The 89,054-nt window shown below is 45.6% G+C and carries 87 protein-coding genes and 2 riboswitches; of the genes, 21 read left to right on the forward strand and 66 right to left on the reverse strand.

Annotated features, from left to right (window positions below; translation table 11 throughout):
* Window positions 1-505 precede the first annotated feature (505 nt).
* Entirely contained in the window at window positions 506-1,372 is an 867-nt protein-coding gene (locus IRE19_RS17155) for a nucleotidyltransferase-like protein (protein WP_191716758.1), read from the reverse strand.
* A gap of 264 nt (window positions 1,373-1,636) precedes the next feature.
* On the opposite strand from IRE19_RS17155, the gene IRE19_RS17160 reads away from it, so the two are divergent.
* Window positions 1,637-1,990: a YgzB family protein gene (locus tag IRE19_RS17160; RefSeq protein WP_191716759.1), complete on the forward strand. Its 354-nt coding sequence runs from the start codon at window positions 1,637-1,639 to the stop codon at window positions 1,988-1,990.
* A gap of 54 nt (window positions 1,991-2,044) precedes the next feature.
* Here IRE19_RS17160 and perR read toward each other — a convergent pair whose 3' ends face one another.
* The 4 genes from perR to bcp all read right to left on the reverse strand — a co-directional run bounded on the left by perR (window position 2,045) and on the right by bcp (window position 4,596).
* The gene (perR, locus tag IRE19_RS17165; RefSeq protein ID WP_203341334.1) at window positions 2,045-2,488 is read right to left on the reverse strand and encodes a peroxide-responsive transcriptional repressor PerR; all 444 of its coding nucleotides are present in this window, start codon (window positions 2,486-2,488) and stop codon (window positions 2,045-2,047) included.
* Between the two features lie 118 nt (window positions 2,489-2,606).
* The gene (locus IRE19_RS17170) at window positions 2,607-3,161 is read right to left on the reverse strand and encodes a cob(I)yrinic acid a,c-diamide adenosyltransferase (RefSeq protein WP_203341335.1); all 555 of its coding nucleotides are present in this window, start codon (window positions 3,159-3,161) and stop codon (window positions 2,607-2,609) included.
* Window positions 3,162-3,163: 2 nt separating this feature from the next.
* Entirely contained in the window at window positions 3,164-4,105 is a 942-nt protein-coding gene (locus IRE19_RS17175) for a D-2-hydroxyacid dehydrogenase (RefSeq protein ID WP_203341336.1), read from the reverse strand.
* 14 nt (window positions 4,106-4,119) lie between these two features.
* Window positions 4,120-4,596, reverse strand: a complete 477-nt coding sequence (gene bcp / locus IRE19_RS17180; RefSeq protein ID WP_191716763.1) for a thioredoxin-dependent thiol peroxidase — start codon at window positions 4,594-4,596, stop codon at window positions 4,120-4,122.
* Window positions 4,597-4,719: 123 nt separating this feature from the next.
* Here bcp and IRE19_RS17185 point away from each other — a divergent pair, with 123 nt between their 5' ends.
* Both IRE19_RS17185 and IRE19_RS17190 read left to right on the forward strand, forming a co-directional pair.
* Window positions 4,720-6,006: a glutamate-1-semialdehyde 2,1-aminomutase gene (locus tag IRE19_RS17185; RefSeq protein ID WP_203341337.1), complete on the forward strand. Its 1,287-nt coding sequence runs from the start codon at window positions 4,720-4,722 to the stop codon at window positions 6,004-6,006.
* Window positions 6,007-6,046: 40 nt separating this feature from the next.
* Window positions 6,047-7,132: an FUSC family protein gene (locus tag IRE19_RS17190; RefSeq protein ID WP_203341338.1), complete on the forward strand. Its 1,086-nt coding sequence runs from the start codon at window positions 6,047-6,049 to the stop codon at window positions 7,130-7,132.
* 35 nt (window positions 7,133-7,167) lie between these two features.
* Here IRE19_RS17190 and IRE19_RS17195 read toward each other — a convergent pair whose 3' ends face one another.
* The 9 genes from IRE19_RS17195 to mutY all read right to left on the reverse strand — a co-directional run bounded on the left by IRE19_RS17195 (window position 7,168) and on the right by mutY (window position 17,198).
* Window positions 7,168-8,019, reverse strand: a complete 852-nt coding sequence (locus IRE19_RS17195; protein ID WP_203341388.1) for an ABC transporter permease — start codon at window positions 8,017-8,019, stop codon at window positions 7,168-7,170.
* 53 nt (window positions 8,020-8,072) lie between these two features.
* Window positions 8,073-9,077 (reverse strand): ABC transporter permease, encoded by a 1,005-nt coding sequence (locus tag IRE19_RS17200; protein ID WP_203341389.1) that lies wholly within the window; start codon window positions 9,075-9,077, stop codon window positions 8,073-8,075.
* Window positions 9,078-9,161: 84 nt separating this feature from the next.
* Window positions 9,162-10,784, reverse strand: a complete 1,623-nt coding sequence (locus IRE19_RS17205) for an ABC transporter substrate-binding protein (protein ID WP_191716766.1) — start codon at window positions 10,782-10,784, stop codon at window positions 9,162-9,164.
* Window positions 10,785-10,813: 29 nt separating this feature from the next.
* Window positions 10,814-11,797, reverse strand: coding sequence for an ABC transporter ATP-binding protein (locus IRE19_RS17210; RefSeq protein ID WP_191716767.1), 984 nt, complete (start codon window positions 11,795-11,797; stop codon window positions 10,814-10,816).
* Window positions 11,772-12,791 carry an ABC transporter ATP-binding protein gene (locus IRE19_RS17215; protein WP_203341339.1) on the reverse strand — a complete coding sequence of 340 codons (1,020 nt, stop codon included), beginning with the start codon at window positions 12,789-12,791 and terminating at the stop codon, window positions 11,772-11,774. Before IRE19_RS17215 ends, IRE19_RS17210 begins: the two co-directional genes overlap by 26 nt.
* Window positions 12,792-12,945: 154 nt before the next feature.
* Window positions 12,946-14,691, reverse strand: a complete 1,746-nt coding sequence (locus tag IRE19_RS17220) for an ABC transporter ATP-binding protein (RefSeq protein ID WP_284700320.1) — start codon at window positions 14,689-14,691, stop codon at window positions 12,946-12,948.
* A gap of 59 nt (window positions 14,692-14,750) precedes the next feature.
* Window positions 14,751-15,296 (reverse strand): nucleoside tri-diphosphate phosphatase, encoded by a 546-nt coding sequence (gene ntdP / locus IRE19_RS17225; protein ID WP_191716769.1) that lies wholly within the window; start codon window positions 15,294-15,296, stop codon window positions 14,751-14,753.
* Between the two features lie 103 nt (window positions 15,297-15,399).
* Window positions 15,400-16,146 carry an enoyl-[acyl-carrier-protein] reductase FabL gene (gene fabL, locus IRE19_RS17230; RefSeq protein ID WP_191716770.1) on the reverse strand — a complete coding sequence of 249 codons (747 nt, stop codon included), beginning with the start codon at window positions 16,144-16,146 and terminating at the stop codon, window positions 15,400-15,402.
* Window positions 16,147-16,148: 2 nt separating this feature from the next.
* Window positions 16,149-17,198, reverse strand: a complete 1,050-nt coding sequence (gene mutY, locus IRE19_RS17235; protein ID WP_203341340.1) for an A/G-specific adenine glycosylase — start codon at window positions 17,196-17,198, stop codon at window positions 16,149-16,151.
* 151 nt (window positions 17,199-17,349) lie between these two features.
* On the opposite strand from mutY, the gene IRE19_RS17240 reads away from it, so the two are divergent.
* Complete coding sequence (locus IRE19_RS17240) at window positions 17,350-18,330, forward strand: metal-dependent hydrolase (protein WP_203341341.1); 981 nt, start codon at window positions 17,350-17,352, stop codon at window positions 18,328-18,330.
* A 117-nt stretch (window positions 18,331-18,447) separates the two neighbouring features.
* Entirely contained in the window at window positions 18,448-18,657 is a 210-nt protein-coding gene (locus IRE19_RS17245) for a hypothetical protein (RefSeq protein ID WP_203341342.1), read from the forward strand.
* A 38-nt stretch (window positions 18,658-18,695) separates the two neighbouring features.
* On the opposite strand, the gene IRE19_RS17250 is transcribed toward IRE19_RS17245, so the two are convergent.
* Genes IRE19_RS17250 through recX form a run of 3 tightly spaced genes read right to left on the reverse strand, consistent with a single transcriptional unit; the run spans window position 18,696 to window position 20,086 of the window.
* Entirely contained in the window at window positions 18,696-18,950 is a 255-nt protein-coding gene (locus tag IRE19_RS17250; protein ID WP_203341343.1) for a YfhJ family protein, read from the reverse strand.
* Between the two features lie 4 nt (window positions 18,951-18,954).
* Entirely contained in the window at window positions 18,955-19,287 is a 333-nt protein-coding gene (locus IRE19_RS17255) for a YfhH family protein (RefSeq protein ID WP_191716775.1), read from the reverse strand.
* Entirely contained in the window at window positions 19,280-20,086 is an 807-nt protein-coding gene (gene recX / locus IRE19_RS17260) for a recombination regulator RecX (protein ID WP_203341344.1), read from the reverse strand. Before recX ends, IRE19_RS17255 begins: the two co-directional genes overlap by 8 nt.
* A gap of 103 nt (window positions 20,087-20,189) precedes the next feature.
* Here recX and IRE19_RS17265 point away from each other — a divergent pair, with 103 nt between their 5' ends.
* Window positions 20,190-21,089, forward strand: a complete 900-nt coding sequence (locus IRE19_RS17265; RefSeq protein ID WP_203341345.1) for a TIGR01777 family oxidoreductase — start codon at window positions 20,190-20,192, stop codon at window positions 21,087-21,089.
* Window positions 21,090-21,130: 41 nt separating this feature from the next.
* Window positions 21,131-22,495, forward strand: a complete 1,365-nt coding sequence (rlmD, locus tag IRE19_RS17270; protein ID WP_191716778.1) for a 23S rRNA (uracil(1939)-C(5))-methyltransferase RlmD — start codon at window positions 21,131-21,133, stop codon at window positions 22,493-22,495.
* A 344-nt stretch (window positions 22,496-22,839) separates the two neighbouring features.
* Here the strand turns inward: rlmD (IRE19_RS17270) and IRE19_RS17275 are convergent, their stop codons facing one another.
* A complete protein-coding gene (locus IRE19_RS17275; RefSeq protein WP_203341346.1) occupies window positions 22,840-24,018 on the reverse strand; it encodes an MFS transporter in 1,179 nt (392 codons plus the stop codon).
* Window positions 24,019-24,096: 78 nt separating this feature from the next.
* Here IRE19_RS17275 and IRE19_RS17280 point away from each other — a divergent pair, with 78 nt between their 5' ends.
* From IRE19_RS17280 to IRE19_RS17290, 3 genes are all read left to right on the forward strand, one after another.
* Entirely contained in the window at window positions 24,097-24,477 is a 381-nt protein-coding gene (locus IRE19_RS17280) for an OsmC family protein (protein WP_203341347.1), read from the forward strand.
* 502 nt (window positions 24,478-24,979) lie between these two features.
* Window positions 24,980-25,174: an SE1561 family protein gene (locus IRE19_RS17285; protein WP_191716781.1), complete on the forward strand. Its 195-nt coding sequence runs from the start codon at window positions 24,980-24,982 to the stop codon at window positions 25,172-25,174.
* Window positions 25,175-25,371: 197 nt separating this feature from the next.
* The gene (locus IRE19_RS17290) at window positions 25,372-27,240 is read left to right on the forward strand and encodes a heavy metal translocating P-type ATPase (protein WP_203341348.1); all 1,869 of its coding nucleotides are present in this window, start codon (window positions 25,372-25,374) and stop codon (window positions 27,238-27,240) included.
* A gap of 22 nt (window positions 27,241-27,262) precedes the next feature.
* Here the strand turns inward: IRE19_RS17290 and IRE19_RS17295 are convergent, their stop codons facing one another.
* Together IRE19_RS17295 and IRE19_RS17300 are read right to left on the reverse strand one after the other, a co-directional pair.
* Entirely contained in the window at window positions 27,263-28,069 is an 807-nt protein-coding gene (locus tag IRE19_RS17295) for a YihY/virulence factor BrkB family protein (RefSeq protein WP_238943294.1), read from the reverse strand.
* A gap of 106 nt (window positions 28,070-28,175) precedes the next feature.
* Complete coding sequence (locus IRE19_RS17300; protein ID WP_203341349.1) at window positions 28,176-28,679, reverse strand: YtxH domain-containing protein; 504 nt, start codon at window positions 28,677-28,679, stop codon at window positions 28,176-28,178.
* 188 nt (window positions 28,680-28,867) lie between these two features.
* Here IRE19_RS17300 and IRE19_RS17305 point away from each other — a divergent pair, with 188 nt between their 5' ends.
* Entirely contained in the window at window positions 28,868-30,229 is a 1,362-nt protein-coding gene (locus IRE19_RS17305) for an alanine/glycine:cation symporter family protein (protein WP_191716784.1), read from the forward strand.
* Between the two features lie 58 nt (window positions 30,230-30,287).
* Entirely contained in the window at window positions 30,288-30,509 is a 222-nt protein-coding gene (locus tag IRE19_RS17310; RefSeq protein WP_191716785.1) for a DUF1128 domain-containing protein, read from the forward strand.
* 575 nt (window positions 30,510-31,084) lie between these two features.
* Here IRE19_RS17310 and IRE19_RS17315 read toward each other — a convergent pair.
* From IRE19_RS17315 to IRE19_RS17330, 4 genes are all read right to left on the reverse strand, one after another.
* Window positions 31,085-32,071, reverse strand: coding sequence for a class I SAM-dependent methyltransferase (locus tag IRE19_RS17315; protein WP_203341350.1), 987 nt, complete (start codon window positions 32,069-32,071; stop codon window positions 31,085-31,087).
* On the reverse strand, window positions 32,068-33,375 hold the full coding sequence (locus tag IRE19_RS17320; RefSeq protein ID WP_203341391.1) for an FAD-dependent oxidoreductase: 1,308 nt from the start codon (window positions 33,373-33,375) through the stop codon (window positions 32,068-32,070). Before IRE19_RS17320 ends, IRE19_RS17315 begins: the two co-directional genes overlap by 4 nt.
* Before the next feature lie 111 nt (window positions 33,376-33,486).
* Window positions 33,487-34,398 carry a pseudouridine-5'-phosphate glycosidase gene (locus IRE19_RS17325; protein ID WP_191716788.1) on the reverse strand — a complete coding sequence of 304 codons (912 nt, stop codon included), beginning with the start codon at window positions 34,396-34,398 and terminating at the stop codon, window positions 33,487-33,489.
* Entirely contained in the window at window positions 34,395-35,489 is a 1,095-nt protein-coding gene (locus IRE19_RS17330; RefSeq protein ID WP_203341351.1) for a carbohydrate kinase, read from the reverse strand. The genes IRE19_RS17325 and IRE19_RS17330 overlap by 4 nt, the downstream gene beginning before the upstream one ends.
* A 147-nt stretch (window positions 35,490-35,636) precedes the next feature.
* Between IRE19_RS17330 and IRE19_RS17335 the strand changes: the two genes are divergently transcribed.
* The 4 genes from IRE19_RS17335 (at window position 35,637) to IRE19_RS17350 (ending at window position 39,510) form a co-directional block, all read left to right on the forward strand.
* Window positions 35,637-36,869 carry an aminopeptidase gene (locus tag IRE19_RS17335; RefSeq protein WP_203341352.1) on the forward strand — a complete coding sequence of 411 codons (1,233 nt, stop codon included), beginning with the start codon at window positions 35,637-35,639 and terminating at the stop codon, window positions 36,867-36,869.
* Window positions 36,870-36,954: 85 nt separating this feature from the next.
* Window positions 36,955-37,095, forward strand: a complete 141-nt coding sequence (locus IRE19_RS17340) for a hypothetical protein (RefSeq protein ID WP_191716791.1) — start codon at window positions 36,955-36,957, stop codon at window positions 37,093-37,095.
* Between the two features lie 183 nt (window positions 37,096-37,278).
* Window positions 37,279-38,286: a rod-share determining protein MreBH gene (gene mreBH, locus IRE19_RS17345; protein WP_191716792.1), complete on the forward strand. Its 1,008-nt coding sequence runs from the start codon at window positions 37,279-37,281 to the stop codon at window positions 38,284-38,286.
* 657 nt (window positions 38,287-38,943) lie between these two features.
* A complete protein-coding gene (locus tag IRE19_RS17350) occupies window positions 38,944-39,510 on the forward strand; it encodes a beta-class carbonic anhydrase (RefSeq protein ID WP_203341353.1) in 567 nt (188 codons plus the stop codon).
* A gap of 7 nt (window positions 39,511-39,517) precedes the next feature.
* On the opposite strand, the gene IRE19_RS17355 is transcribed toward IRE19_RS17350, so the two are convergent.
* The 3 genes from IRE19_RS17355 to IRE19_RS17365 all read right to left on the reverse strand — a co-directional run bounded on the left by IRE19_RS17355 (window position 39,518) and on the right by IRE19_RS17365 (window position 42,437).
* On the reverse strand, window positions 39,518-40,000 hold the full coding sequence (locus IRE19_RS17355; protein ID WP_203341354.1) for a DinB family protein: 483 nt from the start codon (window positions 39,998-40,000) through the stop codon (window positions 39,518-39,520).
* Window positions 40,001-40,087: 87 nt separating this feature from the next.
* The gene (locus IRE19_RS17360) at window positions 40,088-40,636 is read right to left on the reverse strand and encodes a GNAT family N-acetyltransferase (protein ID WP_203341355.1); all 549 of its coding nucleotides are present in this window, start codon (window positions 40,634-40,636) and stop codon (window positions 40,088-40,090) included.
* 1 nt (window position 40,637) lies between these two features.
* Window positions 40,638-42,437: a M3 family oligoendopeptidase gene (locus IRE19_RS17365; protein ID WP_203341356.1), complete on the reverse strand. Its 1,800-nt coding sequence runs from the start codon at window positions 42,435-42,437 to the stop codon at window positions 40,638-40,640.
* A gap of 194 nt (window positions 42,438-42,631) precedes the next feature.
* On the opposite strand from IRE19_RS17365, the gene IRE19_RS17370 reads away from it, so the two are divergent.
* A complete protein-coding gene (locus IRE19_RS17370; protein ID WP_203341357.1) occupies window positions 42,632-43,366 on the forward strand; it encodes a TspO-related membrane protein in 735 nt (244 codons plus the stop codon).
* 110 nt (window positions 43,367-43,476) lie between these two features.
* On the opposite strand, the gene map is transcribed toward IRE19_RS17370, so the two are convergent.
* Window positions 43,477-44,229, reverse strand: coding sequence for a type I methionyl aminopeptidase (gene map / locus IRE19_RS17375; protein WP_203341358.1), 753 nt, complete (start codon window positions 44,227-44,229; stop codon window positions 43,477-43,479).
* 156 nt (window positions 44,230-44,385) lie between these two features.
* Window positions 44,386-44,973, reverse strand: a complete 588-nt coding sequence (gene thiT, locus IRE19_RS17380; protein ID WP_191716799.1) for an energy-coupled thiamine transporter ThiT — start codon at window positions 44,971-44,973, stop codon at window positions 44,386-44,388.
* Between the two features lie 97 nt (window positions 44,974-45,070).
* Window positions 45,071-45,169, reverse strand: a riboswitch (TPP riboswitch).
* 146 nt (window positions 45,170-45,315) lie between these two features.
* On the opposite strand from thiT, the gene IRE19_RS17385 reads away from it, so the two are divergent.
* Window positions 45,316-46,389, forward strand: coding sequence for a M20 family metallopeptidase (locus IRE19_RS17385; protein ID WP_203341359.1), 1,074 nt, complete (start codon window positions 45,316-45,318; stop codon window positions 46,387-46,389).
* Between the two features lie 66 nt (window positions 46,390-46,455).
* On the forward strand, window positions 46,456-46,605 hold the full coding sequence (locus tag IRE19_RS17390) for a hypothetical protein (protein ID WP_203341360.1): 150 nt from the start codon (window positions 46,456-46,458) through the stop codon (window positions 46,603-46,605).
* 64 nt (window positions 46,606-46,669) lie between these two features.
* Here IRE19_RS17390 and IRE19_RS17395 read toward each other — a convergent pair whose 3' ends face one another.
* From IRE19_RS17395 to IRE19_RS17410, 4 genes are all read right to left on the reverse strand, one after another.
* Window positions 46,670-47,587 carry an SGNH/GDSL hydrolase family protein gene (locus tag IRE19_RS17395; RefSeq protein ID WP_203341361.1) on the reverse strand — a complete coding sequence of 306 codons (918 nt, stop codon included), beginning with the start codon at window positions 47,585-47,587 and terminating at the stop codon, window positions 46,670-46,672.
* 12 nt (window positions 47,588-47,599) lie between these two features.
* A complete protein-coding gene (locus IRE19_RS17400) occupies window positions 47,600-48,829 on the reverse strand; it encodes an aminopeptidase (protein ID WP_203341362.1) in 1,230 nt (409 codons plus the stop codon).
* A complete protein-coding gene (locus tag IRE19_RS17405; protein WP_203341363.1) occupies window positions 48,826-49,986 on the reverse strand; it encodes a DEAD/DEAH box helicase in 1,161 nt (386 codons plus the stop codon). The genes IRE19_RS17400 and IRE19_RS17405 overlap by 4 nt, the downstream gene beginning before the upstream one ends.
* A gap of 105 nt (window positions 49,987-50,091) precedes the next feature.
* Window positions 50,092-51,561, reverse strand: a complete 1,470-nt coding sequence (locus IRE19_RS17410; RefSeq protein ID WP_203341364.1) for an MDR family MFS transporter — start codon at window positions 51,559-51,561, stop codon at window positions 50,092-50,094.
* Between the two features lie 174 nt (window positions 51,562-51,735).
* Here IRE19_RS17410 and IRE19_RS17415 point away from each other — a divergent pair, with 174 nt between their 5' ends.
* On the forward strand, window positions 51,736-52,596 hold the full coding sequence (locus IRE19_RS17415) for a TetR/AcrR family transcriptional regulator (RefSeq protein ID WP_203341365.1): 861 nt from the start codon (window positions 51,736-51,738) through the stop codon (window positions 52,594-52,596).
* Window positions 52,597-52,629: 33 nt separating this feature from the next.
* Here the strand turns inward: IRE19_RS17415 and IRE19_RS17420 are convergent, their stop codons facing one another.
* From IRE19_RS17420 to IRE19_RS17440, 6 genes are all read right to left on the reverse strand, one after another.
* Window positions 52,630-54,078, reverse strand: coding sequence for an amidase family protein (locus IRE19_RS17420; protein ID WP_203341366.1), 1,449 nt, complete (start codon window positions 54,076-54,078; stop codon window positions 52,630-52,632).
* 44 nt (window positions 54,079-54,122) lie between these two features.
* On the reverse strand, window positions 54,123-54,287 hold the full coding sequence (locus IRE19_RS17425; RefSeq protein ID WP_191716808.1) for a Fur-regulated basic protein FbpA: 165 nt from the start codon (window positions 54,285-54,287) through the stop codon (window positions 54,123-54,125).
* 142 nt (window positions 54,288-54,429) lie between these two features.
* Entirely contained in the window at window positions 54,430-55,794 is a 1,365-nt protein-coding gene (gene rlmD, locus IRE19_RS17430) for a 23S rRNA (uracil(1939)-C(5))-methyltransferase RlmD (RefSeq protein WP_203341367.1), read from the reverse strand.
* A 225-nt stretch (window positions 55,795-56,019) separates the two neighbouring features.
* Window positions 56,020-56,130: a cytochrome bd oxidase small subunit CydS family protein gene (gene cydS, locus IRE19_RS18580; RefSeq protein ID WP_404825543.1), complete on the reverse strand. Its 111-nt coding sequence runs from the start codon at window positions 56,128-56,130 to the stop codon at window positions 56,020-56,022.
* 14 nt (window positions 56,131-56,144) lie between these two features.
* Window positions 56,145-57,173: a cytochrome d ubiquinol oxidase subunit II gene (locus IRE19_RS17435; RefSeq protein ID WP_203341368.1), complete on the reverse strand. Its 1,029-nt coding sequence runs from the start codon at window positions 57,171-57,173 to the stop codon at window positions 56,145-56,147.
* Complete coding sequence (locus tag IRE19_RS17440) at window positions 57,170-58,516, reverse strand: cytochrome ubiquinol oxidase subunit I (RefSeq protein ID WP_203341369.1); 1,347 nt, start codon at window positions 58,514-58,516, stop codon at window positions 57,170-57,172. Before IRE19_RS17440 ends, IRE19_RS17435 begins: the two co-directional genes overlap by 4 nt.
* A gap of 200 nt (window positions 58,517-58,716) precedes the next feature.
* Here IRE19_RS17440 and IRE19_RS17445 point away from each other — a divergent pair, with 200 nt between their 5' ends.
* The gene (locus IRE19_RS17445; protein ID WP_191716812.1) at window positions 58,717-59,145 is read left to right on the forward strand and encodes an NUDIX hydrolase; all 429 of its coding nucleotides are present in this window, start codon (window positions 58,717-58,719) and stop codon (window positions 59,143-59,145) included.
* A 69-nt stretch (window positions 59,146-59,214) separates the two neighbouring features.
* Here IRE19_RS17445 and IRE19_RS17450 read toward each other — a convergent pair whose 3' ends face one another.
* The 27 genes from IRE19_RS17450 to IRE19_RS17580 all read right to left on the reverse strand — a co-directional run bounded on the left by IRE19_RS17450 (window position 59,215) and on the right by IRE19_RS17580 (window position 88,380).
* On the reverse strand, window positions 59,215-60,129 hold the full coding sequence (locus tag IRE19_RS17450) for a diacylglycerol kinase (RefSeq protein ID WP_203341370.1): 915 nt from the start codon (window positions 60,127-60,129) through the stop codon (window positions 59,215-59,217).
* A 114-nt stretch (window positions 60,130-60,243) separates the two neighbouring features.
* Window positions 60,244-60,804 carry a thioredoxin family protein gene (locus IRE19_RS17455; RefSeq protein WP_203341371.1) on the reverse strand — a complete coding sequence of 187 codons (561 nt, stop codon included), beginning with the start codon at window positions 60,802-60,804 and terminating at the stop codon, window positions 60,244-60,246.
* A gap of 339 nt (window positions 60,805-61,143) precedes the next feature.
* Window positions 61,144-62,574, reverse strand: a complete 1,431-nt coding sequence (gene gatB / locus IRE19_RS17460) for an Asp-tRNA(Asn)/Glu-tRNA(Gln) amidotransferase subunit GatB (RefSeq protein WP_203341372.1) — start codon at window positions 62,572-62,574, stop codon at window positions 61,144-61,146.
* The gene (gene gatA, locus IRE19_RS17465; RefSeq protein ID WP_203341373.1) at window positions 62,571-64,040 is read right to left on the reverse strand and encodes an Asp-tRNA(Asn)/Glu-tRNA(Gln) amidotransferase subunit GatA; all 1,470 of its coding nucleotides are present in this window, start codon (window positions 64,038-64,040) and stop codon (window positions 62,571-62,573) included. Before gatA ends, gatB begins: the two co-directional genes overlap by 4 nt.
* Before the next feature lie 19 nt (window positions 64,041-64,059).
* Window positions 64,060-64,350: an Asp-tRNA(Asn)/Glu-tRNA(Gln) amidotransferase subunit GatC gene (gene gatC / locus IRE19_RS17470; RefSeq protein ID WP_146559265.1), complete on the reverse strand. Its 291-nt coding sequence runs from the start codon at window positions 64,348-64,350 to the stop codon at window positions 64,060-64,062.
* Between the two features lie 101 nt (window positions 64,351-64,451).
* A complete protein-coding gene (locus IRE19_RS17475; RefSeq protein ID WP_203341374.1) occupies window positions 64,452-65,582 on the reverse strand; it encodes a CamS family sex pheromone protein in 1,131 nt (376 codons plus the stop codon).
* 12 nt (window positions 65,583-65,594) lie between these two features.
* Window positions 65,595-67,601, reverse strand: a complete 2,007-nt coding sequence (gene ligA, locus IRE19_RS17480; protein ID WP_203341375.1) for an NAD-dependent DNA ligase LigA — start codon at window positions 67,599-67,601, stop codon at window positions 65,595-65,597.
* Window positions 67,602-67,616: 15 nt separating this feature from the next.
* Entirely contained in the window at window positions 67,617-69,830 is a 2,214-nt protein-coding gene (gene pcrA / locus IRE19_RS17485; protein WP_203341376.1) for a DNA helicase PcrA, read from the reverse strand.
* A 40-nt stretch (window positions 69,831-69,870) separates the two neighbouring features.
* Window positions 69,871-70,563 (reverse strand): heptaprenylglyceryl phosphate synthase, encoded by a 693-nt coding sequence (gene pcrB / locus IRE19_RS17490; protein ID WP_203341377.1) that lies wholly within the window; start codon window positions 70,561-70,563, stop codon window positions 69,871-69,873.
* A gap of 75 nt (window positions 70,564-70,638) precedes the next feature.
* On the reverse strand, window positions 70,639-70,959 hold the full coding sequence (locus IRE19_RS17495) for a YerC/YecD family TrpR-related protein (protein ID WP_191716821.1): 321 nt from the start codon (window positions 70,957-70,959) through the stop codon (window positions 70,639-70,641).
* Between the two features lie 32 nt (window positions 70,960-70,991).
* On the reverse strand, window positions 70,992-72,011 hold the full coding sequence (locus IRE19_RS17500) for a DUF3048 domain-containing protein (RefSeq protein ID WP_203341378.1): 1,020 nt from the start codon (window positions 72,009-72,011) through the stop codon (window positions 70,992-70,994).
* Between the two features lie 4 nt (window positions 72,012-72,015).
* On the reverse strand, window positions 72,016-73,746 hold the full coding sequence (locus IRE19_RS17505; protein WP_203341379.1) for an adenine deaminase C-terminal domain-containing protein: 1,731 nt from the start codon (window positions 73,744-73,746) through the stop codon (window positions 72,016-72,018).
* Window positions 73,747-73,895: 149 nt separating this feature from the next.
* On the reverse strand, window positions 73,896-74,486 hold the full coding sequence (locus IRE19_RS17510) for a GNAT family N-acetyltransferase (RefSeq protein ID WP_203341380.1): 591 nt from the start codon (window positions 74,484-74,486) through the stop codon (window positions 73,896-73,898).
* 204 nt (window positions 74,487-74,690) lie between these two features.
* Window positions 74,691-75,941 (reverse strand): phosphoribosylamine--glycine ligase, encoded by a 1,251-nt coding sequence (purD, locus tag IRE19_RS17515; RefSeq protein ID WP_203341381.1) that lies wholly within the window; start codon window positions 75,939-75,941, stop codon window positions 74,691-74,693.
* Between the two features lie 15 nt (window positions 75,942-75,956).
* Window positions 75,957-77,489, reverse strand: a complete 1,533-nt coding sequence (gene purH, locus IRE19_RS17520; protein ID WP_203341382.1) for a bifunctional phosphoribosylaminoimidazolecarboxamide formyltransferase/IMP cyclohydrolase — start codon at window positions 77,487-77,489, stop codon at window positions 75,957-75,959.
* A gap of 33 nt (window positions 77,490-77,522) precedes the next feature.
* Window positions 77,523-78,095 (reverse strand): phosphoribosylglycinamide formyltransferase, encoded by a 573-nt coding sequence (gene purN / locus IRE19_RS17525; protein WP_203341383.1) that lies wholly within the window; start codon window positions 78,093-78,095, stop codon window positions 77,523-77,525.
* Window positions 78,085-79,146 (reverse strand): phosphoribosylformylglycinamidine cyclo-ligase, encoded by a 1,062-nt coding sequence (gene purM, locus IRE19_RS17530; protein WP_203341384.1) that lies wholly within the window; start codon window positions 79,144-79,146, stop codon window positions 78,085-78,087. The genes purN and purM overlap by 11 nt, the downstream gene beginning before the upstream one ends.
* Window positions 79,147-79,158: 12 nt before the next feature.
* Window positions 79,159-80,580 (reverse strand): amidophosphoribosyltransferase, encoded by a 1,422-nt coding sequence (gene purF, locus IRE19_RS17535; RefSeq protein ID WP_191716829.1) that lies wholly within the window; start codon window positions 80,578-80,580, stop codon window positions 79,159-79,161.
* Window positions 80,556-82,781: a phosphoribosylformylglycinamidine synthase subunit PurL gene (gene purL, locus IRE19_RS17540; protein WP_203341385.1), complete on the reverse strand. Its 2,226-nt coding sequence runs from the start codon at window positions 82,779-82,781 to the stop codon at window positions 80,556-80,558. The genes purF and purL overlap by 25 nt, the downstream gene beginning before the upstream one ends.
* The gene (purQ, locus tag IRE19_RS17545; protein WP_191716831.1) at window positions 82,765-83,448 is read right to left on the reverse strand and encodes a phosphoribosylformylglycinamidine synthase subunit PurQ; all 684 of its coding nucleotides are present in this window, start codon (window positions 83,446-83,448) and stop codon (window positions 82,765-82,767) included. The genes purL and purQ overlap by 17 nt, the downstream gene beginning before the upstream one ends.
* Entirely contained in the window at window positions 83,445-83,699 is a 255-nt protein-coding gene (purS, locus tag IRE19_RS17550) for a phosphoribosylformylglycinamidine synthase subunit PurS (RefSeq protein ID WP_191716832.1), read from the reverse strand. Before purS ends, purQ begins: the two co-directional genes overlap by 4 nt.
* Window positions 83,696-84,412 (reverse strand): phosphoribosylaminoimidazolesuccinocarboxamide synthase, encoded by a 717-nt coding sequence (purC, locus tag IRE19_RS17555; RefSeq protein WP_203341386.1) that lies wholly within the window; start codon window positions 84,410-84,412, stop codon window positions 83,696-83,698. Before purC ends, purS begins: the two co-directional genes overlap by 4 nt.
* Before the next feature lie 16 nt (window positions 84,413-84,428).
* Window positions 84,429-85,724, reverse strand: a complete 1,296-nt coding sequence (purB, locus tag IRE19_RS17560) for an adenylosuccinate lyase (RefSeq protein ID WP_191716834.1) — start codon at window positions 85,722-85,724, stop codon at window positions 84,429-84,431.
* A gap of 16 nt (window positions 85,725-85,740) precedes the next feature.
* Window positions 85,741-86,865, reverse strand: a complete 1,125-nt coding sequence (gene purK / locus IRE19_RS17565) for a 5-(carboxyamino)imidazole ribonucleotide synthase (RefSeq protein ID WP_203341387.1) — start codon at window positions 86,863-86,865, stop codon at window positions 85,741-85,743.
* Entirely contained in the window at window positions 86,862-87,350 is a 489-nt protein-coding gene (gene purE, locus IRE19_RS17570) for a 5-(carboxyamino)imidazole ribonucleotide mutase (RefSeq protein ID WP_191716836.1), read from the reverse strand. The genes purK and purE overlap by 4 nt, the downstream gene beginning before the upstream one ends.
* 137 nt (window positions 87,351-87,487) lie before the next feature.
* Window positions 87,488-87,588: riboswitch (purine riboswitch) on the reverse strand.
* An 85-nt stretch (window positions 87,589-87,673) separates the two neighbouring features.
* The gene (locus IRE19_RS17575) at window positions 87,674-87,862 is read right to left on the reverse strand and encodes an NETI motif-containing protein (RefSeq protein WP_191716837.1); all 189 of its coding nucleotides are present in this window, start codon (window positions 87,860-87,862) and stop codon (window positions 87,674-87,676) included.
* On the reverse strand, window positions 87,859-88,380 hold the full coding sequence (locus tag IRE19_RS17580) for a DUF2179 domain-containing protein (protein WP_191716842.1): 522 nt from the start codon (window positions 88,378-88,380) through the stop codon (window positions 87,859-87,861). Before IRE19_RS17580 ends, IRE19_RS17575 begins: the two co-directional genes overlap by 4 nt.
* Window positions 88,381-89,054 lie beyond the last annotated feature (674 nt).

Raw genomic sequence — 89,054 nt, forward strand, 5'->3', positions numbered from 1 at the left:
GGCCGCGTTCAACGGCCGTTGCTGTATGTTGACGTTTTGCTGTTCAGTTTTCAAGGTTCAAGTTGTTCGTCCTGTAAAAGCAACTTCTATAATTTAACATCGTTCTTCGTAAGAGTCAAGCTTTTTTATTATTGTAAAAAACTTAATTTCCCTTAGCGACGTGTATTATCATAATACATTTCACTCGAAGATGTCAACGGTTAAAGCGAAAAAAGTTTAAAAAACTTAAATCTTCGTTTTGGCACTCCTTTAAATCATTATCCTTCCGCCATCCTCAATATGCAAACTCAATAAGAAAAGCTGCCTCCGAAAGACTAGACACCGCCTTTCAGCTGCAGCTCCTATTGGATTTTGCCTCTGCCCGCTCACCAGCCATAACAATGAACTGCACAACCGCTCTTCTTCCACTTACAACTTCATATAGAAAAACCCATTGGAAAAGCGCATTGACCTCCGCCGCTTCAGAAAGAAACTTTTTGGTTTTAAAAGCCACAACTACAATCGATTAGTTTTTAACGTAATAATATCTATGGAAGATCCCTTCACTCTTGGTCGTCACTCCATTAATAAAAATCAGTTCTTTGTCTACAAGATATTCGATGAATACCTCGAGATTGGATGAGTAGTTTTTCAATTCTTCCTGCTCATGCAATTCCTGGATTGTCCAGCTGCTTTGTTTTTCCATGACTTCTCTTATATGAAGGGCTCCGTCCTGTGTCCGCGAATGAATGTAAAATTCACTGGCCAGAAATAATAATTCAAGCCGCTTATCGATTGGCTCATCACTCGATATCAATTCTTCATATAGTTTATAGATGGCTGGCTCCATTTGTTTCACTTGCGACCAGACCGTCACTTCTGGAGGCAAACCGTTTTCCAAAACCGCCAAACGCGCCAAATGGTGAAGCGACTCTACCATGTGGTGGTAAGCATCCATGTAGTTTTTTTCTTCGAAGAACGTCTTTCCTTCCATATAACGGCGAATCAGTTTGGCAAATTCTATTCCCATTTTAATTTTGCGCCCGTAGAATGGATAATCCTTCAGTTCGGTTTTCAATTTCTCCATATACTCATTGCGGTCATATACTACACGGCCATAAAAAAGCCAGTCAACGATTTTCCTGTTTGTGCCAAGCAGCAGCCATTTATGTAATTGCTTCTCGGTAACAATGTGCATTGCAGCTTTCTTATCCAAATACGTGTAATGCTTTGTGAAGACAGGGGTATCATTTTCTTTGGTGATGATCAGCAAAATCGAATCAAATGTATCCGTAATCTGGCTGTCTTTTTCTCTTTTTTCGACTAAGATCACACCCAGCGTACTTTCCTGACTGGCGCGTTCCTGGTAAATAGGTCGTAGTATTTGTTCCATCAATTTTCACTCCTTGCTGTCTCTATCACATTCCGCCATCAAGTTGAACGGAGTGGCCCATAATGAACTGCAACTTGTTTCATTCCCTTAAATGTCTGCCGGGGTCTCCCCGCTCTCTTTATCTCAAACTTTGAAACCGGGTGCTCTGGTTTCTGTTATTCTCTATTTCGACATATTTATTGTCAATTCCTTCATTTCAAAATCGATATCACTTTTTAAGGGCAATTATGATATAGTATGATGGATGCAAGGAGGAAATAAACCATGAAACCTTATAAAAATAAAATCAACCGCATTCGGACGTTTGCGTTGGCTCTGATCTTTATCGGAATCGTTATTATGTACGTCGGTATTTATTTTAGAAATCACCCTGTTGTAATGGTGATCTTTATGCTGCTTGGTGTCATTGCGATCATCGGAAGTACAGGTGTCTATGCTTGGATCGGTTTGCTTTCCATGAAAACCATTCCTGTTGAATGCCCAAATTGCGGTAGACATACAAAAATGCTTGGCCGTGTAGATATCTGCATGCATTGCAACGAACCTTTGACAATGGATCGTTCACTTGAAGGCAAGGAGTTTGACCAGGATTATAACAAGAAAAGCTCACAACAATAAAAAAGAAGCATGCCGCGCAACAGCGGCATGCTTCTTTTTTTGCTATAAAATTCTTTATTGGGCTTTTGCTGTTTTGCCTAAACAGCCCTGACAAGTACCGTAGATTTCAAGACGGTGATAATCCACTTGGAATCCTGTAATGTGAGAAGCCAAATGCTCGACTTCATCCAGTCCCGGATAATGGAAATCAACGATTTTGCCACAGTCATTACAGATAATATGATAATGATCATGCGTTACAAAATCAAATCGGCTTGAAGAATCTCCGTAAGTCAACTCTTTTACCAATCCTGCTTTTCTGAACACACGTAAATTATTATAAACAGTTGCAACACTCATATTAGGAAACGTTTTTTCAAGAGCGCGATAAATGTCATCCGCTGTTGGGTGTGTTGTTGAGTGAATCATATACTCCAAAATCGCGTGGCGTTGGGGTGTGATTCTTACACCTGTAGACTTCAAAGCATCAAGCGCGTCTTTTAATTGTACTTCAGACATCGCCGTGCACCTCACTTCATAGATATTCTTACATTGTAATCGTTATAAACAGTGTACCTAATAGGAGTGGGGGATGTCAAGAAATCACTATACTGCCGCCGTTTGCCACGCGTTTTTTCTATTGTTTTTCGTGAAGGCCCTTCTCTTTTCTTCCGAGGCGCTGATTGACTAGACGCGCTGCGACGAATAAAAAGTCTGATAGGCGATTCAAATAAGCCAGGACATTCGGCGAAACATCTTCCCCGATTGACAACGTTGAGCGTTCGGCCCGTCTGACGACAGTGCGCGCCACGTGAAGGGCAGCTCCCGCTGGATGGCCACCCGGCAAAATGAAATTGCTGAGCGGTGGAACTTCAGCATCGTATAGATCGATCCACTGCTCGAGTTTAAAAACATCCTCTTCAGCCAATTTCCACTTTACTTCTTTGCCTTTCGGCGTCGCCAATTCCGCTCCCACGTGAAATAAAGTTGTTTGAATCTCATGAAAAACCTCTAAAAGCGCTTCTTTCTCGTCAAAGAATTCGGTATTCATGTGACCGACTGCCAAGCCGATCAATGAATTTGCTTCATCGCATGTTCCGTAGGCTTCTACTACCGCATCATTTTTGGCGACACGTGTTCCGTAAACCAAAGAAGTTGTGCCTTTATCACCGGTTTTCGTGTATATTTTCATGTTCAATACCCCTTTTCCATATTCACCAGATTTGCCGGGACGGTTTGGCCAGCCAACCACTCTTTGAGATTTGGAATAAAAACATCCAGGGCACGTTCCACATATTTACCTGAATGACTCGAGACATGAGGTGACACAATTACATTCTCCATTGACCAATAGGGATGGCCTTTTGGAAGAGGTTCCTGTTCAAAAACATCCAGCACTGCAAAAGCAACTTCTTCGTTTCGCAACGCATTCAGCAAAACTTCATCTGAAACCAAGTCGCCTCTTCCCAAATTCATGAACAAAGCCGTTTTTTTCATCGCTTGGAAATGCTCTTCCTTCAATAGATACTTGGTTTCTTGTGTACTGGGTAAAATTGAAATGATGTAATCCGCTTGCGGCAACTTTTCCAAGATGGCTTCAAAGGAAACCATTTCATCCATGTTGTCCGCTTGCGCTCCAGAGCGGTTACAGCCAATGGTGATGACGCCGAACGCCTGCAGCAGACGTCCGATTTCTGATCCGATCGCACCCGGTCCGAGAATCAGCGCCGTGGTACCATGCATTTCAGAAGAATGCGTTCTTCTGTTCCATTCCTTGTTACGCTGGTTATCATAAATCGTCGGCAAGGAACGCTTCAATGCCAATAGATGGGCCAACGCAGATTCGGCCATCGGTATTTTGTGGATCCCTTTGACATTGGACACCGTAATATCCCGCTCCGCAATGGCTTGATGCGGAAGCTTTTCAATTCCGGCACTGGCCACCATGATCCATTGCACCTTTTTGGCAGTTGCGATGTCTGCTGCCGTCAAATCTTCTCCGTACGTGACAATGATATCGGCGGAAGGCAAATGTTCTTTGTCTTTATAGAGGAAACGAAAATTAACTTGCGGAAATTCGCTTATCAGCCTTTGTTGTTGATCTTCTTTTGGAATGAACGTGAACAGGATTTCCATGAATATCTCCCTTCTTACTGCTTACTGATTTCTTTCAAGGTTTCCAGGACATCCTGGATGTGATTCGGCACTTTGACTTTGCGCCATTCTTTTACGATCATTCCTGTCGGATCGATCAAGTAAGTCGTACGTTCAATACCCATGAATTTCTTGCCGTACATATTCTTTTCGACCCAAACCCCGTAGTCTTCAGAAACCTTATGATCTTCATCGACCAACAGCGAGAAGGGCAGTCCGTGTTTTTCGATGAACTTATTGTGACGGTCTTCCGAATCTGCACTGACGCCAAGGATCACTGCATTGAGTGCAGAAAAATCAGCCTGGGCATCGCGGAAATCACAGGCTTGTGTCGTACAGCCGGGTGTCATGTCTTTCGGATAGAAATACAGCACGACGTATTTATTGCCGGCAAAATCCTGTAAAGAAACCATTTCCCCCGCTTCGTTCTTCAATGAAAAATCCGGTGCTTGTCTTCCTTCCAATACAGTCATTTTCAACACTCCTTTTCTTCTCTCTATCGTACCGAACCCCAGGTCCAGTTTCAATTTCTTTGGCGTTTAGGACTAAATTTGTCTACAATAAGGAATAGATTAATCATAGGAGGCAATTATTCAATGAATCATTCAGCATCAGAAAAGCTTCATGAAGAAGCATTAAAACACATTGTAGGTGGCGTCAACAGCCCATCCCGATCTTTTAAAGCCGTGGGCGGCGGTTCGCCAGTCGCTATGGAACGTGGAAAAGGCGCGTATTTTTGGGATGTCGATGGCAATAAATACATAGATTATTTAGCTGCTTACGGTCCAATCATCACCGGCCATGCACATCCGCATATCACGCAAGCCATCACACACGCTGCAGAAACCGGACTACTGTACGGCACGCCAACACGGCATGAAGTCACTTTCGCTGAAATGCTGAAAGAAGCTATGCCTAATATGGACAAAGTACGTTTCGTCAATAGCGGAACAGAAGCGGTCATGACGACGATCCGTGTATCCCGTGCTTACACTGGGCGGACAAAAATCATGAAATTCGCTGGCTGCTACCATGGCCACTCCGATTTGGTTCTTGTAGCTGCCGGATCTGGTCCTGCTACACTTGGAACTCCTGATTCAGCAGGTGTCCCAAAATCCATCGCTGAAGAAGTCATCACCATTCCATTCAATGATCCGCAAGCATTTGCAGAAGCCATGGAACGTTGGGGCGAAGAAATTGCCTGCATCCTGGTTGAACCGATTGTCGGCAACTTCGGAATCGTTGAGCCGAAAAAAGGCTATTTAGAAGAAGTGCACCGCATCGCCCACGAAAAAGGCGCGTTGATTGTTTATGACGAAGTCATTACGGCTTTCCGTTTCCATTACGGCGGTGCACAAGATATGCTTGGCTTAACACCAGATTTAACGGCTCTCGGAAAAATCATCGGCGGTGGATTGCCGATTGGCGCATACGGCGGTAAAAAAGAAATCATGGATACAGTCGCTCCTTTAGGGCCCGCTTATCAAGCCGGAACAATGGCTGGCAATCCCGCTTCAATTCAAGCCGGGATTGCCTGCTTGGAAGTGCTTCGCGAAGAAGGCGTGTACGATAAAATGGATAAACTCGGCGCACAACTCGAGAAGGGCATTTTGGCAGCAGCTGAAGAATTCGGTGTGACGATTACCCTTAATCGCCTAAAAGGCGCATTGACCATTTACTTTACGGATGTGAAGGTCGAAAACTACGAACAAGCAGAAGCTACTGATGGCGAAATTTTTGGCCGTTTCTTCAAATTGATGTTGCAGCAAGGCATCAACTTGGCTCCTTCAAAATACGAAGCCTGGTTCTTAACCACCGAGCATACCGAAGAGGATGTAGAAGTTTCCATTCAAGCGGTACGCGAGGCATTTAAACAGTTATAATTAGAATAAAACACATTGTGGGGAAGGAGTCCTTAAGTAAATGAAATTAGGTGCACGTATTTTAAAAACCGGCGTGGCCATTTCTATGGCCCTGTTCCTGGCCAGCTTACTGGAATTGCCCTCCCCTGTTTTCGCTGGAGTCGCAGCCATTTTCGCCATTCAGCCATCGATCTATCGGTCTTATCTGACTTTACTTGATCAGATTTACGGGAATTTGATCGGTGCCGCCATAGCCATTACTTTTGTGCTGACAATGGGCAGCAATTATCTAACCATCGGAGCAGCAGCCATTTTAGCCATCGTCCTGTTGCTGAAATTGAAACTGGAAAATACGGTATCTTTGACGTTGGTGACCATCATCATCATTATGGATTCCCACTCCGCCGACTTCATGACCTTCGCTTCATTGAGATTCGGTACTGTTCTGCTCGGGATTTTGTCAGCATTCTTCGTGAACCTTATTTTCTTGCCTCCTAAGTATGAAACACGGCTGTTTACATCCATCCATGAAGTGAGCGAAGAAGTGATTCGGTGGATTCGCGTTTCCATCCGCCATGCGTCCGATCATGTTTCAGTGAAAGAAGACATTGATAAATTGACGGAAAAGCTCGTAAAAGTGGATCAATGGTATTCGTTTTACAAAGAAGAACGCAGTTATACAAAAAAACAGCAATACGTAAAAGCACGCAAATTAGTGTTGTACCGCCAGATGATTTCCACATCCAAGAAAAGCCTAGAAGTATTAAAGCGATTAAATCGTTTTGAGAACGAAATGATGGAGCTTCCTGAGCATTTCCATATGATGGTACAAGAACGTTTAGAGAGCCTGGCCAGCTACCATGAGCAACTTTATATGAAATATGTAGGCAAAATGCGCCCCGAACACAGTGAGGGCTCAGGCGCAGATGCCATCATGAAACGCAATGAAGTGATGACGATTTTTGTAAAAGAAATAAACTTGGCACATGAAGAAAATGAAGATGAATTTTCGGTCTATCATTTAATGCATGTACTATCAGCCATATTGGATTATGAAGAACAATTAGAGCATTTGGATTTGCTGATTATCGCTTACTTGAATTACCATTCCGAAGAAGTGGACAGCGACCTTGAAAATGCCATTTAAAAAAACGTGCGGGGCAAATTGCCCTGCACGTTTTTTTAAGATTTCATTCGCGGATCCAATGCATCGCGCAAACCGTCACCCATCAAGTTAAAGCCTAAAACTGTCAACATGATTGCTACACCTGGAAAAATCATGGTCCATGGGGCATTCGTCAAATACGAACGTGAATCAGCAAGCATCTTGCCCCATTCCGGCGATGGAGCCTGCGCTCCCAAACCGAGGAATCCAAGAGCTGCTGCTTCGATGATAGCAGTCGCAATCGCGAGTGTACCTTGAACGATCACCGGTGCCATGGAATTCGGCAAAATATGTGACACAAGAATCCGATTATCTTTCATGCCGATCGCTTTCGCGGACATGATGTATTCATCTTCTTTGATGCTCAATACCTTCGAGCGGATCAAGCGGCCAAAGTTCGGCACATTGATGATGGCGATGGCAATGAGTGCATTGCGCAGTGATGGTCCTAAAACCGACACAACGGCAATCGCCAATAAAATACTTGGAAACGCCAGCATGATATCGAAGATGCGGGAAATGATGGTATCCACCCAACGGCCGTAATATCCCGCTAAAATCCCCAAAATACTGCCGACGACAACCGAGCCGATAACCGCTAAAAATCCGACCCATAAGGAAATGCGGGCCCCGTATACCACACGCGATAAGATGTCCCGGCCGAAATCGTCCGTCCCCATCCAATTTGAGGAAGAAGGAGGCATAAGCCGTTGAGACAGATTTTGTTCATTGATGCCTTGCGGTGTCAACAGTGGCCCGAAAATTGCCAACAGGATGAAGAAAATGACAATCCCCATTCCCACTACCGCTACTTTGCTTTTACGGAAACCACGCCAGGCCTCTTTCCAGGGGCCGGCGACTTTCTGCATTTCCGCTTGTTCTTGTTTGATTGCTGTTTCAGCCAATGTACGTCTCCTCCTTCCTAGTCATATTTGATGCGTGGATCGACCAAGCCATAAAGCAGATCGACAAAAAGATTGATCATGACAAAAATAAACGCGACAATCAGAATTCCAGACTGGATGACCGGATAATCACGGAATCCAATCGCTTCATAGATGTAACGCCCAATTCCAGGCCAACCGAAAATGGTTTCCGTCAAAATAGCACCGCCAAGCAGCAGCCCCATCTGGAGACCGATAATCGTTAATACCGGAATGATGGCATTTTTAAGCGCATGTTTGTAAACTACCCAAAACATCGACAATCCTTTCGAGCGCGCCGTCCGGACATAATCCGAGCGCATGACTTCAAGCATGCTCGAGCGCGTCATTCTGGCAATGATGGCCATCGGGATCGTCGCTAATGCCGTACCCGGCAAGACCAGATGCTTCAATACTGTAGATAATTGATTAAAATCACCCGAAATCAAAGTATCGATCACATAAAATCCGGTTATGACATCCACAGGATCTCGGACATTTTCACGGCCTGTGGTTGGGAGGATCCCCAATTCAATCGAGAAAATCCATTGGTTCATCAGCCCCAACCAGAAGATCGGCATTGATACCCCAATCAATGCGATAATCATAGCCAAGTAATCAAACCAAGAATTCTGGAACCATGCAGAAATGATGCCCGCATTGATTCCAATAATAACGGCAATAATGATGGCGAATAAAGAAAGTTCAATGGTTGCAGCCAAATACGGCCATACTTCATCCACTACTGGAGTTCTCGTACGAAGTGACTCTCCCAGATCGCCTGTGACCAGTCCTTTCAAATAATCAAAGTACTGGATATACCAAGGATTGTCCAACCCCAAATTTGTTCGTAATGCTTTTATCGCTTCTTCGGATGCTTGTTGACCCAGGATGACTTGTGCAGGATCACCAGGAATTGCGCGGATGATCATAAATACGATAAATGTCATGCCGAGTAAAACCGGGATTAACTGTAGAAGCCGCCTTCCGATATAGTGAAGCATCTTCTTCACCTCTCCATCTCTTGCAATATGTATAACAGGAAGAAAAAAAGGGAGGAAATCATCTGACTTCCTCCCTTGAATAACCTACTCTAAATCTACTGAAGCCAATTTATCAGAACCAGTTGGATGCGCTTTGAAATTGATGACGTTTTTCCCACCAGCTAATAGCGGTGTAGAGTGTGCAAGCGGTACCCAAGGTGCATCTTCATGGATGATTTCCTGGGCTTGCATGTACAAGTCGTTTCTTACGTCTTCATCAACTTCTGATTGCGCCTGGATCAGAACATCGTGCAATTCCTGGCTTTCGTAATACGTGTAGTTATTTGTCCCAACATTGTCTTGGTCAAGCAAGGCATATAGGAAGTTATCTGCATCGCCGTTATCGCCAGTCCATCCAAGAAGGAATGCATCAGCTTCTCCGTTTGCAGCTTTTTCAAGATAAGTAGCCCATTCAAATGACACGATTTCAGCTGTTACACCGACATCAGCCAAGTTCTTTTGAATCGCTTCTGCTACTTTTTGGCCATCCGGCATATATGGACGTGGAACCGGCATTGCATACAGTTCCATTTCAAAACCATCTGCCAATCCTGCTTCAGCCAATAATTCTTTTGCACGTTCAGGATTATAATCATATCCTTCAATACTGTCGTTATATCCGCTGATTACCGGCGGAATCGGGTTTTTCGCTACTTCTGCACGCCCTTCGAAAAACGCATCTACAATCGCTTGTTTGTCAATCGCGTGGTTGACTGCCTGGCGTACTTTTGGATCGTCAAATGGCTCACGTGTTACTGTCATTCCCAGGTAACCAACGTTCATGGATGGACGTTCAAACAATTGAAGATTTTCGTCTCCTTCGATTGTTGCGCCATCAGAAGGCGTGATGCCGTCTGCCAAGTCAATTTCACCTGACAATAAAGCATTTAAACGAGCAGAGTTATCTGGAATCGCGCGGAATACCACTTGATCCAATTTCGGCTCGCCATCTACCCAATAATCATCGAATTTCTCAATTGTGATGGTGTCATTGCGTTTCCATTCAACAAACTTGAATGGCCCTGTTCCGACTGGGTTATCCCCGAATGCATCTCCTGCTTCTTCAAACGCAGTTGGTGAGGCAATGCCGAACGGGCTCATCGCCAAGTTTTTAAGGAATGGTGCCTGCGGGCGTTTCAGTGTGAAGACCACTTCATAATCACCCGTTGCTTCAACAGATTCAATTACATTGCCTTCTTCATCACCGTATCCACCAAACATAGAACCATAGTAAGGGAATTTTTCTCCATCACCGGCTGCCCAGCGTTCGAAGTTCTTAACTACTGCTTCTGCGTTGAAATCAGTGCCATCGTGGAACTTAACCCCTTCTTCCAATGTGAAAGTATACGTTAATCCGTCTTCAGAAGGTGTCCATTCAGAAGCCAAAGCTGGTTCGATTTCTGTATCCTGTTCACCAAAATTCACTAATGTATCAAAAACGTTTTTTGTTACTTTAAAAGACTCACCGTCTGTAACAGTAATCGGATCAAGAGAAACCGAGTCGCCTCCGCGCCCAAAGATCAATGTTTTCTCTTCAGTGGATCCGCCTTCGCTTCCACCTTCGCCTTCGCCGCCTTCTGACCCGTTATCAGAACTACAGCCATAAAGAGCTGTGGATACTAATAAAAGAAGCAGAAATGCCCACGATAAGAACTTTTTCTTTCCCAAATTAACCCCTCCGTTTTTTCTATTTATTATCATTGCGGCCTGCATTCTTCGTAAAGATGACAGGCAACAGAATGACCTTTTTCAACCTCTGCAAATATTGGTACAGCCTGGGAGCAGATATCCATTTTAAAAGGACAGCGTGTATGGAACCTGCAGCCGCTCGGTGGATTTGCAGGGCTTGGCACATCTCCAGAAATGACAACTTCTTCACGGACAAACTCCGGATCAGGCACCGGCACCGCAGCCAATAAGGCTTGTGTATAAGGATGCAGCGGTTTTTCGTAAAGATCCTCTGTATCGGCGAGCTCCGCCATCTGCCCGAGATACATAACGCCCACGCGGTCACTTATATGGCGAACCACCCCTAGATCATGGGCAATGAATATATAAGTCAGTTTCAGCTCTTTCTGAAGATCCTGCATCAAGTTCAATACCTGTGCCTGAATCGATACATCAAGTGCTGATACGGGTTCATCTGCAATGATCAACTTCGGATTCGTCATCAACGCACGCGCAATTCCGATGCGCTGGCGTTGACCTCCGCTGAATTGGTGCGGATAACGTTTGGCATGGTAGCTGCTCAAACCGACAATCTCCAGAAATTCATGGACTTTCTTTTTGCGTTCTTTCGGATCGCCTATATTATGGACGTTAAGCGGTTCCATTAAAATCTTTTCGATGGTGTGGCGTGGATTCAATGATGCATAAGGGTCTTGGAAAACCATCTGGATATCACGGCGCGCTTTACGCATATCGTTGTTCGACAAACTGGTCAATTCCTGCCCGTCAAATGTCACGGTGCCTTCTGTCGGTTCCAAAAGGCGCATCAGCATCCGGCCAGTCGTCGATTTTCCACAGCCCGATTCACCCACAATCCCCAGCGTTTCACCTTCCTGGACAGTAAATGACACATCATCCACCGCTTTCACATGGTTGCTGACTCTGCCTAAAACCCCTGATTTAATGGGGAAATATTTTTTCAGCCCTTCAACTTTTAACAACGGTTCTGTCATGAGACTGTACCTCCTTCGGATCAAATAGGAAACAACGGGTTTGATGATTATCCGCTGTTTGGTACAGTTCCGGTGTTTCTCCGATGCAGCGGTCAAAAGCGAATTCGCAACGCGCTGCGAATTTGCATCCTGTTTTAATGGTTCCGGGCTTCGGTACGTTTCCGGGAATCGAATACAGACGCTCTTTTTTGAAGCGCATATCTGGAACCGATTCCAGCAATCCTCTTGTATAAGGATGCTGCGGATCATTGAAAATTGTGTGGACCGGCCCTTCTTCGACTACTTTCCCGGCATACATGACCACGACCCGTTCGCAGGTTTCAGCGACAACACCTAAATCGTGGGTGATCAGCAAGACAGCTGTATTCAACCGCTCATTTAGGTTTTTGATCAATTTCAGGATCTGTGCCTGGATGGTCACATCAAGTGCCGTTGTAGGCTCATCTGCAATTAAGACTTTCGGATCACACAGAAGTGCCATAGCGATCATGACACGTTGGCGCATCCCACCTGACAATTGGTGCGGATATTCCTTCATTAAACCTTCTGGGCGAGGCAATCCTACCAGTTTCATCATTTCGATGGCGCGTTCCTGAATTTGTTTTTTCGACCAATCCTTCTTATGGATTTTAATCGCTTCCCGGAGCTGGTCACCGATGGTAAACAACGGATTCAATGAAGTCATTGGTTCTTGGAAGATCATGGCAATGTCATTGCCTCGGATGCCCCTCATTTGTTTTTCGGAAAATTTTGTTAAATCTTTATCCTGAAATAAAATTTCGCCTCCGGTGATTTTCCCTGGCGGACTTGGTACCAGCCCCATAATAGATAGTGAAGTGACACTTTTTCCGCATCCAGATTCCCCTACAATGCCAAGCACTTCCCCTTCTCGTATGTGAAAATCCACATTATCTACTGCTGGTATCTCTCCATCATCAGTGAAAAAAGTTGTTTTCAACCCTTTAACATCCAAGATGGTTTTGCGTTCATTCATGATGCTCCCCCTTTGGCACAAAAAAATGATTCAGACTATTCTTCTTCTTTCAATTATACGTAATATTACTATTAATGCAATATTTCTTTTTTGGAGTTTTTGGAAGTCCAGCACATAGAAAAAGCCTCCAATAAATTGGAGGCTCCTGTGTTTTTCAATTGAAATGCTGTACTTGGAAGAGATTATAGTAGACGCCCTGCTGTTCCATCAGTTCAGTATGTGTGCCGCTTTCTGAAAGTTTGCCATGGTCGATGACCAGAATCTGATCTGCATGGGTGATGGTTGAAAGACGGTGTGCCACGATAAGAGTCGTGCGGTCATGAGCCAGACGTTCCAAGGAATCTTGGATCAGCGCCTCACTTTCTAGATCAAGTGCTGAAGTCGCTTCATCAAGAATGAGGATCGGTGGATTTTTCAGGAACACTCGTGCAATTGCCACGCGCTGCTTCTGTCCGCCTGATAATTTGACTCCACGCTCTCCGACTTTCGTATCATATCCTTCCGGCAGTTCAGAAATGAAATCATGGGCATTCGCAGCTTTCGCTGCCGCAATCACTTCTTCATCCGTTGCTCCCGGTTTCCCCATTAAAATATTTGCTTTCACTGAATCACTGAAAAGGATGGAATCCTGAAGAACCAATCCGATCTGGTCACGCAATGTATGGGTCGTCACATCGCGCAGATCATGGTCATCCATATAGATGCCCCCGCTTGTCACGTCATAGAAACGTGGGATAAGGGAAACAATTGTTGATTTCCCTCCGCCGCTCATTCCAACAAACGCAACCGTCTCTCCTGGTTTCACCGTAAAGTTCAAGTCAGACAATACTTCCGTTCCGCCATCATTATAGTGGAAAGACACGTCGCGGAATTCCAGTTTGCCATCAACTACAGCCAAATCATGGGCTTTTTCCTTATCGGTTACATCATAGTCTTCATCCATCAATTCAAAGACACGGTCCATGGAAGCAAGCGATTGTACCAACGTCGTCGAAGAATTGACCAACCGGCGAAGCGGATTGTACAAGCGCTCGATATACGCAATAAATGCCACCATCGTCCCAAGCGTCAAATTGCCTTGGATGACCTGGTAACCGGCATACCCAATCACCAGCAGCGGTGCGACATCCGTAATAGTGTTTACGACCGCAAACGCTTTGGCATTCCATTTAGTATGGTCAATTGCCTTTTCCAGAAATTGATCGTTGGTATCGTTGAAAATTTTCTGTTCATGCTTTTCAAGTGCAAAGCTTTTGATGATGCTCATTCCCTGCACTCTTTCATGAAGGTAACTCTGCACATTGGCCAGAGCCTGTGAGCGTTCCCGTGTCAAATCGCGCAAGCGGCCAAAGAAATACTTGACGCTGAACGCATAGAACGGAAACGCCAGCAATGCAACAATCGTCAAGGAAACATCCATCGTCAACATGATGACAATAGCAATGAGTATCGTCGCTAAATCGAGCCAGACATTCATCAAACCGATCATAACGAAGTTTTTGGTCTGCTCGACGTCATTGATGACGCGTGAAATGATTTCGCCTGCCCGCGTATTGGCATAATAGCGCAAGCTCAATCGTTGCAGATGGCTGTAAAGATACCCCCGGATATCATAAAGGATTTTATTGCTGACGTATTGTGCGTAATACTGCCGGTAATATTCAATCGGCGGACGCAGCAGGAAAAAGACAATCGCCGTTCCGCCGAGCCATAGATACAGCTGTTCCAACTTCTCGGCATTCGATAAGGCATCCGCTCCGATAATATCATCAATGACGATTTTGATCAGCAATGGAATAAACAACGGGATCGCAAACTTAAATATCCCGATAAAGATTGTCAACGCAATCTGCCAATAATACGGTTTGACAAATTGCATATAGCGTTTCATACTGCTCAAAACATTCACTCCATTCTATTCAAAACGAAAAACCTGTCGGCAAGCAACAGGTTTTCATCTTAATCACGAATCCGGTTCAGTCTATGAAATTCATAGCGGTTCGTCCATACTTCGATAAAGTCCTGGGCAAATGGCCCTCTGCGCTGTTTAATCCAGCTGATCAGCTTCTCCACATTCCTGTGAAGAATCTGATCGATCACTTCAGGATAACCCATTTGCCGCTTATGGTCTTCATATTCGTCTTCATCCAACAGCGTGTACGACATGTCTGGAAACACTTTTACATCCAAGTCATAATCGATGTATTTCAACGAGCCATTATTATAGACGAATGGAGAACTGACATTGCAATAATAATAAACACCGTCGTCTCGGAGCATGCAGATGATGTTGAACCAATGTTCTGCGTGAAAATAACAAATTGAAGGTTCACGTGTCAACCAGGTTCGGCCATCGGATTCTGTTACAAGCGTCCGTTCATTTGCACCAATTACAATATTATTCGTACCTTTCAGTACAGTAGTTTCCTGCCAGACACGGTGGATTCGGCCGTTGTGCTTGTAACTGTGGATTTGGATTGTTTCACCCTCCGCAGGAATCGCCATGTAAAATCCCACCTTCTTGTCTAAGCCTTTGTTTATCTGCTATTTCAGTATTATATCAATCAATTCTGAAAACATACAGCAATAAGGCGGAAGGTCCTAAGGATTACATGACGACCGAGCGACCTCCATCAACGATAATCGTCTGGCCACGGATCATATCCGAATCGGAAGAAATGAGGAACATAGCCGCTTTGACCATGTCTTCAATTTCAACCATCCGGCCTGCCGGCGTATTGACCCGGGCATCATTCAACAGATCATCACGGTTCGGGAAGTGCTTCAACGCCTCTGTATCAAGCGCTCCGCCAGACACGGTATTGACGGCAATTCCAAGCGGCGCCAGTTCAACCGCTAAATAGCGTGTGATTGACTCCACTGCTGCTTTTGAAACTCCTATCGTCGTATAATTTTCTAAATAACGAATAGACCCCAATGAACTGACACCGACAATTTTGCCGCCTTTATCCATCAATTTCGCTGCTTCCTGTGCACCGAAAAGCATCGCTTTGGCGTTGATGTTCATGGTCCAATCCCAATGCGATTCTTCCAGTTCCATGATGGGACGCAAGACGCCTGAAGCCGCATTGGAAACGAAAACATCCAAACGCCCAAATTCTTCTTTGATTGTTTCAAACATGCCGCGAAGTTTTTCGACATCACCAACATTGGCGCGCACCAATAAGGCTTTTTGCCCTCGTGCTTCAATTTCCTTCACCGTATCAAGTGCAGCCGTTTTGCTGCGTGCATAATTGACGACGATATCGTATCCCTGTTCCGCTAATGCGATTGCCATTGCTTTGCCGAGGCCTCGGCTGCTGCCTGTCACCAACGCTACTTTTTGTTCTGCCATGGTTAAACATCTCCTCTTTGCTGTAATGCTGTTTTCATTTTTTGGACCGGTCCTGCGATCGGCAATAAATCCAATTCTTCCGCCGTCACCCATTTCATATGGGCAGGGGCAACTATATTTTCACTGTTGGCTATGAAGCCATCCACGTTCCATGTTAAATGAGAAAAGACATGTTTGAAAGAAGTAATTTTTTCAGCATTGTCCACAGCACCTTTTAAACTTTCCGATAGCTGCTCTTCGATTTCGAGCGGCAGCACATCTGCTGAGGTTTCCAACACCGGAAATTGCCACATATTCGCCAATAGCCCCGTCGGCGGCCGCTGTTCCATCAGCAATTTACCGCCCTGGCGGATTGCCACCATTGCATATTGCAATGACTTTGTTTTTTTCGCTTTTGATTTAATGGGCAGTTCCTGTTGTTTGCCTTCATCAAATGCGGCACAATGCTCACGTACCGGACATAGCAAACACTTTGGTGAAGTGGGTGTACAGATCAACGCACCCAATTCCATCAAACCTTGATTGAATGAGGAAGGATCTTCATGACTGATGATTTCCGTTACAGCTTCTTCGAATATTTTCCGTGTCTTCGGTTTTGCGATATCTTCTTCAATCAACAAAATTCGGGACAAGACACGCATGACGTTGCCGTCTACTGCATGCTCAGGAATTCCATAAGCTATGCTCAAGACTGCTCCTGCTGTATAGGGACCGACTCCTTTCAATGAAGACATATCCTTGCGGTTATCAGGAACGATGCCGCCGTAATTCTCGGCTACTTCTTTGACACCAGCCTGCAGGTTGCGGGCACGGGAGTAATAGCCGAGCCCTTCCCATTGTTTCAGAAGGACTTGCTCGTCGGCTTCCGCCAGATCGTTCAAAGTCGGAAATTTTTCAATAAAGCGTTTATAATAAGGAATGACTGTATCTACACGAGTTTGCTGCAGCATGATTTCTGAAATCCAGATTTGGTAAGGATCTGCCGTGCGTCTCCAGGGCAAATCTCTTTTTTCTGCTGCAAACCAGCTGATCAAGTCATTTTGAAATTGCATTTTATCTAGTTTAATGGCGATTGCCTCCGTTCAGCTTGATTATTCACGTACCATTTCGGGTATATATGGATGAGAGAATCAGTTTCTCTTTATTTTAACAAAACTTTGTAGTTCCCGTTAAATTTAACTTCTTTAGAGAGGGGATGAGGCAATGGATACAGGAACTCACATTGTCATGGGCATTGCCCTTGGCGGCCTCGCAATGGCCGATTCGGTCGTCGCCAGCCACCCCGTCACCACGACCGCAGTGATATCCGGTGTCATCATTGGATCGCTCGCTCCTGACATCGACACTGTCTTAAAGCTTCGTGATAACGCAGTCTATATTCGCCATCACCGCGGCGCAACCCATTCCATTCCCGCAGTGCTGCTATGGCCGCTGCTGATTGCAGGTGCATTATCTCTCGTTTTCCCGGAAGCCAACCTACTCCATTTATGGCTCTGGTCTTTCCTGGCTGTCTTTATGCATGTATTTGTCGATATCTTCAATTCATACGGTACGCAAGCATTGAGGCCGATTTCCAATCGCTGGGTTGCTCTTGGTGTCATCAATACCTTTGATCCCATCATCTTCGGAGCACACATAGTGGCCTTGATGATTTGGGCATTCGGAGCCAATCCGGTCTGGACGATCAGCATTTTGTACGTTGCTTTGTTCTTCTATTACCTTGCAAGATTTGCAGTTCAAAGAGCTATCAAGCATGCTGTGCGGAACACCATTCCAGGTGCAACCGATGTTTTCGTTGCACCAACCATGCGATTTTTCCATTGGCGCATTGCGGCAAACACAGAACGACATCATTACGTTGGCCGTGCCTACGGCCGGACCATCAATATTTATGACAAGTTCATGAAAAAAGAAATGCCTGAAAATAACTTGATCCAAGCCGCATTGAAAGATAAAAACATGGCCGCCTTTATTTCGTTTTCTCCATTGTACCGTTGGGAAATTAACCAATACGGAGAGATTTATGAAGTACGGCTGATTGACCTGCGTTACCGCAGCAATGATTACTACCCATTTGTAGCCGTTGCCCATTTGGATAAGGAATGCAAAATCATCAATTCCTATACTGGCTGGATCTTCAGCGAAGACAAGTTACGAAAAAAATTGGACTTCAGCCACAACTAGAAAACGGGGCTCTCCCATAAGTCTCTAAAATAAAACAGCCGGAGAGAAAGAAAGCCTTTTTCCCCGGCTGTTTTTTGATGGGGGAATACGTTTTCTGAGAACAGCTGGCTGATGGGAATGGAGGCGGCGACTCCAGCGCTTGCCGGAGCCACTGGACTGAGCGCAGCGAGGGAAGCGGCAGAAGCCGTGCCCGCGGAACGCGTCCGCCGCAATGGGCACCTGCCGGGTCTTTCGAAAACAACAAAAGGGCTGTCACCAAAAGTCATTTTTCATGACCTTTTGGGACAGCTCTTTTGTTGCTTAAGACAAGCTGTTGTTCTTCCTTAAACAAGAAGAACAAGCTGCTGAATAAAGGTGCTTATGTTTTATTGGACATCCAACAGATGTGCGTATTTCGGGTTAGTGCTGGCGAATTCATGAATTTTATCGCCGTAGCTCTCAATCCACTGGCGCATTACTTTCTCGACCACTGCAGTACCTTGGTAATCATATCCCGCTTTGGCATAGGAAGATTCAAAATCAGAAGCCAGCAATTCAATCCAGGTACGCGCTTTTTCTTCTGACAAATTCGGGTTTTTCTCCATCAGCTCGATCGTCAATTGCTCGATAATTTCTTTCATCTGTTTACTTCCCTTCTTTTAACGGGCGCAGCATGGAAATCGGCAGCGCTTCCGTATGTTTTTTTCCACCCATCCGGTGGCCCCAGGCGAATAGCCCTTTTAAATAGTCAACCTGAAAATAAACATTCGGGTCGCCTTCTATACGGTACACTTCCCCTTTTTTGAAATCGGCAGGATCTAGCATGTAAGCCGCCGCCATGATGGCTTTTCGTTCCAATACCGCAAATTCATTGACCATGCCCAGTTGCTCAGCTTTTCTAGCTTTTTCTTTTAATCGGGCAATTTCCCCACGGAGTTCATGTTCAGTCATGTCGCTATAGCGTTTTTCTTCAGTCATTTTCAAGCTCCTTCTTATCTATATACTCATTGATCACTTCACCCGGAAATCCTTTTTGGTACAAACCTTGTTTGACTTTCGATTTCAAATCGTAGCCAGTCAGTTTATTGCTGTGCTTGCGCCATAATTTATCTCCTTGTTCGGTGACGATTTCTGTCCATTGATCTTCATCTTTTTCAAGGTCCAGCTCTTCGATCGCCAATTTGATCAGCGAATAGTTATAACCTTTTCTAAGTAAGGTATCACTGATTTTCTGATGGATTTGGCTAGGCGTCTTCATCTTTTCCTTGAGGGCGATTTTCTCAGCAAGGCCTTTGGCAATTTCCAATTGTTCTTCTTCGGAATAGGAATCTAAAACGTCTTTTTGCATTTGTTTATCAATTCCTCTCTTTTGCATATCCTGCTGAATAGCACGAGGACCTTTTTTGCCGGAATTAATCTGTGTCCGCATCAGCGCCTCTGAAAATTGCTGATCATCTAAAAAGTTATGGGTATACAACTTTTTGATGGCTTCATCTATAACGGCTTCGCCATATTCTTTTTCTTTCAGCTTCTGGCGCACTTCCCCTTCACTACGCATACGGAATCCAAGGTAATACAGAGCTTTATTATAGGCTTTCCGGATTTCATCTTCGAAGTTGATTTCTTCGATGGTCCATTGATCCAGCTCTTTCCCTTTTGTGAGCTGATACCTGACAAGCACCGCTTCATCCACGCTAAAAGCATACTTATCTTCAAAGAAGATATTATACCTTTCAGGGTTCTTTTTTCCCTGTGTGATTTTTGAAATAATCGGCATTTACTGGCACCCCTCTTCTTTACACATTATACACCTTTCAACCAAGTAATGGCATAGCCTTACGCTTTAAAGGGTATGCTAATAAAAAACGGAGGCGATGGAAATGAAAATAGCAATCACCGGTGGCACTGGATTTGTTGGCGAAGAGCTGACTCGCCAATTACTTGAACGTGGCGATGAGGTCTACATCTTAACGAGAAAACCGAAAACAGCCGCGGATAAAATTACATACGTGAAATGGCTGTCGGAAGACGCCGTTCCAGAGAGGCAGCTAGAAGGCATTGATGCCTTCGTCAATCTAGCTGGCGCGTCTATAAACGATGGACGCTGGAGCGATGAACAGAAGCAATTGATCTATACAAGCCGTATGGACGCCACCAATGAACTGCTGCGGATTATCGGTAAACTGGAAAAAAAACCGAAAGTCTTGGTTAATGCTAGTGCCGTGGGTATTTATCCGCCTTCTCAAACCGCAACTTATACCGAGTCTTCCACTGATCTCGGATCGGACTTTCTAGCACAGACAGTGCGGGATTGGGAGATTCTAGCTACCCGTGCCGAATCGGAAGGCGTCCGTGTAGCTTGTGGCCGCTTTGGCATCATCCTCGGAAGAAAAGAAGGCGCTTTGCCGTTGATGGCTTTGCCATACAAACTGTTTGTGGGCGGCACGGTCGGCTCCGGCAAACAATGGCTGTCTTGGATCCATGTTAAGGATGTGGCACGGGCACTTATGTTTGCGATCGATAACGACAAACTGAGTGGACCATTCAACGTTACTGCTCCCCGACCGAAGCGAATGAAAGAATTCGGCAAAGAAATTGCACATGCACTTGGCCGTCCACATTGGATACCTGTTCCTTCTATCGCCTTAAAAGCAGTGTTGGGAGACAAGAGCCAATTGGTTTTGAAAGGCCAACAGGTCTTGCCGACTGTTCTCGAAGAACATGGTTTCCAATTCAAATTCCCCAATTTGCGATCGGCACTGGCTGATATCTATAAATAAGGCTATAATGGGGGGATGATTAACTGAAGGACGTGATATCCATGAATGATAAACCCATTATTGAAGAAGGCCAAAAATTCCCGTTGACCATTAAACGTCTCGGTATCAATGGCGAAGGCATTGGCTATTTCAAACGCAATGTGATATTTGTTCCGGGAGCTTTGCCGGGCGAAGAAATCACTGCACAAGTGACGGTCGTCAAACGCAATTTTGCCGAAGCGCGTGTTGTGAAATTACGTACTGCATCTCCACATCGCCAAACACCGCCTTGCCCGATTTATGAAGCTTGCGGCGGCTGCCAACTGCAGCACATGACTTATGACCAGCAACTGGTCGAAAAACGCGATCTTGTCATACAGGCATTGGAACGTTACCTGAAAGGCACGAAAGTCCATGTGGAAAAAACCATCGGCATGGAAGATCCTTGGCATTACCGCAACAAAAGCCAGTTTCAAACACGCTTGAAGGGTTCGAAGGTCATTGCTGGATTGTTTGCGGAAGGCTCCCATCAATTATTGGATATCGAACAATGTATCGTTCAGCACCCCGATACGACTGTCATCACCAATGCAGTCAAGCGGATTCTGGAAGAACTGAAAATGCCGATTTATGACGGCAAGACCATGAAAGGCATCATCCGCACTATCGTTGTCCGTACCGGTGTAAAAACTGGAGAGATCCAATTGGTGCTGGTAACGACACGCTCGAAAATTCCACAAAAAGAATTATTGCTGGAACGCTTGAAAAAAATCGATACAAACCTGGTATCCATTGTCCAGAATATCAATAAAGAAAAAACATCCCTTATTTTCGGAGATGAGACGATTACTTTATTCGGTAAAGATACCATTCACGAAGAGCTGGGCGAATTGGCATTCGATTTATCAGCACGTGCCTTTTTCCAACTGAATCCAACACAAACGGTCAAATTATACAATGAAATCAAACGCGCTGCTGAACTGACTGGCCAGGAAAAAGTCGTTGATGCCTATTGTGGCGTCGGCACCATCGGGCTATGGCTGGCTGACGGTGCCAAGGAAATCCGCGGCATGGATGTCATCCATGAAAGTGTGGTTGATGCGAAAGCCAATGCCAAAAAGCAAGGCTACGCAGCAAAATACGTTACCGGTACGGCTGAAAAATGGTTGGAGCTATGGAGCACCGAGGGATTTGTTCCCGATGTGTTGACCGTGGATCCACCTCGAACCGGTCTCGCAGATTCGCTTTTGAAAACCATCTTGAAAGTAAAGCCGAAGCGCTTTATCTACACGTCCTGCAATCCTTCCACGTTGGCAAAAGATCTGCAGCAATTGACGAAGATCTACCGAATCGAATACATTCAACCAGTCGACATGTTCCCGCAAACCGCGCAAGTGGAATCGGTAACGAAATTGGTATTGAAATAAGAAAAGCGAAAGCAGCCAACAGCAGAAGCTAACCTAGTAACTCGACTTCCTGTCGCAACGGTTAGCTGATCCGCACATCCTGCGGACCTCCGAAAAGCGCTGGAAGACTTACCGGTAATGGCGTTCTTTCAGCCATTGCTGGAAAAGCTGAAGCGTCCGTGTAGCTCTGCCGGGCATAAGACAGACCAGCGAAGTGGCGCTCTTTGCCACACAGCTGCGTTGGCTTATGACCCAAAGAGCTGGGCGCTGGAGTCTGGACAATGAAAAGCGGAAGTGCTTAAGCAATAAAAAAGCTGGACCAAGGAGTTTTCACTCTGCGGTCCAGCTTTTTTATTTGGAATGAATTAAACAGCCAGTGCTTTTTTCGCATCACTTTTCAACGCTATCAGTACCGAGATGAACAACAGGATGCCAGCAATCAACAACAGAAAACTAAGCCCTCCTGAGAACTCAATGAATAGACCACCCATGGACGGCCCTGCCAAGCTTCCGATGCTGAATGCAATTCCGCATAGCAAATTGCCGGTCGGCAAGAGGTCTTTCGGCATCAGATCGGCCATATAAGAGATTCCCAGTGAAAATGTAGATCCTACAAACATGCCTGCCAACGCAAAAAGTCCGACGGTCAGCCAGGCATTGGATTCATAAAAGCTGGCTATCGTAAACACGGCAGCTCCACCAACCAGAGCCAACAATAGAACTTTCCTTCTGCCGATCCGGTCACTGAGGTTTCCTAACGGCAATTGTGTAGCAATGGCTCCGGCAGAGAAAGCGGCAAGCATAATCGAAACCATCCCTACTTCAATCGACTGCCTTAATGCATAAACCGGATAAATAGCATTCAGAGAGGCTTCCAAAAATCCATAGCCTAACGGAGGCAGAAAAGCCACCCATGCAATAAGAATCGCCGCTTTGAATCGTCCAGCTGTCCCTTTGGCTGTCATGCTTCCACTTGAGGTTTCCGGAAAATCATTCCTCAATGAGAACACCAAAGACCAAGCCAACAAACACAGCAATCCTGAGACGATGAACGGCAAGGCTTCAAAAATATTCACCAGCGGCACAAAAAGAGGTCCTGCGCCAAACCCAATGCTGAATGACATGCCATAAATAGCAATATTCCGGCCCAATCGGTGCTGAGGCGACGTACTGGTGATCCAGGTTTGAGTAGAGAAATGCAATGCCTGATCTCCTACACCAATCAAAATGCGTAGAACGAACCAGAACAGCACCGATTTCCATAGCGGAAACAGCAACAGCGATAGAATGACCAGTCCCCCACCGACTAAAATCAGAGGCTTATAACCAAACTTCCGCAATTGGGGTTCCATAAAAGGCGCAATTATAAGCGTTCCGACATATAATCCGGTAGCACTTAAACCATTCAAGGCGGATGAGACACCATCTTGTTCAAAAATAACCGCAATTAGCGGCAACAACATTCCTTGTGAAAAACCGGAAATGGAAACAATCGCAACCAAAATCCAAAACCGGCCACGCTCACTTTTCAAAAATTCTTTCATGATGCCTCCCCGAACAAGCACGTTCTTTTGTTTTTAATAAGAATTCAGATACAATTCTAACATAGGAGGCGTTTATAGATGAATTATTCAATGAACAAAAATGGGTTTACCGGACATCTGCCTTTTGGTGAACTCGAAATTTCAAGTAATGAAGAATACGGCTTCCGCCCGTATCAATTGTTGGTGTCTTCACTGGCTGTCTGCAGCGGTGGGGTTATGAGAAAAGTGCTTGATAAAATGCGGATGCCTGCAGAAGATATTCAAATCGAGGTTAAAGAAATTATACGCAATGAAGCAGAGGCAGATCGAGTTGAGAAAGTCCATCTTCATTTTATCGTCACCGGAGACATCAACGAAGAGAAAATGCCTCGTGTGATGGAATTGACACGTAAAAACTGTTCAATGGTCCAGTCTGTAAAAGACTCAATCGAAATTGTTGAAACCTTCGAAATGCGCTAAACAGCATAAAAGGCTCATTCCGCATCTGATGTCAGATTTTGGATGAGCCTTTTATGTTTTATATACAGTTGATTTATCTTTCATAATATCATTTCCGGCTAAGGTGCCGATGAAATGTGCGAACCCCCTCCTTCGATATTCCTGATGTTGTGGTCTGGTTTCGCTGATTCCCTTCGGCCTCCCCTCTCGTTTGATTAACCCTAATTTAACACAAACTTTATATTAAGTAAATATTCAAAATAGAATAACTAGTAAAATAATTAATTTTACCTATTGTTTATCCTTCTTTAACGGTCAGTTAGACTCTTAATTCCGCCAGTGTGAGACCCACGCCGTAGAAGTCCGATTGAATGTCGGTTATATAGGCATTGACGGAGGATACGGCGTTTTTAGTCTAAGTCTGCCTTTTTTCACTGGGGATGCTCTAACTGATTGAAATTTCTCTGTATTGAAATCTTGTCCAATTTCCGTTACGATTAACATGCGAAATGAGGTGGATCGAATGGGAAAATCCATTACAAACAAAGAGCAGCAAGTTTCTTATATGAAACAGCGCTTGAACATGTTTTTGGAAGTATTAGACGCTATTGAACCTGAAAACACGGAGCTTGAAGATATTGATCGCTTAATCGCAATGGTTGATGATTTAGATGACAAAATGAAACAATTTCAAGGCCGTCCAACTGAAGACCAGTAATCCTTAATCCGTTGCCTATCGGGCAGCGGATTTTTCTTTTGTCCTCTTTCTGTTAATTGTATATGCATTTGTTTATAGAAAATATGATAACATTAAAAAAAGGGTTCTGAAAATTCACTCTTCAAATTACACGTTCTCCAAAAAAGCTTTTTTAAAGGATTCAGTAAATATGTTATGGAGGAAAGTAGGTAGTGCAGATGGCATTTTTCAAGACTCACATTGAATTGATAGCAGCAATTTTTTCAGGGATCTTAATTGTTATCGCGTTCACACTTGAACATCAAAACCTGTATGCATACTCAGTCATCACCTATCTTCTGGCCTTTGGAATTGGCGGTTACGCCAAAGCTAAATATGGCATCCTGAAAACATTTGAAGACAAGCAGCTCAACGTTGAAATTTTAATGATTTTAGCAGCAGTCGGCTCTTCCATCATCGGTTACTGGACTGAAGGAGCCATTCTGATTTTCATCTTTTCATTAAGCGGTGCATTGGAAACATATACAATGAACAAAAGCCGGAAAGAGATTACTTCCTTGATGAAAATCCAACCTGAAGCTGCATGGCTTGTTAAAGAACAAAAAACTGTACGTGTTCCCCTCAAAGATTTGCATACTGGCGACATGATCTTGGTGAAACCGGGAGAACGGATACCCGTTGATGGCGTCCTGCAAAACGGCCAAACTGCAGTTGATGAATCGGCGATCAGCGGTGAAGCACTCCCTGTATCCAAATACGAAGAAGATGAGCTGTTTGCTGGCACCGTCAATCTATCGGGAGCCATCACAATGGAAATGACTAAACCGAGCACTGAAACCATGTTTCAAAAAATCATTGATCTGGTCCAATCAGCACAAAGCGAAAAATCCCCTTCCCAACAATTTATCGAACGTTTTGAAGGACGTTATGTAAAAGTGGTGCTCTTCGCCTTTGTTCTTATGCTGTTTTTGCCTCATTATCTTTTTGCTTGGGATTGGAACACAACATTTTACCGGGCAATGGTTTTGCTGGTTGTGGCTTCTCCTTGCGCACTTGTCGCTTCAATTATGCCTGCCACACTGGCAGCCATTTCTAATGGCGCTAAGAGCGGCATCATATTCAAAGGCGGCATGCATCTTGAGAATTTGAGCGTGGTGCGGGCCATCGCTTTTGATAAAACCGGTACCTTGACCCGTGGACAGCCTGAAGTCACAGATTTTGTCATCCGACAAGGAATGGATAAGAAAATTGCTATGGCTAAAATTGCCGGGATCGAATCCCAGTCCAATCATCCTTTAGCTAAAGCCATCAGCGATTTTATCGTTTTACAAGGCATTACTCCCACACCCAATCTGACAATTGAAGATGTCCCGGGAAATGGGTTAAGAGCAACTACTAACTCTGAAGAATTTCTCGTCGGCAAACCAAAATTCGTCGGTGAGGAGTTGGCGGAGACTTTTGAGGATGGCCTTTTGGAGAAACTGGCCAATCAAGGGAAAACCGTAACCTTTGTTCGAGACAATGAAGGAATTCTTGCCGCTATGGCTTTGAAGGATACAGTCCGTGACATCACCAAATCGACAATTGAGGAATTGAAAAAAGCAGGTATTTATTGCATCATGCTGACAGGAGATAACCGAAAGACAGCAGCAGTCATCGCAAAAGAAACCGGAGTCGACGACTACATCGCCGAATGCCTCCCAGGTGATAAAGTGAAAGAACTGAAAAAACTCCTGAAAAAGTATGAGTATGTAGCAATGACAGGTGATGGCATAAACGATGCTCCAGCTCTGGCCACTGCAACAACAGGCATCGCCATGGGCGCCGGAACCGATATTGCTTTGGAGACCGCTGACATCATCTTAATGAAAAATGATTTGTCGCGCATCGCATACGCCATCAGGCTTTCAAAAAAAATGCAGCGCATCGTTAAACAAAACATTTTCTTTTCAGTTTCTGTCATCATTCTCTTGATCATCTCGAACTTTTTCCAAACCATTACCTTGCCGATTGGTGTTATCGGACACGAAGGCAGCACAATACTAGTCATTCTAAATGGGCTGCGCATGCTCAACCGCAATGTATAAAAAGGCATCCTGAATGTTTCATTCAGGATGCCTTTTGCTTAATATAGTGCCGGCGTTCTTTCATCACCGCATTGATCTGTCCACCTATAATTAATATCATGGCTGAGATATAAAGCCACAGCATCAGGATGATTACGCCACCGATGCTGCCGTATGTCGCTGAGAAGTTCCCGAAATTACTGATGTAGATGGAGAACAGATAAGAAGTCGCCAACCAACCGGTTGCAGCAAACGCTGCGCCTCCCAGCGCACTCAAAATGTTCATCTTTACATTCGGAGCCAACCAATAGATGATGGCGCAGGCAACGAATGTAATAATTCCAGGTATTGTAAAGCGGATAGAGTTCCATAATGCGAGAAACCCTTCCTCCAGCCCCAGAAATGAAAAGATCAACAATCCAAGCTGTTCACCAAAAACGGGCAATGCCAAAGCGACAATCAAAATAAAAATCAACAAAATCGTCATTAGGATCGACATTCCCCGCGCTAGTAGAAGCGGACGGTTTTCAGCTACTTTATAGGATAGGTTCAACGACTTAATCAAGGCATCCATCCCTAAACTAGCAGACCAAATCGTCGCTAAAATACCAAACGACAATAATCCGGTATTTTGATTCGTCAGAATTTCTTCCAGGGTGCTTTCGATTAAGACATACACTTCTGCTGGGACAACTTCTTCCAAGTAGCTGAAAATTTCATCCTGAGATAAGGCTAAATACGGCAATAAAGTAACCAGGAAAATCAGCAAGGGAAAAATTGATAATAGGAAAAAAAACGCCAATTGTGCTCCAAGTCCTGGCACATCGACGTCTTTAATCCGTTGAAACAATTCTTTTAAAAAACCTTTTCCAGTCGTTACATCGAAAGTAACTGAGTGAACACGGTCTTGTTTATTGTCCGCCTGCTGTCCTGAAGATGTATTTGGGCCGATCGGATTATGACCGATTCCCAGTGTTTGAGTTCGATCCAGACTGATTGCCTGTCCCGGAACTTTTATTTGATGATGAGTTATTTCCAGAACCTGTTGAAGAGTTCGAGCTATCCGTTAACGAAGATGTCGGAGACGGGTTGTCTTCTTTAACTGCTGAAATCACATCATCTTTTGTCTCAATTACTGCATCTTTTGTATCCATGAACGCTTCTTTTGTTTCAAGCGCCATTTCTTTCACTTGTGGAGTCATTTCTTTCAATTCATTCACCTTGCTTCCAACATATGAAGCATCTTCAGAAATGCGGGAATACAGATTTTGCGCTCTCTCAGCTTGTTGCTGGAAAGCCTGTACCAATTCATCTCTATTTGAAGCATAGTATTTTGCATTGTTTGTTGCTTTTTTCGATTTCTGTATAACGTCATCTCTTGTATTGCGGTCCAATAGTGAGACAATAATCCCCACTGCCGCGCCTACTAATAAACCTGTCATCAATTTGTTTTGGCTCATCCTAAATTCCTCCCAATAAAATATGTTTTTCACATCTGTTAGGAATTTTCCCTAATCTTTGAAAACCTAAACACTTGTACAGTATATATTTTTTAAAAATAACTTGACTATATCGAAAAACTTTCGGAATATTATGTTTACAGGAGGTTTAATAGACAGAAAAGGATATTGAAAAAGGGGGAAAAATAATGGCACAGTTCGAAGAACTATTGGGCACTATCAGCGGTTACGTATGGGGACCACCTTTATTGATTTTATTAGTAGGTACAGGAATTTTCTTAACGGTTCGTCTTGGTGTTCTCCAAGTCCGATTATTGCCTTATGCTTTGAAATTGGTTTTCACCAAAAATTCGGATACGACCTCTAAAGGGGATATCAGCCATTTCCAAGCATTATCAACCGCCATGGCTGCAACCGTAGGTACCGGTAATATCGTCGGTGTCGCAACAGCGGTCATCCTTGGTGGACCGGGTGCTGTCTTCTGGATGTGGTTTTCTGCATTTTTCGGAATGGCCACCAAATACGGAGAGGCTGTATTGGCAGTCAAATACCGTGTTGTCGACGCTAAAGGCCAGATGGCTGGCGGACCGATGTATTACCTTGAGCATGGCTTGAAACAAAAGTGGTTGGCCGTTTTATTCGCCATCTTTGGTGCCATTGCGGCTTTCGGAATCGGCAACGGGACACAATCGAACTCAGTTGCTTCAGTTGTCCGCGATACATTCAGTGTTCCAACATGGATTACCGGAATCATTTTAACAATTTTCACCGCTTTGGTTCTGCTAGGTGGAATTAAGAGCATCGGCCGCGTCACTTCGTTCTTCGTTCCTTTTATGGCGTTATTCTACATAATCGCAGGAATAATTATTATGATTTTAAACATGGAACTGATTCCAGGTGCTTTTGCTACGATCTTCAGTGCGGCATTTACCGGTGAAGCTGCTGTTGGCGGTGCCATTGGTGCGGCTATCCGATATGGTGTAGCACGAGGCGTATTCTCCAACGAAGCGGGACTTGGGTCGGCGCCGATTGCTGCTGCTGCTGCAATCACGGATCTTCCAGGACGCCAGGCATTGGTTTCCATGACACAAGTACTTTTTGACACCATCATCATCTGTTCGATTACCGGTGTCACAATTGTCATGTCTGGCCTTTATACAGATAAATCTCTTGAAGGTGCGGCTCTTACAACTGCAGCTTTTGAACAGTTCCTTGGAGGAGCTGGCCCAATTGTAGTAGCCATCGGATTGATTTTCTTTGCTTCTTCTACCATCATCGGCTGGTCTTACTATGGAGAGAAATGTTTCCAGTATTTATTCAAGAACCCGGCATTGCTGATCGTTTACCGCATCGCTTTCGTTTTGATGGTTTTCGTCGGCGCAACCGTTTCACTTGATGTCGTTTGGACTTTCTCTGATGTGATGAACGGCTTAATGGCCTTCCCTAACTTGATCGGACTTCTTGGTCTATCAGGCGTTATCGTCTATGAAACCAAGCGCATCATTGCTAAAATCAAGGAAGAAAAAGCCGCTGGACAAACTGGCAATTGACATTGCTTTTGAATAATGAAATGATTAAGCATAACCACCCGAAAGGCAGGAGCTTATCATGGACTTATCAAAACCGTCACCAGAAAACGTCAGCTTTATGATTGAAGAAATAAAATCAAAATTGCGTATGGTCAATGTGGATGCAATGAAAGCCGAACACTTCAACGCTTCCCAATACGAAGATTTGCATGAACTTTACGAAATGGTCGCGAACCGCGAAAAGTTCAGCACGAGTGAAATGCAGGCAATCGCAACCGAACTTGGTTCTTTACGCAAATAAGCAAGCACAAAAAGGCCTTGAAGGAAAAAATCCTTCAGGGCCTTTTTTTATGTTGCTGTAATCGCTTATAGGAGCAATACGATCATTTCATTTTTTCTTGTCCAACTTGGGCGTCTAGTCTCTCGAGTCGCTTCGGACTTGCTGCTAATGGCAAAGAACGCCATTACCTTCAAGTCCTCCAGCGCTTGTAGAGACTGGACAGACGCCTTAGCTTTTCTCTTTGTCCAGCTTCGGCGACCTGCTCCTCGGATCATAAACTGCCCTTCCTATGCGGCAAAAAACGCCGCTTCGGAAGTTCATCTTATGTCTGTCGGAGCATAACGGTCGCCTCAGCTTTTCTTTTTGTCCTGCTTCGGAAGCCAGGTTCTCGGGACATAAGCCAACCCGGCTGTGCGACATAAACACGTCGCTTCGCCGGTCTGTCTTATGCCTGTCGAACCTTTACGGCTTCCTCAGCTTTTTTTATTGTCCAGCTTCGGCGACCTGCTCCTCGGATCATAAGCTGCCCTTCCTGTGCGGCAAAAAAACGCCGCTTCGGAAGTTCATCTTATGTCTGTCGGAGCATAACGGTCGCCTCAGCTTTTCTTTTCATACTGCACAATGTACCAGCCGCCTTCTTTTATGACGGTTTGGATGCTAAGCAATTCGAGTCCTGCCTGTTCTCCCCATTCTGCCATTTCTTCGCGCGTCGGCAATCGGTAGAGGTTGTCGAAAGATGAGAAAAAACTATTGAAAACATTGGCAAATGGTGGGCTGTCGCTGTCTCCAGCGATAGGTGTCACAACTGACAGAATACCTTGGTCTTTGATCCAGCTGGCCAGTTCAGTAAAAAGGTCCTGGCGCTTTCCGAGATCGATATAGTGGATGACATTGTTCATCATAACCATGCCTTGCTGCTCTGTTGGTTTGTAATCCCATAGATCGGCATTTTCAATAGAAATGTTATTATTTTCTTTCGTCAAGGCTTTCGCTACTTCCGTTACAGACGGACTGATTTCAATTCCAGTGAAGTGGGTGTCGGGAAAACGTTCTGCAAGCTTTTTGATGTATCCGCCTTCTCCACAGCCAATATCCAGCACCGAGTCGATATTTTGGCCTTTCAGGCGTCTGGACATTTTCGGCAGAGCCAATACTTCCAGCAACCTGCTTGTTTCAGCTACAGTCGGAGCATGTTTTTCTTCATCAAAATGAAGGCGTTCCTGCTTGCGCATCATCTCTGGGTAATTCAGCAAGGTCGGGATATGCAACTCCATCATTTCCTTCAGCAGAACACCCGAGGAATTATTGCCTTTCGGTTTCGGCAGCTTCCATGCATTCCAGGTTTTATATCGATTTCTGCCGGCTTCTTTGAGATGGCCGATCGAGACGCCAACATTCACCCACTGGTTCAATAAATCTTCGTCCAATTGCAGCGCATCGGCTACATCATATTGGGACATAGGGCGATCGAAGGCTTTAAACAAATCCAGCTCATATCCGACGTATGCATGCCAACTATATAAAAAAGGTTCATTTCGTTTCATGTACATTCTTGCTTTAAACATCTTCATGACATCGATCATCTGAGTCCCTCCGCTTTCCATGGGTAATCTTCTTCTGGTGTATAATACTTTAATTCTTTCGTGTCTTTTGTTAAATCTTTCATGCGGACGGGCATGATGCCTCCTTGTATGAAACGATCTCGAACGTTTTCTTTCCACATCCCAAGGCCCGAAACATTCAACATTTGCTTAAAATGAAGAATTGGGTCTTCTTCCATGCGCTCGAAAGTCCGTTGGCGGATGTAGCTGACCGGTTTAAATGGAAAAGAATAGGCCAAAGCTGCCAAGTGGCTGAGTTGGATCACATGGTCTGCACGCTTATAGCGGACGGTTTCGTACCACTTTAAATTGCTTTCGTCTTTTTTTTCTTCTTTGAACATATCTGCGGTTAATTCGCCTAGTATATCCGCATCTTGTATAGCCATATTCATGCCTTCTCCGGCCATTGGATGGACAGCATGGCTAGCGTCACCGATGATAGCTTTATTGCCTTTCACATATGAATCCGCATGATACATTACCGGAATCATCAACTGGATTTTCTTCCAATCCGTCAATTGCTGGACATAACCATCTACCGCAGGCGCTAAATCCGTGTACAATTTATGGAAATGGCTGATTGGCTTTTCCTTGAGTTCTTTATAATCGCCTGGCGGTATCAAGTAAACACTTCGCACCTGGTTATCAGGCAGCGGGAAAAGCCCCAGAAAACGGTTGTATGTAGAAATGATTTGACCGTCTGTAAAATTTTCAGCACGCGGAAACGTTACTGTCAGAAAATGATGATTGTAGGTGGTCTGTTTCACTTCAATTTCCATGGCTTTCCTAGTGACTGACGAACGCCCTTCAGCACCAAAGAAAAATTCCGCCTCCACTTCAAACTTTTCGGTTCCTTTTTGAAGCAACGCGGTATTTTCTCCGTATCCTTTGCAGGCCGTTCCTTTGAGATAATGAAAGTTTTCATATTCACAGGCAGCTTTTAAAATAACAGACTTCAATTCCTCATGGTGCATCATATAAGCCGCACTGTACTTGCCGGGCAACACGCTATAATCCATAAACGCTTGGTCCTTTACTTGCAGAGAACTTGAAAGTTCCAGCATGTCCAAAACTTTAATTTCATTAGAGCGATCACATATTTTCTTATATATTCCAAGGCCGTCGAATATCTGCATACTTTTCGGCTGCAGCAGTTCCCCTTTATAGGTAGGTGCTTTTACAGCCATCCGTTCGGCGAGAACCACATCGATTCCACGCTGCACCAGCTTCAGTGCAAGTGTCAATCCACCGATTCCACCCCCGCCGATGAATACATCAGTTTTCATCTGCTTCATCCCCTTGATTCTCCTTACCCTACCTTTAGGATTGTGAAAACCCAATAAACCGTCCCAATAAAAAAAGAAGTCCACGAATGGACTTCTTTTCACAATTTATTCTTAAAGTTTATTGTAAGCGACAGCAAGCTCTGCTCCGACTTTTGCATTATGCTTGACCAGTTCGATATTCGCGACCAAACTCTTGCCTTCCGTCAATTCTTTGACTTTCCCTAATAGGAAAGGCGTGACTTCTTTTCCGGAAATGCCATTTTCATTCGCTTCCGTCATGGCTTGAGTGATGATGCCATTGATGAATGAGTCTTCCAATGCATGTTCAGCTGGAATTGGGTTGGCGATCACCGCTCCGCCTGTAATGCCCAGATCCCATTTTGCTTTCAGCACTTCAGCCAGTTCAGCAGCATCATCACTGCGGAATGTCAGATCAAAGCCGCTTGAGCGTGTGTAGAATGCTGGCATATCGTCCGTTTGATAGCCGATGACTGGAACCCCTTTTGTTTCCAGGTATTCCAACGTCAAGCCGATATCCAAAATGGATTTTGCGCCTGCACAAACAACAGCCACTCCTGTGTTCGAAAGTTCTTCCAAGTCAGCTGAGATGTCCATGGTCGTCTCAGCGCCTCTGTGCACCCCACCTATGCCGCCTGTTGCGAAAACACGGATGCCTGCAAGTTCTGCACAAATCATCGTTGCAGCGACAGTTGTAGCACCGATTTTTTTCGTGGCGATCAATTGGCCGATATCTCTTCTTGATACTTTTGAAACGCCTGGGCTATTGCCAAGCACTTCCAGTTCTTCATCAGACAAACCGATTTTGATTTTGCCGTCCATAATGGCGATTGTTGCAGGAACTGCACCATTATCACGGATAATCTGTTCTACCACGCGTGCCGTTTCCACGTTCTGGGGATAAGGCATACCGTGTGAAATGATCGTCGATTCGAGTGCCACGATCGGCTTTTTGTCCTCCATTGCTTGCTGTACTTCAGTTGAATAAGAAATCATTGATGTCATTGTAATTCCTCCAGTTCTTTTTGTAGTTGTACTGCTGTCAATTCTCGTCTTACAGTCGCATTGCTTTCGAGCGTTTTTGCCGCATTCACCATCCCTGAATGGATGACGGATTCAAATTCCTTCCCATTCATTACACTGTGGACAATGGCGCTGGAAAATGCATCTCCTGCACCGGTCACATCAATGACCTGGTCGACTTGCATCGCCTGGTAATGTGTGATGCCGTCTGCATTTCCAGCTACGGCTCCTTCTTTTCCACCGGTGATGACAACTGCTTCCGCACCTTGATTCAGCAGCTGTTCAACAGCCTGATGCCAATCCTCCATGGAAATGATGGACATCTGCAAATGCCTGCTTGCTTCATCGCGGTTAAGAATCAGCCAGCTGATGCCGGCCAAATCTGTTCCGAGCCTGTCCATTTTTGGAGCTGAAACCGGAATGACTGCCAGTGGAATGTTATTGATGAAGGCTAACTGGCGAACATATTCCACCGTTTCCACTGGACAATTCAAATCGATCACCAGAAAGGCAGATGATAATAAAACACTGTCATTTTTAGCAATATAGCTTGGCGTCAGAGAGTCATAGATTTTCATATCCGCCATCGCCAGCAGCATTTCGCCGTCCGGTTCCAAAATCGCTGTATAGGTTCCAGTTGACAATCCGTCGACTGCTTTTGTCATTTCAGTCGACATGAATTGGCTGGAAGCGGTTTCGATTAAGTTCCATTCCGGATCATTGCCCACAATCGACAATAGCTTGACTGAATGGCCGAGGCGCCCCAAATTTTCGGCGACGTTTCTGGCTACTCCACCGACGCTGCCGGAAACGGAAGCCGGATTGGATGTTCCCATCTGCGCGGGACGTTCCATCAGGAATTTTCTATCGACATTTGCCCCGCCGATGCAAATGACCGTCTGTTCTTCGGGCAGTACGTAAGCACGGCCTAAGATTTTCCCTTGACGCATGAGATTGGAAATGAAATTGGCCAGTGATGGCCTGGACATGTTTAGGCGTTCTGCCATTTCCTGTTGAGATAGATACGGGTTGCGCCGGATCAATTCCAGCACTTCCACTTCTTTCTGATTCATAATCACACCCCCACTCAAACATTTGTTTAAATCATAAACTTTTATAACACAAAATGCAAGTAAAATATATTTCGCATATCGTTATAAATCATTGCAGGCAGTTACAGAAAATTGCTACTATAGAAAGAGATGAGAGGAGAGATTTATTTGACATCTTTTAATGAAAAATTATCCCGCTATGCTGAACTGGCGGTAAAAGTAGGAGTAAATATTCAACCCGGACAGCCGCTGTATATCGCCGCTTCCATTGATGCAGCACCCTTGGTCCGTTTAATTACCCAAAAGGCCTATGAAATCGGAGCGAAACAAGTTTTTGTAGACTGGAACGACGATACGATCTCTCGCCTGCGCTTTGAATTAGCGCCGGAAGATTCGTTCTCTGATTTCCCAGCATGGAAAGTACAGGAACGCGAGCAATTGGCAGAGCAAGGCGCTGCTTTCATCAGCGTGGTGTCTCAAAGCCCTGACCTATTGACTGGCATTGACTCAAAGCGCATTGCTGCTTCACAAAAAGCAACTGGACAGGCATTAAGCAAATACCGCCAATATGTTCAATCTGATAAAATCAGCTGGACCGTTATCGCAGCCCCTTCTGAAAAATGGGCAGCTAAAGTGTTTCCAGAAGTACCGGCTGACCAACAAATCGACAAACTTTGGGATGCTATTTTCAAAGCTGTACGTGCTGATCTTGATCAACCGATTGAGGCTTGGACAGAACATGACCGCTTGCTGCACACCAAAGTCGATTATCTGAACGGCAAAAAATACGCAAAACTTCACTATACGTCACCAAAAACCGACTTGGAAGTTGCTCTTCCAGAAGGACATTTATGGTGTGGAGCCGGCTCAATCAACGAAAAAGGCGATTCTTTCATGGCGAATATGCCAACCGAAGAAGTCTTTACTGTACCGCATAAAACAGGCGTAAATGGCTATGTTTCCAGTACAAAGCCCCTAAGCTATGGCGGCAATATTATTGATGACTTTAAAGTAACATTCGAAAATGGAAAAATCGTTGATGTAACAGCTGCACATGGCGAAGATGTCCTGAAGCAATTGGTTGCTACTGATGAAGGTTCTCATTTCCTTGGTGAAGTTGCATTAGTTCCACATCAATCGCCAATTTCCGATTCAAATATTTTATTCTACAACACGTTGTTCGACGAAAATGCCTCCAACCATTTTGCTATCGGCAGCGCTTATGCTTTCTGTATCGAAGGCGGCAAAACCATGTCTCAGGAAGAACTATTGAAAAACGGCCTAAACCAAAGTATTACCCATGTCGATTTCATGGTAGGCTCGTCTGAAATGGACATTGATGGTATCCTGGAAGATGGCAGCCGCGAACCGATTTTCCGCGGTGGCAACTGGGCTTTCTAAGTCTCGATAATTCGACACTTATTTTTTAGACCAGAATCATGTATACTTAATATTGATAATTACAGTTTAGAGAGGAGTTATCATTATGTTTTATGACATTACTGTCGTACTCGGCTTCATGGCCGTAATTTTCATGTTTTTCTTTACACTTCTCCATTTCCTTGGAAAAGAGCTTCACACGCACGATGCAGAGCACGTAGATCCAACGCCTGAAAAAAAATACTGAGCGATAAAAACCGGCTTCTTCTCTGAAGTCGGTTTTTATGTTCCTCACACTAAAAGCACTATCAAATGTACGTGTTCTATCTAATTTCCATGCTCTTTAGGTCCCTTCTGCTCTTCCACTCCACAGCTCGTAATGGTAAAATCCGAACTAGTTAGCGTCTTTATTCATAGGAGGAATTCACGTATGTTTTCTGCAATAGATATTGGTATCGATTTAGGAACTGCAAATATACTCGTTTACACAAAAACAAAAGGCATTATCGTCAATGAACCTTCTGTTGTCGCCTTGGATGCAAGGACTCGTGCGGTGCTGGCGATCGGCACTGAAGCGAAAGCTATGCTTGGCAAAGCACCTGATTCCATCCTGGTGATCCGCCCATTGAAAGACGGCGTCATCGCCGACTCTGATGCCACTCTTGATCTGCTGAAAGCGGTCATGCAAAGAGCGGCCAAACAACTTGGAAGTGCTTATCGCAAACCCAATGTGATGGTCTGTACCCCTTCCGGTGCCACTAAAGTTGAGCGCCGTGCTATCCACGACGCAGTGAAACAGAGCGGCGCCAAAACCGTTCACTTAATTGAAGAAACTGTAGCTGCTGCAATAGGCGCGGAACTTCCAATCAGCGAACCGGTAGCGAGCGTTATTGTAGATATTGGCGGCGGTACTACAGAAGTGGGAATCATTTCATTTGGCGGGGTGGTTTCGTCCAACACCGTTAAAGTTGCGGGCGACCGCATGGATGAAGATATTATCCAGTATGTCCGCAAACAGTACAACGTATTGATCGGTGAACGCACTGCTGAAAATATAAAAATGGAAATCGGCTATGCTCCTGTTCCCCATGAAACAGAGAACATGGAAATCCGCGGCCGTGACATCATGACCGGCTTGCCGAAAACCATTACACTCAGCTCTCTTGAAACACAAGAAGCGCTGAAAGAATCTTTATCCGCCATTTTGGAATGCATCCGCGCAACACTGGAGAATTGTCCAGCTGAACTGTCGGGTGATATGGTCGACCAAGGCGTCGTCATTTCAGGCGGTGGCGCTTTACTGAAAGGCATGCAGGAATGGCTGTCAAAAGAAATCTCAGTCCCAGTCCATATCGCACCACAACCATTGGAATCAGTCGCCATCGGAACAGGACTGTCGCTGAACATGATCAAACAGTTAGAGAAAATGTCGCGTTAATATAGAAAAGCGGAAGCGCCCGTGCAGGTTTGAAGGGCATAAGACGAGCTGGCGAAGCGGCGTCCTTTGCCGCACAGCCGGATTGGCTTATGTCCCTAGAACCTGGGCGCTGGAGCTGGACACCTAGAAAAGCGAAAGCAGCCGTTTTGCCCCGACAAGCGCTGGAAGCTTTACCGGTAATGGCGGATCTATGCCATTGCTGGTAAGGCTGAAGCGACTCGAGGGGCTGGCTGCTGGAGCTGGACACTAAGAAAACCGAAAGCGCCCGTGCAAGTTTGAAGGGCATAAGACGAGCTGGCGAAGCGGCGTCCTTTGCCGCACAGCCGGATTGGCTTATGTCCCTAGAACCTGGGCGCTGGAGCTGGATATAGAAAAACGGAAAGCACTCCGAAGCACTCGGAACTGCTTTCCGTTTTTTTCATTCTTGATTCCCCTGAAAAACACTGTTCTAATTTACCTACGTACAGTTTAATAAAAGGCAAGGTCTTATTAAATCCGAAACGATGCGCAATGACNATAAAAGGCAAGGTCTTATTAAATCCGAAACGATGCGCAATGACTTTTTTCCTTATTTCTCCCGATATGGCAAATTCGATTCGTATTTTTCAGAAATTTGGATTAAACTTAAAAAGTAGTATTCGACAAGGAGGAAGTATAATGGCTTTATTAGATGAAATTTTGGAGTACAACGAAGAATTTGTGAAAGAAAAGCGATATGAAGAGTACATGACCACCAAGTTTCCTGACAAGAAAGTCGTTATTTTGACATGCATGGACACGCGTCTTTTTGAAATGCTGCCAAAAGCGATGAACTTTAAAAATGGTGACGTCAAAATTGTTAAAAGTGCCGGCGCTGTCATCAATCACCCGTTCGGCGGCATCATGCGCAGTTTACTGGTCGCTGTCTATGAATTGAATGCAGACGAAATTTATATTATTGGCCACCACGATTGCGGCATGTCCAACATTAAACCACATGAAATGCTCGAGAAGATGAAAAAACGAGGCGTGGATCAAAAGACCATCGAGATGATGGAGTATTCTGGAGTTGATCTTGAAGGTTGGCTCCGCGGCTTCGATAATGTCGAAGAAAGCGTCACCCACAGTGTCAACATGGTTCGCCACCATCCATTGCTGGATCCGAATGTTCCGGTCCATGGCTTAGTGATCGATCCGACAACTGGAAAACTGGATGTCGTCATTGATGGAAACAAAAACCGCTGAGAATTTCTCAGCGGTTTTGTTTTTGGTAATAAATATAATCGAGTGGGATGCCTTTTTTGCCGAATTGGCGGAGGAAAGACGTAATCTGCCCTCGATGGTAACTGGCATGATTAACAACTGTAAAAAGCATGTCTTCGCGTGAAGTAGCCAACTTGTCGCCTCGCATGTTCTGGTAATCGAGTGTTTCCTGCCACTGTTCTTCTGCTAATGAAGCGAAAAACAATTCCATTTCTGCATGCAGCAGCATAAACGCTTCGATTGCTTTGTCTGTCGTCTCCACATCAAAATGTTCAAACACAGGCTTTTCTATCCCATTCATCCGCATCAGCCACAGTTTCTCTACTCCAATGATATGGGCAACCGTCGCCTGGATCGAAGCAAACGAATTTGTTCCTTCTTTTTGGTAAAGTTCTTCACCGAACCCTTTAACATGTTCCAAGCAGGCCAGTGTCGCCCATTTGTGATAGGAGAATAGTTTGTCTTTATTCACTTTTTACGCACCTTCCTCCGCTTTTATTCACGTTTCAAACCAGCGTTGCATATCTTTCCACCATTTTTTATAGGTGGCCTTGCCCTTTCAAAACTCGTCTTCAATCATGGCGTAGTAATAATGGTCTTTCCATTCGCCATTGATGTAAAGGAACTCCTTCAGCAAGCCTTCCTGGCGAAATCCGGTTTTCTCCAATACACGGATGGAACCGACATTCTCAGGAGATACATATGCTTCAACACGGTGAAGACGGAGCTGTTCAAAACCGAAAGCAGTCATCAATCTTACCGCTTCCGTGGCAATGCCTTTTCCGATATAGGCTTCATCGATTGAATAGCCGACCAAAGCGCTTAGAAAAGGCATTCGCTTTACGCTGTATACAGAAATATGGCCAATCAACTTATTCGTCTCATGTTCAAAAATTCCTATACTATATTCCCGATTCTCCCTTGCCTGATAAATCGATTCGCGTATTTTTTCCCTTTGAACAGCTGCAGAAAAATAACTGTCCCGATGGCGTGGTTCGTAGATAGACCAGTAATCCCGATTTCGGAGCAGCAATTGTACCATTTCTTCTGCGTCTTCAATCGCCAAACTGCGCAAATAACAGGTCTTCCCCTCGAAAAGCAAATTCATATCAGACCTCAGCAGATGTCAGCGAAATAAATTCCTCGGCATCCTGGACACACAAAGCGATTCCTTTTTCCCAGAACGCTTGTTGTGTAATATCTTCGCCCAGATGCTTCATTGCCAAGTCCTCGGCCGACATCACTGCTGTATCACGAAGCAAAGCCATATACTTTTCTTCAAAACCGGTTCCTTCCTCCAGCGCTTTCGCATAAACACTTAACGAGAAAAGATAGCCGAAGGTATAAGGGAAATTATAGAATGGCACATAGGTAATGTAGAAATGCAGCTTGGATGCCCAAAAATGGGGATGCGTTGAGGCTAAGCCGCCTGCAAATCCTTCCTCTTGCGCCTGTTCCATCAATTCGTTCAAGCGAGAAGCCGGGACGACTCCATTTTTGCGTTCTTCATAGAAACGGGTTTCAAACAGGAAGCGTGAATGAATATTCATAAAGAACGCGACACTGCGCTGGACTTTATCTTCCAGCAACGCAATTTTCTCTTCTCTGGACTGCGCATTTTTCACCGCTGCATCCGCAACGATCATTTCTGCGAAGGTAGAAGCTGTTTCTGCAACATTCATTGCATAAGATCGATTCAATGAATGCACAGGACGCAATGCGTACGTATGGAATGCATGCCCGAGTTCATGTGCCAAGGTTGCGACATTAGACATCGATCCGCTATAGGTCATGAAAATACGGGATTCTTCACTTAAGGGCAGTCCCGTACAAAATCCGCCAGGGCGTTTGTTCGGACGGTCTTCCGCTTCAATCCAACCTTTTTCAAATGCCTGCTGTGCAAACTGCTCCAATTCCGGTCCGAATTTCCCGAATTGCTTCAGGATGAATTCTGCGCCTTCTTGATAAGAAAACTGTTGTGTGCTTTCTGTTACCGGCGCATCTACGTCATACCAGTCCAGTCCGTCTTTCCCAAGCAATTTTCCTTTTTGGTTTAAGTATGCAACAAAAGGCTGCTTGTTCTTGCTGATTGCTCCCCACATGGCATCTAAAGTTTCCTCTTTCATGCGATTGATGTGCAGAGGTTCTTGAAGCGGGTTATCCCATCCCCGTTTTTTATAAGTTTCCAGACGGAAGCCGGCGATAGAATTCAATGTTTTTGCAAAGAATTCTTCTTTTTCTGCCCAAGCTTCCTCTAATTTTTCATAGGATTCTTTACGGACTGCAGCGTCTTTATGGGAACTCAGATTATTTGCCTGTCCAACCGATAAGGTTTTCTCCTCACCGTCGACTGTAACAGTCACTTTAATTTCTCCGACCAGCATATCGTAAAGCTGACTCCAGCCGTGATAGCCATCTACACTTAATGCCGTGATCAGGCTTTCCTCTTTTTCAGACAGCAACATCTTCGCTTCTTCACGCCATTCATTCAAAACGAAAGTGAAGTCGCGCAAAGGTCCTTCATCCAACAGTTCTGCCCACACGCTTTCTTCTGTCTTCGCCAAATCCTGTTGGATTTTTTGGAAGGAATCTTGGAAACGAGCCGATAAAGAAGATGATTCACTATCAAGAATCCCTGCTTTTTTATCCTGCGTATTTTGGGCCATCAAACAGCCGATAAATGCACCGGATTGGCTCAGATGCTTCATCATCAAACTCATCTGCTCAAGCAGGTCCGCTACTTTTTGGGCATCCCCTTTTGCAGAAGGAACTTCGAACTGATGGACCGACTCTTCGAAACCAGAAAGCTTTGTCGATGCGTCATCCATATGTTGACGCAATTCCTGTGATTCGCTGCCTCCTGGAAATAACGTATCCAAATCCCATACTTCCGGATAATTGACTGTCATAATTTTTCCCCCTGGTAAACTAAATTTTCTAAAAACACTTATTAGTATAACATTTTTTATTCTGGAACCGGAACAATATTCCACTCTCTCCCATAAACTCTTCACCTTATCGCCATTTTTAGGGAATCTTTTGGAAAGGGTTAATTGTTGATTGAAACGGCTACAGGTATACTGAAAAGGAGGAGGGATTTCGCATGATTCGTATTTTGCTTATGACAATCGCTTTTCTCGCCGTGGTTGTCATGAATGCTCTAGCAAACATTTTGCCGCTGAATGGCCAAACAACCGGTGAAATTTCAAACCGGATTCTGGTCCTGTTTACACCAGCCGGTTACGTATTTTCAATTTGGTCTATTATTTATTTATTGCTGGCCATCTGGATCATCGCTTTTTGGGTGAATTTAAGAAAGGGACAAATCCCTTCATCCAAGATTGCCTTGTTTTTTATTTTAAGCTGCGCCTTTAATATCAGCTGGCTGCTGCTTTGGCATTATGAATATTTCATCTGGTCAATCGTAGCGATGCTCGGCTATTTGCTGGCGTTGATCGCTCTTTACCTGCAATACAGCAATTCGGAAAGAAAGTTCACCGAACGGTTGCCGATTTCAGTCAATATGGGGTGGATCAGTGTGGCAACCATCGCCAACATCAGCTTTGTATTGACCTACCACAATTGGGGCGGCTGGGGTCTCAGCGACCAGCTGTGGACCGTCATCATGTTGACTGTCGCAACTGCGCTGGCTTTGCATATCCGTTTCCATCATTTTGATATTCCGTTTGCGCTGGTCTTTATCTGGGCGTTTATTGGAATCGCTGTTAAACACGGTACAGGTGAAATGCTGGTGACAACTGCTGCCTTGTTCTTGAGCGGCGTTATATTAACCGGTGTTCTATTAATTAAAAAAAGAACTGCCGAGGCAGTTCACTGATTCGGTAGACAAACTCCGTTTTACGAGTTTGTCTACCGTTTTTTATTGGCTTGAAAACGGCAAAGGAATCCGGATAAAAACCCGAATCCCTTTTTCGATCTATGCGCCAGTTATTTTTCCAGTTTAGTCAAAAGAATCGGTTCGCCTTTTGTCACAAGCACAGTATGCTCGATTTGCGCAACCAATGACTGGTCCGGTGTGATGAATGTCCAGCCGTCTCCTGATTCTACGATATGTTCAGCTTTCTGTGAGATAAACGGTTCTACTGCAAGCACCATGCCTTCTTTCAGGATGGTCGTTTCCCATGCATCGTAATAATTCAAGATGTGCTGAGGAGCTTCATGCAGTGATTTCCCGATGCCATGGCCAGTCAGGTTTTTAATGACAAACAAACCTTGTTCTTTTGCTTCACGTTCCACTGCCTTACCAATTTGGTTCAGTTTAGCGCCGGCTTTGACTTTTGTCATCGCACGGTCGAACGCAGAAGCGGCTGCTTCACAAATTTTTTCTTTATCCGGATGCCCTTCGCCTACAACAAAAGAAATTCCTGTATCTGCGAAATATCCTTCATATGAACCGGAAACATCAATATTGACGATGTCGCCATCCTGGATGACACGCTTGCCCGGAATTCCGTGGGCCACTTCTTCGTTGACACTGATGCATGTATATCCTGGGAAATCATATTCCGATTTCGGGCCGGAAACACCGCCCAGTTCCTCGAATAGTTTACCGCCCAAATCGTCAATTTCTTTTGTTGTGACTCCAGCTTTGGTTGCCGCTTTCATCGCTTCGCGAATTTCAGCTACCATTTGGCCGGCTTTTTTCAGCATTTCAATCTCTTTATCAGTAGTTGCTATCATCAATGACCCTTCTTTCAAGCTTTTCTATTCAAGAATTATACCACAAAATTAAACTGGAGGCTTCTTGACGAGTTTGGAAAACAAACATGCAATCTTTAACTTCTAAACAGAAAAAGAACTTTCCGGAATGAATTCCCGAAAAGTCCTTTGCTTGTGTTAATTCGTATTAGCGGCTTCAGCATCCACTAATCTTGGTGCCGCTGCAAAAAGTGCGGCACAGACAAAAGCGGCAAGCAAGAATACAGGTATCATGTAGGTAGCATTATAGATCGCTGAATAGATGACCACATTGCCTTCAGCAAACATACCGAAAAACAGGATTCCCGTAATGACATGAACCAAATAACGCAACACTGATGCAATCAACACCCCTGCGACGATAGCGGCCAACATCTTGCCGGTTTGCTTGGCATGCGCATGCTGCAAATATTTTGTGCGCATGACACCAGCCAGCCCTACAACTCCGTATGCCAGAAGATAATCCAATAAAACCTGCATGACAACAAATCCGAATGATAAAGGCGCGACAGAAATAAAGCCCGAAACAATCTGCAGCAACCCTACCAATATTCCCGTCAGTACACCGGCAGCGACCCCTCGCCTAAATGCGATTAAAATAATCGGGATCATCACCAGACTGACCGAACCTCCCTGCGGCATCCGGAAAGAAACAAAATCCAATACAAATCCAAGAGCTGCAAAAATGGCAATCTCCATCATTAACAATACTTTTTTATTTCTCATGACTTCCTCCTTAATGTGTTGTGCACATCACCAGAAGGGCCGTGAATAAAACCATATTAAAAACGGCGTCAGGACAGAGCCTGGCGCCGTTGTAAGAGCCGGTTTCCATCCACATCCCTGCGCAAGTGTTAACTTACAGGTTCAAAGGGTAAGAACAGATTGTTCACTCTCAGCTAAAGCTCCCCTTGTGGTGTATACAAATATTTATTCAGTCACCTGTATTGTACACAAGGCCTCTTTCTAATGCAAGGCTGTTTTAAGTAGCTCTGACAGGGTAAAGTGATGGTAGTGAAAAAATCCGAAAGGTGGTGGAGGCAGCCGGGATTCTGGGTTGCCGAATGAATGATTGAATTATTGAAGGAATTGATTAAAATTCAAAGTGATACAAAAGAAGGAGCAAATGAAGCTCTTCTTTTTTGTGCCGACTGGCTGAAACAAAAAGGAGAAACGGTTACTGTCCACGACAATAAAGGCTACTTGATGCTCACTGCTGAGAAAGGACAAGGCAATGAGACCATTGTTTGGAATGGCCATGTCGATGTAGTTCCTGGCCATAAAGAACAGTTTGTGCCAGCCGAAGAACAAGACCGCATTTACGGACGCGGCGCAGCTGATATGAAAGCGGGTGTTGCAGCAATGATGCAAGCCTTTATTGAGCTGGAATCTAGTGGTTTGAACCGCAAAGTTCAATTACATATTGTCACCGACGAAGAGATTGGTGGCCGCAATACATCTAAATGGTTGGTCGAGCAAGGTTTCCATGGTGATTTTGTTATTTGCGGAGAACCGACAGGCTTAAAAGTCGGATTGCAGTCGAAAGGTATTTTACGAATGGATATGGTTTTCAAAGGCAAGCCCGCACACGGCAGCCGCCCTTGGGAAGGCATCAATGCCATCGAATCCGCTATGAAATTCCATATGGCTGCAACAGAGCTGCCATTCCGGAAAGAATCTACTGAATATTATGAGCAGCCGTCGGTGAACCTGCCGATCATTAAAGCAGGAGACCGTTACAACGTGGTTCCTGAAACGTGCGAAATGTCTTATGACATCCGTTTTATGCCTGGACAGGACAAAGAGGAAATTGTTCGGCAATTAGCAGAATTAGCTGAGACCTTGAACATCGACATGGACTATAAAGCTTCAGGTTCAACACCCGCGCTGACAACAACAAAAGAAAACCCATTTATCCAGACTCTGCAAAAAGCGATTCTCGAAACGACTGATAAAGAAGCCGTATTATTCGGTCAGCATGGTGCAGCCGATACGCGGTATTATGCAGCCGTCACCGGCGGCGAAGGTGCCATTGAATTTGGACCAAGTGGAGATGACTGGCATGGCAACGCCGAATATGTCTTGATTTCCAGCGTCCATAAATACAAAGACATTCTATTGGCACATGCGCAATCTGCGTAAAAATGTTTGCACACTGCCTGATTCGGGAAAATACTAATTACTAACCCTATGATTGGAGAGATTTATATGGCAATTGGACGACTAGTGAAATCCGCGATAAAATATGGCCCCATCGCTTATCCTATTATCCGTAAAGTATTAAATAAAAGAAAACAAGGAAAAGCTGGACAACCGGCTTCTACACAGCAACCTCCGACGCGTGGAAAAAAACGCTAAATAAAAAAGTTCCGGCATGAAACTCATGCCGGAACTTTTTTATGCGCTAAGGGCTTTTGCTTTTCTAGAGATAAGGCAAAGCTTCCCGCAAAGCCAAGTAACCGGTCGGACTGCCAGCAGATGGCCGTAGGGCTGTCTCTTCAGCCTCACTTCCCTCTTCTTCTTGCCCTCCATCACCTTTCTGCTCTTGCGCCTCCATAATCTGTTCGAATGTCAATGGATTCGGTGACGGCAATTCGAAATCTTCAACCGTCCACGTTTCCTGATATTCACCAAAAAATGCATTGGCCATTGCTTGATAGCCAGCCGCATTCGGATGGACGTCAGCTGCATTCGGAATTTTATCTACAGCCTCATCGCCGAATGAATGGTCTACAGAAACAAACGTCGCCCCTGCCTTTTCAGCAGACCGTTTAAGAATCTCATTTAACCGGTCCAGTTGTTTGGCTGTTCCGTATTTTTGGCTGTCGCGGACATGCGGGTAAGCGAAATAATAGCCCATCACATAAACATCCGCATTCGGAGAGAGCTCCGTCAGCTCAGCCAAAATCAACTCCATATTCTTTCTTGCTTCATTGAGTGCAAAATCTGCTTGGATCTGCTGGAAAGTCAGCGATCCCTGTGCCGGATCGTCTTGGACCAGGCGCAGCAAATCATTCGCTCCAGCTGAAACGGTAATGAGGTTGGCCGATGCCAACACGCTCTTCGCTTCATCCGACTGGATGCTGTCTAATACGTCAGCTGTTGTAAATCCCGGAAACGCCAAATTTTTCGAGTAGAAAGCCACAGGCTGATTGCGTGACAATTCCTGTGCAATCATATCGGCGTACCCAGCATCTATCTCGCGTTCAGGTGTTTGCCCTGCCGCCAGCGAATCACCGATAGCGATGTATGCTGCCGGAATCTTGAGTTCGGCTTGCGCCGAAGCCGATCCGCTGAAAAACAGAAGGCCAGCCACTGCCGCGATCCAATACTTTTTCATCTCATTCACCTCTTAGAATGCCCAGTTTCCGTTCCGGAAGATAGGCTCTTTTGAACCATCGGCGGTGATTCCATCAATATCCATGCTGTCGCTGCCAATCATGAAATCTTCATGGACGATTGATGTGTTCAAACCGATGGCTTTCAATTGATTGCGTTCCAGATCGCGTGCCCCTTCATAGCAAGTCGGATAAGAGTCGCCGATTGCCAAATGGTTCGAAGCATTTTCATCAAACAAGGTATTGTAGAACAGAATATCGGAATCGGAAATTGGCGAATGATGCGGCACCAACGCCACTTCCCCCAAATAAGCCGCTCCTTCATCTGCCGTGATCATTTCATTGAGAAGTTCCTGCCCCGTCTCCGCTTTGGCTTCAACAATTTTGCCTTTTTCAAAGGTCAGCGTAAACCCATCAATCACATTGCCTTGATAAACCAATGGCTTCGTATTGCGGACTTTGCCGTCGACTCCATGTTTTAACGGTACCGTATAAACTTCTTCTGTCGGCATATTGGCGATAAACGGATTGCCTTGAGGCGTTTTTGAAGCGCCGGACATCCAAATATGCTTGCCGGGAAGTTCAATGGTTAATTCTGTGCCAGGTGCAGTGTACTGCAACTTCACATAGCGTTTATCGTTTAATTGAGCAGCGCGCTGTTCCAGCAAAGCGATATGGTTTTTCCAAGCTTCGACCGCATCACCTTCGCCGATACGCACTGTTTTGAAGATAGCTTGCCATAAGGCTTCCATCTGTTTTTCAGCCGGCAAATCCGGAAATACTTTTTGTGCCCATTTCGGTGAAGGAATAGCGACGATCGACCAAGCCACTTTATCTGTACCGACCGCTTGGCGATAGCGCTCCAATGCTTTGCCGGCAGACTTTTGTGAATCAGCCAGGCGTTTAGTCGGGATGCCTGTCAGCAAGTCCGGGTCTTCGGCATCAATCCACAGGAAGGCGCCGCCTGTATTAATCACTTCATCGCGTTGAACGACAGACCATTCCGGATATTCCTGAAATGCCTCATCTGGCGCCAATTCGAAATGCGCCCTTGTCAAAACAGGATCTTCATAATTGACTTGAACCCGCTTTGCCCCTGCCTCATATGCTTTCTTGACAACCAGGCGTGTGAATTCAAGCGTGTCAGTCGTCGTATTGATTACGATTAATTGTCCTTTTTGGACATTCAATCCTACATAAACCGTCAAATCAGCATATTGCTCAAGCTTCTCTTGAAAATTCATCGTTTATTCCCCTTTGCAGCAATGGTTTTGCTGGAACCTTCAATCAGTTTCCCGCCATGAATCACTTTTTGGACAGGCTTGGAAGGCAATTCCTTCGTGAATTTCTTGTAATGGCGTTCATCGGAATAAGCCAGCAAAGTCAATACTTCGCCATCCGCTCCCGCTCTTCCGGTTCTGCCTGAACGATGCAGGTATTGCTCAACTGTTTGCGGTACATCGACATGGATGACATGCGTCACTTTATCGATGTCCAAACCGCGCGCTGCTACTTCTGTCGCAATCAATACAGCAACTTCCCCTTTGCGGAAAGCATCCAAGGCTTTTTTGCGTTCATCTTTTTTCATTTCAGAATGCAAGGTCACGATTTTCGCATCGCGGAATTTCAGTTTATTTTCCTTCATCAGCAATTGGTCCAGGTTATTGACGAATGCCAAGCCTTTCATGCCGGGAATATGCGACAGGCTGCGCAGCATTTCAGTTTTGTCGCGCTCATCCACTTTGATGAATGAATGCGTCACTTGCCCAAGCATCGGCAAATCTTCAGCCGTTACCTGCAGCCGTGTAGGGTGCTGCATCAACCGTTCCGCCACCAATTCTATTTCTTCGGTGATTGTAGCGGATACCAGCACCAATTGGCGCTCATGCTGAGTTTTTTCAATCAGGTCTTTCATGATGCCCCGGTGTTCGCGTGCCATCAATTGATCGCCTTCATCCAGCACCAATATCCGGATTTCATGCATTTTCAGTTTTTTGGTTTTCACCAATTCATTTAAACGTCCAGGCGTCCCTACGACAATCGTCGGTTTTTTCTTCAACTTCTCTAATTGTCGCTGCATATTTGCCCCGCCAATCAATTGTGTAACGGTGACATCCGTCCCTTCTGTCCACTCACGCAACACATTGACGATCTGCATGGATAACTCCTGCGACGGAGCGACGATCATTGCCTGGATTGCCTGCTTTTCGGGATTGACACGTTCCAGTATCGGCAATACGTAAGCCAATGTTTTACCCGATCCCGTTGGCGATTCAGCAACAATATCATTGCCCGCCAACATTTCCGGAATCATCTGTTCCTGGATCGGCATAGCTGTTTCAAATCCAGCTTTTTCCCATTTTTCTTGCCACATCGGGCTTAATTCATTTACAAAAGTCATCTGCGATTCCACCTTCTTTTCAATGCTTTTAGTGTACCATATTTGTTGTTTTGACGCCTTTTTCACGCAAAAAAAACCAGCCCTCCCAAGGACTGGTTCAATCGATTATTCAGTTACTTCTTTTTGTCGGTAGACAATTTCTTTTTCCGCTTCAGTGACCGGACGTACCGGCTTCTTAATGAAGAAAGACAACAGCAATGCCACTAACGCAATAAAAGTGGAAACGAAAAACGAGAAATTGATGCCATCCAGCATAGCTAAGTTCATGATGCTTTCAGGAGCTGTTCCAGCCGCCGCCAACTCTTTTGCTGTCGACTCCGTTCGTGTGTTCATCACGGTAATAAGGAAAGCTGAACCGACCGCACCCGCAACTTGCTGCAAGGTATTGTTGATGGCCGTTCCATGCGGATAAGCTTTCATCGGCAATGTATTCAATCCATTGGTCATGACCGGCATCATGACCATAGAAATACCGAGCATACGCAACGTGTAGATCATCATGATGCTAAAGTAGCTGGAATCCAGGCTCAACTGGCTGAACATGAACGTCGTCAGCACAACAATCGCCAAGCCGGGAATGGCCAACACTTTTGCGCCGAACCGGTCAAACAACCGGCCGGTGACTGGAGACATGAAGCCCATAACCAGTGCACCTGGCAGCATCAGCAAGCCTGAATCGATCGGCGAAATTCCTTTGATGGTCTGAATGTAAATTGGCATGAGAATCATCGCTGAAAACATGGACATGGAAATGGCCACTGAAATCGCTGATGACAATGCGAACATTGGGTATTTATAAATCCGGATTTCCAATAGAGGCTTATCCAGTTTCAATTGACGGAAACCGAAAATAACGAGTGAAATAACACCAACAGCAATGGTCACCATAACAACTGGATCGGTCCACCCCATCGTACCCGCAGAACTAAATCCGTACAATACCCCGCCAAACCCTAGACTGGAAAGAGCCAACGACGCTTTATCAAGCGATATTTCTCTGTCTTGGAATGTCAGGTTTTTCAATTTGAAGATCCCTAATGCCAACGGAATCAATGCTACTGGCAAGACGATCCAGAAAAGCACACGCCATGAGTAATGTTCGACAATAAATCCGGAAAGGGTCGGCCCAATTGCAGGTGCAACGACCATAACAAGTCCGAATACACCCATTGCCGATCCACGTTTTTCAACTGGAAATGCCGCAAGCATGACGTTCATCAATAATGGCATCATTAAAGCAGATCCGGCTGCTTGAATCATACGTCCGGCCAGCAATACGCTGAATATCGGGGCAACTGCGGCCAATAGCGTTCCGAGTGCAAACAAGGACATCGCCACAATGAATATTGAGCGGTTGGAATACCGCTGGATCAAATAGGCACTGGCTGGAATCAGAATTCCGTTGACCAGCATATAACCTGTAACTAGCCACTGCGCTGTGGATGCATCGATCCCCAGATCAAGCATGATTTCAGGCAACGCTATATTTAATAAAGTTTGGTTAAAAATTGCAACGAACGCTCCCGTAAAGAGAATGGCTATAATGCCATAAGGCGTTTTTTTCTGTTCTTTCATTTTTGTGTTTCCTCCGTAAATGGTGCTCTTTATTTTTTTCTCTTTCTCCATTGCATTATTCTATACCGCCTGTATATTTTTTTCAAGCATTTTATCCGACAAAGTTAAAAACATTGATATATAAGCATTTTCAAGTTATTATAATATTAGACTATCGGTATAAAGGTGAGGTATATGAATCCTAAAAAACAGCAAATCCTAAATGCGGCGTATGATCTTTTCATCAATAAAGGCTATAATTCTTCTTCTATCCAGGATATCCTGGATGAAGCGACTGTATCAAAAGGAACTTTTTACAATTACTTCGGATCCAAAGCAGAGTGCCTAATGGCCATCATGGATTCTATCGGCAGTGAAATCAGGCAACGGCGAATGGCGGCTGCTGTCGGCAAGCAATCCAATGATCCGGAAGTATTGGCGGAGCAATTATTTATCCGCATCAAACTCAACCTTGAAAAAAATCTCTTTTCTCTCTATGAAAGCATCTTCTATTCACAAGAACCGGAATTGAAATCCTTTTCTATTAAACAGTACTCTTTGGAAATGGAATGGATCTCATCCCGAATCATTGATGTTTTCGGCAAAGAAGCCGCTCCCTATGCACTGGAAAATGCGGCATTTGTACACGGCTATGTCCAGCAGCTGATCCATATCTGGCGTCTTGTATCCGAAGATGCTCTGCCGGCAGACAAGCTTTCTTCTTTTGTCATCCGGAGGCTGCAGGCGACCATCGCACTCCAAATAGCGGCTAAAGATACATTTATCGGCAACTTGAAATTGCCGCTTGCTAAATCTGCCGACAACATCGAATTAGAGGAACTGCCTCCGATGTTGGCAACATACGCCGAGAAATTGAAAAAACAGAAGAACACGCAACAGCTCGTGCAATTTTTGGCAACTGAGCTGGCTGCGGAAACTCCAAGAAAAGCACTGATTGAAAGTGTCCTTACCACATTGGCTAATGATGACCGGACTGAAGCTGAATTGTCGATTATGATTGAACAGGTGTGGAAACATTTAGATGAAATTGCATAAAAAAGCAGCGCCTGTTAAGGACGCTGCTTTTTTCTATGGTTTTCGCCGTCCTTTGACGGCTTGTTCAAATGCATATGCGTATTCAATCAGTGTCGGTTCGCTGAATGCTTGGCCGGCGAACGTAATACCAAAAGGCTCACCCGATGGACTAAAGCCAAAAGGCACTGTAATTGATGGAAAACCTGCAGCCGCACCTATGTTGCAGCCAAAATCCTGCGGCAATACCAATGCATCCACACCGATATTCTCCAGGACATTCTTCATTCCACGCTCTGCCGCCAGAAAGCGGTTGCGTTCCAGTGCTTCGACGTATTCTCTTTCCGTTAGCATGCCGCTCATCCCATTAGCCTGTTCCAGCAAATTCTGTCCAAACTTCAGCATTTTCTCTGCATGCTCATTATTGAAAGCGATGACATCATCCAAGGAACGAATTCGCTGGTCCGGATTGGACTTCGCCAAATACGCATTCAAGTTCGCCTTGAATTCATGCAGCAACACCGCAAATCCAAGGTCTTCCTGCTCGACGCCCAGATCAACTTCGTCTACGATTTCCGCACCGCATTCACGAAGCGCATCCAACGCCTTTTCAAAAAGCTCAGCCTGTTCATCGTTGATTTCTTTAAACAGCCCTCTCGCTACACCCAATGCAACACCTTGAAGCCCGTCTTTCTTCATATGGCTGCGCCAGTCATAATGCTCAAACTGAGCCGCAAATGCTGTAATCTTGTCTTCCGGATCGATGCCAATGATTACTTCCAAAAGCGCTACAGCATCTGCTACAGTCCGCGCTAAAGGACCTGGAACATCCTGTGTATGAGACAGCGGGATGACGCCGCTGCGGCTCACCAGCCCGACCGTTGGCTTGATCCCGACCAGACTGTTTTGTGCAGCGGGATTAATGATCGACCCCGACGTTTCTGTTCCGATTGCGCCCGCCGCCAAATTCGAAGCGACAGCTGCGGCGGACCCTGAACTTGAACCGCCCACGTCAAATTCACCATATGGATTTTTCACTTGTCCGCCTCTCGAGCTATAGCCATTGGTCATTTTATCGGACATAAAATTCGCCCATTCCGTCATATTGGTTTTGCCGAGAATCACGGCACCCGCCTGGCGCAATTTTTTCACCACTTTGGCATCTTTTAGAGCATAATGATCCTTCAATGCTAAAGACCCTGCACTGGTATGCATCTTATCACAGGTGTCCATATTGTCTTTCACCAAGACCGGAATGCCGTGCAGAGCGGAACGCGGACCGGTTTGCCGGCGCTCAAAGTCAAGCGCTTGCGCAGTCAGCAAAGCATCCGGATTCATCTCCAGTACAGCGTCTGTATTTTTGTCTCGTAACGAAATATTTTCTTTATACATGAGAACAAGTTCTTCGGAAGTGAGCTCCCCTTTGTCCATCGCCTCCTGCATTTCCTCGATTGTCATTTCATCAAGCCGTTCCTGGCGGTAGCTTTCCAATTCTTTATTGTGCATGGATTCTTCCTCCCATTTATATAAGGCATTGAAAAAAGCCGGAATCAGCCGGCTTGGTCAGTCTCTGTATAGGTTTTCATTAATTCATAGAGTGAGGTTTCATACAGCTGGCGTCCGTTGATCTTGAAGACGTTCTTTTCGACCAGTCCCTGAATGATGGTTTCACGTTTATCCGTGAATTTTGACTCGGGTATCTGCACCATTTTCATCGTTCTCTCCTTCTTGATGTATTCTCTTGTCTTTACCCTCCGCTCTATACGGTTAAAACCTGTTGACATCAAACTAGCCTATTTTAACCAAAAAGTTGAAAAGAGCCCGATCAGCTTTAATAGCTGATCGGGCTCACTTCATTTATTCTGCCAACTCCAGCCACGCCACTGCTTCGCAATGGGTGGACTGAGGGAACATATCGACTGGCTGCACTTCTTTTGTGCGGTAGCCGCCGTCTTCCAATATGCGCAGGTCACGTGCCAGTGTTGCCGGATTGCAGGATACATAAACCACACGTGTCGGGCGCTGCTTAAGGATCGTCCGCAGCAGCTGCTCATCACAGCCTTTGCGCGGAGGGTCAACAACCAAGACATCCGCTTTCTTGCCTTCTTTGTACCAGCGCGGAATGACTTGTTCAGCTGGTCCGGCTTCAAACAAAGTGTTAGACAAGCCGTTTAATTCCGCATTGCGTTTGGCGTCTTCTATGGCTTGAGGCACAATTTCAACCCCCATCACGAATTCAGCCTGTTGCGCAAGGAACAAGGAAATGGTCCCGATTCCGCAATATGCGTCGATTACCGTTTCTTTTCCGGTTAATTGAGCGTATTCCAAAGCTTGGCCATAGAGAACTTCTGTTTGTTCAGGATTGATCTGGTAGAATGAACGCGCAGAAATCTCAAAACGGACATCGCCGATTTGGTCTTCTATTGCATCTTTGCCCCAGAGCGTCAGGGTTTCATCGCCAAAAATGACATTGGTTTTTTCGCTATTGATGTTTTGGACAATTGATGTCACTTCCGGAACAGTCGCCTGGATCAATTCAATGGCACGCGCCGCTTGAGGGAATTTCTTTTTCTTGGTTACCAGAACCACCATGATTTCTCCAGTAGCACGCGCTTTTCGGACCACTACATGGCGAAGCATGCCGCGGTGCGTTGCTTCCTCATAAGGCTCAATGCCCATTTCAGCCAAACTCTTTTTGAGTGACACCATTATGGCGTCGGCTTCCGGTGTCTGGATCAGGCAGATATCCGTGTCGGCAATGTCATGCGAACGCGGCTGATAAAATCCAGCAACCACTTTGCCATCTTGTGTGCTGAATGGAATCTGGGACTTATTGCGGTAGCGCCATGGATGTTCCATCCCTTTTACAGGATGTACCGGCACGTCCGGCAATTTGCCGATCCGTGTGATGGCATCGCGCACCAATTTTTGTTTGAAGGTCATTTGCCCTTCATACGATAAATGTTGAATCTGGCAGCCTCCACACGTGTCGAAGACCGGGCAAGGAGCTGTAACACGAAAAGGCGATGACTGTTTTATTTCAATAAGCTTTGCAAAGCCATAGGATTTCAATGTCTTCAAAACGTGCACAACCACGTCTTCCCCCGGCAACGCGCCTGGGATGAACAACGGATAGCCTTCTACTTTCGCTACACCTGCACCATCATGCGTCAAATCTTCTACATGGACCGTTATCCGGTCATTTTTATTTACTGGTTTCAAAAAGTTCACTCCATTTCACATTTACTTATCATACAACAAGAAAAGAAAAAGTGCCCGTCTTAAATTCGACAGGCATAAGACATTCTAACGAAGCGATGTTTTTCAGCCACACTGCTGAAGTGGCTTATAACTTTAGCATTCGGGCATTAAGGTCTAGACAGGAATCAAGAGCTAAAACTCTATTTAAACAGAAAAAACGCGGCAGGCAAAGGCCTGCGCGCGTCTCTATTTTTTATCTTTTGTAGCGGGGCCATCCTTCAGTGAGAACCAGAACCCGAAAATGATGGATCCGAATAAAACCAGGAATGGCGCATAAAATATCATGAAATCCTGCATGGATAATGCCTCCTTTATGCGTGGTAATCCGATTTGCCTTCGACATAATCCTTATCGAACAAGAATAAGCGGAACAATAAGTAAAGCGATGGCAACAACAGGCATAAACCAGCGATAAACGCAATGATCAGCGCAATGGCCATCGATTCATTCGTAAAGCTGTCATAAATAGTCAAATAAGGATACAACAGATAAGGATAATGCGATGCCCCATAAGCAAAGAACGCTGTAAAGAATTGCCCCATCAATAAAATGAAAGCCCAACCGTAATGGCGTTTCTTCCAAATTAAGTAGACCGTTCCGGCAAACAACAGGAATGACAAGGCGAATACCCACCATAAATCAAGAATGCGTGCATAATGCTCCGGATTATGGCCGCGCAGCTCGTAGATGATTCCGGTTGCTGTAATGATGGCAGGACCTGCCCAGATCAATGCATATTTGCGCATCAGTTCGTTGGCTTTCAAGTCACCGGCTTTTGAAGAATACCAAGTCAAGAACACGGCTGAAATGTAAAGTACGGCCGTTAAACTCAAAACTACGATACTCCACATCAATGGGCTGGTAAATAAGGTCCAGTAATCCAGATAAGGCTGGCCATTGTCCATTTTGATGAACCCGCCTTCGGACATGGCCAGTACCGGCGACAAAGCTGCCGGCAACAATAGCCCGGATAAACCGTACATGTAAATGTATCCTCTATGGTTGATTTTTGCCCCGTAAGTCGCGAATGCGTAATAGGAGCCGCGAATCGCCAACAATATCAATGCAAGGCTCGCCGGAACCAGCAGCGTTGTGCCGTAATAAAACGCAGTCTGCGGGAAAAATCCGATGATCCCGACAAAGAAGAACACAAAGAATACGTTGGTGACTTCCCATACGGGTGACAGATAACGTTGAATGATGCCTGTCAATATATGCTGTTTGCCGATAAATGAACTATAAGCATTAAAGAAGCCGGCACCGAAATCAATCGATGCCACGATGACGTACAGGAACAAAAACAGCCAGAGAACGGAGATGCCGATAATTTCCAATGTCATTGTTCTTCACCGCCCTTAGCATTTTCACGTGCCGCCAATTCTTTTTCAACCGGATTGCGTCTATACATTCTGGACAAGACGACAACTGTTCCGATCCCGAGGATGATGTATAGGCCAGCGAACAGGATAATCATCAAATCCACTTGGCCGCTCGTGGTTGCCCCTTCACTAACTTTCATATGGCCTCTGAGTATCCAAGGCTGTCGTCCGACCTCTGTAAACCACCATCCTGCTTCGATGGCGATGAGCGCCAAAGGTCCTCCGGCTACGGTCAGCCAGCGGAACCATTTGGCCTGGATAAACGCCCAGCCGCGCCAAGCGGCTACTACATAGACAAAGGAGAACAATGCCAACCACATGCCGATCATCACCATCGTATCAAATAGATAATGGATCCACAGCGGCGGTCTCTCATCTTCCGGGAATTCATTGAGCCCAATCACTTCTGTAAACGGATTGCTGTGTGCCAAGATGCTCAAGGCATACGGGATTTTTATGGCGTACTTCGCTTCTTCCCCGTCCAACACACCGAAAAGAATCAACTCTGCTTCTTCTCCCGTTTCAAAATGCCATTCAGCAGCTGCCAATTTTTCCGGCTGGTACTCTGCTAAATACTTGCCTGAGAAATCCCCAATCAATGCCGTGGCAATGGCAAATACCAGCCCCAGTTTCATGGTGAGGAATAAGGCTTTCTTATGATAAATATGTGTCGAACCGCGCAGCATCCGGAATGCCGCAATCGAAGCCAGTAAAAATGCACTGGTCATGAAAGCAGTCGCCATGACATGGGCCACTTTGGTCGGCACTGCCGGGCTGAACATAGCCAGCAACGGGCTAACATTGACCATTTCACCGTTCAGCACTTCAAAACCTTGCGGCTGATTCATGAAGGCATTGACGATCGTAATGAAAACAGATGACGCTGCTGCACCCAGTGCAACTGGAATAAGCAATAGAAAATGTTTGCGTTGGTCTTCAAAGCGATCCCATGTATAAAGATAAATCCCCAGGAAAATAGCTTCAAAGAAAAATGCGAATACTTCCATGAACAACGGAAGGGCAATCACGTTCCCTGCCAGCTGCATAAAATTCGGCCATAATAGGGATAATTGCAGACCGATTGCCGTACCTGTCACAACACCTACTGCAACAGTAATGACGAATCCTCTGGCCCAACGGCGTGCCAGCAAAATGTAGTGATCGTCTTTTTTCTTAATGCCCACCCACTGGGCAATCATAATCATAAGAGGGACACCTACGCCAATCGTTGCGTAAAGAATGTGGAACGATAGAGTCAATAGCGTTAGGATGCGACTCAGAAAAGCCGGATCTTGAAAGTCCAATCTACTCGTCTCCTTTTTTATGCATTTGATTCACTGTTTCTATAGTTCCTATTGTACATCAAACCCTATTTCCAAAACGCCTCCCAAGCCTTGTTTTCCAGCCAAACTTTGAATAAGGTGTGACAAAGAAAGCAAAAAGAATTGTAATTTTTCTCAATTTTTAGTATTCTAAAGAGAACAATAAAAAAGGGTGATGCAGCATGAGAACAAAACGGAAAGTATTTGCATATATCACAAGAGGCGATGAAGAAAATCGCGAATTGTTGGTTTTCGAGTATAAAGGAGAACCGGAAGTCGGATTGCAGGTGCCGGGCGGCACAATCGAAGAAGGCGAACTGTTGATTGATGCCTTATACAGAGAAGTAAAAGAAGAAACAGGATTGCCAAGCGATGTTCTTGAATTCGTCGGGAAAATCCATAAGTATACCTACTATCCTGAGCATCAGGACAAAGCGTATGAACGGAACATCTTTCAATTTGAATACACAGGTGAACCGGTCGAACAATTTGAACACACCATTAAAAGCCATGGCCGTGACAATGGCATGACCTTGCTGTTCCGTTGGGAACCAATTAAGAACCTGCCGCAGCTTGCAGCAGAACAGGACAAAGCCATCGAACTCCTGTAAGCAAAAGATTACTTGGCTTAACAAATATAAAAAGCTGGAAAACGGAGAGACACTCCATTTTCCAGCTTTTTATTTGCGGTCATGTTCCTTTAACGAATCAAGCGGGACGTACATTTCAATATGGCTTGCCAGGTTTTCAAATACCGCCGGCAAGACGCCGCCGTATTCCCCATCCAAATTCAACAGCACCCGTTCTTCTGTCGTTACTGTAATTTTACTGGCTTTCGCATAAATGACATGAGGGTCCGACAAATGCTCTCCCCGCAAAGCCAAAGAGGCAACACGGATAAATTCCGCCATATTGAGCTCTTTCAAAATCAGCAACGTGAATTTGCCGTCATTGATGCTGGCATCTGGTGCCAGTTTTTCAAATCCACCAACCGAATTGGTCAAACCAATTAAGAACATCATGGCACTGTCATCAAAAATCTGGTCATCGTATTCAATTCGGACGCGCGAAGACCGGATTGAAGGCAACATTTCGATGCCTTTCAAATAATAAGCCATTTGGCCAAGAACCGTTTTCAGTTTGCTTGGCACTTCATAAGTCAACTCGGTGATTCTTCCGCCGCCTGCAATATTGATGAAATACCGATCATCGTTCATCAAGCCGATATCCACTGGAATTGAATCCCCTTTGAGAATAATATCAACAGCCTTGTTGATATCACGCGGAATATGGACAGCACGCGCAAAATCATTCGTCGTCCCCATCGGTATCAGGCCCACTTTCGGCCGGTTCTCGAATTTAGCAATCCCTGAAATCACTTCATTCAGTGTGCCATCTCCTCCGACGGCGATCACCAAATCAAAATTTCGTTCTACGGCAACTTTAGCAGCTTGTATTGCATCACCTTCACAAGTCGTTGCATGACAGGAAGTTTCGTATCCGGCCTGTTCCATTTTCTCCAGAACCTCGGGCAAATGTTTACGGAATAATTCACGGCCGGAAGTTGGATTGTATATTATGCGTGCACGTTTCATCAGATTCAGCCTTTCTGGACTTCCTATAAAAATAAGACAGGAAAAATTTGTGGACTCCTTGTTAACACTGTCCTGCAGGATGTCTGTCCTTTTTTTGCGGACAGCGCCCCTTGTTTATTTTAAGACCGTTTCAAATGCCTTGCGCAAATCTTCATAGACAATATCCCAAAACTCTTCGTTGTAAACAAAGCCATCTGAAATTTCACTAATGACCGTCTTCATGTGAAGGTCGTATTGCGGATCTTCCTTTTCAGGCAGAACCGATTTCTTCTCATCGACAAACTCCTGCACTTTGGGCGCTCGCGGGCCCCAGTCTCCCAATACCCGGCCATCTTCCGAAAGGAGGATGTATTTCGGAATGGAACGTCCTCCATTCGTTAAATAACGATCCATCAATTCCAAGTTTTCGTCCCGGTATACACAATGAACATCCAAGTCAGCCGCATCCGCGATTTTCCGCAAGATGGCATTGTTCATCATGGCATCCCCGCACCAGTCTTCTGTAATGACCAGTACATGAGGCTTCTTCTCTTTCAGCAACGCCATGAATCCCGGATCCTCAGGCAATTCAAACTTTTCGTATATACTGTAAGACTTTTGTTGATTTGACTCCATTTGAGCCATATAACTTTCCAACGTAATGCCTTGTACAAAATATTCCTGTTCGGTCATCATCTAATCACTTCTCCTTTGTCTGCTTTACTGGTGGCCAGCCGGGCGATATCCCCGTTTGGATCTTTTCCAAATCCATAATGAATTAAGAAAATTCCATTGACTGTAATTTCGCTTTATCCTCAGTTTACTGTTCTCCAGCAAAGTCTTCAAGGCTCAGATGCAGAAATAGTCTTTTCCAGCGCTTTATTCGAAGAATTAGGATGATCTTCGTTTAAAGACGACTCGTGCCTATGCTAAGTTCCCTAAAGTTATAGTCAGCCTTTACACACATATATTATTCCTATAGATCAATAAAAAAGAGCAGCCCTTTACGGACCGCCCTTTTACTAGTGTTCTCTTTTATCGTTTTGCAATTTCTGCAAGAAGGATTTTATTGAGCAATGGCGGATTTGCCTGCCCTTTCGTCTGCTTCATGATCTGTCCGACAAGGAAACCGATCGCGCGGTCTTTGCCGTTTTTGAAGTCTTCAATCGATTGCGGATTGTTGTCAAGTGCTGCTGTGACGAATTCACGCAATGTGTTTTCATCTGAGATTTGGACTAGCCCTTTCGCTTTGACGATATCGTTCGCGTCGCCGCCTTTTTCAATCAATTCCTTAAAGACTTTCTTGGCGATTTTAGATGAAATGGTGCCATCTGTAATCAATTTGATCATGCCAGCCAAACCTTCAGGAGTCAAAGCCGTATCTTCCAGCTCTTTTTGTTCAGCATTCAAGTAAGCTGATACTTCACCCATCAGCCAGTTCGAAGCCAGTTTGGCATCAGCGCCGGCAGCTACTGTCGCTTCAAAGAAATCGGAAATTGGTTTTGCCAATGTCAGAACCATAGCATCGTATGAAGACATGCCAAGCTCCGAAACATAGCGGGCTTTGCGGGCATCCGGCAATTCCGGAATTTCAGCACGGACGCGCTCCAGCCATTCATCATCAATGACGATGTCGACCAGATCCGGTTCCGGGAAGTAACGGTAATCGTCAGATCCTTCTTTGATGCGCATTAACAAGGTTTTGCCTGTTGATTCATCGTAGCGGCGTGTTTCCTGTTCGATGATCCCACCTGATAGCAGAACCTGCTCTTGGCGAATCTGTTCGTGCTCAATGCCTTTGCGGACGAAGTTGAATGAATTCAAGTTCTTCAATTCGGTCTTCGTGCCGAATTCATCCTGGCCGAACGGACGAAGCGAAATGTTCGCATCGCAACGCAGCGAACCTTCTTCCATACGTACATCTGAAACACCTGTGTACTGAATGATTGCTTTGATTTTTTCCAAGTAAGCGTAAGCTTCGTCAGCTGTGCGGATATCAGGTTCCGAAACGATTTCGATCAACGGTGTCCCTTGGCGGTTAAAGTCGACCAAGGAATGGCCATTGCCGGTATGCGTCAGTTTCCCTGCATCTTCTTCCATGTGAAGGCGCGTGATGCCGATGCGTTTCTTCTCGCCTTTTACTTCGATTTCAATCCAGCCGTGTTCGCCGATTGGCTGATCAAATTGAGAAATCTGATAAGCCTTCGGGTTATCCGGGTAGAAATAGTTTTTCCGGTCGAATTTGGTGTGGCGGGTAATTTGGCAGTTCAATGCAAGTGCAGCTTTCATTGCCCAATCCACTGCCGTTTTGTTGACGACTGGCAGAACGCCTGGATAACCAAGGTCAATGACGTTTGTGTTCGTGTTCGGCTCTGCGCCGAAATGAGCCGGTGCAGGAGAGAACATTTTGGATTCTGTTTTAAGTTCTACATGGACTTCAAGTCCGATGATCGTTTCAAAGTTCATTTTGCTGCTCCCTCCCATGTTTGAGGAGTTTTTTTATGGAAATCGGTCGCTTGCTCAAAAACATCAGCCACACGATATACGGTTTCTTCGTCGAAATATTTCCCGATGATCTGCAAGCCAAGCGGCAAGCCGTTGTCGAATCCACAAGGAACGGAAATGGCAGGTACGCCAGCCAAGTTTACTGGAATCGTTAAAATATCATTGGCATACATCGTCAATGGATCGTCGATGATTTCACCGATTTTAAACGCCGGTGTCGGCGTTGTCGGACCGATGATGACATCGTATTTTTCAAAAGCATCATCAAAGTCTTTTTTGATCAGCGTACGGACTTTTTGTGCTTTTTTATAATACGCATCGTAATAGCCTGAGCTCAATGCGTAAGTGCCAAGCATGATGCGGCGCTTGACTTCATCGCCAAAGCCTTCAGAACGGGTATTCATGTAAAACTCCAGCAGGCTTCCGGCTTTTTCCGTGCGGTATCCATAACGGATGCCGTCAAAACGGGAAAGATTGGAAGATGCTTCAGAAGAAGCCAATAGATAGTAAGTCGCCAACGCGTATTTCGAATGAGGAAGTGAAATCTCTTCACAAATGGCGCCTCTTTCTTCAAGCACTTTCAAAGCGTCAAGAGCAGCTTGTTTTGCAGCTTCGCCGACACCTTCACCAAAATACTCTTTTGGAACACCGATACGCAGTCCCGTAATGTCGCCTGTCAAGGCAGCAGCAAAATCTGGAACTTCTACATTGGCAGAAGTTGAATCCTTGTCATCATGCCCTGAAATGGCATTCAACAATAAAGCATTATCTTTAACGGTTCTTGTGATCGGACCGATTTGATCCAACGAAGAAGCGTAGGCGATCAAGCCAAAGCGCGAAACGCGGCCATAAGTCGGTTTCATGCCAACTACACCACAGAATGCAGCAGGCTGCCGGATCGATCCGCCGGTATCTGATCCCAGAGTGAATGGTACTTCTCCAGCAGCGACTGCAGCAGCAGAACCGCCTGAAGAACCTCCTGGCACCGTTTCAAGATTCCATGGGTTTTTCGTTTTCTTGTAATACGAGTTTTCATTGGAAGAACCCATTGCGAATTCATCCATATTCAATTTCCCGACAGTCACCATTCCAGCTTCTTTCAATTTTTCTACAACGGTTGCGTTATAGATAGGATTGAAACCTTCTAGAATACGGCTGGAAGCTGTTGTTTCCAAGCCTTCTGTTACAATATTGTCTTTTACTCCAATCGGCAAACCAAATAACGGCCCGCGTTCAGCAAAAGGCACTTTGTCCATTTCTGCGGCCTGTTCGGTTGCACGTTCTTTGTTCAATGCAAGAAATGCATCCACTTTTGGTTCAAGAGCTTCGATGCGGTCAAACGCCTGTTGCGTCATTTCAGCAATCGTCGTTTCTTTTGTATGTATCATTTCCTGCAATTCTGCAGCTGTTTTATCCACTAATGACATCTATGGTTCCTCCTTCCGGTTATTCCAGGATTGTTGGGACTTTTACTTGTCCGCCTTCATGTTCCTTTACGTTTTTCAACATCAATTCGCGGTCCAATCCAGGGATGGATTTGTCTTCGCGCAATACATTGACCATCTGCAAGACATGAGTGGTCGGCTCGACGTTTTCTGTATCCAGTTCATTCAGCAACTCCATTGCATTCGTAATTGCTTCCAATTGATCTGCAAAATGTTCCGCTTCTTCATCAGTAATTGCCAATCTCGCCAAATGAGCGACTTCGATTACTTCTTCTTTAGTCATTTTCGCCATTTTTCTACACCTCCGGATTCAGTAAACATACGCTATATCATAACATTTTTCTAAAAAAATGAATAGGGACAGCCGCATGGCCATCCCCGTTTTCATGCAATTTATTCGTAAATGTGAACAAATGGTTCGGTTTCTCCTGCTTTTCGCAAGACCAACGCTTCTGGTCCGTTGGTAGAGGTTACACTGACTTCGATCAGTACGTTTTCAGGGAAATGATCCACGACCAGTCCCGTGACATATTGTGTAAATCCGATCACTTCGGCAGCGCCATAGAATTGGATTGGGATTTCAATCTTTAATTCTTTCAATTGGTTTTCCTGATAATGACCGGTACCGATGACACTTGTGAAATTGGAAAAGTAGATTTCAACGTCCTGCTTGAAGTTGCGGAATGCCGTATCGATATCACGGTAACGTTCATCCGAACCGGAAGTAGGAAACAACACGTTGTTTTCGTTTACTGCGTTCCAGCCGGCAATAGCTTGTTCGCCCCCCGGGGCAGCACCATATGAGAAGTAGGTTCCGGGCACCATAGTATTTCGCGAGTTTTGTTTAAAGAGACCCACCACAATTGGAACGTCTCCCAAACCTTCTTTTTCACGCAGGCGCTTGACGATTTCATCAGCCATGCGCTTGCCTTCTTTTTCAATCTGCTCTTGCGGAATTTCCTCTTCATAGGCGATATCGTTTTCCGAACTGTAGTAAACCGAGTTCAATGCAAGCCCGACCGAAATTCCGCCGAGCCTTATGGTGTCTTCTTTTGTTTTCACCAAATAATTCTGTTCAATGACATGGGCAAGGATTTCGGCAGGCGGACGTTCGCCTGCTTTCTTTTGCTCACCTGTACGGCCATCTGCAGGATTCAACCCTGCCGGATTGTCTTTGCTCGTACGCTGCAGCCAAGAAGTCACATCTTCATCAGTGATCATCTGGCCTTCCTGAAAATAATAATCGTCAGGAGAAAATTGCTTCTGCGACAAACGCAGCAACCCGTTTTCGGTTTCGGCAATATCATAACGGGAGTTCAGCCGATTGACGATTTTCCCTCTTGTAGCGCTTTCCTTATATGGCAGAAGTGTACGGTAAAACTGATCATCCAACTGCATGCTTGGAATAATGGCCGTCTCGACTTCTTCTTTTTCATTTATCACTTCCGCTTCCTCATCAGTCCCGGAAGGAACACATCCCGTTAACAGCAGCAAGCTGATCGGAATCCACCATATGCGTTTCATCTTAAAATCCCCTTATTTATTCAATTCCTCAATGAGACGTTCTTCGTCCCAAATGGCTACCTTCAGCTCGAGTGCTTTGTCGAGCTTGGAGCCCGCCTCTTCACCGGCAATCAGCAAATCGGTTTTCTTGCTGACGCTTCCTGACAGTTTGCCGCCGAGCGCTTCAATCTGCGCGCTGGCTTCCTGTCGCGTCATTTGTTCCAATTTGCCAGTCAAAACGATTTTCTTGCCTGCAAAAGCATTGGCTCCTGCCTCTACGCGGATGCGTGTGCCGGTGTATGTTAAGTTGACGCCTGTCTCGCGCAAACGTTCCATCAATGCGCGAACTTCTTCATTATCAAAATACGTGACAATGGAATCGGCCATCTTTTCGCCAATTTCATGGATTTCAACCAGTTCTTCCTTGGACGCTGCCATCAGCTGTTCCATGGTTCCGTAATGCTCGGATAAAATGCGGGCTCCTCTTTCGCCTACATGGCGGATGCCCAAACCGAACAGCAGCTTCTCCATTGAGTTGCTTCTGGAAGCATCGATCGCTGCAATCAGGTTGGAAGCTGATTTATCGCCCATGCGATCCAACTCAAGCAATTGGTCCTTGGTCAGTTTATAGATGTCGGAAATATCCCGGATCAGGCCTTCCCGGTATAATTGCTCAATCACTTTTTCGCCCAGCCCGTCAATATTCATGGCATTGCGGGATACAAAATGAATCAGCCCTTCCGTGATTTGTGCAGGGCATTGCGGATTGACGCACCTAAGGGCTACTTCTCCTTCAATACGGACAAGCTCGCTGTCACAGGCCGGACAGTTTTCGGGCATCTCAAAAGGAAGCTCTTCTCCTGTCCGCTGCTCAACGATAGCCGAAACCACTTCCGGGATTATATCTCCCGCTTTTCGGATAATGACTTTGTCGCCGATGCGAATATCTTTTTCCTTAATTAGATCTTCGTTGTGCAATGAAGCCCGTTGGACAGTCGTTCCTGCAACAGCTACCGGATCCAGTATGGCTGTCGGCGTAACGACACCTGTCCGTCCGACACTCAATTCAATGTCGCGGACAATGGTCATGACTTCTTCTGCAGGAAATTTATAAGCAGTGGCCCATTTCGGGCTTTTCGCTGTAAATCCAAGGTCCTGCTGATGAAGAAAACGATTGACTTTGATGACGATGCCGTCAATTTCATAAGACAGCTTCGTCCGGCTTTCTGTCCATTTCTCGATATAAGCCAAAACTTCTTCCACAGTTGAACACACTTGGCGCTCCTGATTGGTCTTGAATCCGAGCTCACTCAGGTAACTGAGCGATTCATCGTGTTCAGTCAAACCATAGGTCTCTCCGTCTCCTCCGATTCCGTAGATGAAGACGTCGAGATTGCGGCTTGCTGCAATTTTCGGGTCCAACTGGCGCAGTGAACCTGCTGCCGCATTGCGCGGATTGGCAAACAGCTCTTCACCGCGTTCTCCCCGCTGCTCATTCAAAGCATGGAAGGATTTTTTCGGCATGAAAACTTCGCCGCGCACTTCAAGCGTCACCGGCTGCTTTAATTTTAAAGGAATTGCACGGATCGTCCGCAGATTGACGGTTATGTCTTCACCGATACGGCCGTCTCCGCGTGTTGCGCCTTTGACGAATTTACCGTCTTCATACATCAGCGACACGGCAAGTCCATCAATTTTCAGTTCACAGACATATTCGATTCCGTCTCCAGCTCCACTGCGCACCCGTTTATCGAATTCACGCAGATCCTCTTCGCCGAAGACGTTCGATAAACTCAACATCGGCCGCTCATGCGTCACTTTGTCGAAATTGGAAATCGGCGTTCCGCCGACGCGCTGTGTCGGCGAATCCGGAAAAATCAAATCGGGATACAGTGTTTCCAAGTCGATCAATTCATTCAGCAATTGATCATAGATGGCATCCGGTACAGCCGGCTTATCCAATACGTAATAAGCATGGCCATAGTTCCGGAGCAGTTCGTTCAGTTCATTTACACGTTCTTCCGCTTTTATGCGATCCATAGGGTTTCCTCCCGATTATACTTTTTCAATCGGCGCAAATTTGGCCAATAGCCGTTTGATGCCGACAGGGCTTGGGAAAGCGATATCCAGTTCCATTTGTTCGCCTTCGCCTTTGACGCTGACGACCATGCCGGTGCCCCATTTTTTATGTTTCGCTTTATCGCCTGTTTGCCAACCGTGCTTATCGCCACCCGATTGCTGGAAGGCAGGACGCGATACAGCGAGACGCTTCGGTGCCTGCTTATAGCTGGTCGCAGCTCCGGCCCGGTGATGGGCTGTCGTTTGTTCAATCAGTTCCTCCGAAATCTCCGAGATGAATCGGGACGGCATATTGTAATTGCTTTTCCCGAATAGCGTTCGGGAAGACGCATGCGTCAAATACAGCCGTTTCTCAGCACGGGTGATGCCGACATAAGCCAGGCGCCGCTCTTCCTCCAATTCCTCGTCGTCATTATTTGACCGTGAATGCGGAAAAACGTTTTCTTCCAGGCCGATGATGAAGACCACAGGGAATTCCAATCCTTTCGCTGCGTGCATCGTCATCAAAATGATCGGACCGTCTGCATCTTCCTCGTCATCCAAGGAATCGATATCTGAAATCAATGCCAAATCTGTCAGAAAGGCAACCAGTGATTTATCATCGCTTTGTTTTTCAAATGCTTTTGTCACCGACAGGAACTCTTCCAGGTTTTCAAGGCGGCTTTCGCCTTCAATCGTTTTGTCGATTTGCAGCATGTGCCGGTAGCCTGATTTTTTCAGCACTTCCTCCACCAATTCCGTTACCGACAAATACTCCTGCATTTGCGTAAAGCTGTCGATCATCGTGCGGAACTCGAGGGCGGTCTGTGCCGTTTTAGGGGTCAGCCCCATAAAATCGGCTTCCTGCAAAGCATCCATGATGGTGCGGTCCTGTTCAATCGCAAAACGCGCCATCTTCTCAAAAGAAGTCGCCCCAATGCCACGCTTCGGTTCATTGATGACACGGGCCAATGACAAATCATCGTCATTATTGGCAATCAACCGCAAATACGCCAGCAAGTCTTTGATTTCCTTGCGGTCGTAGAACTTCGTTCCGCCGACGATGGTATAGGACATATTCGATTTGACGAACATCTCCTCCATGATACGGGATTGTGCGTTGGTCCGGTAAAGGATCGCAAAATCCGAAGTCTTATAATGTTCTTCATCCATCAATTTCTGTATCGTCTGCACGACAAACTGTGCTTCCTGGCGCTCGTCTCCCGCTTTATGCAAAGTGATTGCCGGGCCTTCATCGTTGTCGGTGCGCAACTCTTTCGGATAACGGCTGGTGTTCTTCTGGATCACGTCGTTTGCTGCTTGCAGAATGCGCTTAGTCGAGCGGTAATTCTGCTCGAGCATGATCACTTTGGCATTCGGGTAATCTTTTTCAAATGACAGGATGTTGGTGATATCCGCTCCGCGCCAGCGATAGATCGACTGATCCGAATCCCCGACCACGCAAATATTCTTGAATTTGCTGGCCAACTTCTGGACCAATTGGTATTGGGCATTGTTGGTATCCTGGTATTCATCGACGTGGATGTAATGGAATTTATTCTGGTAATATTCCAGCACTTCCGGGACCGTATTGAATAAATTCAACGTCGTCATAATCAGATCGTCAAAATCGAGCGATTGGTTTTTCTTCAGGCGTTTTTCGTAAGCCAGATAAACTTCAGAAACCGTCTTTTCATACGGATTGAACTGATTCATGTCAGCTGCAAATTGCGCCGCATCGATGCATTCGTTTTTCGCCGATGAAATGGCATTCAGCATCGTCCGAGGTTCATATTGTTTCGAATCCAGGTTCTGCTGTTTCAAGACATTCTTGATGACCGTCAGTTGGTCGGTCGTATCCAGAATCGAGAAATTCTTTGACATGCCCATGCGGTCGATATCGCGACGCAGAATCCGTACGCACATCGAGTGGAACGTTGAAGCCCACATGCGCTGCCCTGTTCCATGCCCCAGCAATCCATCAATGCGGTTCCGCATTTCGCGCGCCGCTTTATTGGTGAAAGTAATCGCCAGGATATTGGATGGGTAAACTTGTTTTTCCAGCACCAAATAAGCGATGCGATGTGTCAGCACGCGTGTTTTCCCTGAGCCTGCACCCGCCATGATCAATAGGGGGCCTTCAGTCGTTTTGACCGCTTCCGCTTGTTCCGGGTTCATTCCGTTCAGTAAGTTCTTCGTTATTAATTCCATTGTGCACCACCTCGAACATTCGTTCTTATTATTATAGCGATTAGTCAGCCGTTTCCGCAACTGCCTCTACGGTTTCAATCGCTTTTTCGATGTTTTCATAAATGATATTGCCGACGACGATGGTATCAGCAGCAGCAAGTGCTGCTCTCGCCTTATCAGCTGAATCGATTCCGCCTCCGTAAAACATACGGGTTTCGTCCAGAACTTCTTTCACTTTTCCTGCCAGTTCCATATCGCCGTAAATGCCGCTGTACTCCAGATAAAAAATGGGCAGCCGGAAAAAATGTTCGGCCAGCCGGGCATAAGCCACGACATCATCCGCCGATAAATCCGTTTTGGCTCCGGTCAGCTTGGCGGCTTTACAGTCCGCATTCAAAATGCAATAGCCTTCCGCCACCATTTCGTCCCATTCCAATATCTCACCGTATTCTTTAATAGCTTGATGATGGAAACCTTTGATCCACTGCGGATCATCACTGTTAAGCACCGTCGGGATGAAATAGTAATCAAAGCCGGGCGCGACAGAATCAATTGTCGACACTTCCATAACGATCGGCAGATTATAAATTTGTATGCGTTCCGTCAATTCAAGGACATTGTCGAGTGTGACATGATCACTGCCGCCAATCAAGATGGCATCGGTCCCGGATCTGCAAATTCGTTCCAAATGTCCATCCGTAATCTCTTTAGCCGGATCTAATTTAAAGACATGCCGCCATGTTTTGAAGTCCATTTAATTTCACCTGACTTTACATCGATTATCATCTATTTATTATAACAAAAAAACCGAACAGAGTCGGTTCTCTGTTCAGTCTTTTGGAAGTTCAAACGGTTTTTCGTCGGGATACAGGCGCCCAAGCATTTCATCATAGCCATCATTTCCGTAGTTAAGGCAACGGCGGACACGTGAAATAGTCGCGGTACTGGCACCCGTTTCATTCTTGATTTTTTCGTATGTTTTTTTCATACGAAGCATATGTGCTACTTCCAAACGCTGTGACAGCGATTGAATTTCACTGATTGTGCATAGATCATCGAAAAAGCGGTAAGCTTCTTCCTTATCCTTCAAAGCCAGGATCGCTTCAATCAGCTGATCTGTCTGATGGCCTCTGATTTTATCAACTTGCATGCAGCTTCATCATCCTTTCATTGCTACGATCATCAAGGCGTATAGCTGACGGACTGTTCCATACCGGGTGCAGTCGGAACAACATGGAACCAGGTTTTCCCCGGCACCAATTTCACCGTCTCACCGTCTTCTGTCGGTACGGGCATCCCGTCTATCGAACTCCATTCTATTTCACGGACGCCGCCCGCCTGGAACAACAGCGCTTTTCCACCGTTTTCCAGATCAATTGACTGGCGCCCTTCAGAATCGACAGTTTCGTGCGGCGCTTCAAAAACCAAAACATTCGAGACTTTCACTGTTTCCAAGGTCTCTTTATCGGTTGTCGGTACGCCACCGGACGATCGGCTGTATAGATGTGACTTGCTGTCATATGTATACTCATTGAAAAACAACTCGTTTGTCCCGTACGCTACGCTTACCGAAAGAGCCTGTTCCTTAAGTTTAGCATTTTCCCCCGAGTCATAGAAATAATAAGGTGATTTCCATCTGTATTCAGTTGAAGCCTGCACATTCCCCATGGCTGTTTCGATATTTTCCGCAGTGATATAAGAGTTATGGGGAGCAACACGATCGCTTGACCGCTGAAACAAAGTGCCATCATGTTGAATGCCATTCACGTGGTCAACCACCCCAGATTCCAGCATCACTTGAGCAGCGGGGCTGTAGCCATGAGCAACAAAAAAAGCATCAGAAGCAGCTGCCAACTCGACAAAATACTCCCTCGCACTGCGGATGGGACCAATGGTTTCCGGAAAATCACTTTGGTACAAAGCCAAAAACCGGGTGATGTCGTATTCTGCAATCATTTCAAAAACCATATCTGCTTCACCCAATCCGGTTTGCGGACGGGCATCCGGATGATTATTGATGACTGCCATGACCGTTCGGCGATTGGTCGGAGGAGTCGCTTTTTCACCAGTGTATGGGGCAATTGTCAATGAGTTCTCCACAGGTGGCTGCTCTTCCGGGTCTTCTTTCATGATTATCCAAAAACCTGCAGCAAATGCAGCGAGCACCAGTAAAATAAGCATGGCAAAAATCCAATTCTTCATATCATTACCTCATGAACGCCGGAAACAGGATTTTTTTATTCATGACATCGTAAATGCCTTTTTGTGTCACGCGGACATATGGCAGATGAGTCGCCTGCAAAAACAGCAAGGTATAAACAGCATCGCCATGCTTGTAACCGCGTTCTTTCAATGCTTTCTTCAAGGCCTGTTCCTGGACGATCAATTGTTCCATCGGCAAATCCGACATCACTCCGCCATAGGGCAGCGGCAGAGATTCTATAATCTCTCCATTTTCCGTCAGGATGATGCCGCCTTTCAGGCGTTTCAATTCATTGAAGGCAATCCACATATCTTCACGATTTTTGCCGATCAGGATAATATCGCCCGTCGTCGTATAGGAAGATGCGAACCCATCAAGTCCCGGTGCGAAACCTTTAATCAATGTATTGACGCGCCATTTGCCTTTTTTATCGATCAGCATTAAAAAGCTTTCATCATGTGTTTTTGATAAATTGGAGTCATGCGTGTCAACACTGACAGAATAGGGTTTCGTGATGACATCATTGACCATTTCAATACCGAAAGGCATCGAAAACTGGAAGTCGTCATCCGTCAGTTTATAGTCGATTTCAAGATCCGGAAAAATCGACCAATCGATATCCGGTAAAGACAGGACTTTTTCTCCGTCTTTCTTCAGCCAAACCCCTTTTGAAATAACACCTGAAGGGACCGGATTTTCTAATGTATCAAGAATGTTCAAGTTGGCGTAACGGCCTGTCGCAATCAATCCGTGGAGGCTTGTTACGTTGTAATAACGGGCGACATTATAAGATGCCATCATATAGGCGTCGATCGCCGGTACACCGGCCTCCAGGGCGATTTTGATGCACAGGTCCATGACACCATCCAAATGAAAGGCTGGCGTTGAACCGTCTGTCGTCATCATCAATTTATCGAAGACGTTCAACTCGCGCTCGACAATCCCTTTCAGCAAATGCGGAAGATCCGGCCGAATGGAAGAGTGGCGGAGTGTGACTCCATAGCCATGAAGCAGGCGCATTTCCACTTCATCCACAGTCATCGCTTCATGGTCGCCATCTGCTCCAAGCAGTCGCATGCGAGCCAATGTTTTCTCTGACGCACCTGGGAAATGCCCTTCAATTTTTTTCAGCCCCATTTTGGCTTTTTGGATCCAGTACAGCATCTGGTCGTCACCCGCCATCAGTTTCGGCCAGCCCGTCAATTCGCCGCCGAGCAATACATCTTGGCGATCCAGCCATTCGCCGACTGATTTGGAAGTGAATAATCGGTCTTCCTCATTCAACTCTGTCTGGGAATCAAAACGCGTCCACCAATAAAAACTGAACGGCAATTCCGCCATCTGGTCCAACAATGAAAACGCTTTCTCATTTTCCAATGCTAAAAAAAGCGTGAGGTTATCGGAAAGGAACATCGTCGTTCCGCCCTGTGCCGCATGATCGGCAAAGCTTATGGGATTGTATAACTGTGAAGGATGGACATGAGGTTCTATGTATCCAGGAACGATGTATTTGCCGGTCATATCTGCTACTTCCGTCGAAGCATCCACTTTCGGCATTTCTTTTCCTGCATAGACGATACGATCATCAGCAATCCATATATTTCCTGTCATCCATTTCTTAAAAATTCCATGAAGATATGTTGCGTTTGTCAAAACGAGATCCGGCGCTGTTTCTTTTGTAACAATTTTCAACTGTTTGCGAATCTCTGTATTTTTCCATAGAGGATTAACCATTTGCCGGCACCTTCTTTCTACAAGTTCAATACTTAATATAGTAGCATAATTATACACGCAATTACAGGTTTTGCCTGCAAAAACAAGAACATTCTGATTAAAACCGGACACAAAAAATCCACGCATAATGCGTGGATTTTAGAAGTTCATTATTTTTCAACGGGATTGCTGAACGGTTTTAAGACATCCGTTTTTTCTTCTTCCTGGAAAGTCAGCACATCTGCAACTGAATCATAAGATTCGCCGTAGAATTGTTCGTCTTTATAGGTATGGATATCCTGATACATTTTCTTCATGCCTTCGAAAATCTCTTCTTCTGTTTCTCCACCCGGAGTCCAGTAAAGGATTTCCATTGAATTTTCTTCCCCGGTCGCCAACGAACGTCGGCAATATCCGATTGAAGATGCGTGTTCAAATCCTTCGCGCGCATAAAAACGCAGACGTTTTTCCGTGTCAGTGTCTTCGTAATTGACCGGCTCTACTTCAAGGATAATCGGTTTGTTCTTATCCTTCAGCATTTGAAGGGTCTTTTTGCCAAGTCCCATGCCGCGCGATTCTTTTGACACGAATAAATAATCCACAAATGTGAAATTCGGAAATTCCGCATACATCAAGACATGATAAGGGCCCTCATCTTTGTAATAGACGCTGCCTTTTTCCTTTAATAACGTATCCATATGCTCTTTTGATTTCATTTCTTCGACTGGAAAATACTGATTTAATTTTTCATACCAATTCATAATTTGTCTCCCTTCAAATTTAGGTGCCCTGCTGATTTTGTTTCTGAGGTCGTGATGAGTTTGCCATTCTGGAGTTTAAATAGAGGTAAAAGTGGGCTGTTGAAAATCCTCAACTTCATTTTTATTGCCTAAGGACAGGCAATAAAAAAAATGACACATCTTCTTGTCGAATTTGTGTCATCTAAAATTATATCATATCAAAAATTATTTTGCACGCCATCCGATGTCTGTGCGGTAGAAAAAGCCATTCCAGCGCAGGTTGTCCAGCTGTTCATAGACTTTGTCCTGAGCGTCCCTGATAGACGTTCCACTCGCTGAAACGAGCAGCACACGCCCTCCATTGCCCACATAACTGCCATTCAAATGCTTCGTGCCTGCATGAGTCACTTCGACTCCTTTGAGTTTTGACAGTTCGGGCAGAAGCGTGCCTTTTTCAACCGTCTCCGGATAGCCATCCGCCGCAATGACTACACCAAGCACTGCTTGGTCATCCCATTCCAGCTCGGCCGGCTGTCCGTTTAAAATCGAATCCATAAAGAGCCCAAAGTCGGATTTCATTCGCGGCAGGACCACCTGTGTTTCCGGATCTCCAAAACGTGCATTGAATTCAATGACTTTCGGGCCTTGTTTGGTCAAAATGACGCCTGTATAGAGAATGCCGTTAAAAGGCGTCCCTTCCGATGCCATCGCCTGGACCGCCGGTTCCACAATTTTCGTGAAAGTGTCATCGACGATTTCCTGTGAAATTTGAGGAACAGGCGAATAAGCACCCATGCCGCCGGTATTCGGTCCACGGTCTCCGTCAAACGCCCGCTTGTGGTCCTGCGAAATGACCATGGGGTAAATCCGGCCATCTTGGACAAATGACATGAATGAAAACTCTTCGCCATCCAAAAATTCTTCGATGACCACTTTGGAACCCGATTCGCCGAACTTTTGGCCTTCCAGCATGTCATTGACAGCAGAAACGGCATCTTCCTCCGTTAACGCCACAACGACTCCTTTACCGGCTGCCAGACCATCTGCTTTAATGACAATCGGCGCTCCGTGCTGACGGATAAAAGCGATGGCTGGAGCAACTTCTGTAAAAGTTTCATAGCCAGCAGTCGGAATGTTGTATTTCTCCATCAATTCTTTTGCAAAAGCTTTGCTGCCTTCAATTTGCGCCGCTTGTTTGGATGGACCGAAAATGCGCAGCCCTTTGGCTTCAAAAAAGTCGACGATGCCTTCTGACAATGGCTGTTCAGGACCAACAAAACTGAAGTCCACTCCTTGCTGTTGAGCAAAGTCCGCCAGACCGGCAAAATCCATTTCATCGATTGCCGCTATTTCAGCGTCTTCCTGCATCCCATCATTTCCAGGAGCTGCAAAAACTTTCGTGACCGACGGGGATTTCGAGAACTGCCGGACAATGGCATGTTCCCTTCCGCCTCTTCCAATAACCAATACCTTCATTTTGCTCCACCTCGATTAATGTTTGAAATGACGGACGCCTGTAAAGACCATGGCAATCCCGTATTCGTTCGCTTTATCGATCGAATCCTGATCTTTCTTGGATCCGCCCGGTTGGATGATGGCTTTAATGCCTGCTTGTGCAGCAGCTTCCACTGTATCGTTCATCGGGAAGAATGCGTCTGATGCCATGATGGCTCCTTGAGCTGCTTCGCCTGCCTGCTCCAACGCAATTTTAGCCGATCCTACGCGGTTCATTTGGCCCGCACCGATCCCTAATGTCATCTCCGAATTGCAGACGACGATGGCATTCGATTTAACATGTTTCACAACACTCCAACCAAGCTTTAGCGCCTCAAGCTCTGCTGCTGTCGGCTGGCGTTCTGTTGCGATTTGGATATCTGCATCGTCATATCCGTAGACGTCCGGCTGTTGGATCAACAAGCCGCCTTCAACGGTAACGGTGTTCCATTTGTCTTTGGTTTGGCTATCGAATGGAATCGTCAACAGACGGATGTTCTTCTTTTGTGTCAGCAATTCGATGGCTTCATCTGAAAATGCTGGAGCGATGATGATTTCAAGGAAAATCGTCGCCAATTGCTTGGCTGTCTCTGCATCCACTTCGCGGTTCAATGCCACAATCCCGCCAAAAATGGAAGTTGAGTCGGCTTCGTAAGCTTTTGCGAAAGCATCTGCAATCGTTTCGCCTGTACCGACGCCGCATGGGTTCATGTGTTTGACAGCGACTGCTGCAGGCATCTTGAATTCTTTAATGATTTGAAGAGCAGCATTGGCATCCTGGATATTGTTATAGGAAAGCTCTTTGCCATGCAATTGGTCGGCATTGGCAATTGAAAAATCCGATCCAAGCGGGCTGCGGTAGAAAGCGGCTTTTTGGTGAGGGTTTTCCCCGTAGCGAAGCGTTTGGGACAATTCATAAGTAAGCGTCAATTGATCCGGGTATTCTTCGCCCGTCAGGTCAGTCAAATAGTTGGAGATATAAGAATCATAAGCGGCTGTATGGCGGAAAACTTTCGCTGCCAATCGGCGCCGCGTTTCAGGTGTGGTTTGACCATTATGTAATTCAATCAATACTGCTTCATAATCGGTTGCATCGACAATAACAGTGACGTAAGCATGATTTTTTGCAGCAGAACGCAGCATCGTCGGTCCGCCGATATCAATGTTTTCAATTGCATCATCCACAGTGACATCCGGTTTGGCGATCGTTTCACGGAATGGGTACAGATTGACACAGACGATATCAATCGGTGAAATGCCGTTTTCAGCCATTTGTTTTTGGTGATCGGCATCATCGTGTTTGGCCAACAATCCACCGTGTACAAGAGGGTGCAAGGTTTTTACACGTCCTCCCAAAATTTCAGGAAACTTAGTGATTTCATCTACTGCAGTGATGGAAACCCCATTCTCTTCAAGAAACTTCTTCGTTCCCCCTGTCGATAAAAGTTCGTAGCCCATCTTTTCCAATTCTTGTGCAAATTCCAATATCCCGGATTTATCCGATACGCTGAGTAATGCTCTTTTTTTCACAAATAGTCCTCCTATAGATTAAGACCGGCAATTTTACCGGTCGAATAATTGCTGCAAAGTTGCAGGATATAATTCATGTTCAATCTGATGGATCTGTTGCTCGACTTCATTACGGCCACGTCCTGCAACCAGGAATGACTGCTGCGTAATGATGCTGCCTGTATCCATTCCGGCATCCACGAAATGTACAGTAACGCCTGCTCTTTCCGCACCTGCTGCCAATGTTTGGCCAATGGCATCTTTCCCCGGAAACGCCGGAAGCACAGAGGGATGAATATTGACGATGCGGTTTTCATAAGCTGCCAGCAGAACTGGACCGATCAAGCGCATGTAACCGGCCAAAACGATCCATTCCACTCCGAGCTCCTGCAGTTTTTCTTTCAGCATCTGCTCGTAAAGCTGCTTGGATTCAAACTCAGACGGCTTAAAAGCGAAAGACGCCACTCCTGCCTTGCGTGCACGTTCTATTACATAAGCTTGTGGCTTATCGGTCACAGCAAGCACCAATTCCGCCTGCAGACTGCCGCCGGCAATAGCGTCGGCAATGGCTTGGAAATTAGAACCGTTTCCTGACGCAAAGATAGCAATTTTCGGTTTAGTGCTCATCCAATGTGCCGTCCTGTTCACCTTGGAATTGAACGCCTGCCGTTTTTGAGACGCGGCCGATAGGGAAAGCCTGCTCACCATTCTCCCGAGCTGTTTTCAGCACCTGTTCCGCATCTTCCGGAGCAACCGCCAGAACAAAACCGATGCCCATATTGAAGACCGAATACAGATCGCGGTCCGCAAGTTCCCCTTTTTCCTTCAATAGGGTGAAAATATCAAGAACCGGCCAGCTGCCGATCGTGATTTCTGCACCTAATCCTTCCGGCATCATCCGCGGGATGTTCTCGATAAAGCCACCGCCTGTCACATGGGCCATGCCATGAATGCTGGTTTCGTTGCTGATGGCAGCTACTGCTTTTGCGTATATTTTAGTTGGCGTCAACAGTGCGCCACCAATTGGACCAAGTGATTCAAAGCCTTCAACCGTTTGTTCAAGCGTAAAGTTGTTTTGTTCGAAAACGATCTGGCGAACCAGCGAATAGCCGTTGGAATGGATACCACTGGAAGCAAGGCCGATCAGGACATCACCCGCAGTGATTTTTTCTCCTGTGACGATTTTAGATTTCTCCGCAGCCCCCACCGCAAAACCGGCGATATCGTACTCGTCTTCTTCATAGAGCCCAGGCATTTCAGCAGTCTCTCCGCCGATCAATGCAGCACCGGCCTGGACACAGCCGTCCGCTACACCTTTGACGATTTGTTCTATCTTTTCAGGAACCGCTTTGCCGACTGCGATATAGTCAAGGAAAAATAAAGGTTCCGCACCTTGTGCAACAATATCATTGACGCACATGGCGACACAATCGATGCCGATTGTGTCGTGGCGGTCCGCCATAAATGCCAGCTTCAGTTTCGTGCCGACGCCGTCCGTTCCGGAAACAAGAACCGGTTCTTTCAAATTCAGCTCAGATAAATCGAACATGCCGCCGAAGCCGCCAAACGCACCCAGCATTCCTTTGCGTGCTGTCCGCTCCACATGGGATTTCATGCGGTTGACCGCTTCGTAGCCTGCTTCGATATTGACGCCTGCTTTTTCATATGCTTTTGACACACCGGTTCCCCCTTATTTCACTTTTTCTTTTTCATGCGGCAACACTGTATCCGGATAAATATTGGTTGGGTATTCCCCTGTAAAACAAGCGAGGCAGTGTCCGCATTTCGAACCGGGATCTGTCCGCCCGATGTTTTGGACCATGCCATCCACTGACAGAAATGTCAGTGAATCCGCTCCGATAATTTCACGCATTTCTTCTACCGTATTGTTGGCGGCAATCAATTCGCCTGCCGTGCTGATATCAATGCCGTAAAAACACGGATTCTTGATGGGCGGTGAACTGATGACAACGTGTACTTCCGTGGCGCCTGCTTCTTTCAGCAAGTTGACGATGCGCCGTGAAGTCGTGCCGCGGACGATTGAATCATCCACCATAATGACGCGTTTGCCTTTCACTACTTGGCGGACAGGCGATAATTTCATTTTCACGCCTTGTTCACGCAAGTCCTGCGAAGGCTGGATAAATGTGCGCCCCACATAACGGTTTTTGATCAATCCCAATTCATAGGGAATGCCGCTTTGTTCCGAATAGCCGATGGCTGCCGAAATACTGGAATCCGGAACACCCGTCACGACATCCGCTTCAATCTGCACTTCCTTCGCCAATTGAACGCCGAGGCGCTTTCTTGCGGTATGGACGTTGATGCCGTCGATATCCGAATCAGGACGTGAGAAATATACGTATTCCATCGTACAGATTGCCCGTTCTTCCGGATATGCAAAGCGTTCTGCGCGCAGGCCATCTTTTGTGATGATCAAAAACTCACCAGGTTCAACCGAACGAACAAATTCCGCTCCGACTATATCAAAAGCACAAGTTTCCGATGCCGTCACCCAGGCATCTCCAAGTCTTCCAAGAGATAAAGGGCGCAGTCCGTTCGGATCCAAAGCAATATACATCGCTTCTTCCGTCAAAATAACGCAGGCAAAGGCACCTTTCAATAAGGACAAGGCATTTTTCGCTTTTTCTTCAAACGTTGCATAACCGCTTCGTTTGATTAAATGAGCCAGCACTTCCGTGTCGGAAGTTGTTTGAAAAATGCTTCCTTGGCGTTCCAGGTGGCCTTTCAGCTGCGTGGCATTGACCAAGTTGCCATTATGGGAAATTGCCAAACTGCCGGTCGTTGAATTAAAGAGCAGGGGCTGCACATTTTCAATGCCGCTGCCCCCTGCTGTTGCATACCGTACATGGCCAATCGCGCCATGCCCTGCAATCTTTTCAATCTTTTCAGGCGTAAAGACTTCACTGACCATGCCTTCACCTTTTAATGGACGAAGCCCCTCCCCGTCCGTCGACACAATTCCAGCACCTTCCTGGCCGCGATGCTGCAGTGCATGCAATCCGTAATAGGTCAATTGAGTCGCATTTGGGTGGCCCCATATTCCAAAGACGCCACATTCTTCATTTAAGCTTCTGATTTCAGCAAGCATGGGATAGCTCCTTTCCAAGCTGAGCGAAGTGCAGCGACTGAACCATTGATCCAAGCCGTGCCATCTTCGCCGTTGATGACTAAGTTGTCTCCCGTGACTTGGCCGATTTTCTTGGCATCTGATACCATCTCTTCAAATTGTGCTGCTTTTTCAGGGCTGACCGTCACCACAAAACGTGATTGCGATTCGCTGAATAAAGCTGTTGTCGCTGAACCTGACAAGGTAACATCCATTCCCAATCCGTTGCCGAAAGTTTTTTCGGCTAATGCAACGGCAACGCCGCCTTCTGCAACATCATGTGCCGAAGCAACAAGCCCCTGCTGGATAGCTGACAGGATTTCCTGTTGGCGTTTTGCTTCCACTGCCAAATCGATAGCCGGTGCTTTGCCGAAAATACGTCCTTCGACCATTTTTTGCAGCTCACTGCCACCGAATTCCGTAAAGCTTTCCCCGATCAAATAGACCAGGTCGCCTGCTTTTTTCGCATCTTGTGTCGTTACGTGCGAAAGGTCTTCAACAAGGCCCACCATGCCGATGGTCGGCGTCGGGTAAATGGCAGTGCCATTGGTTTCATTATACAACGAGACGTTTCCGCCGATAACTGGAGAATCCAGGATTGTACAGGCTTCAGACATACCGTCTGCCGCTTTTTCAAGCTGCCAGAAAATCTCTGGTTTCTCCGGGTTTCCGAAGTTCAGGCAATCGGTGATGGCAAGAGGTTTTGCACCCGAAACGACCACATTGCGCGCCGCTTCCGCCACAGCGATTTTCCCTCCGGTTTCCGGATCCAAATAGATATAGCGGGAGTTGCAATCCGTTGTCATGGCAAGGCCTTTATTGGTGCCGCGGATACGGACCACTGCCGCGTCCGATCCCGGGCTGACCACTGTACTTGTGCGTACTTGATGATCGTATTGATCGTAGACCCATTCTTTTGAAGCGATGGTCGGCTGTTTCAATAGCGCCGTCAAGGTTTCATTGTAATCTGTGATTTTCGGTTCTGCATTGTCCAACTGTTGGAATTCAGTGAAATAAGCTGGTACTGCTGATGGCTTGTGGTAAACCGGTGCGTCTTCTGCAAGAGCATCAACCGGTACTTCTGCGACGATTTCCCCTTTGTGCTTCAGACGAAGTGTGGAATCATCTGTCACGGTGCCGACAGTGACTGCATCCAGGCCATATTTCTCGAACAACTCGACAATTTCAGGCTCGCGGCCTGCTTTTACGACGATGAGCATACGCTCCTGTGATTCAGAAAGCATCATTTCGTAAGCGGTCATACCAGTTTCACGCTGTGGAATATGATCCAGGTCCATCTCGATGCCGGATCCGGCTTTAGAAGCCATTTCAGCTGAAGATGAAGTCAATCCGGCCGCACCCATATCCTGAATGCCGATCAATGCATCCGATTTGATCAATTCCAGGCAGGCTTCCAGTAACAGCTTCTCCATAAATGGATCTCCCACTTGTACAGCCGGGCGGTTCTTGTCAGAGCCGTCTGTCAGCTCCTCAGAAGCAAAAGTGGCTCCGTGGATACCGTCACGCCCTGTTTTAGCGCCAACGTACATCACCGGGTTGCCAGTGCCTTTGGCGATGCCTTTTTGGATATCTTCATGATTGATCAATCCGACACACATCGCGTTGACCAGCGGATTGCCGTCATACGAATCATCAAACTGGACTTCGCCGCCAACAGTCGGGATGCCGATGCAGTTTCCGTAACCGGCAATTCCGGCAACCACTTCTTCAAACAAATATTTCACTCGTGGAGTGGTCAATTCACCAAAACGCAGTGAATTCAGCAACGCAATCGGCCGTGCCCCCATGGAGAAGACATCACGGATAATTCCGCCGACGCCAGTAGCAGCCCCTTGATAAGGTTCGATGGCAGAAGGGTGGTTATGGGATTCCATTTTGAAGACGACTGCTTGCCCGTCGCCGATGTCCACAATCCCTGCTCCTTCTCCTGGCCCTTGCAGGACACGTTCTCCTTTAGTCGGGAATTTCGCCAAAACCGGTTTCGAGTTTTTATAAGAACAATGTTCAGACCACATGACCGAGAACAACCCGGTTTCCGTGTAGTTCGGCAGTCTTCCCAGGATTTCTTCGACCATGGCGAATTCCGCATCCGACAAGCCCATTTGCTGATAAACTTTCTGTTCCTTTATCTGAGCTGCATTTGGTTCAAGCATGACTGACATTTGCTTCCCTCCACTGTTTTACAATTGATCTGAATAAAGCCAATCCATCTGTGCCGCCGATCAAATCGGATACGGCGCGTTCCGGATGCGGCATCATGCCGAGAACGTTTCCACGTTCATTGATGATGCCCGCGATGTTATTGCGGCTGCCGTTAAAATCATCTGCATAGCTAAAGACGATTTGATTGTTTTCTTTGAGGTGGTTATAAGTCGCATCGTCGCAGAAATAATTGCCTTCTCCGTGTGCGATTGGAATTTGGATCTCCTGTCCCTGCTCGTATTCGTTGGTGAACAAAGTATTATTGTTCTCAACTTTCAATCCGACCGTACGACACATGAATTTCAGGTTTTTGTTGCGCAATAAGACGCCAGGCAACAGGCCTGCTTCCGTTAATATTTGGAAGCCATTACAGATTCCCAGAACCGGTTTTCCTGCTTCTGCCGCTTTTCTCACTTCATCCATAACACCCGAAAATTGAGCGATGGCGCCGCAACGCAAGTAATCGCCGTATGAAAATCCGCCTGGCAGCAAAATGCCATCGTAGCTGCTCAAATCTTTTGAGTCATGCCATACGTATTCCGCTTCTTCACCCAATTCATCCTTCACCGCGTGGTACATATCCAAATCACAATTGGAACCAGGGAAAACAATCACTGCGAATTTCATTGCGAGACAACCTCCTCAATTTCAAATCGATAATCTTCAATCACCGTGTTGGCTAATAAACGATGGCACAATTCATTGACTAGGGCATCCACATCCCGTTCGCTGTCTCCGATGACCAGTTCCAGGTATTTGCCGATTCGTACATCTTCCACTTCACCATAGCCCATTTTATGAAGAGAGCCCATAACTGCAGAACCTTGTGGGTCCAATACGCTTTCGCGCAATGTTACGTATACTTTTACTTTTTTCATGAATGTTGTCCTCCTAGACGAGTTAAAATGAGTTCGTACGCTTCAGTCAAATTCCCCAGATTGCGGCGGAATACATCTTTATCCAATTTTTGTTTCGTTTCTATGTCCCAAAGGCGGCACGTATCCGGCGAGATTTCATCTGCCAATAGAATATTGCCTTCTGTATCACGGCCAAATTCAATTTTGAAATCGACCAGATCCACACCGATTTCTTTGAAGAAACCGATCAACACTTTGTTGATTTTTCGTGCTTTCTCCTTAAGCTCAGCCACTTCTTCTGCAGTCGCCAAGTTCAGCATGTCGACATGCTCGTCCGTAATCAGCGGATCGCCTAAGTCATCATCTTTCAGGTAAAATTCCACGACCGGGCGGCTGATGGCGACGCCTTCTTCAATTCCAAGGCGTTTGGCCATGCTGCCGGCTGTGATGTTGCGGACCACCACTTCCAATGGAATGATGCTGACTTGCTGCACCAATTGTTCATGGTCAGACAATTGCTTAACAAAATGAGAAGCAATGCCCGCTTCCTGCAATTTCGTGAAAATCAGTGACGTGATTTTATTGTTCAAAATGCCTTTGCCGGTGATTTCCTCTTTCTTTTCACCGTTGAAAGCCGTTGCTGAATCTTTATATTCCACCCACAAAATTCCCTGTTCATCCGTTGCATATAAGCGTTTTGCTTTTCCTTCGTACAATAGCTGACCTTTTTCCATTTTTAGAAGCCCCCGTTTAGTTTAGTCCAAGTCGGTTGAAAATCATGTCCACTTGCTGCAGGTGGTGGTTGTAATCGAAGCAATCATCCAATTCCTCTTTAGACAATTTAGCTGTAATAGTGTCATTCGCTTCCACGATTTTGCGGAAATGCGTCTGATTTTCCCAGGCTTCCATTGCACATGGCTGAACAGTATCATAAGCCGCTTCACGAGCCATCCCTTTATCGATTAAAGCCAATAGCACACGCTGCGAATAAATCAACCCAAGCGTTGAATCCATATTGCGTTTCATGTTTTCAGGGAATACCGTCAAGTTTTTGACGATGTTTCCGAAACGGTTCAGCATGTAGTTCAATGCAATCGTCGCATCCGGCAAGATCACCCGTTCAGCAGATGAATGCGAAATGTCGCGCTCGTGCCATAAAGAAACGTTTTCGTAAGCTGTCAGCATGTAGCCACGGATCAACCGGGCAAGCCCTGTCATGTTTTCAGATCCGATCGGGTTGCGTTTGTGAGGCATTGCCGATGAACCTTTTTGGCCTTTAGCAAAGAATTCCTCTACTTCACGCGTTTCTGATTTCTGAAGGCCGCGGATTTCTGTAGCGAATTTTTCGATCGATGAACCGATCAAAGCAAGAACGCTCAAATACTGTGCATGGCGATCGCGTTGCAAAGTTTGTGTTGAAATCGGTGATGCCGCAAGGCCTAACTCTTTGCAGACATACGCTTCAACAAATGGATCGATGTTGGCGTAAGTTCCAACTGCTCCGGACATCTTGCCAGTTTCAATAGAAGCAGCAGCAGCCTCAAACCGTTCCAGGTTGCGTTTCATTTCCTCATGCCATAATGCCAGCTTCAAACCAAACGTCGTCGGTTCTGCATGGACACCGTGTGTACGGCCCATCATGACTGTCATTTTGTGTTCTTTTGCTTTATTTGCGAGAATTTCGATGAAGTTTGTCAAGTCTTTGCGGATAATGACGTTCGCCTGTTTCAATAAATAAGACAAGGCTGTATCCACAACATCTGTTGACGTCAATCCGTAATGAACCCATTTGCGTTCTTCGCCAAGCGTTTCAGATACTGCTCTTGTAAAAGCAACAACATCGTGGCGGGTTTCTTCTTCAATTTCCAGAATACGGTCTACTGAGAAAGAAGCGTCTTTGCGGATTTTCGCTACATCTTCTTTCGGAATATCACCGATTTCAGCCCAAGCTTCACATGCCAGAATTTCAACTTCCAGCCATGCATTGTATTTGTTTTCATCCGTCCAAATTGCGCCCATTTCAGGTCTTGTGTAGCGTGCGATCATTTTAAAGTTCCTCCAATTATTCCGGCCAAATGCCGGATGTGTCTATTTCACTTAAAGTCGCCTTTAAGTCTTCCGTTAATATCGTAACATGTCCCATCTTCCGTTTCTGCTTCGCTTCATCTTTTCCGTACAAATGAACCGACCAATTCGGGAATTGTGCGATTTTCGAAGTGAGCGGCGCAACATGTTCACCCAATATATTGACCATCACCGCTTCAGACCATAAAATGGGCTGCCGCAGCGGCCATCCGCAAACTGCACGGACATGCTGATGGAATTGCGAGATGTTCGTCGCTTCGATTGAATAATGCCCAGAGTTATGGGGACGTGGTGCCAGCTCATTGACAATGATGCCGCCGTTTTCCAAAACGAACATTTCAACCGCCAAAGTACCGACCATGTTCAGCTGAGCCGCGATTTTCTCAGCTGCCTGCTTTGCCAGATCGACCGTCTCTTTATCAATACGCGCTGGAACAATGGTCTGATGGAGGATATGATCTTTGTGGATATTTTCACCGATCGGCAAAATCGCCGTTTCTCCATGCACATTCCGTTGGATGATCACTGAAATCTCTTTCGTGAATTCAACGAATGCTTCTGCTACACATTCACCGTTATCGAATAAAGCTTCAGCCAGATCCATCTCGTCATGAGAAGAAACCGTCTGCTGCCCTTTGCCGTCGTAACCGCCACGTGCCGTCTTTACAACAAAAGGAAATGACAGCTGACTGCTCTTCTCCTTCAGTTCCTGAAATGTTGAAGCTGTAATGTAATCCGCTACAATCACGCCCGCTTCAGAAATGGCCTGTTTCTCCAAAATCCGGTTCTGCGTCACTCGAATCAATTCGGCTCCTTGGGGTACGTAAGCAATTTCTGAAAGCTTCGTTAATCCTTCTGCATCGATGTTCTCGAATTCATACGTAATGACATCGCTGACTTCAGCCAATTCCTCTAAAGCCTGTTGGTCATCAAAAGGCGCAATGATTTGAATGTCAGCCACTTGGCCGGTTGGAGAATCCATTCCGGGATCAAGAACCGCAATTTTAAATCCGGCTTCTTTTGCTGCCAGTGCCATCATCCGTCCCAATTGGCCACCGCCGATAATGCCGATTGTCTGTCCTGGCAAAATCGTTTTCTTCATATCAAGTCACCTGAACTTTCCATCACAGCAGCAGCTGTCCGGTCACGCCGGTCCTGCAGCGCTTGTGCCACTGCTTCATCAGCCGTGCCTATTATTTGAGCTGCCAGCAACCCGGCATTGACAGCACCCGCTTTGCCGATAGCTACCGTAGCCACTGGCACACCGCCTGGCATCTGGACTATGGATAACAAGGAATCCAAGCCGTTTAATGCTTTGGATTGAACGGGTACGCCGATAACCGGCAATGTAGTCTTTGCTGCTACCATACCTGGCAAATGCGCAGCCCCTCCTGCCCCTGCAATGATGACGTGAAGCCCACGCCCCCGAGCTTGTTCAGCATAGCTGAACATCAAATCCGGTGTACGGTGTGCGGAAACCACTTTCTTTTCATAGGCCACACCCAGTTCATCCAACACATCACACGTATGCTTCATTGTTTCCCAATCACTCGTACTTCCCATAATGACGCCAATTCGCGGATTCATTGAAACACTCTCCTTTAAAAAATAAAAAGCCCTCAAGTAAACTGCTCACATAACGTGAAAAGCAGTTTACTTAAGGACTGTACATGAAACGATTTATGGATGAGGACATAGAGAGACCTCTCCTTCGCTTAACGATCCACTAAGTTGCTTTCCCGCATAGTCCGGACATTTACGGTGTCCTGGTAGAGACGCAGAAGCCAATTCTTCTGCATATATGGGGTATCCTCTTTTATCATAACAACTCGATGAAAGTACGTCAATAATAAAGTCGAACAATTATTTATACGGTTATCAAATCGTTCGTGTTTATTAGATCTAAAATGTTATTCGCTCAGTTTACTTCCTTTAAATTTAACGATTTGCCGTATTGGCACGGGTTGACCGTTTATTTCCTCGAACAACGGCTCTTCTTTCCGCCCTACAGCCGCATACCCTTTTTCTCGCATGCGATCCAAACAATCTGAGATGGATTCATTTTCTTCAACTTCAAACCATACTGTATTCTTGCTCATTTATACAAATTGCCCCTTTTCACTGTTTTCACCCAAAATCCACCATGGATCGTCTTCGCCTCATAGGCAATGATAAACGCCTTTGGATCAATTTCCTGTATGGCTTTATACAATTTGAGTTCCATTTTGCGAGGTGTCAAAATTTGCATCGACTGTCGGCCACCGTCACGGCCATTCGCATTCCAATCTGTTACACCATACCCTTTTTCTCGAAGTTGGTTCGGCAGGTATTCACCTGCCTCACTCGTGATGACGTTTACAGTAATATAGCCAAGAGCCATTTTTTCTTCGATTTTGGAACCGATAATTACGCCGGACCCGTAGCCTAAAGCATAGGCAATCAAGTTTTGAATCTGGTCCAGATTATCAAGAACCAACCCGAGACCTACTATATAAATAACAACTTCCACCATACTGACGACGGCAGCCAAATAGCGATAACCTTTTAAAGTCATAATCATCCGCACCGTAAAAAAAGTTACGTATACGATATTGATCGAAAAAATGATTAACACCATTAACCACGGATTTACATCCAATTTCTACACCCTTTCACTTTTCAACAATAATTACTGTTCATCTTAGGGGAAAAAACGGCAGAATGCAAGAGAGAAAAGACGGAGAAGTCCTGCTGTATAAAGGAAGCTGGCATTTCGTCGCCTTCTTTGGGTACATAGTGAGAAAATTTCAGTGTTATACATCCTGTATCCTATTTCCTAAGCGAGATGAAGTAAGCCGCTTCTTGTTTTTGGATGCTATTTATAAGATTACAGATATACAGTATGAGAAACATGGGAAGTATGTTTTAGTTGTATTCGATGAATAGAAAGATTAATGAAACCCTGAATAGTTTGCTAACCAAAGTTTTTTTCCATCAAGCGTTGGTCTGAGGTAAAGAGCCCTCCCCATTTCAGTGACGGAGAATAGGTTCTAAATACATCCTCAAGAATTCTTTTTGCTCATTTGGAATCAGGAGTTGTAAGTTTTCTTCAATCCACATGCCCGTCTGAACACGTTGCCTAAGTAGTTGCTAGATAGCGATGGTAACTAAGTGTCTGTCTCATGTCGATGAGAAATTGGAGATTGCGTGTTTTTTTGCTATAACACCTTAATATTTAGTACAGAACCACGAAAAAAGCCGTTACCGGAATCGGTAACGACTTTCATTCATGTGCCCAGCGACGTCTTACTC

It is taken from the genome of Planococcus beijingensis, assembly GCF_016820615.1.
Lineage (GTDB): Bacteria > Bacillota > Bacilli > Bacillales_A > Planococcaceae > Planococcus > Planococcus notacanthi.

Bases quoted from the DNA above. Each gene is read 5' to 3' on its own strand.
- IRE19_RS17155 (WP_191716758.1), bottom strand. From the start codon at position 1,372: ATGGAACAAATACTACGACCTATTTACCAGGAACGCGCCAGTCAGGAA.
- IRE19_RS17160 (WP_191716759.1), top strand. From the start codon at position 1,637: ATGAAACCTTATAAAAATAAAATCAACCGCATTCGGACGTTTGCGTTG.
- perR (WP_203341334.1), bottom strand. From the start codon at position 2,488: ATGTCTGAAGTACAATTAAAAGACGCGCTTGATGCTTTGAAGTCTACA.
- IRE19_RS17170 (WP_203341335.1), bottom strand. From the start codon at position 3,161: ATGAAAATATACACGAAAACCGGTGATAAAGGCACAACTTCTTTGGTT.
- IRE19_RS17175 (WP_203341336.1), bottom strand. From the start codon at position 4,105: ATGGAAATCCTGTTCACGTTCATTCCAAAAGAAGATCAACAACAAAGG.
- bcp (WP_191716763.1), bottom strand. From the start codon at position 4,596: ATGACTGTATTGGAAGGAAGACAAGCACCGGATTTTTCATTGAAGAAC.
- IRE19_RS17185 (WP_203341337.1), top strand. From the start codon at position 4,720: ATGAATCATTCAGCATCAGAAAAGCTTCATGAAGAAGCATTAAAACAC.
- IRE19_RS17190 (WP_203341338.1), top strand. From the start codon at position 6,047: ATGAAATTAGGTGCACGTATTTTAAAAACCGGCGTGGCCATTTCTATG.
- IRE19_RS17195 (WP_203341388.1), bottom strand. From the start codon at position 8,019: ATGCAGAAAGTCGCCGGCCCCTGGAAAGAGGCCTGGCGTGGTTTCCGT.
- IRE19_RS17200 (WP_203341389.1), bottom strand. From the start codon at position 9,077: ATGCTTCACTATATCGGAAGGCGGCTTCTACAGTTAATCCCGGTTTTA.
- IRE19_RS17210 (WP_191716767.1), bottom strand. From the start codon at position 11,797: ATGACAGAACCGTTGTTAAAAGTTGAAGGGCTGAAAAAATATTTCCCC.
- IRE19_RS17215 (WP_203341339.1), bottom strand. From the start codon at position 12,791: ATGAATGAACGCAAAACCATCTTGGATGTTAAAGGGTTGAAAACAACT.
- ntdP (WP_191716769.1), bottom strand. From the start codon at position 15,296: ATGGCGATTCCTGCGGAGGGTGAAACAATCCAAATCCACAGTTACAAG.
- fabL (WP_191716770.1), bottom strand. From the start codon at position 16,146: ATGGCAGAACAAAAAGTAGCGTTGGTGACAGGCAGCAGCCGAGGCCTC.
- mutY (WP_203341340.1), bottom strand. From the start codon at position 17,198: ATGCAATTTCAAAATGACTTGATCAGCTGGTTTGCAGCAGAAAAAAGA.
- IRE19_RS17240 (WP_203341341.1), top strand. From the start codon at position 17,350: ATGGATACAGGAACTCACATTGTCATGGGCATTGCCCTTGGCGGCCTC.
- IRE19_RS17245 (WP_203341342.1), top strand. From the start codon at position 18,448: ATGGAGGCGGCGACTCCAGCGCTTGCCGGAGCCACTGGACTGAGCGCA.
- IRE19_RS17250 (WP_203341343.1), bottom strand. From the start codon at position 18,950: ATGAAAGAAATTATCGAGCAATTGACGATCGAGCTGATGGAGAAAAAC.
- IRE19_RS17255 (WP_191716775.1), bottom strand. From the start codon at position 19,287: ATGACTGAAGAAAAACGCTATAGCGACATGACTGAACATGAACTCCGT.
- recX (WP_203341344.1), bottom strand. From the start codon at position 20,086: ATGCCGATTATTTCAAAAATCACACAGGGAAAAAAGAACCCTGAAAGG.
- IRE19_RS17265 (WP_203341345.1), top strand. From the start codon at position 20,190: ATGAAAATAGCAATCACCGGTGGCACTGGATTTGTTGGCGAAGAGCTG.
- rlmD (WP_191716778.1), top strand. From the start codon at position 21,131: ATGAATGATAAACCCATTATTGAAGAAGGCCAAAAATTCCCGTTGACC.
- IRE19_RS17275 (WP_203341346.1), bottom strand. From the start codon at position 24,018: ATGAAAGAATTTTTGAAAAGTGAGCGTGGCCGGTTTTGGATTTTGGTT.
- IRE19_RS17280 (WP_203341347.1), top strand. From the start codon at position 24,097: ATGAATTATTCAATGAACAAAAATGGGTTTACCGGACATCTGCCTTTT.
- IRE19_RS17285 (WP_191716781.1), top strand. From the start codon at position 24,980: ATGGGAAAATCCATTACAAACAAAGAGCAGCAAGTTTCTTATATGAAA.
- IRE19_RS17290 (WP_203341348.1), top strand. From the start codon at position 25,372: ATGGCATTTTTCAAGACTCACATTGAATTGATAGCAGCAATTTTTTCA.
- IRE19_RS17300 (WP_203341349.1), bottom strand. From the start codon at position 28,679: ATGAGCCAAAACAAATTGATGACAGGTTTATTAGTAGGCGCGGCAGTG.
- IRE19_RS17305 (WP_191716784.1), top strand. From the start codon at position 28,868: ATGGCACAGTTCGAAGAACTATTGGGCACTATCAGCGGTTACGTATGG.
- IRE19_RS17310 (WP_191716785.1), top strand. From the start codon at position 30,288: ATGGACTTATCAAAACCGTCACCAGAAAACGTCAGCTTTATGATTGAA.
- IRE19_RS17315 (WP_203341350.1), bottom strand. From the start codon at position 32,071: ATGATCGATGTCATGAAGATGTTTAAAGCAAGAATGTACATGAAACGA.
- IRE19_RS17320 (WP_203341391.1), bottom strand. From the start codon at position 33,375: ATGAAAACTGATGTATTCATCGGCGGGGGTGGAATCGGTGGATTGACA.
- IRE19_RS17325 (WP_191716788.1), bottom strand. From the start codon at position 34,398: ATGACATCAATGATTTCTTATTCAACTGAAGTACAGCAAGCAATGGAG.
- IRE19_RS17330 (WP_203341351.1), bottom strand. From the start codon at position 35,489: ATGAATCAGAAAGAAGTGGAAGTGCTGGAATTGATCCGGCGCAACCCG.
- IRE19_RS17340 (WP_191716791.1), top strand. From the start codon at position 36,955: ATGTTTTATGACATTACTGTCGTACTCGGCTTCATGGCCGTAATTTTC.
- mreBH (WP_191716792.1), top strand. From the start codon at position 37,279: ATGTTTTCTGCAATAGATATTGGTATCGATTTAGGAACTGCAAATATA.
- IRE19_RS17350 (WP_203341353.1), top strand. From the start codon at position 38,944: ATGGCTTTATTAGATGAAATTTTGGAGTACAACGAAGAATTTGTGAAA.
- IRE19_RS17360 (WP_203341355.1), bottom strand. From the start codon at position 40,636: ATGAATTTGCTTTTCGAGGGGAAGACCTGTTATTTGCGCAGTTTGGCG.
- IRE19_RS17365 (WP_203341356.1), bottom strand. From the start codon at position 42,437: ATGACAGTCAATTATCCGGAAGTATGGGATTTGGATACGTTATTTCCA.
- IRE19_RS17370 (WP_203341357.1), top strand. From the start codon at position 42,632: ATGATTCGTATTTTGCTTATGACAATCGCTTTTCTCGCCGTGGTTGTC.
- map (WP_203341358.1), bottom strand. From the start codon at position 44,229: ATGATAGCAACTACTGATAAAGAGATTGAAATGCTGAAAAAAGCCGGC.
- thiT (WP_191716799.1), bottom strand. From the start codon at position 44,973: ATGAGAAATAAAAAAGTATTGTTAATGATGGAGATTGCCATTTTTGCA.
- IRE19_RS17385 (WP_203341359.1), top strand. From the start codon at position 45,316: ATGATTGAATTATTGAAGGAATTGATTAAAATTCAAAGTGATACAAAA.
- IRE19_RS17390 (WP_203341360.1), top strand. From the start codon at position 46,456: ATGGCAATTGGACGACTAGTGAAATCCGCGATAAAATATGGCCCCATC.
- IRE19_RS17395 (WP_203341361.1), bottom strand. From the start codon at position 47,587: ATGAAAAAGTATTGGATCGCGGCAGTGGCTGGCCTTCTGTTTTTCAGC.
- IRE19_RS17400 (WP_203341362.1), bottom strand. From the start codon at position 48,829: ATGAATTTTCAAGAGAAGCTTGAGCAATATGCTGATTTGACGGTTTAT.
- IRE19_RS17405 (WP_203341363.1), bottom strand. From the start codon at position 49,986: ATGACTTTTGTAAATGAATTAAGCCCGATGTGGCAAGAAAAATGGGAA.
- IRE19_RS17410 (WP_203341364.1), bottom strand. From the start codon at position 51,561: ATGAAAGAACAGAAAAAAACGCCTTATGGCATTATAGCCATTCTCTTT.
- IRE19_RS17415 (WP_203341365.1), top strand. From the start codon at position 51,736: ATGAATCCTAAAAAACAGCAAATCCTAAATGCGGCGTATGATCTTTTC.
- IRE19_RS17420 (WP_203341366.1), bottom strand. From the start codon at position 54,078: ATGCACAATAAAGAATTGGAAAGCTACCGCCAGGAACGGCTTGATGAA.
- IRE19_RS17425 (WP_191716808.1), bottom strand. From the start codon at position 54,287: ATGAAAATGGTGCAGATACCCGAGTCAAAATTCACGGATAAACGTGAA.
- cydS (WP_404825543.1), bottom strand. From the start codon at position 56,130: ATGCAGGATTTCATGATATTTTATGCGCCATTCCTGGTTTTATTCGGA.
- IRE19_RS17435 (WP_203341368.1), bottom strand. From the start codon at position 57,173: ATGACATTGGAAATTATCGGCATCTCCGTTCTCTGGCTGTTTTTGTTC.
- IRE19_RS17445 (WP_191716812.1), top strand. From the start codon at position 58,717: ATGAGAACAAAACGGAAAGTATTTGCATATATCACAAGAGGCGATGAA.
- IRE19_RS17450 (WP_203341370.1), bottom strand. From the start codon at position 60,129: ATGAAACGTGCACGCATAATATACAATCCAACTTCCGGCCGTGAATTA.
- IRE19_RS17455 (WP_203341371.1), bottom strand. From the start codon at position 60,804: ATGATGACCGAACAGGAATATTTTGTACAAGGCATTACGTTGGAAAGT.
- gatB (WP_203341372.1), bottom strand. From the start codon at position 62,574: ATGAACTTTGAAACGATCATCGGACTTGAAGTCCATGTAGAACTTAAA.
- gatA (WP_203341373.1), bottom strand. From the start codon at position 64,040: ATGTCATTAGTGGATAAAACAGCTGCAGAATTGCAGGAAATGATACAT.
- gatC (WP_146559265.1), bottom strand. From the start codon at position 64,350: ATGGCGAAAATGACTAAAGAAGAAGTAATCGAAGTCGCTCATTTGGCG.
- IRE19_RS17475 (WP_203341374.1), bottom strand. From the start codon at position 65,582: ATGAAACGCATATGGTGGATTCCGATCAGCTTGCTGCTGTTAACGGGA.
- ligA (WP_203341375.1), bottom strand. From the start codon at position 67,601: ATGGATCGCATAAAAGCGGAAGAACGTGTAAATGAACTGAACGAACTG.
- pcrA (WP_203341376.1), bottom strand. From the start codon at position 69,830: ATGGAATTAATAACGAAGAACTTACTGAACGGAATGAACCCGGAACAA.
- pcrB (WP_203341377.1), bottom strand. From the start codon at position 70,563: ATGGACTTCAAAACATGGCGGCATGTCTTTAAATTAGATCCGGCTAAA.
- IRE19_RS17495 (WP_191716821.1), bottom strand. From the start codon at position 70,959: ATGCAAGTTGATAAAATCAGAGGCCATCAGACAGATCAGCTGATTGAA.
- IRE19_RS17500 (WP_203341378.1), bottom strand. From the start codon at position 72,011: ATGAAGAATTGGATTTTTGCCATGCTTATTTTACTGGTGCTCGCTGCA.
- IRE19_RS17505 (WP_203341379.1), bottom strand. From the start codon at position 73,746: ATGGTTAATCCTCTATGGAAAAATACAGAGATTCGCAAACAGTTGAAA.
- IRE19_RS17510 (WP_203341380.1), bottom strand. From the start codon at position 74,486: ATGAATTGGTATGAAAAATTAAATCAGTATTTTCCAGTCGAAGAAATG.
- purD (WP_203341381.1), bottom strand. From the start codon at position 75,941: ATGAAGGTATTGGTTATTGGAAGAGGCGGAAGGGAACATGCCATTGTC.
- purN (WP_203341383.1), bottom strand. From the start codon at position 78,095: ATGAGCACTAAACCGAAAATTGCTATCTTTGCGTCAGGAAACGGTTCT.
- purF (WP_191716829.1), bottom strand. From the start codon at position 80,580: ATGCTTGCTGAAATCAGAAGCTTAAATGAAGAATGTGGCGTCTTTGGA.
- purL (WP_203341385.1), bottom strand. From the start codon at position 82,781: ATGTCAGTCATGCTTGAACCAAATGCAGCTCAGATAAAGGAACAGAAA.
- purQ (WP_191716831.1), bottom strand. From the start codon at position 83,448: ATGAAATTCGCAGTGATTGTTTTCCCTGGTTCCAATTGTGATTTGGAT.
- purS (WP_191716832.1), bottom strand. From the start codon at position 83,699: ATGAAAAAAGTAAAAGTATACGTAACATTGCGCGAAAGCGTATTGGAC.
- purC (WP_203341386.1), bottom strand. From the start codon at position 84,412: ATGGAAAAAGGTCAGCTATTGTACGAAGGAAAAGCAAAACGCTTATAT.
- purB (WP_191716834.1), bottom strand. From the start codon at position 85,724: ATGATCGCACGCTACACAAGACCTGAAATGGGCGCAATTTGGACGGAT.
- purK (WP_203341387.1), bottom strand. From the start codon at position 86,865: ATGAAGAAAACGATTTTGCCAGGACAGACAATCGGCATTATCGGCGGT.
- purE (WP_191716836.1), bottom strand. From the start codon at position 87,350: ATGAATCCGCGAATTGGCGTCATTATGGGAAGTACGAGTGATTGGGAA.
- IRE19_RS17575 (WP_191716837.1), bottom strand. From the start codon at position 87,862: ATGAGCAAGAATACAGTATGGTTTGAAGTTGAAGAAAATGAATCCATC.
- IRE19_RS17580 (WP_191716842.1), bottom strand. From the start codon at position 88,380: ATGGTGTTAATCATTTTTTCGATCAATATCGTATACGTAACTTTTTTT.